Annotated in this window: 98 protein-coding genes, 1 tRNA gene, 1 pseudogene and 1 riboswitch (1 of these 101 cut by a window edge); of the genes and pseudogenes, 56 read left to right on the top strand and 44 right to left on the bottom strand. The window is 62.7% G+C overall.

What is annotated here, in order from left to right; translation table 11 throughout:
• From truB to FYJ44_RS14535, 8 genes are all read left to right on the top strand, one after another.
• On the top strand, positions 1–336 hold the 3' end of the coding sequence (gene truB / locus FYJ44_RS02460; protein ID WP_154508833.1) for a tRNA pseudouridine(55) synthase TruB. Its footprint begins 627 nt before the window's first position; the window shows 336 of its 963 coding nt (coding positions 628–963); the start codon falls outside the window, past its left edge; the stop codon is at positions 334–336.
• Between the two features lie 25 nt (positions 337–361).
• Positions 362–631, top strand: coding sequence for a 30S ribosomal protein S15 (gene rpsO, locus FYJ44_RS02455; RefSeq protein WP_287704165.1), 270 nt, complete (start codon positions 362–364; stop codon positions 629–631).
• A 224-nt stretch (positions 632–855) separates the two neighbouring features.
• A complete protein-coding gene (pnp, locus tag FYJ44_RS02450) occupies positions 856–3093 on the top strand; it encodes a polyribonucleotide nucleotidyltransferase (RefSeq protein ID WP_154508831.1) in 2238 nt (745 codons plus the stop codon).
• Positions 3094–3177: 84 nt separating this feature from the next.
• On the top strand, positions 3178–4164 hold the full coding sequence (locus FYJ44_RS02445) for a hypothetical protein (RefSeq protein ID WP_154508829.1): 987 nt from the start codon (positions 3178–3180) through the stop codon (positions 4162–4164).
• 78 nt (positions 4165–4242) lie between these two features.
• Positions 4243–4719 (top strand): NfeD family protein, encoded by a 477-nt coding sequence (locus FYJ44_RS02440; RefSeq protein WP_154508827.1) that lies wholly within the window; start codon positions 4243–4245, stop codon positions 4717–4719.
• Between the two features lie 159 nt (positions 4720–4878).
• A complete protein-coding gene (locus FYJ44_RS02435) occupies positions 4879–5841 on the top strand; it encodes an SPFH domain-containing protein (RefSeq protein WP_154508825.1) in 963 nt (320 codons plus the stop codon).
• Positions 5842–6268: 427 nt separating this feature from the next.
• A complete protein-coding gene (locus tag FYJ44_RS14540) occupies positions 6269–7273 on the top strand; it encodes a hypothetical protein (protein ID WP_229772465.1) in 1005 nt (334 codons plus the stop codon).
• Positions 7239–10016: an ATP-binding protein gene (locus tag FYJ44_RS14535; protein WP_326833663.1), complete on the top strand. Its 2778-nt coding sequence runs from the start codon at positions 7239–7241 to the stop codon at positions 10014–10016. Before FYJ44_RS14540 ends, FYJ44_RS14535 begins: the two co-directional genes overlap by 35 nt.
• Positions 10017–10088: 72 nt before the next feature.
• Here the strand turns inward: FYJ44_RS14535 and prfA are convergent, their stop codons facing one another.
• The 3 genes from prfA to rpmE all read right to left on the bottom strand — a co-directional run bounded on the left by prfA (position 10089) and on the right by rpmE (position 12526).
• Positions 10089–11168, bottom strand: coding sequence for a peptide chain release factor 1 (prfA, locus tag FYJ44_RS02425; protein ID WP_154508823.1), 1080 nt, complete (start codon positions 11166–11168; stop codon positions 10089–10091).
• Positions 11169–11283: 115 nt separating this feature from the next.
• On the bottom strand, positions 11284–12198 hold the full coding sequence (locus FYJ44_RS02420; RefSeq protein WP_154509305.1) for a DUF1385 domain-containing protein: 915 nt from the start codon (positions 12196–12198) through the stop codon (positions 11284–11286).
• A 115-nt stretch (positions 12199–12313) separates the two neighbouring features.
• A complete protein-coding gene (gene rpmE, locus FYJ44_RS02415; RefSeq protein ID WP_154508821.1) occupies positions 12314–12526 on the bottom strand; it encodes a 50S ribosomal protein L31 in 213 nt (70 codons plus the stop codon).
• Between the two features lie 634 nt (positions 12527–13160).
• On the opposite strand from rpmE, the gene FYJ44_RS02410 reads away from it, so the two are divergent.
• A complete protein-coding gene (locus tag FYJ44_RS02410; RefSeq protein ID WP_154508819.1) occupies positions 13161–13955 on the top strand; it encodes a TlyA family RNA methyltransferase in 795 nt (264 codons plus the stop codon).
• Positions 13956–14128: 173 nt separating this feature from the next.
• Here the strand turns inward: FYJ44_RS02410 and FYJ44_RS02405 are convergent, their stop codons facing one another.
• The 9 genes from FYJ44_RS02405 to FYJ44_RS02365 form a co-directional block, all read right to left on the bottom strand.
• The gene (locus tag FYJ44_RS02405) at positions 14129–15358 is read right to left on the bottom strand and encodes a DNA polymerase IV (RefSeq protein ID WP_154508817.1); all 1230 of its coding nucleotides are present in this window, start codon (positions 15356–15358) and stop codon (positions 14129–14131) included.
• 157 nt (positions 15359–15515) lie between these two features.
• On the bottom strand, positions 15516–17231 hold the full coding sequence (locus FYJ44_RS02400) for a cation:proton antiporter (RefSeq protein WP_154508815.1): 1716 nt from the start codon (positions 17229–17231) through the stop codon (positions 15516–15518).
• Positions 17228–17665 carry a secondary thiamine-phosphate synthase enzyme YjbQ gene (locus FYJ44_RS02395; RefSeq protein WP_154508813.1) on the bottom strand — a complete coding sequence of 146 codons (438 nt, stop codon included), beginning with the start codon at positions 17663–17665 and terminating at the stop codon, positions 17228–17230. The genes FYJ44_RS02400 and FYJ44_RS02395 overlap by 4 nt, the downstream gene beginning before the upstream one ends.
• Before the next feature lie 6 nt (positions 17666–17671).
• On the bottom strand, positions 17672–18838 hold the full coding sequence (locus tag FYJ44_RS02390) for an ATP-grasp domain-containing protein (protein ID WP_154508811.1): 1167 nt from the start codon (positions 18836–18838) through the stop codon (positions 17672–17674).
• A gap of 209 nt (positions 18839–19047) precedes the next feature.
• Positions 19048–20382, bottom strand: a complete 1335-nt coding sequence (locus tag FYJ44_RS02385; RefSeq protein WP_154508809.1) for a homoserine dehydrogenase — start codon at positions 20380–20382, stop codon at positions 19048–19050.
• A 2-nt stretch (positions 20383–20384) separates the two neighbouring features.
• A complete protein-coding gene (locus FYJ44_RS02380; protein ID WP_154508807.1) occupies positions 20385–21566 on the bottom strand; it encodes an aminotransferase class I/II-fold pyridoxal phosphate-dependent enzyme in 1182 nt (393 codons plus the stop codon).
• A gap of 149 nt (positions 21567–21715) precedes the next feature.
• On the bottom strand, positions 21716–21976 hold the full coding sequence (locus FYJ44_RS02375; RefSeq protein ID WP_288230781.1) for a Txe/YoeB family addiction module toxin: 261 nt from the start codon (positions 21974–21976) through the stop codon (positions 21716–21718).
• A gap of 3 nt (positions 21977–21979) precedes the next feature.
• The gene (locus FYJ44_RS02370) at positions 21980–22237 is read right to left on the bottom strand and encodes a type II toxin-antitoxin system Phd/YefM family antitoxin (protein WP_154508805.1); all 258 of its coding nucleotides are present in this window, start codon (positions 22235–22237) and stop codon (positions 21980–21982) included.
• A complete protein-coding gene (locus FYJ44_RS02365) occupies positions 22234–22524 on the bottom strand; it encodes a helix-turn-helix domain-containing protein (RefSeq protein WP_195840932.1) in 291 nt (96 codons plus the stop codon). Before FYJ44_RS02365 ends, FYJ44_RS02370 begins: the two co-directional genes overlap by 4 nt.
• A 324-nt stretch (positions 22525–22848) precedes the next feature.
• Between FYJ44_RS02365 and FYJ44_RS02360 the strand changes: the two genes are divergently transcribed.
• On the top strand, positions 22849–23163 hold the full coding sequence (locus FYJ44_RS02360; RefSeq protein ID WP_154508801.1) for a DUF3467 domain-containing protein: 315 nt from the start codon (positions 22849–22851) through the stop codon (positions 23161–23163).
• A 100-nt stretch (positions 23164–23263) separates the two neighbouring features.
• On the opposite strand, the gene FYJ44_RS02355 is transcribed toward FYJ44_RS02360, so the two are convergent.
• Positions 23264–25183 (bottom strand): sigma-54-dependent Fis family transcriptional regulator, encoded by a 1920-nt coding sequence (locus FYJ44_RS02355; protein WP_154508799.1) that lies wholly within the window; start codon positions 25181–25183, stop codon positions 23264–23266.
• A gap of 312 nt (positions 25184–25495) precedes the next feature.
• Here FYJ44_RS02355 and FYJ44_RS02350 point away from each other — a divergent pair, with 312 nt between their 5' ends.
• The 8 genes from FYJ44_RS02350 to FYJ44_RS02315 all read left to right on the top strand — a co-directional run bounded on the left by FYJ44_RS02350 (position 25496) and on the right by FYJ44_RS02315 (position 32577).
• Positions 25496–26008, top strand: a complete 513-nt coding sequence (locus FYJ44_RS02350) for a tripartite tricarboxylate transporter TctB family protein (RefSeq protein ID WP_154508797.1) — start codon at positions 25496–25498, stop codon at positions 26006–26008.
• A 19-nt stretch (positions 26009–26027) separates the two neighbouring features.
• Entirely contained in the window at positions 26028–27533 is a 1506-nt protein-coding gene (locus FYJ44_RS02345) for a tripartite tricarboxylate transporter permease (RefSeq protein WP_154508795.1), read from the top strand.
• Positions 27534–27562: 29 nt separating this feature from the next.
• Complete coding sequence (locus FYJ44_RS02340) at positions 27563–28537, top strand: tripartite tricarboxylate transporter substrate binding protein (RefSeq protein ID WP_154508793.1); 975 nt, start codon at positions 27563–27565, stop codon at positions 28535–28537.
• Between the two features lie 68 nt (positions 28538–28605).
• Complete coding sequence (locus FYJ44_RS02335) at positions 28606–28989, top strand: RidA family protein (protein ID WP_154508791.1); 384 nt, start codon at positions 28606–28608, stop codon at positions 28987–28989.
• Positions 28990–29014: 25 nt separating this feature from the next.
• Positions 29015–30148, top strand: coding sequence for an NAD(P)/FAD-dependent oxidoreductase (locus FYJ44_RS02330; RefSeq protein ID WP_154508789.1), 1134 nt, complete (start codon positions 29015–29017; stop codon positions 30146–30148).
• A gap of 11 nt (positions 30149–30159) precedes the next feature.
• Complete coding sequence (locus FYJ44_RS02325; protein ID WP_022656198.1) at positions 30160–30444, top strand: (2Fe-2S)-binding protein; 285 nt, start codon at positions 30160–30162, stop codon at positions 30442–30444.
• Positions 30444–31823 (top strand): FAD-dependent oxidoreductase, encoded by a 1380-nt coding sequence (locus FYJ44_RS02320; protein WP_154508787.1) that lies wholly within the window; start codon positions 30444–30446, stop codon positions 31821–31823. The genes FYJ44_RS02325 and FYJ44_RS02320 overlap by 1 nt, the downstream gene beginning before the upstream one ends.
• Positions 31824–31863: 40 nt before the next feature.
• Positions 31864–32577 (top strand): aspartate/glutamate racemase family protein, encoded by a 714-nt coding sequence (locus tag FYJ44_RS02315; protein WP_154508785.1) that lies wholly within the window; start codon positions 31864–31866, stop codon positions 32575–32577.
• Positions 32578–32588: 11 nt separating this feature from the next.
• Here the strand turns inward: FYJ44_RS02315 and thrC are convergent, their stop codons facing one another.
• The 3 genes from thrC to FYJ44_RS02300 form a co-directional block, all read right to left on the bottom strand.
• Positions 32589–34034, bottom strand: coding sequence for a threonine synthase (gene thrC / locus FYJ44_RS02310; RefSeq protein WP_195840931.1), 1446 nt, complete (start codon positions 34032–34034; stop codon positions 32589–32591).
• Between the two features lie 5 nt (positions 34035–34039).
• Entirely contained in the window at positions 34040–34639 is a 600-nt protein-coding gene (gene plsY, locus FYJ44_RS02305) for a glycerol-3-phosphate 1-O-acyltransferase PlsY (RefSeq protein WP_154508783.1), read from the bottom strand.
• Positions 34640–34831: 192 nt separating this feature from the next.
• Positions 34832–37000 (bottom strand): ribonuclease catalytic domain-containing protein, encoded by a 2169-nt coding sequence (locus FYJ44_RS02300; protein ID WP_154508781.1) that lies wholly within the window; start codon positions 36998–37000, stop codon positions 34832–34834.
• Between the two features lie 544 nt (positions 37001–37544).
• Here FYJ44_RS02300 and FYJ44_RS02295 point away from each other — a divergent pair.
• From FYJ44_RS02295 to FYJ44_RS02215, 17 genes are all read left to right on the top strand, one after another.
• Positions 37545–38516 carry a P1 family peptidase gene (locus FYJ44_RS02295; protein WP_154508779.1) on the top strand — a complete coding sequence of 324 codons (972 nt, stop codon included), beginning with the start codon at positions 37545–37547 and terminating at the stop codon, positions 38514–38516.
• Positions 38517–38632: 116 nt separating this feature from the next.
• On the top strand, positions 38633–40486 hold the full coding sequence (locus tag FYJ44_RS02290; protein WP_154508777.1) for a hydroxymethylglutaryl-CoA lyase-like TIM-barrel protein: 1854 nt from the start codon (positions 38633–38635) through the stop codon (positions 40484–40486).
• A 76-nt stretch (positions 40487–40562) separates the two neighbouring features.
• Positions 40563–41702, top strand: coding sequence for an NADP-dependent isocitrate dehydrogenase (gene icd / locus FYJ44_RS02285; protein ID WP_154508775.1), 1140 nt, complete (start codon positions 40563–40565; stop codon positions 41700–41702).
• 207 nt (positions 41703–41909) lie between these two features.
• Positions 41910–42590 (top strand): LysE family translocator, encoded by a 681-nt coding sequence (locus tag FYJ44_RS02280; protein WP_154508773.1) that lies wholly within the window; start codon positions 41910–41912, stop codon positions 42588–42590.
• Between the two features lie 42 nt (positions 42591–42632).
• Positions 42633–44972, top strand: a complete 2340-nt coding sequence (locus tag FYJ44_RS02275) for a hydratase (protein WP_154508771.1) — start codon at positions 42633–42635, stop codon at positions 44970–44972.
• A gap of 402 nt (positions 44973–45374) precedes the next feature.
• Positions 45375–46241: an isocitrate lyase/PEP mutase family protein gene (locus FYJ44_RS02270; RefSeq protein WP_154508769.1), complete on the top strand. Its 867-nt coding sequence runs from the start codon at positions 45375–45377 to the stop codon at positions 46239–46241.
• Positions 46242–46324: 83 nt separating this feature from the next.
• Positions 46325–48325, top strand: a complete 2001-nt coding sequence (locus FYJ44_RS02265; RefSeq protein WP_195840930.1) for a sigma 54-interacting transcriptional regulator — start codon at positions 46325–46327, stop codon at positions 48323–48325.
• Between the two features lie 80 nt (positions 48326–48405).
• Positions 48406–48891, top strand: coding sequence for a tripartite tricarboxylate transporter TctB family protein (locus FYJ44_RS02260; RefSeq protein WP_154508765.1), 486 nt, complete (start codon positions 48406–48408; stop codon positions 48889–48891).
• A 48-nt stretch (positions 48892–48939) separates the two neighbouring features.
• Positions 48940–50436: a tripartite tricarboxylate transporter permease gene (locus FYJ44_RS02255; protein ID WP_154508763.1), complete on the top strand. Its 1497-nt coding sequence runs from the start codon at positions 48940–48942 to the stop codon at positions 50434–50436.
• Between the two features lie 23 nt (positions 50437–50459).
• Entirely contained in the window at positions 50460–51689 is a 1230-nt protein-coding gene (locus FYJ44_RS02250; protein WP_154508761.1) for a M20/M25/M40 family metallo-hydrolase, read from the top strand.
• Positions 51690–51727: 38 nt separating this feature from the next.
• Positions 51728–52699, top strand: coding sequence for a Bug family tripartite tricarboxylate transporter substrate binding protein (locus FYJ44_RS02245; protein WP_154508759.1), 972 nt, complete (start codon positions 51728–51730; stop codon positions 52697–52699).
• 32 nt (positions 52700–52731) lie between these two features.
• Positions 52732–53895 carry a 2-methylaconitate cis-trans isomerase PrpF family protein gene (locus tag FYJ44_RS02240; RefSeq protein WP_154508757.1) on the top strand — a complete coding sequence of 388 codons (1164 nt, stop codon included), beginning with the start codon at positions 52732–52734 and terminating at the stop codon, positions 53893–53895.
• A 102-nt stretch (positions 53896–53997) separates the two neighbouring features.
• Complete coding sequence (locus FYJ44_RS02235; RefSeq protein WP_154508755.1) at positions 53998–55260, top strand: 3-isopropylmalate dehydratase large subunit; 1263 nt, start codon at positions 53998–54000, stop codon at positions 55258–55260.
• Positions 55261–55275: 15 nt separating this feature from the next.
• Positions 55276–55773 (top strand): LeuD/DmdB family oxidoreductase small subunit, encoded by a 498-nt coding sequence (locus FYJ44_RS02230; protein WP_154508753.1) that lies wholly within the window; start codon positions 55276–55278, stop codon positions 55771–55773.
• Between the two features lie 140 nt (positions 55774–55913).
• Positions 55914–57287, top strand: coding sequence for an L-serine ammonia-lyase (locus FYJ44_RS02225; RefSeq protein ID WP_154508751.1), 1374 nt, complete (start codon positions 55914–55916; stop codon positions 57285–57287).
• 326 nt (positions 57288–57613) lie between these two features.
• Positions 57614–59479 (top strand): putative bifunctional diguanylate cyclase/phosphodiesterase, encoded by a 1866-nt coding sequence (locus FYJ44_RS02220; RefSeq protein ID WP_229772463.1) that lies wholly within the window; start codon positions 57614–57616, stop codon positions 59477–59479.
• An 86-nt stretch (positions 59480–59565) separates the two neighbouring features.
• A complete protein-coding gene (locus FYJ44_RS02215) occupies positions 59566–59856 on the top strand; it encodes a putative quinol monooxygenase (RefSeq protein ID WP_154508747.1) in 291 nt (96 codons plus the stop codon).
• A 186-nt stretch (positions 59857–60042) separates the two neighbouring features.
• Here FYJ44_RS02215 and iadA read toward each other — a convergent pair whose 3' ends face one another.
• The 4 genes from iadA to serS all read right to left on the bottom strand — a co-directional run bounded on the left by iadA (position 60043) and on the right by serS (position 65723).
• Positions 60043–61218 carry a beta-aspartyl-peptidase gene (iadA, locus tag FYJ44_RS02210; protein ID WP_154508745.1) on the bottom strand — a complete coding sequence of 392 codons (1176 nt, stop codon included), beginning with the start codon at positions 61216–61218 and terminating at the stop codon, positions 60043–60045.
• Entirely contained in the window at positions 61215–62660 is a 1446-nt protein-coding gene (gene nhaC, locus FYJ44_RS02205; protein ID WP_229772462.1) for a Na+/H+ antiporter NhaC, read from the bottom strand. Before nhaC ends, iadA begins: the two co-directional genes overlap by 4 nt.
• Positions 62661–62709: 49 nt before the next feature.
• Complete coding sequence (gene aspA, locus FYJ44_RS02200; protein WP_154508742.1) at positions 62710–64119, bottom strand: aspartate ammonia-lyase; 1410 nt, start codon at positions 64117–64119, stop codon at positions 62710–62712.
• 329 nt (positions 64120–64448) lie between these two features.
• Positions 64449–65723 carry a serine--tRNA ligase gene (gene serS, locus FYJ44_RS02195; protein WP_154508740.1) on the bottom strand — a complete coding sequence of 425 codons (1275 nt, stop codon included), beginning with the start codon at positions 65721–65723 and terminating at the stop codon, positions 64449–64451.
• A gap of 184 nt (positions 65724–65907) precedes the next feature.
• Here serS and FYJ44_RS02190 point away from each other — a divergent pair, with 184 nt between their 5' ends.
• The 3 genes from FYJ44_RS02190 to FYJ44_RS02180 are packed head-to-tail and all read left to right on the top strand — an operon-like array spanning position 65908 to position 68153.
• Positions 65908–66510: a hypothetical protein gene (locus FYJ44_RS02190; protein ID WP_154508739.1), complete on the top strand. Its 603-nt coding sequence runs from the start codon at positions 65908–65910 to the stop codon at positions 66508–66510.
• A gap of 6 nt (positions 66511–66516) precedes the next feature.
• Positions 66517–67812: a tetratricopeptide repeat protein gene (locus FYJ44_RS02185; RefSeq protein WP_229772461.1), complete on the top strand. Its 1296-nt coding sequence runs from the start codon at positions 66517–66519 to the stop codon at positions 67810–67812.
• Positions 67809–68153, top strand: a complete 345-nt coding sequence (locus tag FYJ44_RS02180; protein WP_288230265.1) for a hypothetical protein — start codon at positions 67809–67811, stop codon at positions 68151–68153. Before FYJ44_RS02185 ends, FYJ44_RS02180 begins: the two co-directional genes overlap by 4 nt.
• A 27-nt stretch (positions 68154–68180) precedes the next feature.
• Here FYJ44_RS02180 and mutL read toward each other — a convergent pair whose 3' ends face one another.
• Positions 68181–70154: a DNA mismatch repair endonuclease MutL gene (gene mutL, locus FYJ44_RS02175; RefSeq protein ID WP_154508738.1), complete on the bottom strand. Its 1974-nt coding sequence runs from the start codon at positions 70152–70154 to the stop codon at positions 68181–68183.
• A gap of 159 nt (positions 70155–70313) precedes the next feature.
• Here mutL and FYJ44_RS02170 point away from each other — a divergent pair, with 159 nt between their 5' ends.
• Positions 70314–70616 (top strand): hypothetical protein, encoded by a 303-nt coding sequence (locus tag FYJ44_RS02170; RefSeq protein ID WP_154508737.1) that lies wholly within the window; start codon positions 70314–70316, stop codon positions 70614–70616.
• An 86-nt stretch (positions 70617–70702) separates the two neighbouring features.
• On the opposite strand, the gene purE is transcribed toward FYJ44_RS02170, so the two are convergent.
• The 3 genes from purE to FYJ44_RS02155 all read right to left on the bottom strand — a co-directional run bounded on the left by purE (position 70703) and on the right by FYJ44_RS02155 (position 74401).
• On the bottom strand, positions 70703–71200 hold the full coding sequence (purE, locus tag FYJ44_RS02165; RefSeq protein WP_154508735.1) for a 5-(carboxyamino)imidazole ribonucleotide mutase: 498 nt from the start codon (positions 71198–71200) through the stop codon (positions 70703–70705).
• A 41-nt stretch (positions 71201–71241) separates the two neighbouring features.
• On the bottom strand, positions 71242–72555 hold the full coding sequence (purD, locus tag FYJ44_RS02160) for a phosphoribosylamine--glycine ligase (protein ID WP_288230267.1): 1314 nt from the start codon (positions 72553–72555) through the stop codon (positions 71242–71244).
• 169 nt (positions 72556–72724) lie between these two features.
• A complete protein-coding gene (locus FYJ44_RS02155; RefSeq protein ID WP_154508733.1) occupies positions 72725–74401 on the bottom strand; it encodes an FG-GAP repeat domain-containing protein in 1677 nt (558 codons plus the stop codon).
• A gap of 368 nt (positions 74402–74769) precedes the next feature.
• On the opposite strand from FYJ44_RS02155, the gene FYJ44_RS02150 reads away from it, so the two are divergent.
• The 4 genes from FYJ44_RS02150 (at position 74770) to FYJ44_RS02135 (ending at position 78743) form a co-directional block, all read left to right on the top strand.
• On the top strand, positions 74770–76056 hold the full coding sequence (locus FYJ44_RS02150) for an NOL1/NOP2/SUN domain family protein (RefSeq protein ID WP_154509293.1): 1287 nt from the start codon (positions 74770–74772) through the stop codon (positions 76054–76056).
• 17 nt (positions 76057–76073) lie between these two features.
• Complete coding sequence (locus tag FYJ44_RS02145; protein ID WP_154508731.1) at positions 76074–76502, top strand: winged helix-turn-helix domain-containing protein; 429 nt, start codon at positions 76074–76076, stop codon at positions 76500–76502.
• Between the two features lie 3 nt (positions 76503–76505).
• Positions 76506–77174 (top strand): YkgJ family cysteine cluster protein, encoded by a 669-nt coding sequence (locus tag FYJ44_RS02140; protein WP_154508729.1) that lies wholly within the window; start codon positions 76506–76508, stop codon positions 77172–77174.
• A gap of 207 nt (positions 77175–77381) precedes the next feature.
• Entirely contained in the window at positions 77382–78743 is a 1362-nt protein-coding gene (locus FYJ44_RS02135; protein ID WP_154508727.1) for an MATE family efflux transporter, read from the top strand.
• Between the two features lie 29 nt (positions 78744–78772).
• Here the strand turns inward: FYJ44_RS02135 and FYJ44_RS02130 are convergent, their stop codons facing one another.
• From FYJ44_RS02130 to hypF, 4 genes are all read right to left on the bottom strand, one after another.
• Complete coding sequence (locus tag FYJ44_RS02130; RefSeq protein WP_154508725.1) at positions 78773–79402, bottom strand: ABC transporter ATP-binding protein; 630 nt, start codon at positions 79400–79402, stop codon at positions 78773–78775.
• Positions 79399–80112 (bottom strand): ABC transporter permease, encoded by a 714-nt coding sequence (locus tag FYJ44_RS02125; RefSeq protein ID WP_154508723.1) that lies wholly within the window; start codon positions 80110–80112, stop codon positions 79399–79401. Before FYJ44_RS02125 ends, FYJ44_RS02130 begins: the two co-directional genes overlap by 4 nt.
• 655 nt (positions 80113–80767) lie before the next feature.
• Entirely contained in the window at positions 80768–81595 is an 828-nt protein-coding gene (locus FYJ44_RS02120) for an ABC transporter substrate-binding protein (RefSeq protein WP_154508721.1), read from the bottom strand.
• Between the two features lie 66 nt (positions 81596–81661).
• Positions 81662–84124, bottom strand: a complete 2463-nt coding sequence (gene hypF, locus FYJ44_RS02115; RefSeq protein ID WP_154508719.1) for a carbamoyltransferase HypF — start codon at positions 84122–84124, stop codon at positions 81662–81664.
• A 156-nt stretch (positions 84125–84280) separates the two neighbouring features.
• On the opposite strand from hypF, the gene FYJ44_RS02110 reads away from it, so the two are divergent.
• From FYJ44_RS02110 to sppA, 3 genes are all read left to right on the top strand, one after another.
• Entirely contained in the window at positions 84281–84850 is a 570-nt protein-coding gene (locus tag FYJ44_RS02110; RefSeq protein WP_154508717.1) for a helix-turn-helix domain-containing protein, read from the top strand.
• A gap of 51 nt (positions 84851–84901) precedes the next feature.
• Entirely contained in the window at positions 84902–86578 is a 1677-nt protein-coding gene (locus tag FYJ44_RS02105; RefSeq protein ID WP_154508715.1) for an AMP-binding protein, read from the top strand.
• A gap of 83 nt (positions 86579–86661) precedes the next feature.
• Positions 86662–87708, top strand: a complete 1047-nt coding sequence (gene sppA / locus FYJ44_RS02100; RefSeq protein ID WP_154508713.1) for a signal peptide peptidase SppA — start codon at positions 86662–86664, stop codon at positions 87706–87708.
• Between the two features lie 109 nt (positions 87709–87817).
• Here sppA and FYJ44_RS02095 read toward each other — a convergent pair whose 3' ends face one another.
• Positions 87818–89536 (bottom strand): 30S ribosomal protein S1, encoded by a 1719-nt coding sequence (locus tag FYJ44_RS02095; protein ID WP_154508711.1) that lies wholly within the window; start codon positions 89534–89536, stop codon positions 87818–87820.
• A gap of 330 nt (positions 89537–89866) precedes the next feature.
• Complete coding sequence (locus FYJ44_RS02090) at positions 89867–90424, bottom strand: hypothetical protein (protein WP_229772460.1); 558 nt, start codon at positions 90422–90424, stop codon at positions 89867–89869.
• 174 nt (positions 90425–90598) lie between these two features.
• A riboswitch (cobalamin riboswitch) is annotated at positions 90599–90850 on the top strand.
• Positions 90851–90901: 51 nt separating this feature from the next.
• On the opposite strand from FYJ44_RS02090, the gene FYJ44_RS02085 reads away from it, so the two are divergent.
• The 5 genes from FYJ44_RS02085 (at position 90902) to FYJ44_RS02065 (ending at position 95636) form a co-directional block, all read left to right on the top strand.
• Positions 90902–91813, top strand: coding sequence for a sirohydrochlorin cobaltochelatase (locus tag FYJ44_RS02085; RefSeq protein WP_154508709.1), 912 nt, complete (start codon positions 90902–90904; stop codon positions 91811–91813).
• Between the two features lie 183 nt (positions 91814–91996).
• On the top strand, positions 91997–92743 hold the full coding sequence (locus tag FYJ44_RS02080) for a helix-turn-helix transcriptional regulator (RefSeq protein ID WP_154508707.1): 747 nt from the start codon (positions 91997–91999) through the stop codon (positions 92741–92743).
• A 199-nt stretch (positions 92744–92942) separates the two neighbouring features.
• On the top strand, positions 92943–93470 hold the full coding sequence (locus tag FYJ44_RS02075; protein WP_195840929.1) for a tripartite tricarboxylate transporter TctB family protein: 528 nt from the start codon (positions 92943–92945) through the stop codon (positions 93468–93470).
• Between the two features lie 7 nt (positions 93471–93477).
• On the top strand, positions 93478–94992 hold the full coding sequence (locus tag FYJ44_RS02070) for a tripartite tricarboxylate transporter permease (protein ID WP_154508703.1): 1515 nt from the start codon (positions 93478–93480) through the stop codon (positions 94990–94992).
• The gene (locus FYJ44_RS02065) at positions 94929–95636 is read left to right on the top strand and encodes a pyridoxal-phosphate dependent enzyme (RefSeq protein WP_229772476.1); all 708 of its coding nucleotides are present in this window, start codon (positions 94929–94931) and stop codon (positions 95634–95636) included. The genes FYJ44_RS02070 and FYJ44_RS02065 overlap by 64 nt, the downstream gene beginning before the upstream one ends.
• Positions 95637–95818: 182 nt before the next feature.
• On the opposite strand, the gene FYJ44_RS02060 is transcribed toward FYJ44_RS02065, so the two are convergent.
• The 5 genes from FYJ44_RS02060 to FYJ44_RS02040 form a co-directional block, all read right to left on the bottom strand.
• On the bottom strand, positions 95819–96472 hold the full coding sequence (locus FYJ44_RS02060) for a hypothetical protein (protein ID WP_154508701.1): 654 nt from the start codon (positions 96470–96472) through the stop codon (positions 95819–95821).
• Between the two features lie 85 nt (positions 96473–96557).
• The gene (locus FYJ44_RS02055; RefSeq protein WP_154508699.1) at positions 96558–97847 is read right to left on the bottom strand and encodes a phenylacetate--CoA ligase family protein; all 1290 of its coding nucleotides are present in this window, start codon (positions 97845–97847) and stop codon (positions 96558–96560) included.
• A gap of 32 nt (positions 97848–97879) precedes the next feature.
• Positions 97880–99568: a glycosyltransferase family protein gene (locus FYJ44_RS02050; RefSeq protein WP_154508697.1), complete on the bottom strand. Its 1689-nt coding sequence runs from the start codon at positions 99566–99568 to the stop codon at positions 97880–97882.
• Positions 99504–100643 (bottom strand): dTDP-4-amino-4,6-dideoxygalactose transaminase, encoded by a 1140-nt coding sequence (gene rffA / locus FYJ44_RS02045; RefSeq protein WP_154508695.1) that lies wholly within the window; start codon positions 100641–100643, stop codon positions 99504–99506. Before rffA ends, FYJ44_RS02050 begins: the two co-directional genes overlap by 65 nt.
• A gap of 12 nt (positions 100644–100655) precedes the next feature.
• Positions 100656–101087: a GtrA family protein gene (locus tag FYJ44_RS02040; RefSeq protein ID WP_154508693.1), complete on the bottom strand. Its 432-nt coding sequence runs from the start codon at positions 101085–101087 to the stop codon at positions 100656–100658.
• Between FYJ44_RS02040 and FYJ44_RS02035 the strand changes: the two genes are divergently transcribed.
• Positions 101086–102258 (top strand): acyltransferase family protein, encoded by a 1173-nt coding sequence (locus FYJ44_RS02035; RefSeq protein WP_154508691.1) that lies wholly within the window; start codon positions 101086–101088, stop codon positions 102256–102258. The genes FYJ44_RS02040 and FYJ44_RS02035 overlap by 2 nt on opposite strands.
• Here the strand turns inward: FYJ44_RS02035 and FYJ44_RS02030 are convergent.
• The 6 genes from FYJ44_RS02030 to sfsA are packed head-to-tail and all read right to left on the bottom strand — an operon-like array spanning position 102226 to position 107247.
• Complete coding sequence (locus FYJ44_RS02030) at positions 102226–103185, bottom strand: glycosyltransferase family 2 protein (protein WP_154508689.1); 960 nt, start codon at positions 103183–103185, stop codon at positions 102226–102228. The genes FYJ44_RS02035 and FYJ44_RS02030 overlap by 33 nt on opposite strands.
• A 26-nt stretch (positions 103186–103211) precedes the next feature.
• Entirely contained in the window at positions 103212–103820 is a 609-nt protein-coding gene (locus tag FYJ44_RS02025) for a metallophosphoesterase family protein (RefSeq protein ID WP_154508687.1), read from the bottom strand.
• Positions 103801–104700, bottom strand: coding sequence for an NAD-dependent epimerase/dehydratase family protein (locus tag FYJ44_RS02020; RefSeq protein WP_154508685.1), 900 nt, complete (start codon positions 104698–104700; stop codon positions 103801–103803). The genes FYJ44_RS02025 and FYJ44_RS02020 overlap by 20 nt, the downstream gene beginning before the upstream one ends.
• 12 nt (positions 104701–104712) lie before the next feature.
• Positions 104713–105693, bottom strand: a complete 981-nt coding sequence (locus FYJ44_RS02015) for an ATP-grasp domain-containing protein (RefSeq protein ID WP_154508683.1) — start codon at positions 105691–105693, stop codon at positions 104713–104715.
• Between the two features lie 22 nt (positions 105694–105715).
• Positions 105716–106414, bottom strand: a complete 699-nt coding sequence (locus FYJ44_RS02010) for a DapH/DapD/GlmU-related protein (protein WP_154508681.1) — start codon at positions 106412–106414, stop codon at positions 105716–105718.
• A gap of 2 nt (positions 106415–106416) precedes the next feature.
• Positions 106417–107247: a DNA/RNA nuclease SfsA gene (gene sfsA, locus FYJ44_RS02005; RefSeq protein ID WP_154508679.1), complete on the bottom strand. Its 831-nt coding sequence runs from the start codon at positions 107245–107247 to the stop codon at positions 106417–106419.
• 90 nt (positions 107248–107337) lie between these two features.
• Between sfsA and FYJ44_RS02000 the strand changes: the two genes are divergently transcribed.
• The 3 genes from FYJ44_RS02000 to FYJ44_RS01990 all read left to right on the top strand — a co-directional run bounded on the left by FYJ44_RS02000 (position 107338) and on the right by FYJ44_RS01990 (position 109364).
• A complete protein-coding gene (locus tag FYJ44_RS02000) occupies positions 107338–108531 on the top strand; it encodes a pyridoxal phosphate-dependent aminotransferase (protein WP_154509291.1) in 1194 nt (397 codons plus the stop codon).
• An 88-nt stretch (positions 108532–108619) separates the two neighbouring features.
• Positions 108620–108695: transfer RNA gene (locus FYJ44_RS01995), tRNA-Ala, on the top strand.
• A gap of 486 nt (positions 108696–109181) precedes the next feature.
• Positions 109182–109364, top strand: coding sequence for a hypothetical protein (locus FYJ44_RS01990; RefSeq protein ID WP_154508677.1), 183 nt, complete (start codon positions 109182–109184; stop codon positions 109362–109364).
• Positions 109365–110216: 852 nt separating this feature from the next.
• On the opposite strand, the gene FYJ44_RS01985 is transcribed toward FYJ44_RS01990, so the two are convergent.
• Complete coding sequence (locus FYJ44_RS01985) at positions 110217–111404, bottom strand: GGDEF domain-containing protein (RefSeq protein WP_154508675.1); 1188 nt, start codon at positions 111402–111404, stop codon at positions 110217–110219.
• 211 nt (positions 111405–111615) lie between these two features.
• Here FYJ44_RS01985 and FYJ44_RS01980 point away from each other — a divergent pair, with 211 nt between their 5' ends.
• Positions 111616–112992, top strand: coding sequence for a sigma-54 interaction domain-containing protein (locus tag FYJ44_RS01980; RefSeq protein ID WP_154508673.1), 1377 nt, complete (start codon positions 111616–111618; stop codon positions 112990–112992).
• A 233-nt stretch (positions 112993–113225) separates the two neighbouring features.
• Here FYJ44_RS01980 and FYJ44_RS01975 read toward each other — a convergent pair whose 3' ends face one another.
• Both FYJ44_RS01975 and frdB read right to left on the bottom strand, forming a co-directional pair.
• Positions 113226–113918 (bottom strand): CBS and ACT domain-containing protein, encoded by a 693-nt coding sequence (locus FYJ44_RS01975; RefSeq protein WP_154508671.1) that lies wholly within the window; start codon positions 113916–113918, stop codon positions 113226–113228.
• Between the two features lie 63 nt (positions 113919–113981).
• Positions 113982–114268, bottom strand: a pseudogene (frdB, locus tag FYJ44_RS01970) (fumarate reductase iron-sulfur subunit); the annotation flags it as partial.

Below are 114268 nucleotides of genomic sequence, written 5' to 3'. Positions count from 1 at the left end.
GAACTGACCCGGGAGTACAGTCACCCCTTCGGCCTTGACGCGGCCCGCGACCTGCGGGACCTCATGGCTGATCCCGCCCTGCTGGCCGCCAGCCTGCGCCCCATTGCCGAGGCGTTGCCGCACTGGCCCAGGGTGGAACTCACGCCGGAACAGGCCCAGCGGGTCCGTAACGGCATCGCCGTGCCCTGCGCGCCGATGCCGCCGGACAGCGGGATAACGGCGCGGGACGAAGGCCTGGCGCTGTTGCTGGACCGGGGCGAAGCCCTGGCTCTGGCGCGGCGCGAAGACGCGCCGGGCGGGTCCTGTTGGGCCGTGCTGCGGGGGCTTTGGAACTAACTTCATCCTCTCAAGGAGAACTGCTGTGGTCATGGATGCGGAACAGAAAAAAACGGTCATTGAAACCCACGCCAAGCACGAAGGCGACACGGGTTCCCCGGAAGTCCAGGTGGCGCTGCTCACCGCGCGCATTGAAGGCCTGACCGGCCACTTCAAGGTGCACAAGAAAGACTTCCACTCCCGTACCGGCCTGCTCAAGCTGGTGGGTCACCGCCGCAAGATCCTGAACTATCTGAAAAAGAAAGATGTTCAGCGTTACCGTGCGCTTATTGAAAAACTTGGCTTGCGCAAGTAAGATTTTGGCTGAAAGGGGGAGTCGCCGGACTCCCCCTTGCCGCATCAGGCCCTGGAGCGGATCAGCTCTGAAATGCTCCGGAGAAACCGGCGCGGCATGACGACACGCTCCCGAGGGAGCATAAACGCGAGAGAAGGGGGGTCCGGGAAAACCAGGCAGGGGAATGCTCATTCCGTTTGCCCGTTTTTGCCGGAATCCCCTTCGCACGAGCAAAGGATTCTGGAATGTTACAGGATATTTTCAATCCCACCAGGGTTATGGCCCAGGTGGGCGGCAAGGAAATCATTTTCGAGTGCGGCCGCATGGCCAATCAGGCCCACGGCGCGGTCTGGATGCAGTGCGGCGGCACGGTGGTGCTGGTGACGGTCTGCTCCCAGCCGCTGGAGTTCGACAAGGGCTTTTTCCCGCTCACCGTGGAGTATTCCGAAAAAATGTACGCCGCCGGGCGCATCCCCGGCAGCTTCTTCCGCCGCGAGATCGGCCGCCCCTCGGAGCGCGAGACCCTGGTGGCGCGCCTCATCGACCGGCCCATCCGCCCGCTCTTCCCCAAAGGCCTGCACGAAGACGTGCAGGTGCTGGCCAGCGTGATTTCCGCCGACCAGGAGAACGAATCCGACGTGCTGGCCCTCACCGGCGCGTCGGCGGCCCTGATGGTTTCGCCCCTGCCCTTCGAAGGCCCGGTGGCGGGCGGCCGCATCGGCCGGGTCAACGGCCAGTTCGTGCTCAATCCCTCCTTTGAGCAGCAGGCCCAGAGCGATCTGAACATCCTCTTCGCGGCCTCGCGCGACGCCCTGACCATGGTGGAAGGCGACGCCCGCTTCCTGCCCGAGGACGTGATCATTGAAGCTCTGGACTGGGGCCGCAAGGAAATCCAGCCGCTCATCGACGCCCAGCTCCAGCTGCGCGAACTCTGCGGCAAGGCCAAGATGGCCTTCACCCCGCATGAGGACGACCCGGCCCTGGTGGCGCGGGTGCAGGAGCTGGCCCGCGAGGCCGGCATTGAAGAAGCCCTGCGCGTGCCGGACAAGCTGCCGCGCAAGGACGCCCGCAAGGCCGTGAAGGACAAGGTTATGGAAGCCCTCAAGGCCGATCCGGCCTGGGCCGAAAACGAGGCCGCGCTGAAGAGCGTGGGCGACATTCTCGGCGGCATGGAAAAAACCCTGGTGCGCGCCCGCATCGTCAACGAGGGCACGCGCATTGACGGCCGCGACACCAAAAGCGTGCGGCCTATCCAGATCCAGACCGGGGTGCTGCCCCGGGCGCACGGCTCGGCGCTCTTCCGCCGGGGCGAGACCAAGTCCCTGGTGGTGACCACCCTCGGCTCCTCCACGGACGAGCAGCGCATGGATTCGCTCACCGGCGACGTGACCAAGCGCTTCATGCTGCACTACAACTTCCCGCCCTACTGCGTGGGCGAGGTCAAGATGGTGCGCGTGTCCCGCCGCGAGATCGGCCACGGCGCCCTGGCGGAAAAATCCCTGCGGCCCATTCTGCCCGCTGACGCGGACTTTCCCTTCACCCTGCGCGTGGTGGCCGAAACCATGGAATCCAACGGCTCTTCCTCCATGGCGGCGGTCTGCGGCGGCTCCCTCTCCCTGATGGACGCGGGCGTGCCGGTCAGCGCGCCGGTGGCGGGCGTGGCCATGGGCCTGATCAAGGAAGGCGACAAGTTCATCGTGCTCACCGACATTCTGGGCGACGAGGACGCGCTGGGCGACATGGACTTCAAGATCGCCGGTACGGCCGAAGGCGTCACCGGCGTGCAGATGGACATCAAGATCACCGGCCTGACCACAGACATCATGCGCGCGGCCATGCAGCAGGCCCGCGAAGGCCGCCTGCACATTCTGGCCGAAATGGCCAAGGCCATCGCCGAACCCCGCAAGGAGCTCTCGCGCTTCGCGCCGCAGCACGCCGAAGTCTTTGTAAATCCGGACATCATCCGGCTGATCATCGGCCCCGGCGGCAAGAACATCAAAGCCATCACCGCGGCCACCGGCGCGTCCGTCGACATTGAGGATTCCGGCCGGGTGTCCATTTTCGCGCCCACGGCCGAAGCCCTGGAAAAGGCCCGTGAAATGGTGGCCTACTACGACCAGCGCCCGGATCTGGGCAAGAACTACCTGGCCAAGGTGCGCAAGGTCATGGAAATCGGGGCCATTGTGGAAGTGCTGCCCAATGTGGAAGCCCTGGTCCATGTGTCCCAGCTGGACGTGAACCGCGTGGAACAGCCCGGCGACGTGGCGCGTCTGGGCGAGGACATGCTGGTCAAGGTCATTGAGATCAACGGCGACCGCATCCGCGCCAGTCGCAAGGCCGTGCTCCTGGAGGAACAGGGCCACCCCTGGAATCCCGAGGAGACCGCCCGCCCGCCTCGCTCCGACCGGGGCGACAGGCATGACCGAGGCGGACGCGGCCGTGATCGCGGCGGCGATCGTGGAGACCGCGGCGGACGGCGCTGATTCGGATATTGAGCATCCCGGCCCGTTGTTCTCCCCTTGCGGGAGGACGGCGGGCCGGACAGAGAGCAGACGGGGACTTTTCGCATGCCCAAAAAAAGCAAGGAAACTCTGCCCGAAACTGCCGCCGGCGGCGAGCAGTTTGTGAAAGTGGCCCAGGCCGACGACACGAATCCCGACGCACGGGAAGCCAGCCCTGAAGAAATGGAAGCCATGCTTCAGAGCAAGAACCGTACCCATTTCGAAGGTCTGGGCGACGCCTGGGCCGTGCTCACCGGCCAGAACCCGGCGGCGGTCATGCCGCAGGTGGTGGGCACGGTGCTGCACGAGGGCGGCACGCGTCCCTCCTGGCAGTGGAAACGCGGCGGCAGGGACCATGTGCTGATGGCCTGGCCCAAGGACCAGCCTGTGCGCGCCTCGGTGCTGGTGGCCGGCGAGGAAGGCGGCAAGCTGACTCCGGTCAGCGTCGTGCCCCTGCTGGACGGCCTGCCCAACGACCTCACCGTGGAAGAGGTGCATCCCTGGGAAAGCGGCCTGGGCGCCAACGTGGCCGTGAGCATGGTCGAAGGCAAGAACCCCATGTGGTTCTTTGACCCGCTCTACGGACGGGACCACGACGACCTCACGCCCGGCATCACCCACACCTTTCTGCTGGCCGGTCTGGCCTACGGGCTGCGCAAGGCCCTGCTGGACGAAGTGACCATCACCCAGGGGCCGCGTTTCGAGGCCTACGCCGAGGCCTGGCTGGCCGAAAATCCAGGCAAATCCAGGCTGGACGTGCCGCCGCTCAAGGTCGAAGTGGCGGGCCGCCATCTGATCATGCCGGGCCGCCGCTTCTGCGAATACCAGCTGCGCGCCGTCATTGAGGAAGTGCAGGACTGCCAGCTGGAAAAAATGCCGCTCAAGCTTCTGTATCTGAGCTTTCCCTTTGAAACCCGCGAGCCCATGCGTCTTGCGCTCTATGTCTCCAAAATGGTGCTGGGCGACTTTGAGCCGGAAAAAGGTCAGGAAGTGGATGCCTATGTCTGGTTGCAGGCGCGTATCATTGATATTGATCAGGGCCCGCAGCAGTAGGCGCGCTCACGGCGCGCCCCCGCAGCTGCCGCCGGAGGCCGGCCGGCCGGCACGCCGCAAACAGGCGGGCTGCGCGGCATGAGCGCGCCTCTGCTCTGGTTTTTGCTGGGCCTTGCTTTTCTGCTTGTCGAGCTGATGGCCCCGACCCTGGTGCTGATCTTTTTCGGCGCCGGGGCCTGGGTCACGGCGTGCGCCGCGCTGCTGGACCTTCCCCTGAACTGGCAGCTTGTCCTGTTCATCCTTGTTTCGCTGCTCACCCTGCTTTTGTTGCGCCGCCATCTGCGGGCCGTCTTCGGCGGCCGCGCGCATCGCGTCGACGATCAGGGCGCGCATGCCCCGTCCCACCCGCTGACGGAGCGCGTGGGCGTCGTCAGCAAAACCCTGCGCCCCGGCGAAGTGGGCGAAGTGAGCATTGACGGCAGTTTCTGGCGGGCCGTGGCGGAAACGGAAATTCACGCGGGCCGCGCAGTGCGCGTGCTCGGCACCCAGCCCGGCGACGCTCTGCTGCTGCGGGTAACGCCTTCCGAGGATCCTTCGGGGGGAGAACGCTCATAGCGCCCCCAACCGCGCCGCACTGCCTGGAGGCGCATAATGCCCATCATTGCGGCGCACTTTTTCGCGGCTGTTTCGACCTGGCCTGGAACACACATGAGGCTGCTGAACCAGCGGCCTTCCACCTGGTCCGTACTTCAAGAAAAACTTTCTGGAGCGTTTATGTCTCTCTTTGATTCCTTCGGCCAATTCGGCTGGCTGTTCCTGCTGGCCGTGCTGGTCATCATCGTTCTGATCAAAACCGCCGTGGTAGTGCCCAACCAGTCCGCCTACGTGGTGGAGCGCTTGGGTAAATTCCACAAGGTGCTCTATGCGGGCTTTCACCTGCTGCTGCCCTTTGTGGACGTGACCGCCTACAAGCGCAGCCTCAAGGAGCAGGTGCTGGACGTGCCCAAGCAGACCTGCATCACCCGCGACAACGTCAGCGTGGACATTGACGGCGTACTCTACCTTCAGGTCATCACGCCGGAGAAATCCGCCTACGGCATTTCCGACTACGAATGGGGCGCCATCCAACTGGCCCAGACTTCGCTGCGCTCGGTCATCGGCAAGCTGGAACTGGACAAAACCTTTGAGGAACGCACCCGCATCAACCAGGAAGTGGTGGAAGCCCTGGACGCGGCCACCGCGCCCTGGGGCGTGAAGGTGCTGCGTTACGAAATCCGCGACATCACGCCCCCGGCCACGGTGATGGAAGCCATGGAAAAGCAGATGCGCGCCGAACGCGAAAAGCGCGCCACCATCGCCGAATCGGAAGGCGAGATGCAGTCGCAGATCAACCGGGCTGAAGGCGCCAAGGCTGCCGCCATTGCTCAGTCCGAAGGCCAGAAGCAGGCCATGATCAACCAGGCCGAAGGCGAAGCGGCCCAGATCCGCACCGTGGCCACCGCCACGGCCGAAGGTCTGCGCATCGTGGGCGACCAGTTGGGCAACGACGGCGTGGCCGCCGCCCAGCTCCGTCTGGCCGAGGCCTACATTAACGAATTCGGCAAACTGGCCAAGACGGGCAACAGCATGATCATTCCCGCCGACGTGGCCGACGCGGCCGGTATGGTGGCCACCATGACCAAAATCATCAAGCCGGGCCACGGCCTCTCCGCCGAGCGAGAGCCGGGCAAAAACTGAGGTTTTCAAACGCGCCGCAAAGCGGCGCGTTGCTCATCCCTCCCTTACGCGCGGGCTGTCTCAAGCGAGACGGCCCGCGCGGCGCATTTTCGCCCTTTTGGTTACTCCGCCGCCATACCGCCGCCAGCGGGCCGACGCCCGTGCGTTTTTCGTCTCAACTGGCACAATATTTGCATAATAACCCTTGATATAGTAAAAATATGACATTGCTCCCTGTACTCACTACGTTTTGATAGTGCGCCTGCTATTTTATTTGCATATCTATCCCTATTGCGTAATATTTCACTTCATATTATAAAAAATATATGTCGAAATATGGCAAAAATGTTTATCATTTACAAAAGCGAACATGTCCCTTCCTTCTATATTTTTCTGAATTTTCCCCAGCGGTTGCGCATCATAGCAATGGCAACAGAGCATAATAACTATGGCAAAAATTCCTCTGATAGTACGTTTGGAAAAAAAGCTGGCGGACCTCGGCTTCGGCATGCGCGCCAAGCTGATCAGTCTTTTCGCTGTCATCAAGGTCTTGCCTCTGGTCCTGCTGGCCCTGCTGGCCTGGATGCAATCCCGGGAGCTGGGCGAAGCGCTCAAAACCCGCACGGCGGAAATTTCCCGCAAAGCCGTGGAAGCTCTGGACCATACCGGCAAGATCGCGGTCAGGGACGCGGTGGAAGCTCTGGACAACCGGGCCACCGACGAAATCGAACGCATGAGCACCGACGCGGCCCGTGCCGTGGCCGACTTTCTGTACGCCCGTGACACGGATATTCTTTTCGCCGCCGACCTGCCGCCGGACGAAACCCAATACCGCAACTTCATAGAGCGAAAGCGGAGCCGCGTCGTCAAGCCCGGCCGGTGGGAACTGGCGGCTGACGGCCGCTCATGGCAACGCGCGGCCGAGCCGCCGCACTCGCCCTCGGTCGATCCTTCCAACGAGGAAAACAACTACAGTTTTCACTACAGGCCGCCCGACCGGTTTGAACGCGAGTCCCGGCCGCTTTTTCTTGAAATGACCTTTGTGGACACCAAGGGCATGGAGCGCGTCAAGGTGACCACATCGCCGCGCATGTCCCCGAAGCTCAGGAACGTGGCCGACAGGCGCAATACCTATGTCAGGGCGGAAACCTATTTCGCCGAGCTCAAAAAGCTCAAAGCCGGTGAAATTTATGTTTCCGACGTCATCGGCGAATGTGGGCACAAACTTCATCGGCATGTACACGCCCGAGAACCTGGAGCGGCTCGGGCTTCCCTACGAGCCGGAAAAGCAGGCCTATGCCGGCAAGGAAAATCCCAACGGCAGGCGCTTCAAGGGCCTTGTACGCTGGGCCACGCCGGTACTGCGCGACGGCGTGATCGCGGGCTATGTCACCCTTGCCCTGGACCACGACCATCTCATGGAATTCGTGGACCGGCTGACCCCCATGCTTGAGCGGTACACGGAACTGCCCGACGCCTTTGAAGGCAATTACGCCTTCATCTGGGACCACAAGGGCCGCAGCATCTGCCATCCCCGGCACCACTCCATCGCCGGGTACGACGCCGTGAGCGGCGATCCGCAGGTGCCCTGGCTTGAAGAGCATATTTATGAGGAATGGCAGGACAGCGGCAAAAGCTATGCCGATTTCATCGAGGACGCGCCCACCTTCCAGGCCCAGTCCAACAGCAAAAAACCGGCGGCGGAGCTGACCCGCCGGGGGCTTGTGGGCCTTGACTGCCGCTATCTGAATTTCGCGCCGCAGTGCACCGGCTGGTTCGACCTGACCAAAAACGGGGGGTCCGGCTCCTTCCGGATTCCCTGGAGCGGCCTGTGGAAGCTGAACACGGCGGCGGCCATCCCCTACTATACCGGCCAGTACGGCAAAAGCCCCCGTGGCTTCGGCTTTGTGGCCGTGGGCGCCGGGCTGGAAGATTTTCACCGCCCGGCCATGGGAACCCAGGCGACCCTGGAAAACCTCGTCGAAGGCACGGACAAGGAATTGTCCGCCCTGGCGGAAGACACCTACCAGGCTATCGGCCAGAATCTCTGGCAGACCGCCATGCGCCTGTCCGCGTCCACGGCCTTCATGTCCGTGCTGGTCATTCTTGTCGCCATCTGGATGGCCTCGGTCTTTACCCGGCGCATCGCGCAAATGGTCCGGGGCATTTCGCGCTTCCGCGCGGGCGAACGGCAGTTCCGCTTTCATGCGCCGGTCAAGGATGAAATGGGGGCCTTGTCCGACTCCTTTGACGGTCTGGCGGACAGCCTGGTAGACAGCGACAAGGGTCCGCTCAGCATCGTCGATCTCTCGGGCAACCTGGTGTACATGAACGAAGCCGGACTGGCCCTGATCGGCAAGCGTCTGGAAGACGTCGTGGGCAGGCCCTATGCGGAAAACACCATCTTCCCTCCCGGCACCTCCTTCTGTCCGCTGGAATGCCTGGCGCGCGGCGTTGAACCGGAGGTGCTCCTGCACAACGACCGCTACTATCAGGGCCACGCCGAAAAACTGACGGACGGCCAGGGCGTTGCTACGGGCCATCTCGTCCATACCGCCGACGTCACGGCCATCATCGAGGAACAGAAGCGCATTGAGCAGCAACGCGCCCTGCTGGAAGCCATATTCGTCAATTCGCCGGACATCCTCTGGTACCAGGACAGTGAAGGCAATTATCAGGCGGTCAATCCCCGCTTCGCATCGCTCGTCGGCAAGACGCCCGAGCAAATCCGCGGCCTGCCCTCCTCCGCCGTCTTCCCGCCCGAGGAGGCCGCCAGGGCTCAGGCAAACTTCCGCGCGGCCATAGAAAGCCGCGTCCCCCTGTACACGGAAGAAAAGGTGAGCTTCGCCGACGGCCACACTGAGCATATGGATATAGTCCGCTTGCCCAGATTTAACGCCAAAGGCGAGGTGTTGGCCCTGTTGGGCGTGGCGCGCGACGTTTCGCAACGCGTCGCCGTGGAAAAGGAACTGCGCCATATCCAGACGGAGCTGGAGGCGGCCTGCGTCACCGCCAACAAGGCCAGCGAGGCCAAAAGCTCCTTCCTGGCCCGGATGAGCCACGAAATACGCACGCCCATGAACGCCATCATCGGCATGGTCAACATTGCCAGGAAAAAGCTGCACGCGGGCGGCCCCCCTGACGAGCTTCTGACCTGCGCGAATCAGATAGAAATTTCCTCACGGCATCTGCTGGGTCTGCTCAACGACATTCTGGATATCTCCAAAATTGAGGCGGGCAGAATTGAACTGAGCGAGGACAGTTTCGCGCTCCACAAGCTGGTGGACAGTGTGGAGAACATCATCCGCCCCCGCTGCGATGAAAAAAACATCACCTTCACGGTTTCCGTGGAAGGTCTTGAGGACGCGCCGTATCTGAAGGCGGACTCGTTGCGCCTGCGCCAGGTATTGATCAACCTGCTGGGCAATGCGACCAAGTTCACGCCGGAACTCGGGAAGATCCATTTCCGGGTACGGCAGGAGGACAAACGGGAGGGGGAACGGCTGGTTTCCTTCCTCGTGCGGGACAACGGCGTGGGCATATCCGACGAAATGCTCAAAACGTTGTTCCAGCCCTTTGAGCAGGGCGGCAGCCACATTTCCCGCGCCTACGGCGGCACGGGCCTCGGGCTTTCCATCTGCAAGAGCATCATCGAGCATATGGGCGGAAAAATCAGCGTGACGAGCGCCGAGGGCAAGGGCAGCGACTTTTCCTTCGCCCTCTGGCTCAAGGAAGCGAAAAACAGCCCGGAAGAAGAAGCCCGGCCCGGCGCGAGTCCAGTCAAGCTCGCGGGCAAGCGCATTCTGCTGGCGGATGACGTGGAAATCAACCGCATCATCGTCATTGAGCAGCTCTCGCATTTGGGTCTGGATATTGACCAGGCGAGTGACGGAACGGAAGCCGTGGCCATGTTCGCCGAGTCGCCCGAGAATTTCTACGACCTGATTCTGATGGATCTGCAAATGCCCAAAATGGACGGCTATGCCGCGGCCAAGGCCATTCGCGCCATGGACCGGCCCGACGCCGGCGCCGTGCCCATCGTCGCCCTGACCGCCTATGCCTTCAAGGAAGATGTGGACTTGGTGCTGGCCAGCGGCATGAACGGCCATCTCGCCAAGCCGCTTGAAAACGACAAGCTCATGGAAGTGCTGGAAACGCTGCTGCGGAAAGACCGCGACAGCCGCCCGGCGACATAAAAAGCGGTTGCGGCACGCCTGTGCAAGGCTGTGCCGCAACCGCCGGAAATACATTTTTTCAAGCCGTTCCCGCTACGAAGCCATATCGTCGGCCTGGATCTTGAGCGCCTCGGTCTGCGCCGCCGTGGACAAGGCGTCAAACAGCGGGGTCAGTTCGCCTTCCATGATCCGGTCCAGAGAATACAGGGTCAGGTTGATGCGGTGATCCGTGCAACGGCCCTGCGGAAAATTGTAGGTGCGAATGCGTTCGGAGCGGTCGCCCGAGCCCACCTGGGCCTTGCGGTCGGCGGAAAGCTCCGCATTCTGGCGTTCGCGCTCGGCGGCCAGAATGCGTGAGGCCAGCACTTTCATGGCCCGGGCCTTGTTTTTGTGCTGGGAGCGCTCGTCCTGGCAGGTGACCACCGTGTTGGTGGGCAGATGCGTGATGCGCACGGCGGATTCCGTTTTGTTGACGTGCTGCCCGCCCGCGCCGGAAGCGCGGTAAATATCAATGCGCAGATCTTCAGGCCGGATCTCCACGTCCACTTCCTCGGCCTCGGGCATCACGGCCACGGTGGCCGCCGAGGTGTGGATGCGGCCCTGCGTTTCGGTAGCGGGCACGCGCTGCACGCGGTGGGTGCCCGCCTCGAATTTGAGGCGGCTGTAGACCCGTTCGCCGGAAATCAGGCAGATGACTTCCTTGTAGCCGCCCGACTCGGACGGCGACTCGCTCATGATTTCCGTTTTCCAGCCCTGAAGCTCGGCATAACGGGTGTACATGCGGAAAAGGTCCGCCGCGAACAAAGCCGCCTCCTCGCCGCCGGTTCCGGCCCGGATTTCGAGAATGGTATTCTTTTCGTCCAGCGGGTCCGTAGGCAGCAGGGCCACCTTGAGGGCCTGTTCAATCCGGGGCAACTCGCTCTCGGCCCGGCGGATCTCCTCATGGGCCATCTCCCGGATGCCCGGATCCTCGTCATGCAGCATCTGCTTGTTTTCGGCCAGTTCCTGCTGCAAGGCCCGGTGGGTGCGGAACAGCTCCACAATTTCGCGCAGGTCGGCATGAGCCTTGGTCAGTTTGCGGTAGTGCTCCTGATCGTTGAACACGTCGGGCTGAGCCAGAGCCTCTTCCAGCTCCATGTATTTCTTTTCAAGGCCTTCCAGTTTGGCGAACATATACGATCTCCAGCACGCAGGCTGCGCAAAAAATGAAAAAAACGGAAACGTCCGTCACAGACGCCGCCGCTCACGCGGGAACAGTCCGGACAATCCCGGCGGGTTGGGAAAAAGGTCAGCCTTCCAAATACGGCGCGGTGCGTATCCCGGCCCCGGCGTCCGGCCCCAGAGCCTCGCGCAGGGCCACGACGGCCACGTCCAGCTGAGCTGCATCCGGCTCGTAAGTGGTCAGGCGTTGCAGGGCCAGCCCCGGCGCGCGCAGCAGCGTGGCCCAGAAACCGTCGGGCAGACGCGCCGCGTAGCGAATCAGCTCATAGGCCAAGGCGCTGATGGGCGCCATGAGCAGAAGCTTGAAGGAAATAGTCAGGGCATGCTTGGCCACCATGTTCTGCGGCGTGTGGATCATCAGCAGCAGGGGCACCAGCACCGCGTGCAGAATGATCGAAATGCAGATCACGAACAGCAGAAAGGTGGTGCCGCAGCGCGGGTGCAAACGGCTCATGCCGGCGGCGCTGGCCGCGCTGACCTCGCCCCCGGCCTCAAAGGCGTGGATGGTCTTGTGCTCGGCCCCGTGGTACTGGAACACGCGGCGGATATCCGGCACATAGGAGATCAGCCGGATATAGCCCATGAAAATGCAGCACTTGAAAAAACCGTCCCAGAGGTGGAAGGACAGGCCTTCCACGTCGCCGCCCAAGTGCAGCCAGAGCATGACCAGCGAGAGCAGATGCGGGGCCACCACAAAAAGCGCGATGGCCATGACCAGGGCCAGCCCCAGGCTCAGGGCCAGATGCCAGCCCGAAAGCTCTTCCTCCTCGCTCTGGGCCGCGGCTTCCACCGAGCGGTTCAGGGCCTGGATGCCGTTGACCAGGGTTTCCAGCAGAATCGGAAAGCCCCGGACAAAAGGCTTTTTGAGCCAGGCGCGGCGGGTCAGGGAGAACCAGGGCAGGCGCTGGGCGCGGATGACGCCGTCCGGACGGCGCACGGCCAGTCCATAGGTGTCCCCGTTGCGCATCATCACGCCCTCCATGACGGCCTGACCGCCCACAGCGGGGCAGTCGGCCGTCAGGCAGGGCAAAAGAGCCAGCAGGCCGGACACGAAACCCGGCGGCGGGGCCAGACGCGAGCGTCCGGTCGGGTTACGCTTACTTCTGTTCAAATTTGGCGTATTTTTTACGGAAGCGGTCAATGCGGCCGGCCGTATCCAGGAAGCGCTGCTTGCCGGTAAAAAAGGGATGGCAGGCGGAGCACACTTCCACATGGATCTGTTCGCCCTTGGTGGAGAGCACTTGCTCTTCATGGCCGCAGGCGCAGGTGATGGTGGCTTTGAACACTTTGGGATGGATGTCTTTTTTCATGGCAGAACCTCGTCGCAGTCGGCCGGACCTAGCTTCCAGCGGCCCTGTCGCCGGAATGACCGGCGGGGCCTGACCTTTACGGACGCCGCGCAATTTTTTTACCCGGCCTGAAGGGAATATCAGACAGGGACGACATATATAGCCTCCTTTGCGCGCTTTGGCAAGCGCGGCGGGCGACGCCTGCGGGGGTACAGACGTTATGACCCGGCCTTGAGGTCAAGGGGGAAATAGTGAGAATGTGTTTGCGGCACGCAGTGAGAAAATAAGAGTACCGACCTTCTTATTTGCAACAGATTCAGGTTGTTATTTTAACAAGCAGGCATTGCGGCAGGGTTGGGCAAAACCAGCCTTGCTCCGCCGGAGCATAGCGGAGGCTGATGGCCGACACTGTGAGAATCCGATAACACTAAGAATGTTGTGGGCTGCCAAAGAAACCGTCGCTCTTTTACGCGCAGCGCATCTAAGTACGTGAGCAGCAAAAAGCGACGGCTGACGGAGGCAACGCGCAGCAGGCTGGCTTTGCCGGATAATCACAGTCAATAACATAATAAAATCATATGATTCAGACCTCTCTGGCCCGCCGTGCGCGCAACGCGCCCTTGCCGACGCCGCCCCGAGCGGCTATACCTGCCCCATGCCCAAAGACAAGCGCCAGCGCGCCGATCAACTGGCCTTTGAACAAGGCCTGGCCGAAAGCCGGGAACAGGCCCGCCGCCTGATCATGGCCGGTCAGATCGTCCTCTCCCCCACCGCTCCGGACGGCCGCCCCCTGCTGCCGCCCGGAGCGCCGCCGCAACGCGTGCCCAAACCCGGTCATCCCTACCCCGCCGACACGCGCTTCGCCCTGCTGGAAAGCGAGCGTTACGTGAGCCGGGGAGCCTACAAGCTGCTGACCATTCTGGAACATTTTCATCTGGACGTGACCGGTCTGGTCTGCCTGGACGCCGGGGCTTCCACCGGCGGTTTCACGGACTGCCTGCTCCAGCGCGGGGCCGGACGGGTCTACGCCGTGGACGTGGGCCGCAACCAGCTCCATGAAAAGCTGCGCGCCGATTCCCGGGTGGTCAGTCTGGAGGGCGTGAACCTGCGCCACGCGCCGCCGGAGCTGATTCCCGAAGCCGTGGATCTGGTGGTGGCGGACGTCTCCTTTATCTCCCTGACCCTGGTGCTGCCGCCCTGCATGATCTGGCTGAAGCCCGACGGTCTGGCGGCGGTGCTGATCAAGCCCCAGTTTGAACTGGGACCGGGCGAGACGGTCAAGGGCGTGGTACGCGACGAGGCCGCCCGGCAGCGCGCGGTGGACAAAATCCTGACATTCTGCGCCGCGAACCTGGATCTGGCCTCCGACGGCGTGCTGCCCGCCGCCGTCAAGGGCCCCAAGGGCAATCAGGAATACATGGCCCTGTTCCGGAAGAACCGGCGGGGCTGAACAGAGCGGATTACCTTTGAAATGTTGTACATTTCAAAGTGTAAAGACACGCCCACTCCGCCGCGTAACAGCGTAACAGCATAGCTTTTACGCTGTTACGCGGCGGAGTGGCGCGAGGCTGCTGTGCAGCCTCGTTAGAGCGTTTCAAAATTAAAACGCTCTAGCCGCCGAAATCACTTCTTTTTCGTCACGCCGCCCGCTTCCGGCGTATCCGCCTTTTCCTGCCGGAACAGCCGCCCCCGCTGCACGGCCTCCTTGCCGAAGCGCCCCCGCAGGGTGTCCAGGGCCTGATCCAGCTTGCGCCGCCGGGCCTCCCGCTGCGGATCGCGGCCGTCACGGCCCCCCGCCGCGCCGCCCGCAAGACCCGGCAGCAGGAACTGGACCGGATTTTCCTCAAAACCGGAGACGCCCAGGCCGATGAGCCGCACGGGCTGGGCCAGTCGGAGTTCGCGCAGCAGGTCCCGGCCCGTCTCAAAGATGGTTTCCGTGGCGTTGGTGGCTTCCGGCAGGGTGCGGGAACGGGTGATCTGGCGGAAGTCCGCGAACTTGACCTTCAGGGTGATGGTCCGGCCGCTGAGCTGATGCCGCCGCAGGGAGGCCCCCACCCGCTCGGCGTGGGCCAGCAGCATGCGGACAAGAAACTCCCGGTCGCGGGTATCCCGCTCAAAGGTGCATTCCGCGCTCTCGCTCTTCACGGGGCGCTCGGGCGTCACCGGACGCGGGTCAATGCCGTGGGCCCGCTCGTAGAGCGCCCGGCCCCATTTGCCGTAGCGGCCTTCCAGAAATTCCGGGCTGTAGCGGCGCAACTGGGCCACGGTCACAATGCCCAGATCGCGCAGACTGCCCACCATGCGCCGCCCCACGCCGGGCAGACGGCCCACTTCCAGCGGCAGCAGAAAAGCGTCCACCTCCTCGGGCCGCAGAATGAACACGCCGTCGGGCTTGTTCACGTCCGAACAGATCTTGGCCAGAAATTTCACGGGCGCGGCCCCCACCGAGCAGGTCAGTCCGCCCGTAACCTCGGCCACCCTGGTCTTGATGCGCGCGATAAGCTCTTCCAGAGGTCCGAACAGGCGCGTCAGGCCCGTGGCGTCCAGATAGGCCTCGTCGATGCTGGCCGGTTCCACCAGAGGGGAAAAATCGCCCAGCGCCGTCATGATGGCGCGCGAAAGCTCGGCATAGCGGCGGCGACGGCCGTGGACGAAAATGCCCTGCGGGCAGAGCCGCCGGGCCGTGACAATGGGCATGGCCGAATGCACGCCGAAGACCCGCGCCTCATAGGAAGCCGTGGACACCACCCCGCGCAGGCCGCCGCCGATGATCACCGGCTTGCCGCGCAGTTCCGGGTTGTCCATTTGCTCCACAGCGGCAAAAAAGGCGTCCATGTCCAGGTGCAGAATCATGCCGAATCCGGTGTTGCCTCCAGCAAGGCCGTGCCATAGGAATTTTGCCCGCTGGCAAGGAAGGCGAGCATTTTATGACGGGAGTGGACTCTTCCGGTCCTCGACCGGAATAAAAAGCTCGCCTGACGCAGTCAACGGACAAAAGAACATGGCACGGCTATTCCAGCTCCTCGCGCAGCCGCCCGAGCTCACTCTGCACATAGGCGTCCGCGGCTCCGAGTTCGTGCAGCAGAAATTCGGACATGGCCAGCGACACTTCCCGTTCGCCGCTGAAGACTTCGGCCACGCCCAGTTCACGCAGGCGGCGGGCCTCACTCAGAAAGGCGGTATTGGCCAGAATGCGGATGCCGGAATTGACCGCGCGGGCGATGGGCGTCACTTCGCGGGCCGGAATGGCCGGGGTGGTCAACAGCAGGGCCTCGGCCCGCTCCAGTCCGGCCTCGCGCAGCACCTCGGCCTGGGTCGCGTCGCCGTGCACCGCCGGACGGCCCTGGGTGCGTAGCGCGCGCACCGTGTCGATGTTGTTCTCTATCACCACCGGGGTGATGCCCCTGTCGCGCAGGATGCGGCAGAGGTTGCGGCCCACCGGGCCGTAACCCACCACGACCACGCGCTGGGAGCCGTCGCCCTCCACAGCTTCAGCGGACAGATGCGGCAGGGGCGAGCGCGAGAGCCAGGCCGGACCGTGCATCTCCAGCCAGCGGGCCGTACGCTCAATGCGCCGGTACAGCAGGGGATTGAGGGTGATGGAAATCATGGCCGCCGGGATGATGGCGTTGTTCACTTCCTGCCCGAACAGACCATAGCTGATGCCCATGGCCGCCAGGATGAAGGAAAATTCGCCGACCTGGCCCAGGGCCACGGCCACGGACAGGCCCAGACGCAGCGGCTTTCTGAACAGCAGGGTCATGCCCAGCGCGGCCAGGGGTTTGATGACGATGATGATGCCCAGCGTGGCCAGCATCAGGGGCCAGTCGCCGAGCAGGGCCGCCGGGTCGAAAAGCATGCCCACGGAGACGAAAAAGAGCACGGCGAAGGCGTCGCGCAGGGGCAGGGCTTCGGCGGCGGCGCGGGCGCTGAAATCAGACTGGCCCACTACCATGCCGGCCAGAAACGCGCCCAGCGCCATGGAGGCGTCGAAAAAGTACGCGGCGGCCACGGCGATGCCCAACGCCAGAGCGATGACCGCCAGAGTGAAGAGATCGCGGGTGCCGGTGCGCGCCACATAGCCCAGAAAAATCGGGATCAGCTTCTGGCCCACCACCAGGGTGAACACGGAAAGTGCGGCCAGTTTGATCAGGGTCAGCCCCAGCGCGGACCAGAAATTGCCGCTGCCGCCGCCGTCGGGCGTGAGCACGGCGGGCAGCAGCACCAACAGCAGAATGGTGAAGAGATCCTCCACCACCAGCCAGCCCAGGGCCACGTGCCCGGTGCGGGTGTGCAGGGCGTGGTTGTCTGAAAGCACGCGGGTCAGCACCACGGTGCTGGCCACGGAAATGGACATGCCGAACACGGCTCCGGCCAAGGGCGAAAAGCCGAACAGAGACAAAACACCCATGCTGGCCGCGGTGCACAGGCCGATCTGGGCCACGGCCCCGGCCACGGCGATATTGCGCACGGCCAGCAGATCCTTGAGGTGAAAATGCAGGCCCACGCCGAACATCAGCAGGATCACGCCGATCTCCGCGCACTGGGACGCCGTAGCCGCGTCGGCCACAAAGCCCGGCGAATGCGGCCCCACCAGCACGCCAGCCAGCAGATAGCCCACCAGAGGAGAAAGACGCATCTTCTGGGTGATGAAACCCAGGACCAGGGCGGCGGTCAGCCCTCCGGCCAAGGTCAGGATCAGGGTCACTTCATGAGAGCCGCTCATGCCCGATCCCCCTCATGCTCTCCGGCCTCGCCGGGCAGCCATTGCAACCAGAGGGAGCGGCGGCGCGGGCCGTCGCCCTCGCAGAGATAGACAGCCTGCCACGTGCCCAGGCGCAGTTCGCCGTCCTCCACCAGAAGCAGCAGGGAGGGGCCGTGCAGGCTGGCCTTGATGTGCGCGTCGCTGTTGCCCTCGGCATGGCGGTAGTCGCCGTGTTCCGGCGCGAGGCGACTGAAGAAGGCCAGCATGTCTCGCCGCACGTCCGGGTCCGCGCCCTCGTTGACTGTCAGGCCGCAGGTGGTATGCGGGCAGAACAGGGCCAGCGCCCCGTGCCGCCGCCCGTGTTCGCGGGCCATGCGTTCCGTGAAGGCGCGCAGTTCCGGGGTGATGTCGCGCATTTCACAACGCGCGCGGGTGTCAAATGTGAGTTTATGCATATATATCTATTCCTGCTGAATGTATTCCGTAAGGTCGGAACGGATAATGCGGTCCAGTTCCTCGCGCCGGTCGGCCGGGGTTTCAGTGAACAGAAAGCCGAAATGGGAGAAGCGCCTGAAATCACAGGGCCGCAAATGCAGCACCTTGCCGAAATCCCGACACAGGGCGTCGTAGTCGAAATCGCGCACCGGCGGACAGTTTTCGGGCTTGTTCAGGACCATCAGGGTGTAGAGCAGGCCCTCTTTTCCGGCCAGGACGCGTTCCCAGTCCGGGCGCGTGTCTTCCAGAAAACAGCCGTAGGAATGAAAACCCCAGGCAAAGAGGCTGACGTCCGTGGAGCACCAGCCCGCGAAACGCAGTGGATTGAACTCAATGGGCGCGATGCGGCCCCCGGCGTCCCGGCGCAGCTCCACGTGGACCGGAAAATTGCGCAGTCCCAGCGGGCCGTTGACCCGGTTGAACCATGCCTCGAACTCGTTCAGGCGGCTCTCGATGATCTCCCGGCTGGTGTAGTAGAGCCGGTCGCTGACGTCCGCATCCGAGGAAAACTCGTGCCGCAGGATGTTGCAGACCACGGCCCGGCCCTGCCGGTCGTAATAGACATCCACGGCGTATTCCTCGCCCTGAATGTATTCCTCCAGCAGAAAACGGCCACCGCCCACCACTTCGGGCGGATATTGCTCGCGCCAGAGGGCCGCGTCGCGGGCCACGGCGACTTTGGCCGCCTCCCACTGGGCCGCGTTTTCAATGCGGTGGACGCCCAGACTGAAAAAACCCACCGCCGGTTTGAGCACGCAGGGGACCTTGAGCGCCTCGAAAGGCAGCGCCGCCAGTTCTTCCAGGGTAACCTGGCGGAAGAAAAAATCGGCATAGAGTGGGGCCAGCCGCTCGCGGCAGACGGCCTTGTCCTTGAGCCGCCGGACGCGCTCCACCAGCGCGTTGTTGCCGGAATGCGCGTACACCCAGTCCAGCGCGTTTTCCGAGCAAGTGTACAGACGCGGCGCGTCCCCCCGGCAGAGGCTCGCAAAGGCGTCCTCAGGCGTCAGGTTGAGGGCCGCGCCGTAGTCGCGGGCACAGGCGCGGGCCGTGGCGTTGTCCAGCACGGGTTCTTGCCGGGCGGCGGCGTAGGCCGCCAGTTCCGGCGAAACATAGGGTTCATCGAGAATAATCATGGCTGGATGTGGCTCCGCTGTGGCTGTCTGATTGTTACACGGGCGGCCCCGGCGGGCAGTCGGAAGAATGCCGGGATGGTAAGGCAAGGTCGAAAGAATATAGCCCGCGCGTCTTGCGGGGCTGGCGGTTTTCGCCAAGCCCGCAAGACCGCGCAAATATTCCTGTATCAGGCTCTTTCCAATCGGGAACAGCCGCGTCCGGCCGTGCCCTACAGCACCCTGAAATACACCGCCGGTTCCTTGAGCAGGCCCGCGTCCACCGTGCGCTGGAGCGCGTCGCTCATGGCCTGTGCCGAGGTTTCGTGGGTCATGAAGACCAGGGGCACGCCATGGCCCTCGTCGGTCTTCTGGATCATCTGGGCCACGCTGATGCCCTCGGCGGCCATGCAGCCGGAAATATCCCGCAGCACGCCGGGCGCGTCCTGGACCATCACCCGCACGTAGTAGCAGGAGCGCCATTCCTCGGGCGGCACAATGGCGGCCTTGGGCAGATCCCTGCCCACAAAGCCCGTGTTGTTGGGCCGCTCCTCGCGGGCCACGGCCATCAGGTCGGCCAGCACGGCCCCGGCCGTGGGCAGGTCCCCGGCCCCGCGCCCGTGGAAGAAGAGCGCCCCGGCGGCATTGGCCTCCACACGCGCGGCATTGTACACGCCGCCCACGCGCGCCAGCAGAAAGGTGTGATGCACCAGAGCCGGAAACACCCCGGCCTCCAGCCGGATAGGACCATCGTCCCTGCAATCCCTGCCTTCCGGGCAGCGCACTTCGCGCACCTGGCCGATGAGCTTGATGCGGTAGCCGAATTCGCGCGCCAGGCGGATGTCCAGGGACGAAAGCCCCCGGATGCCGCGCACGGACAGGGCCGTATAGGGATAATTGACCCCGTAGGCCAGACGGATCAGCAGAATCAGCTTGTGGGCCGCGTCGTGGCCGTCGATGTCCAGGGTGGGATCGGCCTCCGCATAGCCCAACTCCTGGGCCTGCCTGAGGGCCACGTCGAAATCCAGACCGTTGGAGGTCATCTCGGACAGGATGTAATTGCTGGTGCCGTTGAGGATGCCCATGAGCGACTCGATGCGGTTGCCCGTGAGGCTTTCCTTGAGGGCCTGGACAATGGGGATGGCCCCGGCCACGCTGGCCTCATAGCGCAGGATGCGCTTTTTGCGCTCGGCCTTCTGGAAGAGCGCCAGACCCTCTTCGGCCAGCAGGGCCTTGTTGGCGGTGACGATGTGCTTGCCCTGGTCCAGGGCGCGGTCGATAAGCGCGCGGGCCTGGTCGATGCCGCCGATGAGCTCCACCAGCACGTCGATATCCGGATCGTCGGTGAGCGCCGCCGGATCGGTGGTCAGTTCCGCGCCCTCGGGCAGGGGCACGTTACGGGCTTTCTGGGCGTTGCGCACCAGGACCCGTTTGACCACGATGTCGCGGCCCGTGCGGCGGCGGATGATGTCCGCGTTTTCCTTGAGCAGGCGGGCCAGGCCGCCGCCCACCGTGCCGAAACCGGCCAGACCGGCCACCAGGGGTTTGCTTTCGTTGGCTTTCGTCATGTCTACTCCGGCGCGCCCGAGAGCAGGCGGCGCATATTGCTGACGGCCTGCCGGGTGCGGTGCTCGTTTTCAATGAGGGCGAAACGCACGTACTCGTCGCCGTAGGAACCGAAACCCAGGCCCGGCGACACGGCCACCTGCGCTTCGGTCAGCAACAGTTTGGAAAATTCCACGGAACCCATCTTGCGGAAAGCTTCGGGAATGCGCGCCCAGACGAACATGGTGGCTTTGGGCGACGGCACTTCCCAGCCGATGCGGCCCAGGCCCTCGATGAGCCGGTCGCGGCGTTCGCGGTAGACCTCCCGGATCTCGTCCACACTGTCCTGCGGTCCGTTAAGGGCCACGGTGGCGGCGATCTGGATGGGCTGGAAGATGCCGTAATCCAGATAGCTCTTGATCCGGGCCAGCGCATGCACCAGACGCGGATTGCCCAGGCAGAAGCCCACCCGCCAGCCGGGCATGGAATAGCTCTTGGACAGGCTGTAGAACTCCACGCCCACATCCTTGGCCCCTTCGGCCTGGAGGAAGCTGGGAGCCTTGTAGCCGTCGAAGACCAGATCGGCGTAGGCCAGATCGTGGACCACCCAGAGATTGTTCTCCTTGGCGAAGGCCACCACCTTGCGGAAAAAGTCCAGGTCCGTCACTTCGGTGGTGGGATTGTGCGGGTAGCAGAGGAAGAGCAGCTTGGGTTTGGGCCAGGCCTGCCGGGTGGCGGTGGTCAGGTCTTCAAAAAAGTCGCGGCCCGGCCCGATGGGCACGCTGCGCACGTCCGCGCCCGCGATGATCGGCGCGTATTTATGGATGGGATAGGTGGGGTCCGGGGCCAGCACCACGTCGCCGGGATTCAGCATGGCCAGAGAAAGGTGGGCCAGACCTTCCTTGGAGCCCATGGTCACGATGGCTTCGCTCTCCGGGTCCAGTTCCACGCCGTAGAGGCGGGCGTAGCGGTCGCAGACGGCCTTGCGCAGATTGGGGATGCCCCTGGACAGGGAATAGCGGTGATTGACCGGCTTTTGCGCGGCCTCCACCAGTTTGTCCACCACATGGCCCGGCGTGGGAATGTCGGGATTGCCCATGCTGAAATCCACGATGTCGACATTCTGCCGTCGCAGCTTCATCTTGAGATCGCCCACCACCGCAAAGACATAGGGGGGCAGCCGCTGGATACGCGAAAACTCTTCCATCTTCCTTCTCGCTTGGTTTGAGCCGGGCCCCCGGACCCGGGGGGGACGGGCGCGCACGGCGCGCGGCCCGGCTTGCCCGGCAGAATAGCTGGCGGCGCGTCTTTTTGTAAAGGGATTTGCCGGGAAGGCGGGAGGGGAAGGGCCGCTTGTCAGTAGTGATAACGGCACTGCAGCACAACAAGCGCACCGGCGGCTTCGTCCACGCGATAGACAAGGCGGTGGGTGAGATCCACACGCCGGGACCAGCAGCCGCCGAGATCAAATTTCAGTGCCTCCGGCTTGCCGAGTCCGGAGCAGGGGTCGCGGAGCGCATCACGGATGAGTTCGTTAACACGCTTGAGGATTTTTTTGTCCGTGCGCTGCCAATACAGATAATCTTCCCAGGCTTGCGGTGTCCAGGCCAACAGCACGCTTCACGCCTCATCAAGGTTGTGACGTCTGGTTTGCCCTTCATCGGCGGCGCGCAGGGCCGCCCGCAGGCGTTCGGCGTTGGCCGGACTTTGCAGCAGATACGCGGTTTCAGCCAGACTGCTGTAGTCGTCCAGCGAAAGCATGACCACAGGCCGGGACTTGCGGCGGGTGATGATCACAGGCGCATGTGTGTCGCACACGCGGTCCATGGTTTCCGCCAGATTCTGGCGGGCTTCGGAATAGGTGATGGCTTGGCTCATGGCGGGCTTCCTTTTGTACAAAAATACGTACAACAAAGAAGAAGGTCAAGCGCCGCCCGAGGCAGGGCCGGCATACGTTGCGGCATCAGCCCCTGGCCCAGCAGCAGCCACTGCGGATTGATATCACAAACGGAGCATATTTTTATCAAATCCGAACCGACAGGTTCACCTTCGCCCCGCTCGTACCGCCCCCACGAACTCTTGTGAATGCCCACCTTCCCGGCGAATTCCGCCTGGGGCGTTTTGCCGCGCACAAGCCGCAAACGCTGGGCCAGCGTGGTGTTCACGAGGCACCTCCCGCTAGCGTGAACGCCCGCAAGCACGCCTGACAGTCCCCCGTAGCGCATCCGGTGACGGCGGATGGGAAGAATTATCACACATATGAATTTTGATAACAAATACGAGTTAACTTTTACTCATATATGAGTCAAACGAAACCTACGGACGGTTAAGGTTCCCAGAATCAGTAGCCGAACCTTACCCGCCCCGCATCCGGAATGCAATGTCCGGTTCCGTCCGGCCCTGCCCGTGATTTCGGTCAAACAGCCCGACGCCAAGGCCGCCCCGGCCCCGGCCGCTCCCCGTAACTCCGACAAGAAAAAGAGGTAATAATGAGCACACAGAAAAACCAGCCCACCGTCCCGACGGAAGGCCGCCAGATCCGCGTGGCGCTGAACAGCGCCCAAATGACCACCTCCTACGCCAATGTCTTCCAGACCCGCTGCACGGCCGAGGAAATCGTGCTCTGCTGCGGCCTGAGCCTGCCCGAAAACCTGAACAAGCCCGACGCGGCGGACGGCGCGGACGAAGAGCTTCTGGCCGTGGACCTGGACCGGCGCATTGTGATGAACCCGGCTTCAGCCCGGCGCCTGCTTCTGGCCCTGGACCGCGTGCTCAAGGAGCAGGCCGCGCTTGCCGCGCGCTGAGGGCTGTATACAGCCCCGCCTGGTTACGGAATAGTGAGGCTGCCGCCCCTTGTCGGCAGCCTCGTCTTCCCAGCGGGAAGCATTCTCGCGCCGCAAAAAATCAGGTTCTGATCCCCATCTTTTTCAGTTTGCGGTAGAGCGTGGGCCGACTGACGCCCAGCGTCCGGGCCGTTGCCCGGATATTGCCGTTATGGCGGGCCAGGGTTTCAGCCACGGCCCGTTGCTCCAGATCTTCCAGCGTGCCCTGGCCGGAACCGCCGCCGGACGGCACGCCCTGCCGGGGCCGTTCCAGACCGGCGATGCCGAAATGCTCGGCCAGCAGATCGCCGCCCTCGGCCAGATGCATGGCGCGTTCCACCGCGCTTTCCAACTGGCGGACATTGCCGGGCCAGGCATAGGTCATGAGCATGGCGGCGGTGTCCGGCGGCAGGACCGCCGTGGGTTTGTTCAGGCGCAGACGGTGTCGCTGGATGAAATACTCGGCCAGCGGCAGAATGTCCTCGGGCCGCTCGCGCAGGGGCGGCACGATAATGTTCAGGGTGCTGATGCGGTAATAGAGGTCCGCGCGGAATTTCTGCTGTTCGATAGCCTGGCGGAGATCCTTGTTGGTAGCCGAAATGACGCGCAGGTCCACAGGCACGGAGCGCAGCCCCCCCACGCGCTGGATTTCGCCGGATTGGAGCACCCGCAGCAGCTTGACCTGCATGTCAAAGGGCATGTCCCCGATTTCATCCAGAAAGAGCGTGCCCGAATCGGCCAGTTCGAACTTGCCCGGCCGCCCGCCCTTGCGCGCGCCGGTAAAGGCCCCTTCCTCGTAGCCGAAAAGCTCGCTTTCCAGCAGTTCCTTGGGGATGGCCCCGCAATTGATGGCCACAAAGGGGCCGTTGCGGCGCTTCCCGCCGTTGTGGATGGCCTGGGCGAAGAGTTCCTTGCCCGTGCCCGTCTCGCCGCAAAGCAGCACCGGGGCCGTGCTGTCCGCCGCGATGCGGGCATGGCGCAGGGCCTGCTTCAGACAGGCGCTGGTGCCCAGAATGGAATCAAAGGTGAAATGGGCGTGGCTGCCGGTCACTTCCACGGCCATGCCCATGGCTTCTTTTTTTTCCAGCACGGTGAGCAGGCCGCCCGCCACCCCGCCGTCGCTCATGCAGATGGGATCGAATGAGGCGAAATGGGTCATGCCGCTGTGCCGGGCGAGAATTTCGCGCGCCTTGAAGCTCTTCCCCGCCGCAAGATGTTCCGGCACGCCGCTGTGACCGCCGGTGAACGCCTCGAAGTCCCGCCCCTGGGGCGACTTGGGCAAATGAAACAGACGACGGGCGCTGCGGTTGGTCTGCACAATGCGGCCCTGTGAATCCACGGTGACGATGCCGCGTGAATCCGATTCGATCAAGGCGCGCAGATACTGGTTGGTTGTGGCCAGATCGCGCATGCGTTCCCGCTCGCGCAACTGGGAAGTCACGGTTTCCGCGGCCTGGCGCACCAGGCCCAGGGTATGCACGTGCATCATGGCCGACTTGCCGCTGAGCGAAATGGCCCCCAGCACCGTGCCGCCGTCCGGCGCGAAAACCGGCGCGCCCGCATTGCTGATCTTGCGGGCCTGGGCCGAGTACATCCGGTCGCCGGGCAGAAAGACCGGCACGCGCTCCTCCAGGGCAAGGCCGATGGCGCAGGTGCCCAGATCTCGTTCGGTCCAACGGTAGCCGGGCATGCAGCGCCGCCGCTTGAAGTGCTCCTCCAGTTCCGGATCGCCCACCACATAGAGCACATAGCCCTCGCCGTCGGCCAGGGCCATACAGAAACCCGTGCCCTTGAGCAGACCATACAGCGTGTCGATCTGCGCCCTGGCCAGGTCGAAAAATTCCCGCTGCCCGCTGATCCGCTTGCGCAGGGCGGCCGGGCTCAGGCGGCTGCTCTCGGGCGCGCCGTCCAGGCGCGGATCAACGCCGTAGCGCGCGGAGCGCAGATGCGAGCGCCGGATGATCTCCTCAAGGCCGGGAATGCTTGCCATGGGATGCAGCATGGGCTTGTCCTGTGTAATAAAAATTTACATTGTATCTTTTTGTTACACTCTTTTCGCCAACAGCGCAAGATACAAGCTATGATGCCGCAATACTCTTGCGCGGCGTTGGCCCGGCGCGAATTATGTCACATAATGTTACATATGGGGCGTGGCCCGATTTTTCTTCCAGCCTGTGGAAATACTTTGAAAAAAATCCGACGGGCCGTTTCTGGCACACTTCCTGCTTTATCCGGAGAGCGTTCAAAACATGCGAGGCCCAGCACCGGGGACGGCTCCCCGGCTTCTGCGCAACCGTTACGGCGGAGAAACACCATGCCGGAACTTCTCAAGCGGAACATCTGGATTGAATTCGGGCTCAGTCTTTTCTGCGTACTCTTTTTCGCCTTCCTGTACTTCAACATCGAGCACTGGGTTCTCGCCACCATGCCCAGCACGCTTTCCCCGGCCTTTTTCCCCATGCTCATCACCGCGATCTGTCTGGCCATGAGCGCCCTGCTTCTGTTTTTTTCGCTACGCTCGCTTTACCACATGCACGCGGGGCTGGTGGACGACGAGCGCATCCTGCTCCAGGAAGCCGGCGAGGAAGCCGGGCGCTTTCTGGCTCTGGCGGGCTATGTGGGCGTGCTCTTTCTCTATCTTCTGGGTTTGCAATATGTGGGTTTTCTTTATTCCACCCCCATCGTCATGTTGCTCATCTCACTCATGCTGGGCCTGAAGCGCTGGCTGACCGGCCTGGTGTTCTACATCCTGTTCACGCTGCTGCTTGACTATGTGGCCATGCATCTCATGCAGATCATCCTGCCCCAGGGCATCCTGTTCGAGTAGCGCGCCGCCGGAGGAACACATGCTTGCCGACATCTGCACAGGACTCATTTCCGTCTTCACCCTGCCTTCCATCGGAGCCATTGCCCTCGGCATTCTGACCGGGCTGATTTTCGGGGCCATCCCCGGCATCTCGGGCATCATGGCCATTTCCATCCTGCTGCCCATGACCTTTTACGTCAGCCCGCTGGTGGGCATTCCCATGCTGCTGGGCATCTACAAGGCCAGCATGTTCGGCGGTTCCATCACGGCGGTGCTACTCAACACCCCCGGCGCGCCCCCGGCCGTCTGCACGGCCATGGACGGTTTTCCGCTGACCCGACAGGGGAAGGCAGGCAAAGCGCTCAACGCCGCCCTGACAGGTTCCGTCTTCGGCGACACCTTCAGCAACATCCTGCTGATCTGCGTGGCCGCGCCCCTGGCCTATCTGACGCTCAAGATCGGCCCCGTGGAACAGTGCTGTCTTATCCTGCTGGCGCTGACCGTTGTGGGCAGCATTTCCGGTCCCTCGCTGACCAAGGGCATCATCTGCGCTGGCGTCGGCATCCTGCTGGCCACAGTGGGGGCCTCGGGCGCCACGGGCGCCATCCGCTTCACCTTTGACAATGAAAATCTGATGGGCGGCATCGCGCTGATTCCCATGGTCATCGGCCTGCTCTGTCTGCCGGAGGTCATCCATCAGGCCAGCAGCCGCATCAGCTCCGTCATCCAGCAGAAACTGAACCTCAAGGACGAAAACGGCCGCCTGACCTGGAAGGAGTTCAAAGCCCACATTCCCGTCCTGCTGCGCTCCTCCCTTATCGGCTCCATCATCGGGGCGCTGCCCGGCCTGGGCGCTTCCCCGGCGGCCTACATGGCCTATTCCGAGGCCCGTCGCACGTCAAAAAATCCCGAAACCTTCGGCAAGGGCAACGTGGCCGGCGTGCTGGCCCCCGAAGCCGCCAACAACGCGGTCACGGGCTCGGCCATGATCCCCCTGCTGACCCTGGGCATTCCCGGCGACGACGTGACCGCCGTGCTGATGGGGGCCTTTCTCATCCAGGGAATCACTCCCGGTCCGAACATCTTCTTCGACAACACTACCGTGGTCTACGGCATCTTCGCCTCGCTGATCATCTGCGACGTCCTGCTGTATGTCATCGCCAAAACGGGTTTCCGGTTCTGGGTGCGCATCACGCAGCTTCCCAAACACATCATTTTTTCCACGGTGACCATCTTCGCCTTTGTGGGAACCTATTCCATCAACCAGAGCCTTTTCGACGTGCTCTGCCTGATTCTGTTCGGCCTGCTGGGCTACGGGATGCGGCGCTTCCAGTTTCCCGCCGGTCCCATGATCATCGGCTTCATTCTCGGCCCCCTGCTGGAGTCGGCCTTTGACCAGACCATGACCCTTTCCGACGGCAGCTTTATGATCTTTCTGACAAAACCCGTGGCGGTGCTGTTGCTGCTGCTCACAGCGGGCGCGGTTTTCAGCATCCTTCGCGGGCGGAAGCGCAACGCGCGTCTGCTCCGGCAGGCGCGGGCCTGAAAACGAAACCCTCAACCCCAGGAGACAATATGCTCAAGCATCTTCGGTCCGCACTGTTCGGTCTGGCCTGTCTGTCGCTCGCGGCCGCCTTCGCGGCGTCGGCAAACGCCGCCGATGCCTACCCCGACAAGCCCATTCAGCTCATCAGCCCCTATGGGGCCGGCGGCGACTCCGACCTGACCGCCCGTGTCTGGGCGGAATTCGCCAAACGCAAACTCGGCCAGCCCGTGGTGGTTGTGAACAAGGCGGGCGGCGGCGGTGTGGCCGGCAGCCTTTTCGCCGCCAAGGCCAAGCCCGACGGCTACACGCTTTTCCTGGCCCAGGCCGGTCCGTCGCTGATCATTCCGCAAACCATCAGCAACGCCGGTTACACTCTGGACAGCTTTGACTACATCGCGCGCGTCATGATCGCCAACTGCGCCGTGGTGGTCAACGCCGACGCGCCCTGGAACACGCTGAAGGAACTGGCCGAAGACGCCGAAAAGAATCCAGGCAAGCTGGTTTTCGCCAGCCCGGCGGCCACCTCCTGGCTGTCCCTGGCCATGCGCAACTGGCAGAGCACCGCGGGCGTCAAAATGAAGCAGGTGGAATACAAGTCCGGCGCCGACGCGGCCACGGCCGTGCTGGGCAATCATGGCGACATGACCTTTCTCTTTCCCCAGAACTACGCCCCCATGGTCAAGGCGGGCAAGCTGAAGATTCTCGCCATCGGCAGCAAGAGCGCCGAATATCCCGACGCCCTCACCTTCGAAGAACAGGGCTACGCGGGCAAGTATTACGGCTGGGGCGGCATCGCCGCTCCCAAGGGAACCCCCCAGGCCGTTATTGACAAGCTCGTCGCCGTTACCGCGGAAGTCGTCAAGGACCCCGAATTCGTCAAGGCCATCAACAATATGAACGCCACGCCCGACTTTCTCGCCGGCGGGGCCTGGATGAAGCAACTCAAGGAGCAGTACGACGAAATCGGCGCCGTGCTGAAGAGCCTTTCCCCCGCCAAGAACTAGCCTCTCCCGCCCGCGCGGGCCCGTCCGGGTTCCGCGCGGACGACGCGCGGCAAAACAAGGAGCCTCCCATGCCCATCACTCGTTACGGAACCCCGGCCAAAGCGGGCGCGCTGCCCTTCTCCAAGGCCGTTGAAGCGGACGGCTGGCTGTACGTCAGCGGGCAGGTGCCCCGCGACGCCGACGGCGAAATCGTTTCCGGCAGCATGACCGTGCAGGCCCGCGCGGCCCTCGCCAATCTCAAGGCCGCCCTGGTCCTGGCCGGATACGGCCTGGAGGATGTGGTGCGGGTGAACGTCTTCATCGACGACCCGCGCGATTTCGCCCAGTTCAACAAGGTCTACGCGGAATTTTTCACGCCCGAGCACGCCCCGGCCAGGGTCTGCGTGCAGGCCGCCATGATGAGCGACCTGCGCGTGGAAGTGGACTGCGTCGCATACAGGGACAAAGCCTGAGCAAATTGCTGCCGGGAGGCGGAAGATGAACAAGAAAACGCCCTCAAAAGCTGCCGGAGAGCGCGACGTCATCATCGTGGGCGGCGGCATTGCCGGCGCGGCCCTGGCATACGGTCTGGCGGGCAAGGGCTGCAAGGCCACGGTGCTGGACGCGCCCACCAGAACCAACATGGCCTCGCGCACCAATGTGGGGCTGATCTGGTGCCAGTCCAAATTCCTGCATCTGCCGGAATACGCCCGCTGGGGCTTCATGTCCTCGCGGCTCTTTCCGGAACTGGTCCGGGAACTGGAAGAGATCAGCGGCCTGCATGTGCCCGTGAACTTCACGGGCGGGCTGATCCCGGTGCTCGACGGGGAGGATTTCCAGAAGCGCGCGGACTACATCGTGAAGCTGCGCGAGGCGCTGGGCGAGTACCGGGGGACCGTCATCGAACGGGCCGAGTTGGAAAAAAAGCTGCCCAAAATCGCCTTCGGGCCGGAAGTCTGCGGCGCGGCCTGGTGCGAGGATGACGGCGTCATTGACCCCCTGGCCCTGCTGCGCGCCTACCGCGCGGCTTTGCCCCGGCTGGGGGCCGAATACGTGCAGACCCTGGTGCTCGACGTGGCCCCGCACAGGGACGGCTACCGCGTGAGCACCCGCGACGGAGATTACTTCTGCCGCCGCCTGGTGCTGGCCGCCGGGCTGGCCAACCGGCGCTTCGCCCGTTTCGCCGCGCCGGACCTGCCCGTCTATCCGGACAAGGGCCAGGTGCTGCTGGTGGAGCGGTTGCCCATGGTCATGCCCATTCCGGTGCTGGGCGTCACCCAGACCTTCGGCGGCACGGTGATCATCGGCTTCAAACACGAGCGCGTGGGGCACGACGCCGTGGTCGCGCCCGCCTCTGTGGCCACGGAAGGCCGCTGGGCCATGCGGGTCTGGCCGGAACTGGCGAAAAAACGGCTGATCCGGGCCTGGTCCGGCCTGCGGGTCATGCCCGAGGACAAGATGGCCATTTACAGCCGCCTGCCCGGTCATCCGCAAGTCAGCCTGATCAATACCCACAGCGCCGTGACCATGGCCGCCGCGCACAGCCGTCTGCTGCCCGATTTCATTCTGGGCGGCGACCTGCCCGAAACCGCGCGCGGCATGACGCTCAAACGCTTCGGCTTCGCCTGCTGAAAGGAGTTTTCATGCACACCGCCACTACAGCCACCGTGCGCATCACCGTTGACGGTCAGGTACAGGACGTGCCCGAGGGCATCAGCGTGGCCGCCGCCGTGCTGGGGCACGCCCACATAGGGCACACCTCCACCCATCCCGTGGACCACAGCCCGCGCGCGCCCTATTGCCTGATGGGCGTCTGTTTTGAATGCCTCATGGAAATCGACGGCGAAGCCAACGTCCAGTCCTGCCTGGTGCCCGTGCGCGAAGGCATGGTTGTGAACCGGCAGACGCCGCCCGTGGAGGACAAATAATGGACAAGCACACGGACGTCATTGTCGTGGGCGCGGGCCCGGCCGGTCTTTCGGCGGCCTGCGCGGCGCGCTCCTGCGGCCTGGAAGTGACCCTGCTGGACGAGCAGGCCGCGCCGGGCGGGCAATTGCTGCGCAATGTGGAAAGCCCCCTGGCCCAGGCTCTCATGGACCCCAGGGAACGCGAGACGGGCCTGCGTCTGGTGGAGGAATTCCGCCAAAGCGGCGCGCGCTATCTGCCCAGGGCCGTGGTCTGGGGAATGGAAGGCCGCCGCCTTTCCTTCAGCGTGGACAATGAAGCGCGCTGCCTGGAAGCCGCCACCGTGATTCTGGCCCCCGGCGGCATGGAGCGGCCCGTGCCCTTCCCCGGCTGGACCCTGCCCGGCGTCATGGGCGCGGGCGGCGCGGACATTCTGCTGCGTTCGGGCGGCAGCCTCACGGCGGACAGGGACGCGCCCGTGGTTCTGGCCGGGAACGGCCCCCTGCTGCTTCTGCTGGCCGGGCATCTGCTGGACGCGGGCGTGAACATCGCGGCCTGGCTGGACACCGGCACTATGGGACGGCGCATCTTCTCCGGCGCGCTCATGCCCGCGGCTTTGCTGGACCTGCCCTATCTGGGCAAGGGCCTGGGCATGGCCTGGAAAATCCTCAAGGGCAGAGTGCCCATCATCCGCAACGCGCGCAACATCCGCGCCCTGGGCGCGGAGCGGCTGGAAAAGGTCGTCTACAGCCGGAAGGGCGTGGAGCACGAAATCCCGGCCGCCGTGCTGCTGCGCCACGAGGGCATCATTCCCCGCACCCAGATCTGCAACGCCCTGGGCGCGCGCCTGCGCTGGGACACGGTGCAGCGTTGCTGGCACGCGGGCGTGGACGCCAACGGCCTCAGCAGCTTGGACGGCCTGTACGTGGCCGGTGACGGGGCGTATGTGCACGGCGGCGACGCCAGCAGGCTCAAGGGCTGGCTGGCCGGCATCGACGCGGCCCGGCGTCTGGGCGTCATCTCGCCGCTTGAGGCCCGCCGCCGCTCAGGCCGGGCGCGGCGCACGCTGGCGCGGCTGCGTGTGGCGCGCGATTTTTTACGCTATGTCTTCGCGCCCGACCCGAAAATCTTCGATGTGCCGGACGAAACCCTGGTCTGCCGTTGCGAATGCGTCAGCGCGGGCGACATCCGCAAGGCCGTGGCCGAGGGCTTCCGCGATGTCAACGAGGTCAAGCGCGTGACCCGCTGCGGCATGGGCCAGTGCCAGGGCCGCATGTGCGGCCCTGCCCTGGGGGAAATCACGGCCGCCGCGCAGGGCGCGTCACCCGGCCAGGTGGGCTGTCTGCACATGCGCAGCCCCTTCCGCCCCGTGACCCTGGAACAATACTGCGCCGCCGAATAAACACGCGGCGCATCCATCGCAAAACCATCCCGGAGCCGGTATGCTGTTGAAAGGCGGAAAACTCTATTACGACACCCCGGTCGGCATCCTTTGCCTGGAATCCCGCTTTCCCAAACCCAAAGGGCATGTACGCAATCCCCTGACCTTTGACTTTCCCACAGTACAGCGTCTGATCCGGGGCGTGGACATTCCCCGCCTGCTCTTCCATCCCACGGACGATCTGCTGGAACCCTTTGTCCGGGCCGCGCGCGAACTGGAAGCCGACGGCGTGCGGGCCATCACCGGTTCCTGCGGTTTCATGGCCCGCTTTCAGGAACGCATCGCCACCGAGGTCCGGGTGCCCGTGCTGCTTTCGAGCCTGGTGCAACTTCCCCTGGTGCGCCTGATGCATGGGACCGAGGCGCAAATCGGCGTGCTCACGGCCAGTGCCGACGCGCTCACGCCGGACCACTTCCGCAACTGCGGCGTGGACATGGCCAGCGTGCATATCACGGGCATGGAACACCAAAAGGAATTCCGGGAATGCATCCTCCAAGGCAAACGGGATGATTTTGATCCGGAAACGCTGGAACGCGAAGTGGTGGAAACGGCCAGGAATTTCGCCGCAAGCGCGCGTCTGGACGCCCTGCTGCTCGAATGCACGGATCTTTCCGCCTTTGCGGCGGCCGTGCAGGCGGCGGCGGACATCCCGGTCTACGACATCAATTCCCTGGTGGAATACGCCTGCGGCGCGGTGCGCCGCAGGCGGTACTGAGGCAAGACGTTTTACTTCTTCTTCAGGCCCAGGCGTTCCACTACGGCCTCCGCGCCCATGCGGGCAAATTCGGCCACGTTCCGGCCCCGGCGCGCGCTTTCAGGCAGAAGCAGCTCGGGCCGGTTGGCCAGGCTCTTGTCCGGCGTGACACCGTATTCCGGCGGGAAGCTGTCGTTGAAATACATGTCCTGAAAACCCGCGAACTTCAGGCTGTGGGCCGTGGCGTCCAGCACGGCGCGCTCGTCGCCGCCGATCAGGCCCAGGGCGCGGGCGTTGATCAGACCGGCCAGGCATTCGCCGCCCTGAGTACAGGCGATGTGGCCGTGGCGGTTGGCCTGGATCATGGCGTCCATGATCTGCTGTTCCGTGACCTGGACCACCTGAAAGGCCTTTTCGCCGCCGGCCTCCACAAAGCGTTCGGCCAGCCGCCGCACGCGCGGGAAGGACACCGGATTGCCGATCATGGCGGCCTGGGCCACGCTGGGCGTGACCGTCACCGGCTGCCAGTGGCGGGTGCCCTCGGGCGCGGCGTAGTAGCGCCAGACCGGGTCCGCATGTTCGGACTGCACGCCGAAGACGCGCGGCAGACCGGCGACGATGCCCAGATCCAGCATTTTCAGAAAGCCGGACATGATGGCCGTGATATTGCCCGCATTGCCTATGGGCACGAACAGGCAGAGGCCGGACACATCCCAGCCGTGCCACTGGGCCACTTCGTAGGCGTAGGATTCCTGCCCCAGAATGCGCCAGCTGTTCTTGGAATTGAGCAGGGCCACGCGGTAGTTTTCCGCCAGGTGTTCCACCACCTTCATGCAGTCGTCGAACACGCCGGGCAGCTCCAGCACCGTGGCTCCGCTGCCCAAAGGCTGTGACAGCTGCTGGGGCGTGACCTTGCCGTGGGGCAGCAGCACCACGGACTTGAGCGGCGCGCCCACATAGGCCGCGTACAGGGCGGCGGCGGCGGAGGTGTCGCCGGTGGAGGCGCAGACCGTGAGCACCTCGTCCCACTGATGGCGGCGGCAGAGCCATTTCAGATAGCTGAAGGCACAGGCCATGCCCCGGTCCTTGAAGGAAGCGCTGGGGTTCTGACCGTCGTTCTTGTAGGCGAAGGGCAGGCCCACCTTGTCGCGCAGGGCGGGCGCGGCCTCCACAATGGGGGTCAGGCCCTCGCCCAGATAGACGATGTCCTCTTCCTCCAGCAGCGGGGCCAGCAATTCGTAATAGCGGAAAATACCCTTGAGCGCCGTGTCGCGCGTGGACGCGCGGGCGTCGAAAACCTCCCGCCAGGCCGCGCCGTCGCGCTCTTTCAGGCGAGAAAAGTCCAGATTCTCCAGCAGAAAAACGCCGCCGCACTGCGGACAGGTGTACAGCAGGCTGTCGCCGGGGTAACGCGCCCCGCAGTCCAGGCAGACGTATTCCATGCGGCCGCGATAGGCCGGAAAATCAGCGTGCGCCATGCCGCTCACTCCTTGTGCTTGCTTTTCAGCCAGGCTTTTTCCGTCCCGGTCAGCAGACGGATGATGTTTTCGCGGTGCTTCCAGAACACCAGGACCAGCAGACAGAGGCTCAGGGGCAGCCAGGACCAGACTCCGCTGAACAGCAGGAGCAGGGGCAGAACTGTCACCAGGGTCAGGGAGCCCAGAGAGACGTAGCGGCTGCGCCAGATGACCAGCAGGCAGAGCAAGGCGGCGATCAGCAACTGCCAGAAGGCCAGGGGCAGGAACACGCCGATGCTGGTGGCCACGGCCTTGCCGCCCTTGAAGGCCATGAAGCAGGAAAAGACGTGCCCCAGCACGCAGGCCAGACCCGTCAGGCTGACGAAGAGCGGCGAAGGGCTGATGGCCAGAGCGCCCCAGACCGGCAGCGCGCCCTTGAGCACGTCGCAGAGCAGGGTGGCCACGCCCCAGCCGAAGCCGCAGAGCCGGGAGACGTTGGTGGCCCCGGTGCTGTGGCTGCCGCCCGTGCGGGGATCCACGCCGCAGAAGGTTTTGGCGATGACCAGTCCCCAGGGTACGGAACCCAGCACATAGGCCATCGCGATCCAGAGCGCCTGTGTAAGCATGATTTTCTCCTCCCGAAAAAGCGGACCGACCCAAGGCGGCGCAGTATGCCCGCCGGATTCCCCCGGCACCAGCCCTCCGCCTCCGCTCTGCTCCGGCAGAGCAAAGGAGGCTTCGCGCAACAGTGCCGAACATGGCATATTAGTATATCCAGCGCCTTTTCAAGGCGCTTTCAATGCGATCAGCCCGCGGGCCTATCCGTCAACGGTGGCGGCCTCCACAACCTGTATCTCATTATACAGCGGATGCACCTTGCCCAGGCGCACTTCCACGGCCATGCCGGGGCAGGCCCGCTCGTCGAACATCCGGCGCTTGCCGCGCACGAAAAGTCCCTGATCCGGCAGGCTCACGCTGACAAAGGCGTCGTTCTCCTCGGTGATCACGCCGGACCACCAGACCTTGTCCCCCTTCTGGCGGAAGAAAAGCAGCTTCCAGTAACGCGGGCGGAAGCGCTGCACCTGCCCGGCGGCCTCCAGCACGGGCGAAAGGCTGTTCAGCAGTTCCTCCAGGCCGTTCTCGTCCCAGCGGAGCTGGCCCGTGCGCAGAAAATGCACCACCTGGGCCTCGTTGACAAGGTCCGGGTAGCGGCGCAGGGGCGAGGTCACGGGCGTGTAGCGGGGCAGGCCCAGCGCCGCGTGGGGCCGGGCCTGGACTTCCAGCCTGGAAGGCGTCAGGGCCCGCATGATCCGGGACATGTCCTGCGGCGCGGTCCAGACGCCCGCGTATTCCCTGGGCAGAGCCACATCCTGCGTCCGGTGGAGCATGGCCAGACCGCGCTCCCGCGCCCATTGGGCCACGGCCGCGCTGGCCAGGATCATCATTTCCGCCACCAGCATCTGGGCGTCCGGGGACGGATCGTCGGCAAGCACTTCCACGCGCAGGTCCGCGCCTTCGCCTTCCAGGCGGATCACCGGATCGGGCCGGTCCATGATCACGGCCCCGTCGTTGATGCGCGCCGTCTGCCGCCGCCGGGCCAGTTCCAGGCCCAGACGCAGCAGTTCCGCGTGGGGCGCGGCGGGATTGTCCGGCGGGGTCGCGTCCGCGCCGCCGGATATCTCCGGGTCTTGCGCGGCAAACGCGTCCAGCACGGCCTGGCTGTCCTTGTAGGTCAGGTTGGCGGCCAGACGCGCCCTGGCCACGAAAACCTCGCACGCGCCCGCCCGGCCCTCGTGGTCCACGGCCACCCGCACGCAGAGCGCCGGGCGCGGCTCGCCGGCCACAAGAGAAAAAACGTGGGTGCCCAGACGCTCGGGCAGCATGTGGCAGGTGCCTTCCGGCAGATAGATGCTCGTGCCCCGGTGCAGCACGGCCTTGTCCAGCGGCCCGCCGAAGGGCCAGTTCAAGGCCGGGCAGGCCAGGGCCAGGGTCAGGCTGAAGCCCGCGCCCTCGCTCTGGACGAAAAAGGCGTCGTCCACGTCGCGGGTGCTGGCGCTGTCGATGCTCACAAAGGGCAGGTCGCAGAGCGGCAGATCCGCCGCCGCTTTCGGGCCGGAGCCTCCCACCGCCAGTTCCAGGGCTTCCACCTCGGCCGCGTAGTCCTGCCACCAGGCGTCGCCCGGCGCGTAATCGGCCCGGTCCAGCCAGAAATTGTAATGCGGGGGCAGTTCGCCCCAGGCGATCAGCAGTTGCAGGGGCAGATGGGGCACGTCGGGCAGGCCTTTGGACAGCATGCGCCAGAGGGCTTCGTGCTCCTGGCTTTCCGGATCGATCATCCGGGCGCGCAGCAATTCCCTGAGGCGCTCCGCCACTTCCGGCGCGGGCCATTCGGACGCGCCCTCCGCACCGGAGGCGGAGGGGGGCGGCAGAGGGCGTTTTTTGCAGGCCACATCCCAGAGCAGACGGAAAAAAGCCACGCCGCCCGCGATGAGGGATTCACGCTCTTCCCGGCCTTTCTGCTCGGCCAGACGTTTTTCCACCGTCTCGGCGGGAAAAACCTGAAAGTCCGGCGGTTGAAAACGGAAATGGCTTTTACAGGCCAGCAGAGCGCGGCCGTAGGCGGCCACCTGATCCGGGCCCGGCTCGCTGCCGAAGAGTTCGGCGAACCACTGGGCCGGAGCCGCCGCCACCTCGCCCTGAGCCAGTTCCCAGACCTCCATGACCGGCACGGCGGCGGCCAGATCCTCTCTGGCCTTTTTGTGCGTTTCCAGCAGGCGCACCGCCTCTTCCCGACCGGCGTCCGCCGTGTGCAGCGGCCCGAGCCAGGGCAGCAGGCGCGCCGCCGTGAGCCGCGTTTCCCGCCGGTTGGGCAGCAAAAGACGCAGGCGGCCCCCCACTTCTTCGGTGACCATGGCGATCTGGACGGCATTGCCCTCCATGTATTCCACAATGCAGCCCGGCGCGGGATAGCGCACACAACCCGGCATAAACGCTCCTTTAGTTCCAGGGCCGCCGCGCGGCCCGATACCGGAGAATCCTGCATTTTTTCCGTTCTGGCAAGTCCCGCCCCGGCTTGCGGGGAACATGGATGGAGGGGCCGGCGTTGCGGGAACTTTGTAAAATTGGCGGTTTTTTCGCGTGAACAAGACGAATGGTACAAAAATAACCGCAATGGCGCGGAAAGCATGAAGCAGATGTTTGTCTCCCTCCGCCGCTTCTGAATCCTGAGCACCCGTCTTAGCTTCGCGCTCCGGGGGATTCCTCCCCGACGCCTTTCGCATTACAGCAAAACGACTCCCCGCTCCCCCCGGCCTCACCATACCTGCCGCCCTTCCCCTGCAGGCCGCAACTCTGTCTTGCAGCCCGCGACTGCGGGAAGTGTCGGCCGGAGTTTTCCCCGCGACCTGCCCCCTGGGCTGCCGGCGCTCTTCATATTTCACCGCGAGGCGGGCGGGACGGACAGAGGTTTGACAGGCCTTCCCGCCTGTTTTTTAATACCTTGCGGAAATACCCCGCAATCCCGGAGAGCATATGGTTAACGACACCCTCACGGCCATTCCCGGCATTCTGGCAGGTCACGCCACAGACGCGGTCAACGGCACCGGCTGCACCGCCATTCTCTGCCCCGGCGGCTGCACGCCGGGTCTGGCCGTGCCCGGTTTCGCGCCCGGCTCGCGCGAAACCGAGCTGCTGCGGCCCGAATCTCTGGTGGACAGCGTGCACGGCATCCTGCTGGCCGGGGGCAGCGCCTTCGGTCTGGCGGCCGCCGACGGCGTGACGCGTTTTCTGCGGGAAAGAGGTCTGGGCTTCGCCATGCCGCACGGCACAGTGCCCATCGTCAGCGGTGCGGTGATTTACGATCTGGACATGAACCGCAAGCCCGGCCTCCTGCCCGATGCGGACATGGGTTACGCGGCGGCGGCCGCCGCCCTGGAGAGAGCGGGCGCGCCCCTGCCGCGCGGCGCGGTGGGCGCGGGAACCGGCGCGCGCTGCGGCAGGGCCTTCGGCATGTCCGCCGCCGGACCGGACTATTCCGCCAAATCCGGTCTGGGTTCGGCCCTGGCCGAGCGGCAGGGCGTACAGGCGGCCGCTCTGGTGGTGGTCAACGCCTTGGGCAATGTGCACGACCCGGACGACGGACGCTTTCTGGCCGGCGGGCGCGGCGCGGACGGCGCGCCTTTGGGTCGCGAAGTGCTGCTGTCCGCTCTGGCCGGGGAAGATGTGCCCGTGAGCAACACAGTGCTGACCGTGGTGGGCACGAACATCCCCTTGAACAAGGTCCAGGCGAGTCGCCTTGCCCGCATGGCCGCCACGGGCCTGCCCCGCGCCATCCGGCCCGCGCATCTGCTTTACGACGGGGATATCGTCTTCGTTCTGGCCGCCAAGACTCCGCCGCCGACCGCCACCGGTCCCTGGACGGAAAACCTGCTGGGCTGTCTGGGGGCCGAGGCTGTGGCCCGCGCCGCCGCGGACGCGGTGACGCATGCGGCGGATGCATCTTGAATCCGTCCCGGCGCAGGCTCCACACTGGACGGGCAGGCGGGAAGCGGGTATAAAAAATTTTTATAGTCCTAATCCCTACCGTGCCCCGGGGGGCGCGCACGAGCGAGACACAGCCCATGAGCATCATTCACCAGCCGGGCGGCAACCGCGTTCTGAGCCTTCAGGACCCGGAAAAGCCCCAGCTCTACCGTGAACTTTTCCCCTATACGAGCATTTGCCGCACGTCTTTCGACGAAGTGCTGCTGGCTCCGCGTCCGGCGGAGCAGATGCGCATCACCGACACCACCTTCCGCGACGGCCAGCAGGCCAGGCCGCCCTACACGGTCAAGCAGGTGGCCAAGATGTTCGACTTTCTGCACCGTCTGGGCGGCAAAACCGGGCTGATCACGGCGTCGGAATTTTTCCTCTACTCGGCCAAAGACCGCAAGTGCATCGACGTCTGCCGGGCGCGCGGCTACCGCTTCCCCCGGGTCACGGCCTGGATCCGCGCCACCAAGGAAGACCTCAAGCTGGTGCGGGACATGGAATTCGATGAAACCGGCATGCTCACCAGCGTGTCCGACTACCATATTTTCCTCAAGCTGGGCAAAACCCGCCAGCAGGCCATGGACATGTACCTGGATCTGGCCACCCAGGCCCTGGAATGGGGCATCATTCCGCGCTGCCACTTCGAGGACGTGACCAGGGCCGACATTTACGGCTTCTGCCTGCCCCTGGCCCAGCGCCTTATGGAACTCTCGCGCCAGAGCGGCATGCCGGTGAAGATCCGCCTCTGCGACACCATGGGCTACGGCGTGCCCTGGCCCGGCGCGGCCCTGCCCCGCTCGGTGCAGCGCATCGTGCGGGCCTTCACCGACGAGGCCGGGGTGCCCGGCCAGTGGCTGGAATGGCACGGCCACAACGACTTCCACAAGGTGCTGACCAACGGCGTCACAGCCTGGCTGTACGGCTGCGGCGCGGTCAACGGCACGCTGTTCGGCTTCGGTGAACGCACGGGCAACACCCCTCTGGAAGCCCTGCTGGTGGAGTACATCTCCCTCACCGGCGAGGACGCGGCGGCGGACACCACCATTCTGAGCGAAGTGGCCCAGTTCTTCGAAAAAGAACTGCACTACCGCATCCCGTACAATTATCCCTTTGTGGGGCGCGACTTCAACGCCACCAGCGCGGGCGTGCATGCCGACGGCCTGGCCAAGAACGAGGAGATCTACAACATCTTCGACACCAGGCATCTGCTGGGCCGTCCGGTGCCCATCATCATCACCGACAAGACCGGACGCGCGGGCGTGGCCTACTGGATCAACAACAATCTGAACCTGTCGGGCGACAAGCAGGTGTCCAAAAAGCACCCGGCCGTGGGGCAGATCTACGACGCCATCATGGCCGTGTACGAGGAAACCGGGCGCACCACCAGCTTCTCCCACGACGAAATGGAAGCCCTGGTCCAGCGCTTCATGCCCGAGCTCTTCGCCACCGAATTCGACCAGATCAAGCATCTGGCCGGAGATCTGGCCGCGCACATCATCGTGCGCCTGTCCCGCAGCGCCGGTCTGGCCGACCTCAGCGAGCAGGCCTGCGCCCGGCTGGATGAATTCGTGCGCGAGTACCCCTTCATCCAGTTCTGCTGCCTTGCGGACGCCCAGGGCAAGATGCGCTGCTCGGCCGTCACGGACCCGGAATACAGGGAAGTTTACGAAGCCCTGCCCGTGGGCTACGACTTTTCGCAGCGCGAATGGTTCAAGATGCCCATGAAAACCGGCGACCTGCATATCATGGACGTTTATCAGTCGCACTTCACCGGCAAGCTGGTCATCACGGTGTCCTGCGCCGTGACCGACGAAAATGACCGCATCGTGGGCGTGGTCAGCGGCGACATCCAGCTGGAGGAACTGCTCAGGCGCGCCCGCGCCCTGCAACAGGAAGTGGGTTCGCAGGAAGAGCAGGAAGAGGCGGACGGCGACAACGATTAGCCCGGAAGGCCGTCCCGCCGTGTCCGGCGGGACGGCCTTCCATTTTCCACGGAACACGCAACTCGGGACAAGCATCATGCGCAAAAAAATCTACTGGATCGAAGGCGACGGCATCGGACCGGAAATCTGGCGGGCAGCGCGGCCGGTCATTGACGCGGCCCTGGCCAAGGAATCGGACCTGCGCCTGGACTGGCAGGAACTGCTCGCCGGGGAAAAGGCCGTGGCCGAAACCGGCTCCCCCCTGCCCGAAGCCAGCCTGGACGCCCTGCGCGGCGCAGACATCGCCATGAAAGGCCCTCTGGGCACGCCTGTGGGCACGGGCATCCGCAGCCTGAACGTGGCTCTGCGCCAGGGTCTGGATCTCTACGCATGCATCCGGCCGGTGCGCCATTTTGAAGGTCTGGAGACTCCGGTCAAGCACCCCGAACGGGTGGACATGGTCATCTTTCGCGAAAATACGGAAGACGTTTACGCGGGCGTTGAATTCGCCGCCGGAACCCCCGAGGCCCGCAAGCTCATCGCCTTTCTGCGCGACGAGCTGGGCGTGACCAAGGTGGGCGAGGCCGCCGCCGTGGGCATCAAGCCCATGACCGAGGCCGGTTCCAAGCGTCTGGTGCGCCGCGCCCTGCGCTACGCCCTGGACAACGGCCGCGAAAGCCTGACCCTGGTCCACAAGGGCAATATCATGAAATTCACCGAGGGCGCGTTCCGCCAGTGGGGTTACGACGTGGCCGCGCAGGAATTCGGCGACAGGACCTGCACGGAAAAGGAACCCGCGCCCGGCCGCCTGGTGGTCAAGGACCGCATTGCCGACGCCATGTTCCAGGAAGCCCTGTTGCGGCCCGAGCAGTATCAGGTACTGGCCACGCCCAACCTCAACGGCGACTATATTTCCGACGCCCTGGCCGCCCAGGTGGGCGGGCTGGGTCTCGCGCCGGGCGTGAACATGTCCGACAGCCTGGCCTTTTTCGAGGCCACCCACGGCACCGCGCCCACCATCGCCGGGCAGGACAAGGCCAATCCCGGCAGCGTGATCCTCTGCGGCGCGCTGCTCATGGAACATCTGGGCCTGCCCAGAGCCGCAGAGCGCATCCGCGCCGCCGTGGGCAAGGCCATTGCCGCCAAATCCGTCACCGTGGACCTGGCCGCCCAGGTCAGCGGCGCGCGGGTGGTGGGCTGCGCCGAGTTCGGCGATATTATCGGGGCGAATTTGTAAGACGGGTCTTTCCGGGGGAGGGGCGCTTTTTGAAAAAAGCGCCCCTCCCCCGGCCCCCTACCCGCAAAACTTTTATTTTTCAGAGCGCCGGTCACGAGCATCGCCCGCATGAACGGCCACGGAAAAACGGATAGGTAACGGGGTTCTCGGAGGGCCGCGCCCTCTGAACCGCCGATGGCGCTTTTGCCCTCCCCATGAAGGCCTGCCATGATCTCACTGGAAAACCTGTTGCTCTTTGTGCCTCTGGCCGCCATTCTGGTGATGCTGCCCGGGCCGGATTTCGCCCTCATCGCCAAGATTTCGCTGCTGGACGGCAGGCCGCAGGGCCAGGCGGCGGCCTGCGGCGTGGCCCTGGGCATCGTCATCCACACCAGCGCGGCCATGCTGGGCATCTCCGCCATCATCGCGCAATCGGTCTTTCTGTTCAGCGTCCTGAAATACATCGGCGCGGCCTATCTGTTCTGGCTGGGCGTTCAGGCGCTGCGCCAGAGCCAGGCCGTGGTCAGAACCGCGCCCCTTCCCGGCCGGGACGCGGAAGAAAACCCGGAGGAAGCGGCGCGCCCCGTGCCGAGGCCGACCAGGGCCCTGCTCCGGCGGGCCTTCAAGCAGGGTCTGCTGACCAATATCCTCAACCCCAAGGCCGTGCTGATCTTTCTGACCTTTTTGCCGCAGTTCATGAACCCGCACATGCCCCTGGCTCCGCAGTTTCTGGAACTGGGCGGCATCATGTCGGCGCTCTGCCTGTGCTGGTACGTGCCCCTGGCCTACATGCTGGGCCATGTGCGCAAGGCCTTTGAAAGCTCCCGTTTCCAACAGTGGCTGCAACGCTGCACCGGCGTCGTCTTCATCGCCTTCGGCCTCAAGCTGGCCGCGGCGCACAACGACTGACGCCGGAGCTTCCACGTCAACACTATTGAAGAAGGTTTCTTTATGATCCAGCTTTTCGACCAGACCACCGTTCTTGACGGCGCGCAGATTCTGTTCGCCGATGAGGCCAAAGCCCGCGGCATGGACATGGACGCCGCGCGCGCGAACACCCTGGCCCGCCGCATTCTGGCCGCGCACAACAACGCCCCGGCCACGGACGCGACCCTGCGCCTGCGCTTCGACGCCCTGGCCTCCCACGACATCACCTACGTGGGCATCATCCAGACCGCCAGGGCCAGCGGCCTCACGGAATTTCCCGTGCCCTACGCCCTGACCAACTGCCACAACAGCCTCTGCGCCGTGGGCGGCACCATCAACGAGGACGACCATCTCTTCGGCCTCTCGGCGGCGCAAAAATACGGCGGCATCTTCGTGCCCCCGCATCTGGCGGTCATCCACCAGTACGTGCGCGAAATGATGACCAAGTGCGGCGGCATGATTCTGGGTTCGGACAGCCACACCCGCTACGGCGCGCTGGGCGTCATGGGCGTGGGCGAAGGCGGCCCGGAACTGGTCAAGCAGCTTCTGGGCAAGACCTACGACGTGCCCGCGCCCCAGGTGGTGGCCGTGTGGCTGGAGGGAACGCCCGCGCCCGGCGTGGGGCCGCAGGACGTGGCTCTGGCCATTATCGGCGCGGTGTTCAAGAGCGGCTTTGTGAAGAACAAGGTTCTGGAATTCATGGGTCCCGGCATTGACGGGCTCTCGGTGGAATACCGCTGCGGCATCGACGTGATGACCACGGAAACCACCTGTCTGTCCTCCATCTGGCGCACGGACGGCAAGGTTCGCCAATACCTGGCCCTGCACGGGCGCGAACAGGATTTCGTCGAACTGGCCCTTCAGGGTCCGGCCTGTTACGACGGCCTGATCCGGGTGGATCTGGGCAAAATCGAACCCATGATCGCCCTGCCCTTCCATCCCAGCAACGTCTTCCCTGTCGCCGAAGTGGCCCGCCGCGCGGACGAGATTCTGGCCGCCGTGGACGCGGAGGCCGTGCAGCAGTTCGGCGAGGCGGGCAAGAGCCTGAACCTGCGCGGCAAGATCCGCGATGGCGGCGTCTGGGTGGACCAGGGCATCATCGCGGGCTGCGCGGGCGGCTCCTTTGAAAACATCAGCCTGGCCGCCGCCATTCTGGACGGCAAGAGCACGGGCAACCAGGCCTTCAGCCTCTCGGTCTACCCGGCCAGCGAGCCGCAGGCTCTGGCCCTGGTGCGCAACGGCTCCACAGCCAAACTGATGGCCGCCGGGGCTGTGCTCAAAAACGCCTTCTGCGGGCCCTGCTTCGGCGCGGGCGACACCCCGGCCAACGGGGCGCTGTCCATCCGCCACTCCACCCGCAACTTCCCCAACCGCGAAGGCTCCAAGCCCTCGGGCGGCCAGCTTTCCGCCGTGGCGCTTATGGACGCCCGCTCCATCGCGGCCACCGCAGCGCGCGGCGGCCGCCTGACCCCGGCCACGGATCTGGACTGGAAATCCCCGGAACTGAACGTGGACCTCGACTACCGCTTCGAGCCCGTGATCTACCAGCGCCGCGTGTACAACGGCTTTGGCGCGCCCAAGCCGGAAACGCCGCTGATCTTCGGCCCGAATATCGCGGACTGGCCGGAAATGAGCCCCCTGCCCCAACACCTGCTGCTCCAGGTGGCCAGCGTGATCACCGACCCGGTGACCACCACGGACGAACTGATTCCCTCGGGCGAGACCTCTTCCCTGCGCTCCAATCCGCTCAAGCTGGCGGAGCACGCTCTGTCCCGCAAGGACCCCGGTTACGTGGGCCGGGCCAAGGCCTTCCAGACCCTGGAAAAAGCCCGCCTGAAGAATCCCACCGATCCGGAACTGCTGGCCCGCGTGCGCGAAATCTGCGCGCCCTGCGGCGGCCAGTCCGAAATGGAAGACCTTTTCGCCGGGCTGCGGCCCCTGGAAAACATCGGCCTGGGCACCACCATCTTCGCGGTCAAGCCGGGCGACGGCTCGGCGCGCGAACAGGCGGCCTCCTGCCAGAAGGTGCTGGGCGGCTGGGCCAACCTGGCCGTGGAATACGCCACCAAGCGCTATCGCTCCAACCTGATCAACTGGGGCATGCTGCCCTTTGTGGCCGACGCGGATCTGGCCAAAGACCTGCGCGTGGGCGACTATCTGGTGATCCCGAACATCCGCAAGGCCGTGGAAGAAGCCCATCCCGCCATCCTGGCCTGCCTGGTGCATGAAAACGGGGAAGGCGGACAGCGCAAGGTCCGGGCCGAACAGATCGGCCTGAGCCTCAAGGAACTGACCGACGACGAGCGCCGGATCATTCTGGACGGCTGCCTGATCAACTTCTACAACAGCAAACGGCCGCTGTAGAACGTTACCGTTGAACAGGCCCACAGGTGAAAGCGGGACAAAAACACGTTTTTGCCGCTGGCTGAGCCATAGATTCAACGGCAAGCGGCTACCTTCATTCACAAAAAGCTCCAGATTGCCGTTGTGCGGCCGGGACGCCGGGGTTTTCCCACGTCCCGGTCGCCATGACACCCTCTTCTTTCCGTTTCGTCCCCCTCAGCGGCCAGGCCGCATCTTCCCGCTTGTTTCAACTCTGCAGCTTTTATCAAAACTGCAACCCTGCTCTTAAAAATTTATCCATTTATTTCAATTAATTATAGCATGGCACAAATATTGATATCCAAGGAGGAAAAGCCGGCCTGAATTTCCGTACTCCGCGCGGGCGGAACGCCAGGCACTTCATCAAACAAGCAAGGAAAAGACATGAAAAAGACCACCCTCCTCAAGCAGATGCTGCGGGCCCCGGAACTGCTGGTGGCCCCCGGAGCCTATGACGTCCTCAGCGCCAAAATCATCGAACATTCCGGTTTCAAGGCCGTCTATATGACCGGCTACGGCACCTCGGCCAGTATCCTGGGCCAGCCCGACGTAGGCCTGCTGACCATGACCGAAATGGTGGACCGGGCCCGCAATCTGGCCGAGGCGGTGGACGTGCCGGTGCTGGCCGACGGCGACACCGGTTACGGCAATCCGCTCAACGTCATGCGCACCGTGCGCGAATACGAAAAGGCCGGGGTCTGCGCCATCCAGCTGGAAGACCAGGTTTTCCCCAAGCGCTGCGGACATATGCTCGGGCGCAAGGTCATTCCCAGGGAAGAAATGGTCCAGAAAATCAAGGCCGCCGCGGACAGCCGTCGGGACGACGACTTCGTGATTATCGCCCGCACCGACGCCCGCACCGACCACGGCCTGGAGGAAGCCCTTGAGCGCGGCAAGGCCTACGAAGAAGCCGGGGCCGATCTCATTTTCATCGAGTCCCCGGAAAATCTGGACGAAATGCGCAAGATCAACGAGGTCTTCCCCAACACCCCGACTCTGGCCAACATGCTGGAGGGCGGACGCACGCCCATCCCCACGACCAAAGAGCTGGAAGACATGGGTTTCGGCATCGCCATCTACTGCACCGGCCCGCTGTACGCGGCGGCCCTGGCCGTGCGCAATTACATGCAGCACCTCAAAACCCACAACACCACGGCGGATTTCTTCGACCATCTGCTGACCTTCCCGGAATTCAACGCCTTCATCGGCCTGGACGCCTACAACGCGCTCAGCCGGAAGTACGCGGGCTGAACCCCGGGTCCGGGGTCCGGCCCGGCCGGGCCCCGGTCATGCGAAGCCGCAGCGCCGACGCACCATCCGCCACAGGAAAGACCATGATTGAATACGCCTCTCCCCCATACAAAATCGCCCTGGTGGCCCCCTACGGCAATCTGAGCGCCATGTTCGCCCGCGTGGCGGAGGGCCTTCCCTGCAGTCTGGCGGTGCGTATGGGCGTTGCCCTGGAAGAGGCCGTGGCGGCGGCCCGGCAACTCATCAACAGCGAACAGCCGGAAGTTATCTGCAGCCGCGGCGGCAGCGCCGACTACATCCAGTCCCAGGTGGATGTCCCCGTGGTGACGGTTTCCACCACGGCCTTGGACCTACTGCGGGTTCTCCTGCCTTTTCAGGGAAAAATCCACAAAGCGGCCTTTTTCAACTACCAGGAGCCCCTGCCGGAAGTGCAGGCCGTGGCCCGGGCCCTGGGCATGGAAATCCGCGAATATCTTTTCCACACCCGCGAGGAGAAATCCTCCCGCATGCTGGAGGCCGCGGCCGAAGGCGCGCAGTTGGGCGTGGGCGGAGCGCTGGTGGCGGGCATGCGCGAACTCTGCGGCGTGGACGGCATCGTGCTGGAAGCCGGCGAGGACGCGGTACGGCGCGCCCTGCGTGAGGCCTTCGCCATCGCCCGCATCCGCCGGGTGGAGTTGCAGCGCCAGGCCCGGACCATGACCATTCTGAACACCATCGCCGAGGGCATCATGGTCACGGATGAAAACAACGCCCTGACCCTGATCAACCCGGCGGCGGAAAACATTCTGCAGATCAAGGCCGACGAGGCCGTGGGGCGGGATGCGCGCGACGTGGTGCCCAACACCCGCACCTGGAACGTGCTGCACAACGGCACGTCCGAGCTCAACGAGCTGCAGGACATCAACGGCCAGACCATCGTGACCAACCGCGTGCCCATCCGGATGAACGGCCGCAGCATCGGCGTGGTCTGCACCTTCGCCGGAGCCGAGCGCATCCGCCAGGCGGAGCAGCGCCTGCGGGGCCGCCAACGCGCCCACGGCTTCGAGGCCCGCTGGCGGCTCGCGGACATCCTGACCCGCAACGCGGGCATGAAGGAACTCAAAAAACTGGCCGCCGGCTATGCTGAAACCGACGCCTCGGTACTGATCCAGGGCGAATCCGGCAGCGGCAAGGAACTTTTCGCCCAGGGCATGCATCTGGCCAGCCGCCGGGCCGCGGCGCCCTTTGTGGCGGTCAATTGCGCGGCCATTCCCCCGTCCCTGCTGGAAAGCGAGCTTTTCGGCTATGAGGAGGGCGCGTTCACCGGCGCACGGCGCAAGGGCAAAGCCGGGTATTTCGAGCTGGCCCACGAGGGCACGCTTTTTCTGGATGAGATCAGCGAGATGCCCTACCACCTCCAGGCCCGCCTGCTGCGCGTCCTGCAGGAGCGGGAAGTCATGCGCGTCGGCGGCGCGCAGATGATTCCCATTGACGTGCGGATCATCTGCGCCACCAACAGGAATCTCCAAGCCCTGGCGGCGCGCGGGCTCTTCCGCCAGGATCTTTTCTATCGCTGCAACGTCTTGCCGCTCCACATTCCCCCGTTGCGCGAGCGGGGCAACGACATCCTCTATCTGGCCTGCCACTTCCTGCGCAAGGCCGCACGCGGCGCGGCCTGCACGGGTCTGGACAGAGAGGCGCTGGACAAGGAGCTGGGCGACCTGCTGCGCGAACACGCCTGGCCCGGCAACGTACGCGAACTGGCCAACGTCATGGAACGTCTGGCCCTGATTTCCGGCCTTTTTCCGCAGCGATCCCTGCGGGAACTCTTCTCCCGGACCCGCGCCCAGGAAAGTGGGCCATGCGTCTGCGGCGGGAGCGATCCCTTCACTCCTCCGCCCCCGGACAGCGGCGAAACACTCAGGGAAATCGCGCGGCGCGCGGAATACGAGGCCATTACGCGGCAGCTTTCCGCCTGCAACGGCGATTACGCGCGCGCGGCCCGGCGCCTGGGCATCAGTCGGGTCAGTCTCTGGCGCAAACTGCGGGAACGTCCGAATATTGCTGAAACGGAAGAGGATGGGGGCGACAGCAGCATGAAATAAAAGCGGCCGCCGGGATAGCCCCCGTCTTCAAACGCGAAACGCTCTGGCTGATATCCCATGCCAACCCAGCGAGGAATATAATGAAAAGCCCAACAGACGTTGTCAGTGGCCTTATTCTGCTCGGACTGTGCGCCGTGGGCGCATACAGCGTCAGCCTGCTGCCTGCGGCCGGAAGCACCGAAAACGTGGGGCCCGGCGGCGTGCCCAGAGCGGTTCTCGTCATTCTCGCCGTCCTGAGTTGCATTCTGATCGTCAAGGGTCTGCGCCAGATGCCCGATAAGCGCTATTGGCCGGAACCCCGCGTCTTCAAAAAAGTTCTTTGCTTCCTCGGCCTTATCTATCTTTATCTGATCACTCTGACCGGTCTCGGCGACCTTTTCGCTGCCATGGAAAACCCGCCCTTCGCTTCGGGCGGAGCCTTCTGCATCAGCACTTGTCTCTTTCTTCTGATTGCCCTGCCCCTGCTCGGCAGGCGCAAGCCCGTGGAGGTCCTGCTGGTGGCTGTGTTGACCACGGCCGTCCTGCTCGCGGCCTTTGGCTGGTTTTTCCAGATCATGCTGCCCTGAATTTCCGGCCCGCAGCACAACCGGCATCCGCTCTCAGAGGAGAAATACATGTTTGCGAACATTATTGACGGAATTATGAGCGCCCTCAGTCTGAGCGCTCTGCTGGCCAACCTCATGGGTGTGGCCTTGGGGATAATCTTCGGCGCGCTGCCCGGACTGACGGCGGCCATGGGCGTGGCCCTGCTCATTCCACTGACTTTCGGCATGGCCCCGGTGGACGCTTTTTCCGCCCTGTTGGGCATGTACTGCGGGGCCATTTACGGCGGCTGCATCACGGCCATTCTGGTGGGCACACCGGGCACGGTTTCCGCCGCAGCCACCATGCTGGAAGGTCCGGCTTTGACCGCGCGCGGCGAATCCCGCCGAGCCTTGGACATGGCCACCGTGGCCTCCTTCATCGGCGGCATTTTCAGCGCGCTTGTCCTGGTTTCCGTGGCGCCGCTGCTGGCCCGCGCGGCCATGTCCTTCAGCGCGCCGGAATATTTCGCGGTGGCCGTCTTCGGCCTGACCATCGTGGCCTCGCTCTCCTCCGGCCACCTGATCAAAGGCTTGGTTTCCGCCTGTGTGGGCCTGTTTCTCGCCACCATCGGACTAGACCCGGTCACCAGCGACATGCGCAACACATTCAACATTCCGGATCTTTTCAACGGCCTGTCCCTGGTGCCCGTGCTGGTGGGCCTGTTCGCCATGTCCCAAGTTCTGGTGACCGTGGAGGACGTGATCCGGGGCGTGTCGCTCAAGGAAGGTAAGATATCCAGGCGCGGTCTTTCTCTTAAAGATCTTACCGGCAATGCCGTAAACTTCCTGCGCTCCTCGGCCATCGGTACAGCCATCGGGATCATTCCGGCCACCGGCGTGAGTGCGGCCACCTTTTTCGCCTACTCCGAGGCCAAGCGCCACTCCAAGACGCCGGAAATGTACGGCAAGGGCTGCCTGGAGGGCATTGCCGCCACGGAATCCTCCAACAACGCGGTCTGCGGCGGCGCGCTGATCCCCCTGCTGACCCTGGGCGTGCCCGGCGACATCATCACCGCCATTATGCTGGGCGCGCTGATGATCCAAGGCCTGACGCCCGGCCCGCTGCTTTTTGTGGAGCATCCGGTCATGGTGTACGGCATTTTCGCGGCCTTCATCACCGCCAATGTGCTGATGCTGGTCTGCGGACTCATCGCCGTGCGCGGGGCCAATAAGATCACGGCCATTCCCGGCGGGGTGCTCATGCCCATCGTGGTCACGCTCTGCGCAGTGGGCGGCTTTGCAGTAAACAATTCCACCTTTGACCTGCTGGTGGTAGCGGTGTTCGGCACTGTGGGCTATCTGATGATCAAGTGCGACTTCCCCTTGCCGCCGCTGCTGCTGGCCATGATCCTGGAACCCATTGCCGAAGCTAACTTCCGCCGGGCATTGAGCATTTCCCAGAACGACTATGCCATTTTCTACACCAGCCCCGTGGCCTGCATCATCCTGGGACTCAGCCTCTTTGTGCTGATCAAGTCCGTTTGGAACGACCTTCGCGATTCCCGGAAGAACCCGAGCAAATCCTGACCAACACAGACAAGGAGCCCTACATGGAACTCACGCAATGGAAAGAAAAGCTGGATGTCTGGTTCAATGACAAGGAGCCAGAAATGCTTACCCTTCTGGAACGTATCGTGAACATGGATTCTTTTTCCCACGACGGCGACGATGTGAACAAAGTGGGCGAGACGCTCGCCGCTTGGATGGCCGAAGCGGGCTTTCAGACGGCCAGACTGCCCAAAAGGCCCTCGCCGCCCGATGAGCCCTGGATGGACTCCCTGGGCAACGTGTTCTGCGCCCGCAGCCAGGCTGAGGAGGCCGGACCGGGCGTGGCTTTCATCGGGCACATAGACACGGTCTTTCCGGCCGGGACGGCGGCGGCCCGCCCCTTCCGCCTGGACCGCGCCGCCGACAGAGCCACCGGTCCAGGTGCGGCGGACATGAAGGCTGGCCTTGTGCAGAACATGTTTGTGGCCAGAGCGCTGAAGGAGCTTGGTCTGATGCCCGTACCCATGACCTTGACCTTCACCCCCGACGAAGAACTGGGCTCGGCCTCCAGCGCATCCATACTGGGCGAACAGCTCAACGGCGCACACGCCGTGCTCTGCTCGGAAGCAGGGTATCCTGGCAACGGCGTGACCATCGAACGCAAGGGATCAGGGCACATGCTGCTGGAAATCACGGGCAAAGCCGCCCATGCCGGGCGTAATTACGAAGAAGGCGCTTCCGCCATTCTTGAGCTGGCCCACAACATCCTGGCTTTTAACGAACATCTGGATCTCACCAACGGCACCACGGTGAACACCGGACTGATCAGCGGTGGCATCTCCGCCAATTCCGTGGCCCCCAACGCCTGGGCTCGACTGCATCTCTCCTTCGCCAGACTGGAAGACGGTCTGGCCCTGGCCGACAGGGTGCGCGAAGAAACGGCCTGTTGCAAGGTGCCCGGCACCCATGCCCATGTCAGCGGAGGCGTGCGCCTGCCGCCGCTGGAAACCACGCCCACGGTACGACAACTTTACGAGTTGGCCGCCCATGCCGGGGAATGTCTGGACTACTACATCCACGCCGAGCACTCCAAGGGCGCGGCTGAATCCGGCTATTGTTCAAGCGTGCTGGGTCTGCCCGTGCTCTGCAGCATGGGTCCCGAGGGGGCGGACATGCACTCGCCCGCAGAATATTTTCGCCCTTCCACCCTCATTCCGCGCTGCAAACTGATGGCGCTTACGGCGCTTCAGGCCGCGCACGTCTTCACCGCCGCGCCGAAAGCACGCTTGTAACATCCGCGCACCCCACTGACTGTCAAAGGAGAAAAACCATGAAAAAAAACTCGCGTATTCTGTCCGCTCTTCTCGTCTGCGCCCTGTTGTTCCCGGCTTTCCCTCTGTCGGCCCGAGCCGCCTATCCCGACCGGCCCGTGACCATCATCGTACCCTTCGGGCCCGGCGGCGCTGTGGACATCGCCGCCCGCGTTCTAGCCGAATATTTTCAGACCAAGCACAACATCATCCTGAACATTGTCTGCAAGGGCGGCGGGGCTGGCGCGCCGGCTATGCTGGACGTGGCCAGGGCCAAGCCCGACGGATACACCTTCGGCTTCCCCGGCATAGCCCCTTTCTCCACTGTGGCCCACCTCAAAAAAACCGGTTACAGCCTCAAGGATTTCCGCACCGTTGTCCAGATCACCAACATGTGGATGAGCCTGGCCGTCAACGCCGATTCGGACATCAAGGACATCAGGGGGTTGATGGAAGCCGCTAAAGCCAATCCCGGCAAGGTCAACTACGCGACCCACGGGGCCTATTCCACCCAAAGCCTGTTCATGCGCCGAATTTTAAAGACCTTTCCCGGCGTGGATCTGCCCCATATTACCTATGCCAGCGGACAGGAGGTTTCCACGGCCCTGCTGGGCCGCCATGTGACCAGTGGCTTCGGTGTTACCACCAATCAAAAGCCCTACGTGCTCTCCGGCGATTTCAGGATGATCGGGGTGACCAGCCCCCAACGGCTGCCGGAATTTCCCGACGTACCTACCTTCGCGGAACAGGCGGGGCCGGAATACGTCTTCGGTTCCCCGCACGGTCTGCTGGCACCCCGGCGCGTACCTGATGAGCGCGTGGAAATCATGCAGAATTTGGTCAAGGAAGCCCTAGCCGATCCAGGAGTAAAGGCCAAGTTCGCCAAGGCTGGGCTCTCCACCGACTATCTTTCAGCCGCCGAATTCCAGAAGGTCGTGGACAAGACCTGGGAATTTCTGGGTGAAACCATCAAGGAAGCCGACGTTCAATAAGGACGAACGCGGGTTTTCCAAGGAGAACGGACATGCATCCCGAAATGGAACAGATCCGCTGTGCCATCGTGCGCGGCGGCACGAGCAAGGGAATTTTTCTGCGTGCCAACGACCTGCCCGCCGATCCGGCCAGGCGCGACGCGGTCATCCTGGCCGTTTTCGGCAGCCCGGACATCCGCCAGATCGACGGCCTGGGCGGAGCCGACGTGCTGACCAGCAAGCTGGCCATCATCGGCCCCTCCAGCAAAGCCGACTGCGACGTGGACTACACCTTCGGCCAGGTCAGCTTCGAGAAAGCCTTCATCGATTACAAGGGCAACTGCGGCAACATTTCCTCGGCCGTGGGCGGCTTCGCCATTGACGAAGGCATGGTGCGGGCCGTGGAACCCGTGACCACGGTGCGCATCCACCTCACCAACAGCGGCAGCGTGCTGACGGCGGAAGTGCCGGTGAAGGACGGCAAGGCGCGGATCAGCGGGGATTTCGCCATTGACGGCTGCCCCGGCACGGGCGCGCGCGTGACCCTGGACTGGTCCGGCGTGGCCGGCGGCATCACCGGCAAGCTGCTGCCCACGGGCAAAGCCAAGGACGTTTTCCACATCGACGGAAGGGAATATCCCGTCTCTCTGGTGGACGCGGGCAATCCCCTGGTTTTTATCCACGCCGCCTCCCTGGGCATGAAGGGCACGGAAAGCCCGGCAGAAATAGAGGGCGACGCGGCGCTGATGGCCGTGATCGAAAAAATCCGGGGCAAGGCCGCTGTGCTTTGCGGCCTGACGGACGCGCCGGAAAACGCGGCCCTGCAAAGCCCCTACAATCCTTTCTTCGCCATCGTCAGCCCCCCGGCGGACTACACGGCCATCAACGGCAAAAAGGTCAGGGCCGGAGACGCGGACCTGGTTTCCCGTCTGCTGTTCATGCTCAAAATGCACAAGGCCTATCCCATCACCGGCACGGTCTGCACCGGCGCGGCCTGCCGCATTCCCGGCAGCGTGGCCTGGGAGGCGCTCGGCGAGCGCGGCAAGCAGGCGCGGACCATCCTCATCGGCCACCCCTCGGGGGTCATCCCGGTGGAGGCCGAGGCCCGCGAAGCGCCGGACGAACCGGGCGGCGTGGCCGTCACCCGTCTGGGCGTCTACCGCACGGCCCGCCGGATCATGGACGGTTACGTCTATGTGCCCAAGGCATCTTGTTAATCCCAGCACTTTCCGACCTGTGCGGCGCTTGCCTATCCCGTCCCCGGCCGCGCGGGCTCCGACCGTTCCTCTCCATCGCCGCCACCGGCAAAGGGAAAAAACATGGGCATGACCATAGCTGAAAAAATCATCGCCGGGGCGGCCGGACGCCAGGAAGTGCGGGCCGGGGAAATTGTCTGGGCCGATGTGGACCGGGCCATGATGGACGACATTCTGGGCCCGCGCGTGGAAATCGCCGAACGTATGCGTGAACTGAACGTGCCGGTCTGGGATCCGGACAAGGTAGTGATCATCGCGGATCATTACACCCCTCCAGCCAACGCCAAGCAGGCGGCCATCGTCAAATTCACCCAGGAATGGGCGCAGGAATACGGCATCAGAAACTATTACGCCTTTGTGGGCCCCTGCCATCAGGTCATGGCCGAGCACGGCCACGTGCTGCCGGGCACGGTGGTCATGGGGACGGATTCGCACACCTGCATGGGCGGAGCCCTGGGCGCTTTCGCCAGCGGCGTGGGCTCCACGGAAATGGTGGGCATTCTGGCCACCGGCCGGATCTGGCTGCGCGTGCCCGAAACCATTCGCGTGACATGGCGCGGCACGCCGCCGCCCGGCGTCATGGCCAAGGACATTTCCCTGGCGACCATCGGCGACATCGGCCATGCCGGAGCCACCTACAAGGCCGTGGAATACACGGGCGAGGCCGTAGCCGCCCTGAGCATGGACGAACGTTTCTGCCTCTCCAACATGGCTGTGGAAATGGGAGCCAAGGCCGGGCTGATCCCCACCGACGAAACCACCGAGGCCTTTCTGCTGGGCCAGGGCCTTGCTGGCCCCTTCCCGCGCCTGGACAGCGACATCGACGCCGTTTTCAGCGAACGGCGGGGCTATGACGCCGCAACGCTCACGCCCATGCTGGCCTGCCCGCACGAGGTGGACAACGTCCGGCCGGTGACGGAAGCGAACGCCGCGCGCATCGACCAGGCCTACATCGGTTCCTGCACCGGCGGCCGTTACACGGACCTGGCCGCCGCGGCCCGGTTGCTCAGGGGGCGCAAGGTGGCCTCCGGCTGCCGCCTGCTGGTTTCGCCCGCTTCCAAGAGCATCTGGGAGCGGGCCGCCGACGACGGCACGCTGCTGGCGCTTTCCGAAGCCGGAGCCGTCATCCTGGCGCCCACCTGCGGCGTCTGCGTGGGGCTGCACTCCGGCGTGCTGGCCGACGGGCAGATTTGCGTGTCCACCACCAACCGTAACTTCATCGGCCGCCTGGGCAGCAAAAAGGCCGAAACCTACCTGGCTTCGCCCCTGACCGCCGCCGCCTCTGCGGTGACCGGACGGCTCACGGACCCCAGGGAATTTTTGTAGGCAAGGAGAGCAGACATGTCAGACATCCGTAGAGGCCCGGCATATATTTTCGGAGACAACATCAACACGGACATCATCTCGCCGCCGCAGTACATGGAGCTTTCCGTCGAGGAGGCCGCGCCCTGGACCATGAGCGGCGTGGACCCGGATTTCGCCACGCGGGCGAAGCCGGGCACCATCATCGTGGCGGGCAGAAACTTCGGTTCCGGCTCCAGCCGGGAACTGGCCCCGCTCTCCCTGCGCCACCTCAAGGTGGGGGCCATCGTGGCCAAATTCTTCGCCCGGATTTTCTACCGCAACGCCATCAATCTGGGTCTGCCCGTGGTGGAATGCGCGGATGCGGATAAAATCCGCCAGGACGACGACCTGGAAATCGACTTCGCGGCCGGGCGCATTCGGAATCACGCGCGCGGTGAGGAATACTTCTGCTCCGTACTGCCGCCGCACATTCTGGAACTGATCCGCGAGGGCGGCCTCATCGCCCACCTCAAGCACCAGCTCGCCGCACGCTGAGTTCCCTCCTCCCTCAACCAGGGCATGCCGGTTTTCCACATGGACCGGCATGCCCCTTCTTGCGCCGTATGGGCCCGCCGCCCCTCGACTCCGCGGGGATATTCCGGCATACTCCTCCAAATATCCAGGCGGAGAAAACCATGCTCAGCGTGTTTGACCTGTTCAAAATCGGCATCGGCCCCTCCTCGTCCCATACCGTCGGCCCCATGCTCGCGGGCAAAGCCTTTGCCGACGAACTGCGCGGCAAGGGCCTGCTGGAAAACACGGCCCGCGTCCAGCTTGACCTTTACGGCTCTCTGGCGCTCACCGGCGACGGGCACGGCACCATGGGCGCAGTGCTCAGCGGCCTGGAAGGGGAAGAGCCGCACAGCGCCGAACCGGCGCGTCTGGCCGAACGGATCGGCGCGCTGAAGCGCAACGCGGACCTGCTGCTGGCGGGCGAACGGCCTGTGCCTTTCGTCTATGAACGGGACATGCTGGTGCATAAGGGGCTGTTTCTGCCCCGCCACTCCAACGCCCTGACGCTCACGGCCGCTGACGCCGACGGCGCGACCCTTTTGACCAGAACATACTATTCCATCGGCGGCGGTTTCATCCGCACCGAGGAGGACTTCGACGCGCCGCCGGAGGAATACCCCACGCCGCCGTATCCTTACGCCACAGCCGGCGAACTCTTCGCCATCTGCGAACGGGAAGGCAAAAGCATCGCGGACATCGTGCTGGCCAACGAGATTTTCTGGCGTTCAGAGGCGGATGTGGCCGCGCGCATGGCGACCATTATCGCCACCATGCGCGACTCCGTGGAGCGGGGCTGCTGCACGGACGGCGTGCTGCCCGGCGGCTACAAGGTGCGGCGCAGGGCCCCCAACCTGCTGCGCAAGGTCAGCGCCCTTCAGGCCACGGGCCGCCGCGACCTGAGCCTCTGGCCCATGCTCTACGCTTTTGCCGTGGCCGAGGAAAACGCCTCGGGCGGGCGCATCGTCACCGCGCCCACCAACGGCGCGGCGGGCGTCGTGCCCGCGGTGCTGATGTACTATACCAACTTTTACCCGCACGCCACGGAACAGGGCGAACGCGACTTTCTGCTCACGGCCGGGGCCATCGGCCTGTTCTACAAGCTGAACGCCTCCATTTCCGGCGCAGAGGTGGGCTGCCAGGGCGAAGTGGGCGTGGCCTGTTCCATGGCCGCCGGGGCCTATTGCGCGGTGACCGGCGGCAGCGTGAAGCAGGTGGAAGTAGCCGCCGAAATCGGCATGGAGCACAACCTGGGCCTGACCTGCGACCCCGTGGGCGGCCTGGTGCAGATTCCCTGCATCGAACGCAACGGCGTGGCCGCCGAACGCGCCGTGAACTGCGCCCAGCTTTCCCGCCTGGAGGACGGCCGCCAGCGCGTGGTTTCGCTGGACAAGATCATTGAAGTCATGTACCGCACGGGCGTTGATCTGCAGGCCCGCTACAAGGAAACCTCGCTGGGAGGTCTGGCCCAGGCCATCGGCGAGGCTTACCGGGGCTGACCGGACCAGAAGAACGTTGAAACGCTCAACACGTTTTGCTTTTGGAATTGCGCCAGTCCAACAGCAGCGCCAGCCGTCGGCTGCGGAAAAAATCCATTCCCCTTTAGCACTGAGTTCCGACATCCGAGTCTTTGCTGTCCACGCCCGCGCCTTGCGGGTGCGGCCCGGCCGTCTCCGCTCTCTTCAACAGTCGCCAGAGTTTTTCGGCATGTTCACTACCAGGATGCTATGTTATCGGCGTGATGGAATTCTTTCCTTAACAAATGTCCTGGGATGGCGTAATATCGCAAAAATTTGTGTGCGGGGCTCAGGACGCTATGCGGAACATGCTGAAATTCGGCCTTCAGACCCTTTTCCTGCTGCTGGTTCTGCTGGGCGCCGGCACCATCTATTCCATTATTCAATCCCAGACCTATGGCCGGCTGATCAACTATGTGGGCATCGTGCGCGGCGCGACCCAGCGCCTGGTCAAAATGGAATTGGCGGGACAACCGCGTGACGTGCTGGTCGTCTACCTTGATGATATCCTGCACGAACTGCTTACCGGCGACGGCCCCTATGGCCTGATCCATCCGAGCGATCAGGAATACGAAAAAAACCTGTCCCGGCTCAATGTTCTGTGGGGAAAGCTCAAAGAGGACATCCGGGCGGTCCGGAAGGACAAGACCGCTTCCGGCGTTCTGCTCGCCGACAGCGAAGCGTACTTCGAACTGGCCAACAAGACGGTCTTCTCCGCCGAGGCCTACGCCGACAGACAGATTTCGCTGCTCTTGCAGCTGATTCTGATCATGGCGCTTTTTTTGCTGCTGACATGGCTGTTCATTCTCTGGGCATACAGCAAGAAGATGCTGCTTCTGGAGCATCTGAGCAAAAACCTGAGCGACATGACCGACAGGGACGCGCTGACCGGCGCGTACAATCTGGAGCGCTTCAAGCGCGAGGCCCGGGAACTGATCCGCGCGGACGAAACAGCGCGCTACGCCGTCGTTTACATGGACTTCGCCGATTTCAAATACATCAATGATGTTTTCGGCTATGAGTACGGCAACGCCATTCTGCGGGAATACACCCGCATTATCCAGAACGAGCTCGGGGACAAGGAGATTTTCGGCCGTGTCTCGGCGGACAACTTTGTGATCCTGCGCAGGTATGAAGAGAAAATGGAGGTCATGGCGCGGCAGCGCTCCATTGACGCCATGATTACGGATTTCATGTCCAGATCGCAAAACAAGCAGACCGTGCCGGTGTGCTGCGGCATCTGCTGCATTGAGGACGCCCCCGGCGATCTGGTTATCGAAAACCTGCTGGACCGGGCCAATTTCGCCCGCAAGACGGTGAAAAACGGCGTCCATGCCAATTACGCCTTCTATAACGAGAGCATCCGCGACAAGTTGCTGGAGGAAAAGGCCATTGTCAGTCAGATGCAGGAGGCGCTGAACGACAAGGAATTTGTTGTCTATTACCAGCCCAAGGTGGGGCTCAGCAGCGGCGCCATTGCCTGCGCCGAAGCCCTGGTGCGCTGGAAAAAAGCCGACGGCCGGGTCATCGCGCCCGACAAGTTCATCCCCATTTTTGAAAAAAACCGTCTGATCAGCGCCCTGGACCAATACGTCTTCGAAACCGTCTGCCGCTTCCTGCGCCGACGCCTGGATCAAGGCCAGCCGGTTCTGCCGATTTCAGTGAATATTTCCCGGCTCCAGTTTTTCAGAGAGGACTTTGTGGCGACGTATGCGGGCATCAAAGACCGTTATCGCATCCCGGACGGCCTGCTGGAGCTTGAGTTTACCGAATCCATCGCCTTCGACAATCTCGCGTTTCTGGCGGACATCGTGAACCAGCTGAAAAGACAGGGGTTTTTCTGCTCCATTGACGATTTCGGCAAAGGCTATTCCTCGCTCAGCCTGCTGAAAAGCCTGCCCATCGACACGCTCAAGATAGACCGCCTGTTTTTCCTTGACAGCGACGACAAGGAAAAAGACGCCATTCTCGTGGAGAGCATCGTGGGCCTGGTCCGCAAACTCAATATCCGGACCGTGGCCGAAGGCATTGAATCACAGGAGCAGGTCGCTTTTCTGAAAAGCATCAACTGCGATCTGGTGCAGGGCTATGTCTTTTTCCGCCCCATGCCGGAGCAGGAATACGAAGCGGCCATCGAGAGAGAGAGAGAGAGAGAGCCTCTTATCCAAGTCTGAATCAGACCGAGGGCAAACGTCGCAAAACGGAGTTTGCCCCGTCGGCGACAGCCCCGCCAATGGCGGTCACATAAAGGAACACAGCTATGGACGAAATTCGCATTGTGGCCGAACTTGAAGTTCTGCCGGAACACCGGGAAGCCATGCTGCCCGCCTTCCGCGCCATGGTGGAGGCCAGCCGGGCCGAAGCCGGCAATCGGGCCTACGACCTGACCGAAGATCTGGAAAATCCCTGCCGCTTTTTCATCCTTGAGGCCTGGGCCTCGGACGCGGCCATTGCCGAGCACAACGCCAGCGCGCATTTCAAAGCCTTCGGAGACTTCCAGAAGGACAAGCTCGCCCGGAAACGCGTCACGCTGCTCCGCCCGGTCTGCTGATATTCTGCGCGCGTCAGGGCCTTTCAGGCTTGAAATGCGCTACGCCGTACACGGCGTACCATTAGCCCGGCTTACGGGCACGGCGGAAATGCAGACGTCCGCGTCCGCGGCGAATAAAAACACCGTATTTCCCCAACCGGCGGGCAGCGTCGCTTTTGAAACGGGACAATTGCAACAGCAAATGCCCTACTCTTCAAACGTGCCCTTGCAAAGCACCCGCCCCTCGTGGAGCATATGCCGCCCTTTGGCGAAAAGGCTCCAGGGCCGCAGGTCCGCGTCCAGCACGAGCACGTCCGCGTCGCTGCCCGCCGTCAGCGCCCCTTTGGCCGGAAAGAGGGAAAAAGCCCTGGCCACGTTGCTGGTGACCGGGGCCAGAGCCTGCGTCATGGACAAGCCCTCGGCAAGGACGCAATCCCGGAACTCCGCGCAGAGCGTGCGCAGATCCGAAGCCACCAGACCTTCCACATGCCCCTGGTCGTCATAGCGCGCCGCACTGCCGTTGCCGTCCGAACTCATCAGAATCTGTTCCGGCGGCACGCCGGAACGCAGGGCGACGGCGATGGCCGTGGACGGCTTGAGCGTGTCCGGCCCCAGGGTCGCGCTGTTCAGGCCGGAGGAAACATCCATGAAGCCGCCGCGCCGGGCCAGCAGCATGGCCTGCTCAAAGGCCTGCGGGCTGCGGTTGATATGGGTGGCGATCAGATGCCTGGCCAGATAGGGACATTGGTCGATGACCTCGAAAATCCGGGCCAGTCCCTCGGGCGCGGCCCCGATGTGAATGATCAGCATGCCCACAATGCCGCGCAGCATGCCGCCCACCCGCACATCCGTGGCCAGGGCCGCCAGTTGCGCGGCGCTGACGGGCGCGACGCGGTGGTCGGCAATGGCGATCTTGCCGCCGCGCACCTTGGAGACGCAGGCAAAATCGCGCGTCACCGAGCCGGTGATGGTCGGCGACGGCAGGGGATAGCCGCCGGTCATGATAAAGGTGGACAGGCCCTCTTCCTCCAGGGAACAGGCTTTGGCCAGCACGTTGTCCACATGCCGGGTCACGCCGTCGGTGCCGAGCAGGCCGCCCAGCGTGGTCACGCCCCCGGAAAGAGGCACGGAGAGCGGCAGGGGCGGCACCTGGGTGTGAAAACCGGCCTCGCCGCCGCCGCCCGTGATATGCACGTGGGCGTCAATGAAGCCCGGCACGGCCGCGCGGCCTTCGGCGTCCAGCAGCAGCGCGGGCTCAAGGCAGGCGGGCAGCGTGATGTCCGGAGCCAGAGCCGCTATTTTATCGTTGACCAGAAGGATGTCGTTGCGGCCCAGATCTTCGGGCGCATACACATGCGCGTTTTTGACCAGAACGGCGTTCATCGTTTCTCCTCAGCGGCGGCCAGACTGTCTTGCCGCAGGTCCGCTTTCTTTTCCTCGGCCATTTCCTCGGGCGTGAGGCGGGTCATGGTGATGTTGAAAAAGGCGTAGAGCAGGGAAACCACCGGCGTAAGATAAAGCAGGAAAACCCAGGGAACGTATTCCGCATAGGTCACGCCCAGGGTGGCCATGGGGAAAAGGGCGTTGTTGGCCCAGGGCACCAGCGGGCCGCCCAGGGTGCTGGCGTCTTCCACCACGCGCGAGCAGTTTTCGGGCCGGAAGCCGTTTTTGCGGAAGATCGGGGCCATCAGCGTGCCGGTCATGACAATGCTGAAGTAGATGGCGGCCGTGAGCATCAGGGTTCCGTAGCCGATGATCAGCGTCGCGCCCACCAGCTTGAAGCCCGTGTCCGCACGCCGGGCCAGAGGGTCAAGGGCCGCGTCGATGACGCCCATGCGCTTGAGCATGCCGCCCAGACCGCAGGCCAGGATCACCAGGCAGAGAATGTTCAGCATGCTGGTCACGCCGCCCCGGTTGAGCAGCTTGGCCAGAAAGGGATCCTCGAACTGCCCCTTGTAGCCGCCCCACATGGTGTTGAAGGCCGTGGAAAGGTCCATGCCGCCGTGCAGCACGGCGATGGCCACGCCGAACAGGGCGCCGCTGGTGATGGCGACTACCGGATTGCTCCGGCGCAGAAGCAGTATCAGCACCAGCAGCATGGGCAGGGCCGGGATCACGCCGATGCGGAAATGGCTGTCCAGGCCGTTCAGGATGGTGGTCAGCTGGCCGGAGGAGATGTCGCCGGAATGCTGAAAGCCCAGGATGGCGTACAGGATGAAGGTAATCACGTAGGCCGGGGTGATGGTGAAAAACATGTGCTTGACGTGCCGGAGCAGGGGCACGCCGTTCACGGCCGCGGCCATGTTGGTGGTGTCCGAGAGCGGGGACATCTTGTCCCCGAAAAAGGAGCCGCAGATAATGCTGGCGGCGGTGAGGCCGGGCGTGAAGCCCAGGCCCGCGCCGATGCCCATCAGGGCCACGCCCACGGTGCCGATGGTTCCCCAGGAGGTGCCGGTGGCCAGCGAGGTCAGGGAGCAGACGATCAGGCTGGTGACCAGAAAAAGGCTGGGCGTGATGATGTTCAGGCCCACATAGATCATCACCGGCACGGTGCCCGCCGCGATCCAGGCGCCGATCAGCGCGCCCACGCACATCAGGATCAGGCAGGCCCCCATGGCCTTCATGATCAGTTCATAGGCTCCGGCTTCCAGGTCCGCGTAACTGAAGCCCAGACATTTGCCGAAAGCCGCGCTGACGATCCAGCCCGTGAGCATCAGCAGATGCAGCTGAAGTTTGAAAAAGATCAGGCCGCCCGCGATCAGCGCCACGATAGTAAGCAGCGTCGTGACGGCAAAGGCGAAGGAAGGCGTTTTGTGTTGCGGCATGGGATGTCCTCCGGACATGTTGAGCCTTGCGACGGCGCGGGCCGGGCTCTTACGGCTTTTGGGGCGCGGCTGAAGACGGACGGGCCATTTTCTCCGGCTGAAGCAGGGCGTCGAGCTGTTCCCGGCTCAACAGCTTCCGGGCCAGCACGATATCCACCACCGAGCCGCCGCTCTCCAGTGCCTCTTTGGCCACGGACGCCGAATTCTCATAGCCGATATAGGGATTGAGCGCGGTGATGATGCCGATGCTCCCTTCCACCAGTTCCCGGCAATGCTCGCTGTTGGCCGTGATCCCGGCCACGCAGCGATCCTGGAGCGCGCGAAAGGCGTTGCCCAGGCGGCGGATGCCGGTAAACAGGTTGAAGGCGATGATCGGCTCCATGACATTGAGCTCAAGCTGACCGGCTTCGGCGGCCAGGGTAATGGTCACGTCCTTGCCGATGATGTCGAACGCCACCTGATTGACCACTTCGGGGATGACCGGGTTGACCTTGCCCGGCATAATGGACGAACCCGGCTGAAGGCGCGGCAGGTTGATTTCATTGAGGCCCGCGCGCGGCCCGGAGGACAGCAGGCGCAGGTCGTTGCAGACTTTGGAAAGCTTGACCGCGATGCGTTTGAGCACGCCGGAAATCTGCACATAGCCGCCGGTATCCCAGGTGGCTTCGATGAGATTGGCGGAAAGCACCACCGGAAGGCCGCTGAAGCGGGCCAGTTTCTCCGTGGCCAGCGCGGCATAGCCCTCGGGCGCGTTGATGCCCGTGCCGATGGCCGTGGCCCCCAGATTGATCTCCAGCAGCAGTTTCCGCGCCTCCCGCAGGCGCAGCATGTCCTCGCCGAGAGTCGTGGCATAGGCCCCGAACTCCTGTCCCAGGGTCATGGGCACGGCGTCCTGCAACTGGGTCCGCCCCATTTTGAGCACCTCGGCGAACTCTTCGGCCTTGATCTCAAAACCCCGCCGCAAATGCGCCATGTCAGCCAGCAGGCCGCCCAGCTTGTCGTACAGGGCCAGGCGCAGGGCGGTGGGGTAGACGTCATTGGTGGACTGGGAACAGTTCACATGATTATTGGGGTGGCAGTAGGCATACTCGCCCTTGGCATGGCCCAGCAGCTCCAGGGCGCGGTTGGCGATGACCTCGTTGGCGTTCATGTTGGTGGAGGTGCCCGCGCCTCCCTGAATGCAGTCCACCGGGAACTGGTCGTGCAGCTTTCCGTCCGCCAGCTCGTCGCAGGCCGCGCAGATGGCCTCGCCCACGTCGTGGGGCAGGCAGCCGAGCTCCATATTGGCCGCGGCCGCCGCCTTCTTGACCAGGGCAAGGGCCGTGATCATGGCCGGAAATTCCGCCAGCGTGATCCCGGAAATGGTAAAATTCTCCATGGCCCGGCGGGTCTGGATGCCGTAATAGACATCGTCCGCGATGGACATCTCACCGAGAAAGTCGTGTTCCAGACGGCTCATCCGCATACTCCTCGCAGAATTCGCGCTGTCAGCGCCGCGCGCCCGCGCGTTTTGCGGGACGCGGCAACAGCGCGGCATTGCCCCGCTTTCTCTATGAAAGTTGAGCAATATCAGTCAATTAATGATTTTTGTTGTGTATGCCCAAGGGCATGGGGGCACACCCTGGAGGCATGGACGGGCATTGGTTCCGTCAGCGCATGCTACGATAGTACTCGCTTCAGCCGTTGCGGCGAAAGAGCTTTAGCCGCAGGCGAACTTGTGAGCCGTACGGATAAAGACAGCATAGCTGACACAGCCGGAAGCCAAAAGAACCGATTCAGAAACACGCCCTAACGCGGCTCAATAACCTCCGTCCCATCCATATAGGGCGCCAGCGCTTTCGGCAGAACCACACTGCCGTCCTTTTGCTGCCCGTTCTCCAGAATGGCGGCGATGGTGCGGCCCGTGGGCAGGCCCGAGCCGTTGAGGGTGTGGACGAACGCCGTCTTGCCGCCCTTGGGCTTGAAGCGGATGTCCGCGCGCCGGGCCTGGAAATCAATACAGTTGGAGCAGGAGGAAATCTCGCGGTACGTGTTCTGCGCAGGCAGCCAGACTTCCACATCGTAGGTCTTGGCCGAGCCGAAGCCCATATCGCCGGTGCAGAGCGTGATGACCCGGTAGGGCAGTTCCAGCAGCTCCAGCAGCTGCCGGGCATGGCCGCACATCAGCTCCAGCTGGTTGAAGCTGTCGTCCGGATGGGCAAAACGGACCATCTCCACCTTGGTGAACTGATGCATGCGGATGATGCCGCGCGTGTCCTTGCCCGCGCTGCCCGCTTCGGAGCGGAAGCAGGGTGTGGCCGCGCAGTAGGCGCGCGGCAGGTCGGCCTCGTCCAGCACCTCGCCCGCGTGCAGATTGGTCAGCGGCACCTCGGCGGTGGGGATCAAATAATATTCCCAGTCGCGCAGCTTGAAGAGGTCTTCCTCGAACTTGGGCAACTGGCCCGTGCCGGTCATGGTGGCCCGGTTAACCATATAGGGCGGGCTGACTTCGATGTAGTCCTCGTGCCGGGTGTGCCGGTCGAGGAAAAAGTTGACCAGAGCCCGTTCCAGGCGCGCGGCCCAGCCCAGGGAAACCACAAAACGGCTGCCCGTGAGACGCGCGGCGCGCTCGAAATCCAGCCCCCCCAGGGCCGTGCCCAGATCGCCGTGTTCCCGCGCCGGAAAGTCAAAGGCGCGCGGCGTTCCCCAGCGGGCCACTTCCACGTTTTCCGTTTCGTCCCGGCCCACGGGCACGGAGGCGTCCGGGATGTTGGGCACGCGCATGAGCCAGGCTTCCACATCGGCTTTGGCCTGGGCGGTCTGGCCGTCCAGCTCCTTGATGCGGTCCGACAGGCCGCCCAGTTCGGCCAGCAGCGGACCGGCGTCCTGGCCTTCGCGCTTCAGGGCCGCGACTTGGCCGGAGGCGGTGTTGCGCCGGCTCTTGAGGGCCTCCACTTCCGCGAGCAGGGCCCGGCGGCGGGCGTCCAGGCTCAGAAATTCATTGACGTCCAGTTCCGAATGCCGGTCGGCCAGGGCCTTGGCCAGCACTTCCGGCTGCTTCTGCACCAGTTTGAGATCAATCATAACCGCTCCTGCGCCGCGCCCTCGGGACGCGTCAAATCGGAAAGCCCGGCAAAAAACGCCGCGTGCGAAAATCCGACAAAGCCTGTAGCATGGGGAGCATTGCCTTGCAAGACGCCCGTTTTCCGGATATATCTAAAGAATATCATAAAAATTTTGAAACTTTTCCGAACCCCGCGAGGCCGCCATGAAACATTCCCGCCGTAACGTCACCGCCGCCCTGTTGTCCGGCCTGCTGACAGTCCTGCTGCTTTCGGCCTGCGGGCCTAGCAACAATGTGCGCTTGCTGCCCCCGCCGCCGCTGGACGCCTCCGTGCTGCCGGCCCCCAACGCTCCGCGCGTCAGCGTGGTGACCTTTGCCGACAAGCGCCAGGACCAGTCCGCCCTGGGCGTGCGCCGCGACAAGAGCGCCTTTGTGACCGGCGACGACGTAGCCCGGTGGATCAGCCGGGCGCTGGCCGACGAACTGGCCCGCAACGGCATGCAGGTCACCTTCGCCCTCAATGTGAACCAGGCGCGCAGCGGCAATCCCGACTATCTGGTCACCGGCCAGGTAGACGAAGCCTGGCTCCGTGAAACCTCGGCCACGGACCTCTCCACCAACCTGCGGGTCAATTACGTGCTGGCCAACCGCCAGGGTCGCCTGCTGCGCGAGTCGCTGAACTCCAGCCAGAGCCGCTCCGGCCTGCCCTCGGGCGCGGCCGCGGAAAACCTCATGCTGGAAACCCTGCGGGATCTGGTGAAGCCCATGGCCCAGAAGATCGTACAGACCATTCAGGCCAAAAAATAGGTGCCCATGACGGCCTCGCGTTTCGGGCTTGCGGCCCTTGCGCTGGCCCTGTGCTTCTGGACGCCGCCCTGCGCGTGGGCCGGGCCTGTTCCCGGCCTTTCCGCCGGACCGGCGGACGCCGCCGATTTCACGCCGGAGCTGGAGCTGGCCACGGTCACTGAAGTGGAGATGCGCCGCGTGACCCCGCCGGTGCCCCGCGACGCCGCCTGGGCGCACGCCCGGGCCACGGCCTGGCTTAACGCCCTGCGCCGCGCCGCGGCCGCCTTTCCCCGGCGGCGGGAGATCCGCATGGGCGTATCTCCGGCGGAACGTCTGGCCCTGGCCGCGCAACTCTACCGCGCCGCCGCGCCGCCGCTTGCCGACGCCCCGCAGGCCGGAAAGACCGGCGCGGGCTCTCCGCTGCATGTGACCCTCAGCCTGACTCCCCGGCCCCAGGCCGGAGAAGAGCTGATCCGGGCCCTGCGCAATCCCGAATTGCTGGCTCTGCGCCACGCGCTTATCAGCGAGACCGGAGACGTTCTGAAAATCATGGACCGCCACTGGCCCGGCGGTCTTGAAAAGGACGATGTGCCAAGCCCCGGGCCTTCTTCCGCCGCCGAGGCGAAAACGGCGGGGGCTGCGGAGCCCGCCACGGAACGGGATTTCTGGCGCGCCGAAGACTGGGAGCGTATGGGCGCGCGTCTGGACGGACTCTGGCGGGCACAGGTCGCCCTTGATCTCAGTCCCGAGGGCTGGCTGACCGACGCCGACGCCCTGGCCACGCTGGAGCGGGCGGCCGCGCGGGCTCCGCGCAGCGCCACGGTCCGATTGCTCCTGGCCGAGGCCCAGTTGCAGCGCAACCTGCCCCAGCAAAGCCTGGAATCCTGCACGGAAGCCCTGCGCCTTTCTCCCGGTCTGGGCAGAGCCCGCTACATCCGCGCTCTGGCCCATTGGCGGCTGCAACAGCTGGCTCTGGCCGAGGACGATCTTAACGCGGCCCTCAACGTCCGGTCCGGCCCGGCCCCCCAGGGCGCGGAACTGGCCCGGCGGCTGCGGGCGCGCGGCGCGGTGCGCATGCTGCGCCGCGACTATCCGGGCATGTGCGCGGACTTCGCGGATGCCTGCGGCCTGGGCGACTGCGAAGGGCTGGCCGTGGCCCGCGCGCAGAACTACTGCCGGACCGGCGCAACGGCAACCCCGGCGCGGCCCGCGCCCGCCACCCTGCCGCCGTCCTTTCTCGCCGCGCCCGCCGGTGAGTCCCCCGCCACATCCAAAGACGCCGGGACGCGCGGGACCGACACATCCGAGGAATCCGCGCCGTGAACCGCGACCCTCTGCTCAAAGTCTACGGCCACGTCTATCCTGTTTCAGACGCATTCTACGCCGATCTGGAAGCGGCCTGCACCGGGGCCATGCCCGACGACACGGACGAGTCCGTGCTCTGCCGCGAGGGCGATATGGCCCGCTTTTCCTTTGAGGGCGTCTATTTTCCCGTGGATGAAACGCTGGAAGTCCTGAACCGGCATCTGCGGCCGGAACATCAGGGCAAGCTGGACGTGCTGGATCTGGAAAACTGGCGGCTTATCCGCCATGTCTTCGAGCAGGGCCGCATCCGCACCAGTTCCGCGCCGCTGAATAATGTGCTGGATTATGCCGGGCATTGAACGGGCACAACGGCCTCTCCACCGCATTCACTGCCGGCGCTTGAAGAGTTTTTCCAGGGCCGCCGCGTCCCAGCGCAGCACGCAGGGGCGGCCGTGCGGGCAATATTCGCGTTCCGGGGTGGCCAGCCACTGGCGCAGCAGCCCGGCGGCCTCGTCGTCCGTGAGGCGTTGCCCGGCCTTGATGGCCCCCTTGCAGGACATGGAAATGAACATGCCCGCCAGGTCGTCCTTGCGCCCGGCCAGAGCCTCGCGCAGAAAATCGCGGGCCTCGGCGCGCGAAAGCACGGGCGGCATGGCCCGCACCAGTAGCGCGTCGCCCGCGCATTCCAGGGCGAAACCCAGGCTTTCCAGACGGTCGCGCAATTCCTGAAAGCGCTCCCGCTCCGCCGGATGCAGATTGAGTTCCAGAGGCAGGGCCAGACACTGACCCGTGCCGGCGAATCCGCCCCGGCGCAAGCGCGCATACAGCACCCGCTCATGCGCGGCGTGCTGGTCCAGCAGAAGCAATGCGCCCTCGTCGTCGCGCAGAATCAGATAGGTGTCGGCCGCCTGCCCCAGATAAGCGAAGGGGCCGATCCGCAAGGGGTCGCGCTCCCGCGGCTCCGACGCGGTTTCAGGGACGGCGTCGGGCATGATCGCCGCTTCCGGTTCAGGCGCGGGCCAGTCCGCGTCCGGCATGGGAACGGCCGTATCCTCAGGCGGGAGCGCTTGCGCCGCGCGCGGCCCATAAGGCGCAGCCTCTTCCTCGGCGGAGACGAAGACGCGCGGGGCCGCGCCCTGACCGGCGGGCGCGCTCACCCGCCAGCCCTCGGCCGGGGAGTCCGTGCCGTCCGAAGTTTCCGGACGGGCCAACAGCGGCGGATTGTCCAGGCGGCCCCAGAAGCCCTGTGGCCGGGGCGCGGGCGGTTCCGGGGCGGAGCGCTCTCCGGCGGCCTCCGGCGCGGGAAACAGCGGTCCGTCCTCACGGCTGGCGGAATCAGCATCAGAGCCTTGCAGAGCCGCCGTGAAAGAGGTGGTCAGCGCGCCTTGCACGGCGTGCAGGCAGGCGGAAAAGACCGCCGATTCATCCCGGAAGCGCACTTCGGACTTGGCCGGGTGTACGTTGACGTCCACTTCACGCGGATCCATGTCCACAAAAAGGACCACCTGCGGATAGTCGCGGCTGGTCAGACGGCCCTTGTAGGCTTCGCGCACCGCGGCCAGCAGGCGTTTGTCCGTCACCGGACGGCTGTTGACGAACAACAGAATGCGGTCCCCGCGCGGCTGGCTCACCGTGGGCAGCGCCGCCAGGCCGTGCGCGCGGATGCCGTGGCGCTCCCCCTCGAAGGGGCGCAAGGCCTCCACGATCAGGCGGGGCCAGAGCAGGGCCAGACGGTCGCGCAGGGTCTGATCCGGCAGAAAGCGCAGCACCTCCCGCTCGCCGGAATGCAGGCTGAAACCCACATCCGCGCGGGCCAGGGCCAGGCGCGCCAGCCAGTCCTGGGCGCGCTTGAATTCCGTGGCCGGGGTCTTTAAAAATTTAAGACGGGCTGGTATATTGGAAAAAAGCTCGCGCACCTCCACAATGGTGCCCTTGTGCAGCGCCGCCGGGCTTGACGACAGCAAACGGCCGTGCTCCACTTCCACACAATGAGCCGCGCCGCCGCAGGCTGAAACAATGCGGAAGCGGGAAACCGAGGCTATGCTCGGCAAGGCCTCGCCCCGGAAGCCGTAAGAACGGATACGCTCCAGATCGTCCATGCTGGTGATCTTGCTAGTGGCGTGGCGCGTGACGGAAAGTTCCAGTTCTTCGGCGGCAATGCCGCAGCCGTCGTCCTGCACGCGGATCAGGCTCTGGCCGCCGTTGTCCAGGCGCACGTCCACGCGGACGGCATCGGCGTCCAGGCTGTTTTCCACCAGTTCCTTGAGCACGCTGGCCGGGCGCTCCACCACTTCGCCGGCCGCGATCTGATTGCGCAACTCAGGCGGTAATAAACGGATATGACGCATATTTTCAGACATGAAGCCAGTGTAGTCGGCTCATCCCCGCAACGCAAGCCGTCACAGCGGCCGGTTCCGCGCACTTGCCTTGCGGCGCGGCGTGCTTATTTTGAAAGAGGCAGGCAAAAACTGCGCCACGCCATGCGGTCTCTTGCGCGCGCCGCCTGCCGGGAGAATATCATGCGCAATACAAGCACAGTCATCACGCACGCCGAGCCCGGACTCTTCGCGCCCAAGGGGTATGATCCCGAACTGCTCTATGTGGAATGCGGCCGCTGCGGCTCTCCCGTTATGTGGGAGCAGGGTCGGGCCACCCGCATTCTGGAACAGGCGGGCATCGATCCCCTGGAGCTGGATGCATCCTGCCTGCTGGTCACGGACGGCTGCCCCATGTGCGGCGGCAAGGGCCAGTACACGGTCCAGATTTTCCGGGTCAGCGCCGGGGCGGAAACGCGCCGTCCCCCGTACTACGGCACGGCCTGAACCCATCACTCCCGCTACGACGGCAGAAGGCCGCCGGAGATTATGCTCTCCGGCGGCCTTTTCACACATACACCCGCGCTTCGCGCTCAGGCGTATTTCTTACTGATCTCTTCGCCCGCTTTTTCCACATCAGCGCGCATTTTGGCGCGGGCCGCCTCGATTTTTTCCCGCAAGGCGGGATCGGCCACAGCCAGGATCTGGGCCGCCAGCCAGGCCGCGTTGCGCGCCCCGGCCTTGTCCAGGGCCACCGTGGCCACCGGGAAGCCGGGGGGCATCTGCACGGTGGAGAAAAGCGCGTCCATACCGGCCAGCCCGCCGCCGGACACCGGAATGCCGATCACCGGCCTGCTGGTGCGCGCGGCCACGGCCCCGGCCAGATGCGCGGCCATACCGGCGGCGCAGATGAAGACCCGCGCGCCCCTGGCCTCCTCGTCGCGCACCAGAGCTTCGGTGCGTTCCGGCGTGCGATGGGCCGAACTCACGGTAAACACATAGTCAATGCCCAGGCTTTTCAGAACATCCACACAGGGGCTGACCTTTTCCTCATCGGATTTGGACCCCATCAGAATAACGACATGCGCCATGATTATCCCTTATTTGCTTCAATGCTTCCCCTGAGCGGGGCTTACTTGCCGGAGCTGCCGGACGTCCCGGACTGTCCCGCCAGACGGCGGATGCCCTTGTCGCCGATATCCGTGCGGTAAAAACCGTCCGGCATTTGGATTTTTTCCAGAGCCGCGTAGGCGGCTTTCTGGGCCGCGGGCAGATCGTCGCCCAAAGCCGTGACGCAGAGCACGCGCCCGCCGCTGGAAATCAGCACCTGATCCTTGACGACCGTGCCGCTGTGGAAAACCTTGACGCCGGGCAGAGCCTCGGCCTCTTCAATGCCCTTGATGACCAGGCCCTTGGGGTACGCGCGCGGGTAGCCCTTGGCCGTAAGCACCACGCCCAGCGCGGTCTGCGCGCTGTAGCCGAGGCTGGCCGGGTCCAGTTTGCCGTTGACGCAATCCAGCATGACCTGAGCCAGGTCGCCCTCCAGACGCGCCAGCAGGGGCTGGCACTCCGGATCGCCGAAACGGACGTTGTACTCCAGCACCTTGGGGCCGTCGGCGGTGAGCATCAGGCCCGCGTAAAGCACGCCCACAAAGGGGTGACCGTCCCTGGCCAGTTCCCTGAGAATGGGCCGGATGGTCAGATCGGCCATTTCCTCCAGCTGGTCGTCGGACAGCACCGGCGCGGGACTGTAAGCCCCCATGCCGCCGGTATTGGGGCCCTTGTCGCCGTCCCAGGCGGCCTTGTGGTCCTGGGCCGAAGGCAGGGGCACGGCCCGCTCGCCGTCGCAGAAGCAGAGGAAGGAGGCCTCCTCGCCCACCAGGCATTCCTCCAGCACAACGCGGTCACCCGCCGCGCCGAAGGCCCTGGCGTCCATGATGTCGCTCACGGCCTGCAGGGCTTCCTGCGAATTCCCGGCAACCACCACGCCCTTGCCGGCGGCCAGACCGTCGGCCTTGATCACCAGGGGCGCGCCTACCTTGACCACATGGTTTTTGGCCATTTCCGGATCGCTGAACACCGCGCAACGGGCCGTGGGCACCTCGGCCCGGTCCATGATTTCCTTGGCGAAGGCCTTGCTGCCTTCCAGGCGCGCGCAATAGGCGTCCGGGCCGAAACAGGCGATGCCGGCTTCACGCATACGGTCCACAATGCCCAGCGTCAGCGGCAGCTCGGGGCCGGGGACCACCAGATCGATCTTTTCCCGGCGGGCCAGGGCCACAAGAGCATCCAGGTCGTCAACGGCCACCGGCACGTTGGTCGCACCCTCACCGCACGTGCCGCCGTTGCCGGGCGCCACGAAAATTTCACTGACCCGCGGGCTCTGGCGGAATTTCCAGACCAAGGCGTGCTCGCGCCCACCGGAACCGATCACAAGGATGCGCACCTTGCCCCCCTTTTATGCTGATGATGGATGAAAAAAGGCCCCCCGCCCGGCGGCGGAGGGCCGGATTGCCATGCGATCCAGAACTGGGATCACTACGCCGGAAAACGCGGTTTCCGACTCGTTTACGACGGGCAAAACCCGCCTACTCGCATTTCATGCGTGAAGCGCTCTAATTGGGACTCACTTCAAAGTCGCTGAGGTCCGCGGGCATGTTCGGGTCGGTCTGGGACACGTCCAGCGGATAGGCAGTGATCATGCTCTGGCGGCTGCCGATGCCCAGATCCGGCGAGGTGTTCAGGCCCACCACCAGATCCAGGATGCCGTCGTTGTTCACGTCGGCCAGGTCGATTTCAGCCACGGAGCCCCGGATGCGCCGGGTCTTCCACTTCAGGCCCATGCCCACGCCGTCCCAGTACAGGGCGTGGATTTCGCCCTGGGGGAAGAAGCGGTAGCGGTCAAAGAGCTGCGAAGCCGTGGAAATGGGCTTGTTGAGCAGCAGCACATATTCGCCGGTACGGCCCAGATCCGCCGCGATCATGCGCATGGGCGCGTAATACTTGCTGGGCAGCTGGTAATTGCGGTCGATGCCCAGGCCGGGCATGCCCTTGTAGTGATCCATACCCGTGGCGGAACCGGAAAAACGCTCCATGGTGGTGTGGATCAGGGTGTTGCCGTTGCCCTGGAAAACCTTGATGCGCTCGTCGTCCGTGAGCATGACCAGCTGGTCGCCCTTGTTGTCCTTGCCGCCGGGCAGCCAGGCCACGTTGAACACCGTGGCGCCCGAGGGCAGGTCCAGGCGGGAGCCCAGGGAAAACTTGTTGCCGTTCTTGACCATCACATGCACGCCGGGAGCGAAGAGCTTGAGCGAATCCCAGCCCTGACCCACCAGGGTGGGCATGAAGGTGGGCGGCGTTTTGATGACGCTGGCGAAGTAGGGGATGCGGTCGGCGTACGTGGTCAGCTTGTTGCCCTTAAAGGAATAGAAATAGGAGTAGGGACGGTTGCCGTCCTCCTCAAAGGTGGCCACGACCAGTTCCATGGCGCCGTCGCGGTTCAGATCAATAGCCCGCATGGAAAAATTGATGTTGGACTGGGAAACCACGGTGGAGCCCAGTTCCTTGAGCTTTCCGTCGGGCTGCCAGATGTAGATGGTCAGCTTGTGATCGCCGAGCACCGCGATTTCGTTTTTGCCGTCGCCGTTGAAATCGCCCACGGCCATATCCACCATATTTTCCTTGAGGCGCTGGCTGCGCAGACGCGAACCGTCGCCGGCCCCGGCGCCCTGATAACGGAACTGCGGATTCAGGTAGACCTGCTGCTGGCCCGTCTCATTGACCACGATGTCCGAGTTCATCTGATTGACCGGCTGGCCCTTGCCCGGAGCCATAAAACTGGGCCGTGCCGCCACAGCCACGCCGAAAGCCTCGCTGCCCAGCGCGGAACTCAATTGCTGCACCGTGGAAGTCAGGCCGCTCAACGGCCCCTGGGCTGTTTTGCTCCAGGTCTTGCCGGCCTTGTCCACGCTGTGGACTTCAATGGTGCACTCATTGCCCATGACGCTCACCGAGCCCCACACCGCGTAATCCGCGCCGTTCATGGCCTTGCGGGCTTCGGCGGCGGAGGTTGCCCTGGTCTGCGCGCTGCGTCCCTCCAGCACGCCGGGCCGGTTGAGCCGGGCCTGCATGGTGGCCGGCACGGCTTTGGACAGGTAGGCGTAGCTCTGCGGCGCATTAACCGTAAAGGGCAGCAGCACAAAACTTTTCGGTGCGGCCGACGCGCTCTGGGCCAGTCCCAGAACGAGCGTCAGCAAGCAGACCGTAAAGGACAATCGCATGGCAAATTTCATCCCGTACTCCTTGGAGTATTTTTCAGCGGCGCGGCGAAGCTCCAACCCCGCCCATATCAGCGCACTATACGCATACTTGTCCCGCCACGCAATATGAAAGCCCCGGCCCTTCGGGGCGGGCGCATGAAAGACGGGAGTATCTCCATCCGTCCTCGGAGCGCGAATATCATCGCCGGTGGTAACGGGCCAACGATGATGTTGTCTCTGAAGGGCGACGTTATTCCGCCGGAGCGTAGCGCGGGCGGATGACCGCTGCCGGGAGAATCCGGCGGGAAATAAGGCCGGACGAAACAAACAGGAGACGTCCGCCCCGCGGGATGGGACAAATCCGGCTGACTTTGCCGCTGATCCGGCGTAGACTGGCTTCCATGCCCAAACAGCATTCCCGCTCCTTCCGCCTGGTCTGCGAAGACCGGCTCATCCCCCTGGTGGAAGCCCTGTTGCACGCGCAGGGCTACGCGTTCGAACCCGAACCATTTTCTCCCCTCTGCCGTCGGCTCTGTTGCGAACCCAGGCCCCTGGGCGCTTCCCTGGCGGCCTTTTTCGGCTATATCTACATTCAGGACCGCTCCTCCATGCTGCCGCCCCTGGCCCTGGCCCCCCGACCGGGAGAAGCCGTGCTGGACGTCTGCGCCAGCCCGGGCAGCAAAAGCGGCTTTCTGGCCCAACTGACCGGCCCCACGGGCTTTGTGCTGGCCAACGAGCCCACGCCCGCGCGGCTGGGCACCCTGCGGGCCAATCTGCACCAGTGCAATCTGCTCCAGGCCGCCACCTGCTCCTACAACGGCGAAAACCTGCCCCTGGCCCCGGCCTCCTGGAACGCCATCCAGCTGGACCCGCCCTGCTCCGGCTGGGGCACGGCGGAAAAGCATCCCCGCGTGCTCAAGCTCTGGCAGGGCGACAAGCTGAACAGCCTGACCGGCCTGCAACAGCGCCTGCTGCGCCGCGCCGCCTCCCTGCTCGCGCCGGGCGGGCGTCTGGTCTATTCCACCTGCACCACCAACGAGGCGGAAAACGAAGCTCAGGTCCGCTTCGCCGAGGAAGAACTGGGCCTTGTGCGCGAAACGCTGCCGCCCTTTCCCGGCTTTGTCTGGGAGGAACGTTCCGGCGGCGCGGGCACCTTGCGGGTGGACGGCGAAAAATCGCAGGCTCAGGGTTTTTACCTGGCCCTGCTGCGCAAAACAGCGGAATGCGGCAACGCTGACGCCACGGCGCAAACCGCGTCCGGCCCCCGCAAAGGACGCGAAGGACGGGACGCCGGCCGCCCACTGCCGCCGGAATGCCTGGCCGGACCCTGCTGCGATCCCGCCCTGCTGCCGCCGGGGCGTGCGGCGCTGTATGGCGAGCACGTCCGCTTCATTCCGGAACAGGCAACGGAAATGTTGCCGCCGGACCTCATCTGGCAGGGCGCTCTGCTGGGAAGGCTGACCGGCGGACGTCTCAGCCCGGCCCCGCGCCTGCGCCGCCTGCTGCCGGAACCGCCCCGGCCCGACGCGGCCCTGGTGCTGGACGACATCGCGGACCTGACGGCCCTGCTTTCCGGCCAGAGCCGTCAGACCGGGCTCGCGGGCCGGGAGGCCGCGCTCTGGTGGCGCGATCTGCCTCTGGGTCGGGTGGCCCTCAAACAGGGCCGGGCCGTAGCCACGTTCAAATAAACGCCAAGGAGGCCGCCATGCCCGTGAAGGCGCGCATGCATCTGAAAATATGGCTGACCCGCGCCGACGGCGACGCCGTTGACAAGGAAGGTCAGGAACTGGTGGGCCAGGGCCGCATAGAGCTTTTGCGCCGCATGGCCGAGTTGGGCTCGCTGAAAAAAGCCGCCGAGAGCATGGACATGTCCTACCGTCTGGCCTGGGGCAGGCTGAAAAAAATGGAGGAAGCTCTGGGCCGCCCCCTGGTGGAAAGCGGCGACAACCGGCGCGGCGGCTATCGCCTCACGCCCGCCGGCGAGGAGCTGGCCACGGCCTTCCGCCGGTGGGAGGACGAAGTGCGCCGTTTCGCCCTGGCGCACGCGCCCCAACTGTACGATCTCACCCTGGAGACCGGCGCGGAGGAAAATCCTGACGCGGAACAGGGCTCTGCCGCCCCGTCGCGGGACTGACACATGAGCGGGCGCATGCCGGACCGGCGTCCCGAAGCAGCGCGTTTCCGCCACCGGGACGCCCTGCTGGAAAAATCCCTGCCCGGCGCGGCTCTGGCTCTGGATGCCTGCGCCCTGGTGGACCTGAGCGCGGCAGAGGCCTTGGCGCGGGCGCGCCAGGCCGGGCGCATTCCGGCCTGCGGCGAAGGCTGCGCGGTCTGCTGCCGTCAACCCATCCCCCTGACGCCGCTGGAAGCGCTGTTGCTGATCCATTTTCTGCGTCTGCGGCTCGGCCCCGGAGAACGCGCGGCCCTGGCCCGGAATCTTGCCGCCGCCCAAACCCTTCCCGTTGTGCGGCGGGCCTGTCCCCTGCTGCTGGACGACCATTGCGCGGCCTACGCCGTGCGCCCCCTGGCCTGCCGCCGCTATCTGGTGCTGGACAGACCCTGCGCGCCCGGCGAGGACGCGGCGGCCAGCCGTCCGGGCGACCTGGCGCTGCCGGACCCAGGCCTGCTGGCCGCCGCCCTGCGGCGCACCCTGCCCTGGTACGCCCGCTGGCGCCAGGCTCCGCCGCAGGACGCCGCCGGGCCCGAAGGCCGGGAGGAAATCCGGCGTTTCTTCCATTCCGTGACCACTGTGATCCAGGCCCTGCCCTGGGAAAAAGAGCTTGCCCCAAAAAGCGGCCTCACCTAAACTTCCTCCCCTGAAAGCGCGTTAACATTAAAAATGTACATTTTTGGCGTGTAAAGACACCCGCTTCGGCGCTTAACAGCGCGATTAAATTGCCCTTACGCTTTCGTAGCGGGCGGCCTCTCACGTTGCCGCCAGAGCAATCCAAAGCGAAATCGCTCTAACGCCGAGCGGCGCGACCATTTTTCCGCCGCTTTTCCGGATGCACGTATGCCCACCAGCACCGCCACGTCCACGCGCGAGCCGGTCAACGCGCTTGACCGCGTTTCCGGCCTCCTTTCCCTGCTGCGCTTCGCCTTTCCGACCATGGTCATGATGGTCTTCAACGGCCTGTACACCATTGTGGACGTGATTTTCGTGGCCCGTTTCGTGAACACCGACGCGCTGTCCGCCATCAACATCATCAACCCGGCCATGGGCGTGCTCTGGGGCCTGAGCACCATGCTGGGCACCGGCGGCAGCGCGCTCATCGCGCGCAAGATGGGCGAGGGCGACAATGCGGGCGCGCGACGCAACTTCACCCTGCTGATCCTGACCGGCCTGCTGCTGGGCCTGTTCTTTTCCTGTCTGGGCCTGCTCTTTCTGGACCGGATCATCCGCGCCCTGGGGGCCACCGACCTCCTCGCGCCCTACTGCCGGACCTACTTCGGCGCCCTGCTGCTCTTCACCCCGGCGGCCCTGCTGCTGGCCCTGTTCGCCATCCTCTTCGTCACCGCCGGCAAACCCGCGCTGAACATGGCCCTGATTATCGCCTCGGGTCTGACCAACATCGCCCTTGACTATATCTTCATCGTCCCGCTAGGCATGGGCGTGGCCGGCGCGGCCCTGGCCACGGGCATCGCCTTTCTGATCCCGCCCCTGGGCGGGTTGTGCTTTTTCCTGCGCAGCAAGGGACCGCTGCACTTCACCCGGCCGGGCATGCGCCTGAGCGAATTCGGCGGGGTTTGCTTCAACGGCAGTTCCGAGATGATCGCCCAGCTTTCCATCAGCGTGACCACCTTTCTGTTCAACATCACCATGCTGCGTCTGGCCGGGGAAGCGGGCGTGGCGGCGCTGACCATCATGGCCTATTCGGAATATTTTCTGGTCACGCTTTTTCTGGGTTTTTCCATGGGCGTGTCACCGGTCATCAGCTATAATTACGGCAGCGGCAACCATGCCCGCCAACGCCGCATTTTACGATCCTGCCTGCTGTTCATCAGCGTGAGCTCCGTGCTGGTCTTCAGCGCGGCCATGCTGGGCGCATCCCGGCTCATCGGCATTTTCGCGCCGCCGGACAGCCGGGTGTTCGTCCTGGCCGACCAGGGCTTCCATATTTTCGCCTTCAGCTTCCTGTTCTGCGGCTACGGCATTTTCGCTTCATCCCTGTTCACGGCCCTGTCCAACGGCAAAATTTCCGCCATTGTGGCCTTTTTGCGCACTTTTGCCCTCATCGCGATCTTTCTGCTGGTTCTGCCGAAATTCTTCGGCCTGAACGGCGTCTGGCTGGCCGCCCCCCTGGCCGAAGCCCTGGCCGCGCTGGCGGCGGCCGTCTTCGTCTGGCGCTGGCGCGGCAATTACCACTATTTGTAGGGAAAAGTGGGAAAAAAGAACGGCAGGGATCAGGACGACCGGTCCAACTCCAGACGGCGCGCGTCCAGACAGGCCAGCCAGGCCAGGTCATGGCTGGCGGCCACCACCGTGGTTCCGGCCAAAGCAGCCTGCCGTACCGCCGCCTCAATGGCCTTGGCGCTGGCCGCGTCCACGCTGGAAGTGGGTTCGTCCAGCAGCAGGACCAGAGGCCGCAGGATCAACCGGGCGGCCAGAGCCACGCGCTGCTTTTCGCCGCCGGAAAGCGCCTTCCAGGGACGGCGCAGCATCTCCCGCTCCGGCGCGAAGCCCACGGCCAGCATGGCTGCCTCGGCGGCTTCACGCAAATCGTGGCGGCGGCCGCGCACGCGCAGGCCATAGACCACATTCTCAAACACCGACGTTTTGAGCAGATAGGGCTCCTGCAAAAGCAAGGTGACTTCCTGCCGGGGCGCGCGCCCCGGCGTGCCGTGAAAATGCAGCTCGCCGGAGGCCGGTTCTTCCAGAAAGGCCAGCAGGCGCAGCAAGGTGCTCTTGCCCGCGCCGTTGGGGCCGGTAAGGGCCAGCACCTCGCCGCGCGCGATGTTCAGCTCCGGCAGGCGCAGTACCGCGCGGCCCTCGTAGCGCTGGGTCAGATCCCGGCACTGGTACAGCGCGTTCATGCCCCGCCTCCTTTGCCGCCCCGATCGCGTTGGCGCAAGGCCGCCAGCGCAAGATTGACCACAAAGGCCATCAAGAGCAGCACCAGCCCCAGCGCAATGCCCTGGGCGAACTCGCCCTTGCTGGTTTCCAGGGCGATGGCCGTGGTCATGGTGCGGGTTTCGTAGCGGATGTTGCCGCCCAGCATCATGGCGATGCCCACTTCGGTGATCACCCGGCCGAAAGCCGTGACGCAGACCATGCCGATCTCGTAGCGGGCCTCTTTCAGCGAGCCCCAGGCCACCTGCGGGCCCGAAGCCCCCAGGGTCAGCAGGGTCTGGCGGCAGCGCGGGTCCAGCCCCTCCACGGCCTGGGCCGTCCAGGAGATCACGATGGGCAGAGCCAGCACGGCCTGGCCGATGGCCATGCCCGGCAGGGTGAAAAGCAGGCCGTATTCGCCCAGCGGCCCCCGGTAGGTGATGAAGGCGTAGACCAACAGGCCGATGAGCACGGTGGGAAAGGCCAGCAGGGTGTCGGAGATGAGCCGCAGACAGCGTTTGCCGGGAAAATCGCAGTAGCCGAGCAGAAAGCCGCAGGGCAGACCCAGAAGCACGGCCGCCGTCATGGCGTAGGCTGTGGAGAGCAGCGTGGCCGTGATGGCGGACAGCGTGGCCGCGTCCATGTGCAGGAGCAGGGCGAAGGCCTGCGTAAAGCCTTGGGAGAGATAGTCCATAACTGTATGTGCCCTGCGGGCCGCTTAAGGCTTGTCGCCCGGATGGGCTTGTCTCGCCCCGCGGGCGCAATGCTTTTTGCCTGCCCGGCCGACTGTAAGGGGCTTATCGCCTACCCGGCGCTTGCCGTGCCCTGCGGGCACAAGGGATTTACGCCTTCCGGCGTTTGGGCCGCCTCCGGCGCGGGCAGGGGGCGGGCTATGGGGCTGCGCCCCCTCCTCCGCCCCCTTGCAACCCCCCGGAGCACCCTGCTGGGCTGATTGCGGCGGCAGCGTAAAGCGGGGCTTGTTCGCGTGCTCACGTCGCCCCTTAAGCGCTGCCGCCGGGCCGACGACATTACATAGATCAAAAATTGCACTACATGAGAATTGACACGCGGCGCTTTCGGGGCGCAGCCCCTGGCGCTCCCCCCATTGCCGCCCGCGCCGGAGGCGGCCCAAACTCAAGCGGAGCGAAAAACGCCACGCCCGCAGGGCACAAAAAACGCCGGGCAAGAGACAAGCCCCCTGCGGCTGACAAAGGATGGGCGCCCATCATCAACCAAACGACAAATTCCGTGTCCGCAGGGCAAACCAACCCCCATCCGAACGACAAAGCCCTATCCAATATGAACGGAAACGGAAGCGGAACCATGTTCCGCTTCCGTCCCGCCTTCATTTATTTCCCGGCATTGGGAAAGAACAACTGCTTGCCTTCCAGCTTGTACGCGGCGATGCGCTTCTGGGTTTCGGGCTTCACCCACCAGTCCTCGAAGACCAGGGCCAGGTCTTTCTTGACCTTGGGGCACTGGGCCGGATTGACCGTGATCACGCTGTACTGGTTGAACAGGGCCTTGTCGCCTTCCACCACGATGGCGAGAGGATTCTTGTCCCCCTGCTTGTTGGCGAACTTGATCCAGGTGCCCCGGTCGGTGAGGGCATAGCCCTTCTTTTCAGCGGCCATGTTCAGGGTGGCCATCATGCCCTGCCCGGCGGAAACGTACCAGGGTTCCTTGTCCGGCGAAAGGCTGGAGGCCTTCCAGAGCTTGAGTTCGGCCTTGTGCGTGCCGGACTGGTCGCCGCGGCTCACAAAGGGGTTCTTGTGCCCGGCAATGGCCTTAAGGGCCTCGGCCGTGGTCTTGCCCTTGACCTGGGCCGGATCCTGGGCCGGACCCACCAGCACGAAGTCATTGTACATGATCTGGCGGCGGTCCACGCCGTGCCCGGCTTTGACGAATTCCATCTCGGCGGCGGGCGCGTGCACCAGCAGCACGTCGGCGTCACAGTTCTTGGCGATTTCCAGGGCTTTGCCCGTGCCCACGGCCACCCACTTGAGGTCGATGCCGGTCTCGGCCTTGAAGGAGGGTTGCAGGTATTCCAGCAGACCGGAATCCTGAGTGCTGGTGGTGGTGGCCATCATCAGTTTTTTGTCCGCGGCGTGGGCCGCGGGCAGGTTCAGGGCCAGGCAGAATGCGGCGGCCAGAGCCAGAATGGAAAGACGCTTCATAGATGCGACTCCTGTAATATGTTAAGAGAAATATGGTGTAGTGCATACCCGCGCGCGGGCGGCGCGTCAATGACCCCGGCGCAGCAATTGTCGTCCCCAGACAGCCTGACCCAGCGACAGGCCGCCGTCGCCCGGCGGCAGTTCATGGTGCATGAGCGGACTGAGTCCGCGTTCCGCCAGAGCCCGCGGCAGCAGACGCGCCAGCAGGGCGTTCTGCATGACCCCGCCGGAAAGGCCCACTTGGCGCGCGCCGGTTGTGCGGGCCGCCTCAGCGGCCATGGCCGCCAGCGCACTGGCCAGCGTGCCGTGAAAACAGGCCGCGATGCGCCCCGCAGGTTCCCCTGCGGCCTGAGCTTGGAGCACATGGCCAAACAGAACCGCGCTGTCCAGTTCCAGCAGGCCGTTCTTTTCCAGCGGAGGCAATGACCAGACCACGTTGTCGCGCAGCGCGGCTTCGTCCGTGGCCGCTTCCAGGCGGATGGCCGCCTGGCCTTCGTATGTGGTGGCCGAACAGAGCCCCAGTTGGGCGGCGACCGCGTCGAAAAGGCGGCCGCAACTGGAGGTCGGCGGGCAGTTCAGACCGCGCGCCAGCATTTCCCGCACGGCGACGGCGGCGGAAGCATATTCGCTATCCCAGGGCGCGGACCGCTCCCCGCATCCGGCCTGAAGCCGCAATGCCAGGGCAATGCGCCAGGGTTCACGGATGGCCGCCTCGCCGCCGGGCAGGGCAAAGGGAGAAAGCCGCCCCAGACGCTTCCAAGCCGGTTCCGACAGGTCCATCCAGAGCAGTTCTCCGCCCCAGATGGCGCCGTCGTCGCCCAGGCCCGTGCCGTCCAGGCAGAGAGCCAGGGCGGGCCGGTAACAGTCATTTTCCGCCAGCACCGAAGCGGCGTGGGCCGCGTGGTGCTGAAACCGCCAGAGCGGCAGGCCTTCCCGCGCGGCACGGGCCTCGGCATAGCGGGTGGAGAGAAAATCCGGATGCAGATCGCAGACAAGGGCTTTGGGCCGGACTTCCAGCAATTGCTCCAGATGGACAGCCACTTCCTCGTAAAAGCCCAGTGTGGCCGGATTTTCCAGATCCCCGATATGCTGACCCACAAAGGCTTCGCGCCCGCGCGTGAGGCAGATGGCGCTCTTGAGCTCGGCTCCGGCCCCCAGCACCGTGGGATCAGACGCTTCCCCGCCCGGCGCGCCGCCCAAAGGCGGCAGAAACACCGGGCGCGGCACGTACCCCCGCGCGCGCCGGAAAAATAGCGGCTCCACCGCTGAAGGGACGGCATCGGAGGCGGCAGCGGGAGCGGCCCCGTCCACGGCATGCCCCGGCCGCGGCGGACGCGGGGCCACCGTAAGCACGCTGTCGTCCACGCGCACCAGAATGTCCCTGTCGTGCAGCAGCCAGGCGTCGGCCAGATGTCCCAGACGGGCCAAGGCCTCGCGGTTGCCCAGACAGAGCGGTTCGCCGTGGGGATTGGCCGAGGTCATGACCAGCACCGGCGGCAGCGCCGCGCGCGGAACCAGCCAGTCGAACAAGGCCGCGTGCAGAGGCGTATAGGGCAGCATCAGGCCCACAGTACGCGCGTCCGGGGCCACTTCCGGCGGCAGCGCGCCCGCCGCCCCTGCCGGGGCCGCGCGGCGCGGACAGAGCACGATGGGCTTTTCCGGGCTTTGCAGCAGGGCCTCGTGTTCGGGCGTGAGCTCACAGAGCGCGCGGGCCGTGGCCGGATCGGCCACCATCAGGGCCAGGGGCTTGTGCGGACGGCTCTTGCGCCGCCGCAGTTCCCGCAGCGCCCCGGCGTCGCGGGCGTCGCAGGCCAGCTGAAAGCCGCCCAGACCCTTGAGCGCCAGAATACCGCCGTCCAGCAACAGTTGTCCGGCGCGGGCCAGAGCCTCGTGCTGATTGTCCCGCGTGGGACCGGTGTCGCCGCTGCGGGCCACGCGCCTGTCCACAAACCAGAGGCGCGGGCCGCAGACCGGGCAGGCTATAGGCTGGGCGTGAAAGCGCCGGTCGCCGGGATCGGCGTATTCCGCCGCGCAGTCCGGGCAGAGCGGAAAGCAGCTCATGGTGGTGGTGGCCCGGTCATAGGGGATGGCGCGGGTGATGGTATAGCGCGGGCCGCAATTGGTGCAGTTGGTGAAGGGATAGCCGTGGCGGCGGTTGGCCGGATCGCGCATGTCCGCGAGGCAGTCCGGGCAGATGCCCATGTCCGGGCTGACCAGCACGCTGTGCCCGGCATGGCCGTGGCTGGGCACAATAGTGAATGCGGTCTCGTCGGAAAGGGGCGCGAGTTCTTCCTCGTCCAGCCCCACCAGCCGGGCCAGGGGCGGCAGTTCCGCGCGCAGACGGCGGCCGAAGCGCGCCACCTCTTCCGGCGGGCCCTGCACCTCCATACGCACCCCGTCCGAGGTATTGCCCACCGTGCCGGTAAGCCCTCCCTCCCGGGCCAGCCGGTAGACAAAGGGACGGAAGCCCACGCCCTGAACCTGCCCGGCGGCTGTGAAAGCCCGGCGCGCTGTCTGTTTCATATCCATTGTCGCACTGTAGCCGAAAAGGAAAAAGTCCGCCAGACTGTTTATATGATCAAGATCAGACACCCTTGCCGGAACCGTGACTTTTCTGTATTCTCTTCTGTTATAATCGGTTCATTAAACTGTTCCCCGCCGTTGCGGCGGCAAGGAGGAGCGCCCATGCCCACGGAGTACCATATCGGCACCCGGATTCGTTCTTTCCGTGAGGAACGCGACATTGATCTGGAAAACCTGGCCCAGACCACCAATTTGAGCGTGGAATTTCTGGAAAAGCTGGAAAACGGCGAGATTTATCCCAGCATCGGCCCCCTGCAGAAAGTGGCCCGCGCCTTGGGGGTGCGCCTGGGCACCTTCCTGGACGACCAGTACACCCGTGATCCGATCATCGGGCACATCGGCGGCGCCGAAGCCGACCAGGCCCTGCACACCGGGCGCATGCCCCGGCCCAGCTATGTGTACCACTCTCTGGGCAAAGGCAAGAGCGACCGCAACATGGAACCCTTTTACATTGAAATTTTTCCGGACCCCTCGGTGGAGCGCAAAACCTCGTCCCATCAGGGCGAGGAATTCATCATGGTGCTCAAGGGCGAACTGCTGGTGATCTACGGGCGGGAAAGCCATGTGCTCAAAGCCGGGGACACCATCTACTACAATTCCATTGTGCCGCATTTCGTGGGCGCCGCCGGTGACGAGCCGGTGGAGATCATGGCTGTGGCGTACAATCCGTAGACCTCCCCGGCGGCGCGCAATCCGGTTGCCATCCCACGGACGGAGTAAAACATGGACGAAAAAGTACGCGAGCGGCAGGCGCAGTTTGAACTGCGCGAGTGGACCCTGGGGCAGATTCTCGACCATACAGTGGCCCGTTTTCCCGACCGGGAGGCCATTGTCTACGCTGACCGCAACTACCGCCAGACCTGGCGCGAATTCGCGGATGTGGTGGACCAGTTCGCCAAGGGGCTCATGGCCCTGGGCGTGCAAAAAGGCGAAAAAGTGGCGGTCTGGGCCACCAACGTGCCCTACTGGGTGGCCCTGCAATTCGCCACGGCCAAGATCGGGGCCGTGCTGCTCACGGTAAACACCAATTACCGCGAGCACGAGCTGCGCTATCTGCTGCGCCAGTCCGAATGCGAGAACATCTTTCTCATCGACAGCCTGCGCGACCACGACTATCTCGCCACACTCTACAAGCTCGTGCCCGAGCTGCGCACCCACGGGCGCGGCGAACTGCGCTGCGCCGGGCTGCCGCATCTGAAGCGGGTCTGCTTTCTGGGCGCGGAAAAGCACCGCGGCATGTATTCCGTGCCGGAAATTCTGGCCATGTCCGTCATGGTGGACGACGCGGCCTATCAGGCCCGCCAGGATTCCCTGGACCCCTGGGACGAAATCAACATGCAGTACACCTCGGGCACCACGGGCTTTCCGCGCGGGGTCATGCTGACCCATGTGGGCGTGGGCCTCAACGGCTACTGGATCGGCCGCCACCAGGGCTTTACGGAGCAGGACAGACTCTGCCTGCCGGTGCCGCTTTTCCACTGTTACGGCTGCGTGCTGGGCGTGTCGGCCTGCGTCAACCACGGGACCACCATGGTCATCCTGGAGAGCTATAATCCCCTGAAAGTGCTGGACGCCGTGGACAGCGAACGCTGCACCGCGCTCTACGGCGTGCCCACCATGTTCCTGGCCGAACTGGAGCACAAGCTCTTCAAGCGTTTCGACGTCTCCAGCCTGCGCACCGGCATCATGGCCGGTTCGGTCTGCCCCGAACCGCTCATGCGCCGGGTGGTGGAAGACATGTACATGAAGGAGATCACCATCTGCTACGGCCTCACCGAGGCCTCGCCGGTGATGACCCAGTCCGACATCCACGATCCGCTGTCCCTGCGCTGCGAAACCGTGGGTTGCGCCATGCCGGGCATCGAAGTGCGCGTGGGCGATCCCGACACCTGCGAGGAACTGCCGCGCGGCCAGGTGGGCGAAATCCTCTGCCGGGGCTACAATATTATGAAGGGCTATTACAAAATGCCCGAGGACACGGCCAAAGCCATCAGCCCGGAGGGCTGGCTGCATTCCGGCGACCTCGGCGTCATGGACGAGCATGGCTACGTGCGCGTCACGGGCCGGATCAAGGACATGATCATCCGGGGCGGCGAAAACGTCTATCCGCGCGAGGTGGAAGAATTTCTGCTTCAGATGGACGGCGTGCTGGACGTGCAGGTGGTGGCCGTGCCCAGCCGCAAGTACGGCGAGGAAGTGGGGGCCTTTGTCATCCCCCGGCCCGGCGCAGACCTGCTGCCCGAAGACGTGCGCGACTACTGCCGGGGCAAGATCGCCTGGTTCAAGATTCCCAAATACGTAGCCGTGGTGGAGTCCTTCCCGCTCACGGCCAGCGGCAAAATCCAGAAGTACAAATTGCGCGAAATGGCCGCCGAGCGCTGGCCCGAAGCCATGCGCTAACACAATGAGTGTTGAAACGCCCCGGCGAAACTCCCGCCGGGGCGCTCTTTTCTCCATGCCCGCATCGTGCTAAGCAACGGGGCATGAACAACGAAAATTTTACTTTGACCCCCGATACGGCGAACCCGCCGGACCAGGCCGGGCGATCCGCCGCCGGGAGCGGCGCTCCCCAGCCCGCGACCTGCGCCGCAGTCTGCCCGCTGGCCCGGATACCGGCTCCGGTTTGGAAATCCCTGTTGCGCCGCCCCTTTCGCAAGCGGCACCCCTTTATCTTCTGGCTGTTGGTTCTGGTTCTGATTCTGGCCGGCGTGGCGGCTTTCAGCCGCAACGAGGACAGTCAGCCGCTGTTCGGCGGCGGTGAGCGCCTGGCCCTGGTTACAGTGCGCGGACCGATCATGGACGTGGCCCCCACCCTGGCCTGGATCCGCAAAATCGAGCGCAATCCCAATGTGAAAGGCGTGCTGTTGCGGGTGGATTCGCCCGGCGGCGGCGCAGCCGCCTCGCAGGAAGTGTACGACGCTCTGGCCCGGCTGGCCAAAAAACGCCCCATCGCGGTGAGCATGGGTTCCATGGCCGCCTCGGGCGGGCTGATGGTCAGCATGGCCGGACAGCGGATTTTCGCCAATCCCTCCACGGTGACCGGATCCATCGGCGTGCGCATGGACATCCCGCAGCTTCAGGGCCTGCTGGGCAAAATCGGCGTGGGACAGGAAACCCTGGTCACCGCGCCGTACAAGAACGCGGGTTCCTATCTGCGCCCGCTTTCGCCCGAGGACCGGGCCTATTTCGAGGGCGTGCTCAAGGACATGCACGAGCAGTTCGTGGGCATCGTGGCCTCAGGTCGGAACATGCCGCGCGAACGGGCCGCGCAACTGGCCAGCGGGAAGATTTTTACCGGCCGGGAAGCCCAAAAACTGGGTCTGGTGGATGCAATGGGCGGCCAGGATGCGGCCCTGCGCTGGCTGGCGGACAAAACCGGCGTGCCCGCAACCCGCAAGCTGCTGACCCGGCCCAAGGAAGGCTCCTGGCTGGCGGAGAGCCTCAAATCCTGGTTCGGTCTGGATCTTTCATCCCTTGCCTCGACCACCGTCGGCGACTGGCGCACGCCGGTTTTCCTGTACCAGTTCTGAGTCCCGCGAGGGAAACAGGACGGCAAAAAAACGTTCAATGCAAAAAACCACATGAACTAAAAAGGGCGTCCGCAGGGACGCCCTTTTTAGTTGCCGTATGTCAACAGCCCTAGCTGTTTTCGCTGTTCTCGCTTTCCTCGAACTTCTGCTTGAGCAGGTCGCCCAGGCTCTGTCCCGCTTCCTGCGGGCCGGAATGGAATTCCTTGGGCTTGCGGCGTTCCTCTTCATCCTTGATCTGCTTGATGGAGAGGCCCAGGCGGCGCTCTTCGGCGCTGACATGGATGACCTTGGCCTGGATTTCCTGACCTTCCTTGTAGATTTCCGCCGGGGTCTTGACCTTCTTGCCGGACAGCTCGGAGACATGCACCAGACCTTCGATGCCCTCCTCAACTTCCACAAAGAGGCCGAAGTCGGTGATGTTGGTTACCACGCCCTTGATGGTGCAGCCCACGGGATAGGTATCCGGCACATGGCCCCAGGGATCGTCCACCAGCTGCTTGACGCCCAGGGTGAACTTCTCGTTTTCCTGGTCCACGGTGAGCACCTTGGCCTGCACGGTGTCGCCCACCTTGTACAGCTCGTTGGGATGGCGCACCTTCTTGGTCCAGGAGATGTCCGAAACGTGGATGAGGCCGTCAATGCCGTCCTCAATGCCGATGAACATGCCGAACTCGGTGATGTTCTTGATGACGCCCTCAAGGACAGTGCCTTCAGGGTATCTCTCGGCCACCAGTTCCCAGGGATTGGGACGCACCTGCTTCATGCCCAGGCTGATGCGCTTCTTTTCGCCGTCCACGCCCAGGATGACCACTTCCACCTCGTCGCCGGTGTGGACCATCTGGGAAGGATGACGCAGCTTGCGCGTCCAGGACATTTCGGAGATGTGCACCAGGCCTTCCACGCCGGGCTCCAGTTCCACGAACGCGCCGTAGTCCACCAGATTGGTGACCTTGCCGGTGCACTTGGCGCCTTCGGGGAAACGGGCGGAGATGTCCTGCCAGGGATCGGGCACCAGCTGCTTGAGGCCCAGAGAAACTTTGTTGTTCTCACGGTCGAAGGAAAGCACCTTGAGGGTCAGTTCCTGGCCCATGGTGATCATTTCCTTGGGATGGCGGATGCGCTTCCAGCTCATGTCCGTGATGTGCAGCAGGCCGTCCAGGCCGCCGAGGTCAACGAACACGCCGTATTCGGTGATGTTCTTGGCCTTGCCCTGGACGATCTGGCCCTCTTCCAGGGTGCGCAGCAGATCCTGCCGCTTGGAATCGCGCTCCTCTTCCAGCAGCACGCGGCGGGACACGATGACGTTGCTGCGGCGGCGGTTGATCTTGAGCACGCGGAATTCAAATTCCTGGTTGACCAGGGCGTCCATGTCCGGCACGGGACGCAGATCCACATGGGAACCGGGCAAAAACGCCTCCACCCCGCCGATGTCCACCGTGTAGCCGCCCTTGATGCGACGCACGATGTGGCCCTTGATGACCCTGTTGTTTTCCTGCACGTCCTCGAGCTGGTCGAAGACCTGCATGCGCTTGGCCTTTTCAAAGGAGAGGGTGATGGTGCCGTCCATTTCGTTCTTGCGCACCACATAGACGTCCACCCGGTCGCCCACGCTGACGGTCATGTTGCCGGCGGGGTCGCGGAATTCAGCCGCGGGGATCTGCCCCTCGGACTTGAAATTCACGTCCACCAGCACGTTGTCGTCATCCACGCGGACGATTTCGCCTTTGGTAATGGAGCCTTCTTCAAGGTCGCCAAAATCGGGATTGAGATAGTTTTCGAGGGCGCTTTCGAAATTGATTTCGTCGTGCCCGGTTTCCTTGTCTGCCATCTGCCATGCCTCCAAATAATTTCCCCTCACTGTGAGAGTGGGAAAAATTATCAGAGCGCTGGAAAAAGCACAAGCAAAATTGTCCGGCGCGGCGTTGCGGAGGATGATGGCTTCCGCATTGGCACTGCTGGACGTTTGCTCTCCGGCAAGGGCACGCTCCTTTTGTCTATTCAAAAAAAGAGGCGCGCTCCAGTCTCAACCGCCGGCGCGCCCCTTTGCTTGGGCTGCCTTGCGGGTCAGAGCGGCCACACTGTGGGCCCGGCACGGCAATGATCGGCACACGACAGCAATGGCCATATTCGGCAAAACCGGCGGAGAAAAGACGTCGGGTCAACAGGCCATGAGCCAGAGCAGGGCCGGTTCCGGCAACGCCGGCCCGGCGGGCGGAGCCGTTGCCAGACGGCGCAGGGAGGGCCCCACGTCATCGGGCCGAGCGGCCAGCCCCCGGCGCAGCAGATGCCCGGCCAGATCCTCGGCAATGCTGTTGAAGCAGCGCAGCTCAATCCAGACCGTCGCCCCCGCCGGAGCCGACGGGACAGAAGGCGCATTGTCCGGCCGCTGGGTGATGCCGGCGCGCATGGCCGCGTACCAGCCGCCCCGTCGCAGGGCGGCCCCGGCCACGCCGGGCATGGCCGCCGACAGGGCCAGCCGGTCGCCGGCGGCCAGCGGCACGGCGAAATCATCCACGGCCAGACCGTTACGCAGCAGGGTCTGGACCCGCTCCTCCAGATAGGCGGGCTCCAGGCCCAGACCACGGGTCAGAAAGAGCCCCAAGTTCGCGGCATCCTCGCCGCGCGCGGGCAGCAGCACGCCCCGGCGCAACAGGGCTGTGGCCTCGGACAACATTGCGGCCGGAAAAGCCGGGGGAGCATCAGACGACGTACTCATGGTTCCAGCATATCCTGAAAACCATGCCGGGCCAAGGCCTCGGCGATATGGCCCGCGCCGGGACACGCAACCGTTTTGGGGCGCACCCGTGGGCGGGATTTTGCCGAGGGTCGTGGCCGTTGCCGTGGAACAGTCCGGAGCCCGGTCCGTCCGGCAATGGCGGCAGGCCGACCCTTGACTTTTGCGCCCCCCTGTTGTCCTCTGCCGTCTGTAGCGGGGAATTCCGTGCGAATCGGAAACAGTCGCGCTGCGGTAAGAGGGTACAGAGCTTCTTCGTCCCCCGGAAGGTTTCCGGAGGGACGCGACAGCCAGCCGTCCATACGGTGAAGGCGAAGCCGAGGCGCGGGGCCGTTGTCCTGAAATCTCGCGGGACGCCGACCTCCATATCCCTCAAGTCCGAACACCCGCCGGCCAAGGCGTTCAGTGCGCCGACGGCCATCATACATCACCTTTCAACGCACGATTGAGGAGGTCGCCATGTCTTGTATCCTGCGCAAATTTCCGCGCTTCCTGCCGCTTTTCCTGCTCCTGCTGGCCCTTATGGCCGCGTCCGTCCAGGCGGCGGAGCGGAAAGCCCCCAAGGAAGGCGTGCTGCTGGTGGCTTTCGGCACCAGCGTGCCCGAAGCCCTGCCCTCGTTCAAAGCCGTGGACGCGAGCTTCAAGGCCGCATTTCCGGACAGCCCCGTGGTCTGGGCCTACACCTCGCAGATCATCCGCCGCAAACTGGCCAAGCAGGGCCGTCCGGTGGGCGGCATCAGCGACGGGCTTGCCGAACTAGCCAAGGGCGGCGTGAAGCTGGTGCGCGTGCAGTCCCTGCACGTGATGCCCGGCGAAGAATTCACGGAGCTGGAGCGGGCGGTGCTGCTTGACCTGCAAAAGCATCCCGGCCGTTTTGAGGCCGTCTATCTGGGGCGCCCCCTGCTGGAATCGCACAAGGACGCCCTGCGCGTATCCAAGGCCGTGCTGGCGGACATGGGCGACAAACGTCAGAAGGGCGAAGCCGTGGTGCTCATGGGACACGGTCAGGCCCACGGCCGGGCGGATCTGGTTTTTGAGGGCATGCGGGCCTCGTTCAAGGAAAGCGATCCTCTGGTCTTTATGGCCACAGTGGAAGGCGCGCGCGGTTTTGACGACCTGCTGGCCGAACTCAAGGCCCACAAGGTCAAAAAAGTCTGGCTGCAGCCTCTGATGGTGGTGGCCGGGGACCACGCCCGCAACGATCTGGCCGGGGACGAGGAAGACTCCTGGGCGTCCAGGCTCAAGGCCGCCGGGTTTCAGGTGGAGACCAACCTCAAGGGCCTGGGCCAAGTGCCCGGCGTGCGCGATGTCTTTGTGGCTCATGCCAAAGAAAATGTGGACGATCTGACCAAGGAGCCCAAGAAGCAGTAAAAGCTGTTCGCAAAGCGGAACCATCCGCCGGTATCCAAGGGCCGTCCGCTTCCGCGCCAAGGAAGCGGACGGCCTTTTTCGAGCCGGACGCGGCGGAAGGGGCTACCAAAGCGCCGGGATTTACAGTAGCCTGCTCCTTGATGCGGCCTGCGGCTCCCGTGCCGCAAGCCCGGAGGTTTTTACATGCCCAAGCCGATCAAAAAAACGCGGCCCGCGCGCCGGGACAAAAAAAGCGCCTCTTCCGCGCCGGTTCCGGAGACCGCCCGCCGCATGGAATACGGCCCGGAGGAACGGGCACTGTTCAACAACGCCATCCACATCGCGGGCGTGGTGGTGCGTACCTTCGGGCATCTTTGCGAAGTGGCCGTCCATGACTTCCGCGACCTGGAGCACTCTCTGATCCATATTGAAGGCTCGCTGACCGGGCGCAAACCCGGCGCGCCCATCACCAACATCGTGACCAAGGCCTGGCGGCAGGGCGGCAACGGGGTGGAAGACATCGTGGCCTATCCCACGTCCACGCCCTCTGGCAAAACGCTCAAATCCTCCACCAGCTTCATCCGCAACAGCCGGGGTGCCGTCATCGGGGCCTTTTGCCTTAATTTCGATCTGACCGGCTTCGAGCGTTTTCAGTCGGTTTTGCACTCGGTCATGCACTATGAAAGCCAGCCCGGCAAGGTCGTGAGCGAAGCCTTCGCCTCCTGCATGGGGGAAACCAGCGAGGCGATCATCGAGACGGCCATCAAACGGGCAGGCAAGCATCCGGCAGGCATGAACCGCGAGGAAAAAAAGAATTTCATCCGCATTCTCGACGAGGAAGGCGCTTTTCTGATCAAGGGAATGGTGCAGTATCTGGCCAAGACCATGCAGGTTTCCATTTATACGGTCTATAATTACATGCGCGAGCTCAAGAAAGAGTCGTCCGAATAGCGCGCCATCAACGACGCCCACGCCGGGCCGCCTCGACGGAATCTCCGTCAGGGCGGCCTGTTTTTTTGTCCGCCCCGCCGGAATCTATATTTACAAAACTTTTTAAATTAAAATTTTTTGTTGACACTTTTCGCGCGCCCGTGCCATGCTGACTCCGTACCCGGCAGTCCCCCAACACCGCAGCTCGCAGGAGGGAATCATGGACACGGACGACACCGGACTGGCGGACCTCATCGCCGCTCCCTTCCTTCTGATAGTCAGCCTTATTTTCCTGTACAACATGGACATCTTCATCGACGTGGGCCTGCCGTCGGTGGTCAGTCCGCGCACCTTTCCCGGTTTCATCGTGGTCTGCATCGCAGTGTTGTCACTTCTGTTCTGCTTTTTCGCGGCCTACGTCTTTCTCAAAAAGAAAACGGCTGCGCGCCCGCCAGCCGATCCCGCAGCAGCGGCGGCGGAAGCCGAGGATCTGGCCGCCATGGGGCAGGCCGGTTCCGCGCGCGGCTTTCTCAGTTATATCCTGATTCTCTACGCTTACCGCTACCTCATGGAATACTGCGGCTTCCTGATCGCCACGCCTCTGGCCATGGCGGGCGTGGCCTGGCTGCTGCACGGGCGGCGCTGGCATATTCTGCTGCCCTCCTTCGTGGCCTTCGCCTTCGCCCTTGACTACATGACCTTCCATTGCATCCGCATCGCCCTGCCATTGGGCAAATTTTTCGAGTGAGGCCCGCATGTTCACGGACATTCTCAACGGACTGATTTCCGTCTGCGCTCCCGGCCCCGTTCTAGGCATTGCCGGCGGCATTCTGGTGGGCATAGCCTTTGGCGCCATTCCCGGCATTTCCGGCATCATGGGCATCGCCATCCTGCTGCCGTTGACTTTTTACGTGGATCCGCTGATCGGCATCCCCATGCTGCTCGGCATATACAAGGCCGGCATTTTCGGCGGCTCCATCTCGGCCATATTGCTCAACACGCCCGGCGCGCCGCCGGCCATCTGCACTTCCATGGAAGGCTACCCCCTGGCCCGGCAGGGCAAGGCGGGCAAGGCCCTGCATACCGCGCTTTCAGCCTCGGTCTTCGGCGACACCTTCAGCAATCTGCTGCTCATCTTCGTAGCCGCGCCCCTGTCCCTGTTCACTCTCAAAATCGGCTCGGCCGAACAGTTCAGCCTGATCATCCTGGCCCTCACCGTGGTGGGCAGCATTTCTGGCCCCTCGCTGATCAAGGGCATCATTTCCTGCTGCCTGGGCATTCTGGTTTCCACCATCGGCATCTCAGAGTCCACCGGGGCCACGCGCTTTACTTTCGGCATGCAGGATCTGGCCTCGGGCCTCTCGCTGATTCCTATGGTCATCGGCCTGCTCTGCCTGCCGGAAGTCATCCACCAGGTCAGCCTGGGCCTGCGCAAAACCATGCGGATGACCCTCCGCGCCGCCCACCCGGACGACGACCACATGACCTGGGCGGAATTCAAAGCCTGCATCCCGATCATGCTACGCTCATCCCTGATCGGCTCCTTTCTCGGGGCCATGCCCGGCATCGGGGCCACCCCGGCGGCCTTCATGTCCTATTCCGAGGCCCGGCGGACTTCCAGACACCCGGAAAAGTTCGGGCACGGAGCCATTGACGGCATCGCCGCGCCCGAGGCGGGCAACAACGCCACCACCGGCTCGGCCATGATCCCCATGCTGACCTTGGGCATCCCCGGCGACGACGTCACGGCCGTGCTCATGGGCGCGTTCATCATCCAGGGCATCACTCCCGGCCCTATGATCTTTCAGGAGCACGCCCAACTGGTCTACGGCATCTTCGGTGGCCTGCTGATCTGCGACGTGCTGCTCTATTTCATCGCCAAGGCCGGTTTCCGGATCTGGGCTCGACTGTCCCGGCTGCCCAAATACGTGATCTTTTCGGCGGTCACCGTATTTTCCTTTGTGGGCGCGTACAGCATCAACCAGAGCATGTTCGACATCATGACCCTGATTCTCTTCGGGATCATCGGCTACTTTGTGCGCCGCTGGCATTACAGCGCCGGAGCCTTCATCATCGGCTTCGTGCTCGGCCCCATCTGGGAGCGCGCTTTTGACCAGTCCATGGTGCTGTCGGACGGCAGCTTCATGATCTTCATCGAAAGCCCCATTTCCGCCGTACTGCTGGCTCTGGCACTCTTTTCCGGCATCTGCATCGCCATGACCCGCCGCCGTCAGCCCCGGCTGGCCGCAGCGGCCGGGTCCGTCGAATAACGCCCGTTCACCGCGCCATAACCGAACACGGCTGGCTCAACGCCGCCACCTTCAAGGAGCCTTGGCGCATTGAGGGTAAAAAAACCCTGGGTTTCGAACTGGCCGAACAGTTCGGCTGGGAGGCTCCGGACGCGGTGCTGGTGCCCTGCGGCGGAGGACTCGGGATCATCGGCATTTACAAGGGGCTGCGCGAATTGCAGAAAATCGGCTGGATCGGCCCCAAGCTGCCCCGGCTGATAGCCGTGCAGTCCGCGGGCTGCGCGCCTATGGTGCGGGCCTTCCGGGAGGGAAAGCCGGATGTGGAGTTCTGGGAAAACGCGAAAACCTGCGCCTTCGGCATCACGGCTCCGCGTCCTCTGGGCGCGTTCCTGACTCTGGAAGCTCTCCACAAGACCAACGGCTGCGCCGTGGCTGTGGATGACGCGGCCATTCTCCGCGCGCAAAAAGCACTGGCCGCGCGCGAGGGTTGTCATGTCTGCCCGGAAGGCGCGGCCCCCCTGGCCGCCCTGCCGGAGTTGCGCCGCAGCGGCATCATCGGCCCCAGGGACCGCGTGGTGCTGCTGAACACCGGCACGGGACTGAAGTATCCTGAAACAGCGGACTACAAGGCCCGGGAGATCGCACCGGACGCGTCCATCGCCTGAGCGGCTGCTGCCCCCGGCCGCCGGAACTTCAGCCTGACTTTCGGGAAAGCGACCACAGGACAGCCCAAAGGGCCGGCTCCGTTGGCGACAAAGAAACCATACGGGAATCGACGGCAACGATAACGACGCCTTTCCCCAAATGGCAACTTTGAACTGTGTAGCGTTTTAAAACGAAACAGTCCCTAATTTTCCGAAATGGAGAACTCGCCGTCGTCCGCCATGACCACCGTAAAACGGCGCGCGCCGTCGGTGCGTGTGCCCAGTGTGCCGTTCAGGGCGGGCACGGTTCCGGCCAGCAGGGCCCTGAAGTCATCCCGCTTGCCGGAAACGCTGACTTCGGTGCGCCAGACCTGCGGGCCCAGACGCTCTTCCGGGGCGGCCGGATCACCGGGAGAAGAGGACGCGGCGGCGTAGCATTCCAGGAGCAGATGAACCGAATAGACGGTGCGTTCCGTCATGGTGGTCCGTTCCACCGGCACATACCGCACCCTGCCCCGGTAGCGGATGGGCCGGTAGCCCCGTTCGATGCCGGTTTCTACGGTGGTGACGGGCTCGCCCGGCCAGTAGGAAATTTTCGCCACATAGGCCGCGCCCTTGCGTTGCGTCGCGGGCGGATAGCCGGCCTCGCGGAATGCGGGCTCCAGCAGGCGGCTCACTTCCCGGAAGAGCAGATCGTCCGCCCCCACATCCACATTGCCGGGGATCAGCAAACACGGCCCGCCCGCGACAGGCGCGTCCGGATCGCGCAGGGAATCCACGCTCACCGCGTAACGGGAACCGCAGGCGCAGAGCAGCAACGCGCAGCAGGCCAAGCAGAATCCAACGCAACGCTTCATACCCGCATCCTCCAACAATGCCCGCCGCCACGCAGATTGAGGAAAAGGGCGGCGCGGATGCCGCGCCGGGCAAGTTCCGGCGCTCTCAGCGCTTGTCCACGATCCGCTTGGACTTGCTGAAGGTGCGCGGCAGGCTGGCGTAATCCGCCACCCGTACCTCCATGCGCGCCAGGATGGCCTTGTGCAGCCGCCGCTCCACGGCCTGGGCCAGGGCCTCGTCGTTGCCGGAGTGCCGCCCTTGGGCGCGTTCCACGGTCAGGGCCAGATGGTCCAGAGAACGCTCGTCCCTGGTCAGCTCCATCTGGTATTCGCCGCCCAGCTCCGGGAACCGGCCGATGACTTCCATGATCTGGCCGGGGTAGATGTTCACGCCCCGGTAGATGATCATGTCGTCGGAGCGGCCGAGAATGCGGTCGTGCCGGGGCATATTCAGGCCGCAGGAACAGCGGCCCGGCAGCAGGCGGGTCAGATCATGGGTGCGGTAGCGCAACAGGGGTACGGCCTCCTTGCGCAGGCTGGTGACCACCATCTCGCCCACTTCGCCCTCGGGCACGGGCTGAAGGGTGTCCGGGTCCAGCACTTCGATGATGAAAAGGTCCGCCCAGTAATGCAGGCCTTCGTGCGCGTCGCAGTCCATGGCCGTGCCCGGACCGTACATTTCGGTCATGCCCGCGATGTCGTAACTGCCTTCCAGGCCCAGCTTGCTTTCAATGGCCAGACGCATCTTTTCGCTGCGCGTCTCGGCCCCGCAGATCATCCTGCGCAGGCGGATTTGGTCACGGATGCCGGCGCGCTCCACCTCCTCGGCCAACAGCAGGGCCATGGAAGCCGTAGCGCCGAAGCAGGTGGCCCCCACATCCCTGAGCAGTTGCAGATGCATTTCAAGATTGCCCGGCCCCACGGGGATGGTCAGCATGCCGAACAGCTCGCTGCCCAACTGAAAGCCCGCGCCGGCGGTCCACAGGCCATAGCCCACGGCCACCTGCATCCGGTCTTCGGGCGTGAGCCCGGCCAACTCGTAGCAACGGGCCATCTGGGTGCTGAACGTCTCAATATCGCGGCGGCTGTAGGCCAGAATTTTGCGCTTGCCCGTGGTGCCGCTGGAAGCATGGATGCGCACCACCTCTTTTTCCGGCACGCAGAGCAGCGGCAGGGGGTAGCCCTCGCGCAGGTCTTCCACGTCCACCGTGGGCAGCAGACGCAGATCGTCCAGACTGCGGATGTCCTCGGCCTGCGCGCCGCACGCCTCCAGGCGCGCCCGGTACTGCGGCGAATTGCGGGCCTGACGCAAGGTGTAGCGCAGGCCTTCCAGCTGCACCTGCCGGATCTGCTCGTCCGTGAGCCGGGGAATAAAGCGATAGTCGCGCTCGGGCATGGGCTCTCCTTAATTGTCTTGCTCTGTCCGCCTTATGTCCCCTGCGGCAAAGCCCTGTCAATACGCTCTCTCGGAGGAGGAACTGCCCGGCGATAGACAGCACAACCGATCCAACCGTAATTTTTCTTCCTGTCTATAGGAATCTCGGCCACGCGAACATAAAGACCGCTCTTTTCCACCGCATGCTGCAAGGCCTCCGTAAAAATTGCTGAATGCTCGCCATGGGTTTCACCTACCACCAGGACATCCGGAGGATTCTCGCACAATGTTTTTTCAAAACGGAACGGATCACAACCGGCCAAGATGAACGTGCGACTCAGGTCACTCATGGCCGGGCCGGACGGAAGCGCGCCGGTCACGGGATAAAGAAAATACATGAAGCCGCTGATGCTCAATGTCCCACTCGGGGGCAGAGCCGCGCGAATGGCACGCCCTGCCAGCAGCGTATTGGATTCCGGGATATATCTCTCCGGCCAGACGGGGGAAGGAAACGCGCCCAACACGTCCAACGTCATGCGCGCTTGCCCCATCCCAGGCAGAGCGGCAAGCAAAATGACCCAAGCCAGACAAAGCGCAACCACGCCTCCCCGCCGCAGACGGGACGAAACACGCAGAACCCTGCCCCAGGTGAGGGCGCACAAACCCGCGCAACCTGGCAGGACAACCGCAAAGTGGTAAACGAATCCGATTTTGCTCAACGGCTCCAGCAGGGGCAGTAACGCCAGAACCAGCCAGAACCAGGCCCGCCCGCGCGTGCCCCTAGCTGTCTGACGCCAAAAAAGTATTGCCGCGCCGGCTGTCAGGAGCAGTAGAGGCCAGAATTCCCGCAAGGCTCCCTGCCCGTTGTTGACGAATTTGTGCCAGACACGCCCGGCCTCCGGCCCATAAATGGCCCCGGTCTGGACATAGAATTGGATCAGTTCGGCTACGCCGCCACGCAGTAAGCCTGTCAGAGCCAGAAGCAGAAGCCCGCCGAAAAAACCGCCCGCAACGTAACGCCAGAGAGCCCGGGGTCCACGCCCCAACCAGACGGCGACGGCGCCCGCCACGGCGAAAATGGCGAAAGGCTCGCGCAGCAGAACTCCCAAGGCGGTCAACACGCCCGCGGCGAACCAGCTCGGGCTGCGCTCGTCTTTCTCCCGTGCCAGATCCAGAGCCAGAAAGAGAGGAATGTACGCGGCAAAAATACTGTTTTTAAATCCGGCCTGGATTACTGCCGGCAAATTCATGGCGGTAAGAAAAGCCAGCGCCAGCAGCATGCCTCCCACGGCGCTGCGGCTTTCCCGCACGAGGAGGCGGCAGAACAGCCATCCGGCCCAAGCGGCCACCAGCATATCCGCCAAACGCAGCCAGACAAGCGCATTGCCCGGCAAAGCGCACAGCCAGGAAAGCAGCAAGGGATACAACATGAAGCCCCCGGCGTCAGGCAGACCTTGCCCTTGGGCCAAGCTCCGGTGGATGAACTGGGCCCAATATGCATAAAAGCCCTCGTCCATATACGGGAAAGATCCCAGAGAAATCAGTCTGGGACAAACCGTGCTGACAAACACCACCAGCAGAGACCATACCCCCGAGCGGGGTTGATAGACCGGATATTGAACGGACATGGCTTCCCGGTCAGTCTCAGAAAAACATGCGCTGTCTTGCACCATGAATTTAGCGGTGTAATGCCGTATAGAGCGATTCCACCGTCCTCTCCTGCGCGGCGCGCGGCAGACCATGCCAGAGAGGAAGACGAATCAAGCGGACCGACAAATTGTCGGTCCGGCTCATGGCGCCATGAGCCCGCCCGTAGCGCCGCCCGGCAGGCGCGGAGTGCAGGGGCACATAGTGGAAGACAGCATAGATGCCCTGCTTTTTGAGCTCATCCAGTACGGGCTGGCGGTCAATATCCGGCGCGAGCAGAACATAGTACATATGTGCGTTGTGAAGGCAATGGGCCGGAATCACCGGCCTGCGCAGAAGGCCTTCCTTTTCCAGCGGCTCCAGCATCTCATGATAACGCCGCCAACGCGCTATGCGATTTTCGGTAATCTCGCCGGCTTCTTCCAACTGCGCCCAGAGAAAGGCGGCAATGAGCTCACCCGGCAGATAGGAAGAACCGGCTTCCTGCCAAGTGTATTTATCTACCTCTCCCCGGAAGAAGCGGCTGCGATCCGTACCTTTTTCGCGAATGATCTCGGCCCGCTGCACCAGATCCGGATCATTGACCAGCAGGGCGCCGCCCTCGCCGGAAATGACGTTCTTGGTTTCATGAAAACTGTACGCGCCCAGATGGCCTATGCTGCCCAGTGCCCGCCCCTTATACGTGGACATAAAGCCTTGGGCCGCGTCCTCCACGACCTTGAGGCCGCGCCGTTGGGCAATTTCCATGATGGCGTCCATCTCGCACCCCACGCCCGCGTAATGCACTGGCGCAATGGCACGGGTGCGCGGAGTGACGGCGTCCTCAATGAGGCCTTCGTCGATGTTCAGCGTATCCTCGCGGATATCCACGAACACGGGCACGCCGCCGCGCAGCACCACGGCGTTGGCTGTGGAGACAAAGGTATAGGAAGGCATGATCACCTCATCGCCGGGCCGGATGTCCAGCAGCAAGGCCTGCATTTCCAAAGCCGCCGTGCAGGAATGCGTGAGCAGGGCCTTAAGGCAGCCGCTCAGTTTTTCCAGCCGGTGGTGGCAACGCTTGGTGTACGGGCCGTCGCCGGCCAGTTTACCGTTAAAATGAGCCTCGGCGATATAATAGAGTTCCTTGCCGGTCATGTGCGGCCAGTTGAAAGGAATATGTTCGGGCATGACGGCCTCCGGTTAAGGCTGTTGCGGAGCCGGCGCGGGCCGGACCGCGAACACATAGAATTTAAGCGCCAGAAACAAAAAGGCGGCGCAAACGAAGATGGCCGCGAGCTGCACCAGCTGATGCGGGTAGCCGAACTTGTCCACACAGACATAGAGCATGCCCAGATTGATACTGTAGCTGCAGGCGTGAGCCAGCAAAAACCGCCCCCCTGCACCTGCCGTGCCGCCCTTATAACCAAATGTATACTTTTTGTTGCCTAAAAAAGAAACCAGCATGGCAAGCGGATAGGATACGCCCACCACCAGCTTGGGGTCCGCGCCCAGCCATGTGAAAAAAAGATAGATGCCGTACCCGACGACATTCTGGGCCACGCCCACAACGCCGTAGCGGATGAGCTGACGCAGGGAGCGCCCGGCCAGCAGGCGGCGCAACGAGCTTATCATGAAGCGGGGAATAGCAAGCAGCGAGACGGGCGTCAATGCCGTATTGCCTGGCAATGGTTCTTTTGCTTATACTCTGTCGCCGGATAAAAGTGAGGCCCCAATGGGAAACGAGGCGTTCGCGCGAAAATGGAATTTTGGCCCACCCGAGACGGCACTGCTCAAAGGCGTCGCTGTCTGTATGCTGCTCTGCCACCATCTCTTTTTCACACCCAGCGATGGCTATGATGACTGGTTTGTGGCAGGATATCCTTTCTGGCATAGCCTCGCTATAGTCTGCAAATCCACTGTCGCCCTGTTTCTTCTACTTTCCGGATTTGGCCTTTACCGTTCCAGCCAACGTAATCCGCTCAATACATTTGAGTTTTATAAAAAACGGCTACTGCGTCTTTATCCGACCTATTTTTTGGTCTGGCTGATCTTTGTTCCACTGACGCTTATCTTTACAGATCACAGCTTAGCTGCGGCGTTCGGCGATTATATTTCCCTTAAGCTTATCGCCAATCTGCTTGGCATCCAAATGTATTTTGGCATGTATGGCTATAATCCCACATGGTGGTTCATGACTGCCATTCTTACTATGTACGCATTCTTCCCCGCCTTTTACCGGCTGGCCGGAACCCGCTGGGGGCTTGAAATATTGGCTGTTGCAGCGGCGGCCATAGATATATTCGACGTATGGTTTATCAACGCCATCATCCGCCAACAGTCATTTGCTTTTATTTGGGGCATGCTTCTGGCAAAGCATTACTGGATCGAAAAAAGTACACAATGGCCGCGCATTCCGTTACTAATGGCTTGTGCAACAGTTTGTCTGATCGTGAGCTGGATACGCTTGGGCTTTGAGAATCCCGGGCATCCTTTCTGCGGTGACACCTTTCTCGCGACCGCTTTGATTATACTTATATGGTCCACCATACCATATGGATCATGCACATTTCGTTTTTTTGCACTGCTGGGCAATCACTCTTATTCCATTTTTCTTTTTCACATATTTATTATCGGCTTTTTACTGCATAATCTTGTTTATGCAACAAAAAATCCGCTTTTCATTCTTTTCAGCAGCCTCTGCCTGTGCCTTCCAATTGCCTTAATTTTGGATAAATTTGAAAAAATATTGGTACAACAATGTCAAAAATTATTACATATGTCTTCTATTAGAGCTGTCTTGTAAAGATATATTGATACTTTCATCAATAATATAAACAGGCCTTCCCTTAACTTCATCATAAATGCGCCCGAGATACATACCAATAATACCCAAATTCCCGATAATTATACCGCCAATAAACCACACCGACACCATGAGGCTGGCCCAGCCGCTGATGGGGATGCCCCAGAAAATCTTTCGAGCAAATATCCAGGCCGCCATACACAGAGAAAACACCATAAGCCCCACCCCCACACGGATGGACAGGCGTAGAGGCTTGTTGGAATAGGCGATGATAGAATCCAAAGCCAAACCGATAAGTTTTGGCAACGTATAAGAACTCTTGCCAGAGTAACGGGCTCCATGCACTACATCTATAAATCCCGTTTTAAAACCAAGCCAATGCAATTGGCCGGGAATGTTACGTGTGCTTTCTCCCATGCGCCGATATGCCTGTACCATTTTATGAGAGAGAATACGAAAATTACCCACTTCTCCATCGTAATTCATTCCCGAAAGCCAATTAAAAGTAGCCATAAAGAAACGAGAACTCAGGCGCTTCCAAAACCTATCCTGGCGTTTGCCACGACGTGCGCAAACCATGTCAAAGCCCTCTTTTGTCTTCGCATACAAACGAGGAATTTCTTCCGGCCTATCCTGCATATCGCAGTCCATGACCACTACCCAATCCCCCTCGCTCAGATCAAGGCAAGCTGTAAGAGCATGGTGCTGACCGAAATTACGTGAAAATCGCGCAACTTTCACGCGGCTATCTTTATGGGCAAGCTTTATCAATTCTTCCCATGTCCCGTCATTACCCCCATCCTCAACAAATACAAACTCTATTTGGTCAAAATCAGACATAGAGTCAAATACAATGAGAGCGCGGTCATAAAGAGCCTGCACAGATTCTCTGCTTTTATACCACGGGACTGCGATTGATAATTTCATAGATTACTTTCTCTTTAAGAAAGAAATTAAGGAAAACACACAATTTCTTTTTCTATAAAATGTAAAGTAAAATTTTTACTATCAAAGAGCAGTGCGCACACCTTGTTTTTGGCATGGCGCGGCTGCCCCACCGAGCCTGGATTTGCAAATAATTTACCATGCTCTTCTCTGCAATAGGGGCGATGTGTATGTCCCCAAAAAATGGCATCATAGGGCAAAGATACGAGATTGGCTAAATGAGGGTTATCGGCGTAAAGGTATTCCTCAAGTGGATCCCAAGGGCTTCCATGGCAACAAAAAAACAATCTTCCGTCTATAGACATTTGACATGAGCTATCAAGGGTTGCAAGCCAATTCAAATTTTTTTCTGTAAGATGAGCCCGGGCATATGCAATCCCTTGGAGTACACGCTCATTTACATTACGTGTAATACCGTTCAATACATAGTTATCATGGTTTCCAAGGAGACATATAGTTTTTTTCTTTTGCAAAAATTCAGAGACTTCATTAACCTGACAGTAGTATCCAACGATATCACCTAGACATATAGATAAATCACAAACAGAAAATTCTTCATACAAAATATTTAAAGCGTCCATATTAGCATGGACATCACTAAAAATAAGAATTTTCATATCTATTTTTTATTTGTAAAATTGTATCTTCTAAAGAAAATTTCGGCAAGAATTTTAACTCATTACGCTGCTTATCATCTGCAAAAAACCATTGATTGTTTTCTTCTAAATCTTTTTTATGACTAAAAGTAACATTTGAACAAGACTTACAGAGGGAGATACATAATTTTGCTAACTCAAGATTAGAGTAACTCTTCGGCGAAACAATATTATAAACACCTTGTGCCCGCAAATTCTTCAAAGCCACCCCAACAGCCAAAGCGACGTCACGCACGTCAAGATAATTTTGCACGCGCTTACCGTTTCCCGCAATCATTAAATCCTTATTCTTAAGGCATTGACGTATAAAGGTAGGTAAAATTTTATCCGGCGGCATTCCCCAGCCCACCGGAGAGGGGATACGCAACACAATGACGCGAATTGTCTCCCCCAAAGCAGCTTTGAGTGCATGCTCAGCGAAAAGCTTTGATGCATGATAGACAGTCAGTGGTTTTTCTGGATGATTTTCCGTAAGCGGCAGGATAGACGGCGCGCCTATGACCTGGACACTAGAAAGATAGATAAAAACGCGACAACCCAGCTTACGCGCAAGGCGGGCCATCTGCATGCTGCCCAAACAATTTGTTTTTACAATAGCCTCATCAAAATTATCAAATGATATTGCCGCTGCAATGTGTACGATGGCATCACAGCATTCAATTTTTTTTAATATTTTTTCACAAAACTCCGCTTCGCCCAGCGTGGCTTCAATGACACCCATAGCGCCAGAAACGCGCCTGCTACTTCTTAGAACTTGGATAACCTCAAACGCTTCCTGTAAATGCTCAAGTACTGCCGAGCCTATAAAGCCATTGGAGCCAGTTAGCAAAACTCTATTCATATTTTTCTCTGTTCAAGACGAGACGAGCATCACGCTTTCATAGCGAATAACTTTTCCATCTCTCGGTTCAAGGTATTTTTCGACTTTCCCATCTTCAAAGCAATATTCACGTAAACAAGCAAAAGCATCCTTAAAACCGAGAAGGTCACGCATAGGGACCGTACCTGAAAACCGCACATTAAGTTCAAAACATGTCGGCACACCTTTATGCATACGCAATTGAATATTCAATGGGCCGACAGCGTTAAACGCATCCGAAATCCTACGACATTCAGCAAAAATAATTTCATTATGCACCGTACTGGCCAACACGGTCGTCCCATTTTTAAGTTGCCTTTGCATCACTATCATACCTGCAAAAACATTATATTGCGTCCGATATGTTGCGACAGTGTATTCATCACATTCATCACCCAGTAATTCTTGGATAACATATGGCACGCCAGTGCACTTTTTACGCAATAGCTCTAGATCTTCCATAGATTCAAGCATCTGTACGCCGTGTGATCCTTTTCCTCCTGTAGGTTTTCCTATAACAGGAAAAGCCACATCAGACATAAGCTTTTCCAATTCGTTACTATTATCCAGCATTGCGTAACGAGGGTAATTCAGGCCCTGCGCCTTCAGCCATTGAGCGGTTAAATATTTATCATTTCCAATACGTAATTGCTCTGGACTTGCCACAACAAACTTTGCCGGAGTTGAACGCTTAATATAATCGCTATATTCAGATATAACTTTGATATTTTCCTCAACACCAGAAAAAATAAAGTCTATTTTTTCTTCATTGCATATACGTATAAGCCAAGGGATAAAATCTGGCGCATCGGCATAAGGTGATACAAAAAATTTATCCACTAAATATTTACCAATAGAATCTTGGAAAACACATGCTCCAACAATATTAATACATATTTTATTATTACGAAGAGCCATCACAATCCCTTGTGAGACATTCCCAGAAACGCCAAGAATAAGTATATTTTTTTTCATTATTATATCTATATATAACAAATTAGTTTTTATTATTGCTTCTCATAATATTGGGATTCGTTAAATCAATGGACGCAGCCTTATCAGAAATAACCGTTGATTCGCCAACATTACACAAACATCCAGCGCTTAGGTTCCGCATAAGTACACTTCCAGCGCCGATAATACATGATGAACCTACCGTCACAAAATCTCTTACCGTTGCATTAGCTCCAACAAAACAGCAGTCTCCAATATGAACCTTGCCGCAAATACAAGCATTTGGGCCAAAATAACAAGCATTCCCAATCGTTGAATGGTGCCCTATATAGTTATTAGGCAAAATTATGTTATCTTTTCCCAATGTTACAAAGGGATGAATCACTACATTTTCAAAAATTATTGACCCTTCTGGGATTTCAATATCTGGAGATATTCTTGCGTATTTACTCACAAAGGACAAAGATGAGTATCCTTTATTGCGCAAGACAGAAGACTTTTCCAGCCTTACATGATTCAACTTTGCATAGCCGACAGCAGTAATAAATTCATATTCTTCTGGATTGCAATATGATTCTATTTCTTCAAATGGAATTAGCGGTTTCCCACAATACATATCTCTATTACAATATTTTGAATCAACTGTATAAACATCCGGAACCCGCCGCTGTTCCGCAGATAGTGTGCTTATCAAAGTTTCACAAAACATCCCAATACCAAAAATTAATAACTTTTTCCCCATTATTACCACCTAGAAAAATTTCCATTTCTACCCTTCGAAACATCTCGCACCGGCAGCAGCCCGCCCAGATCCACGCCGCGCGGGCTTATTGCGGCCCTGTAAGGATATATTTCCACCCCGCAGGCCGTCGCTTCGTAAAACAGCTCCGCATAGACCGGGTCGATGAAATCCGCCGGGGCGAAGCAATGTCCGTCGGGGCGCTGCACCAGGTAGAACATGGCCGCACGCTCGCCCGACCTAACAATATCCATGAGCTCGCGCAAGTGTTTTTGGCCGCGCTCACTGGCCGCGTCCGGAAAGCAGGCCGCGTCGTCCTCCACCATGGTTACGTTCTTGCATTCCACCCAGAGCGGCGGCAAGTCCGGCCCGGTGAACAGGCCGTCCAGGCGGCTCTGGCCGCGTTTGGCCTCGCGGGCCAGAGTGGCGTACCCTGCCGCGAAGTCCAGCCGTCCGGCCCTGAACGCCGCCTCCAGCATACGGTTGGGCACGCTGGTGTTGACTCCCACCCAGAAGCCTCGCCCGTGTTCCGGACCGGAGTCTGCCGGGCCGCTGGGCACGGCGCTTTCCGTCAGCCAGACGCATTCCTGGGTGTATTTGAGCTTGCGTGCAGGGTTGGTGGCCGGGGAGGCCAGCACCGGCGCGCCGGGCCGGGTCAGACCCAGCATGCTGCCCGAATTGTTGCTGTGCACCCAGACCGATGCGCCGTTCAGAAGCAGCTCCACGCTGAAGCGCTTGCGCCGTTGTACAAAAGCGCCGGTCACACAGCCCGGCGGCAACGGCAGCAGCGGCTTCTCCGGCCCGGCCGCCACCGTGTCTTCAGAGGTTTCACACATTTACACCCCGCTTTGAACCTGCTAAAAAAAGCGACAGATTTTCCCGCTTTTTCCAGCCGCGTCCGCATGCATAACGTGAAGGAGCCTTCCATGCAGATTTCCGACCGCTTGCGCAGCATCAAACCTTCTCTGACTCTCAGTGTCAACAGCCGGGCCCTGGAACTCAAAGCTCAGGGTGTGGACGTGACCAGCCTGGCCGTGGGCGAGCCGGATTTTCCCACGCCCAAACATATCTGCGACGCGGCCAAAGCTGCCATTGACGCCAATTTCTGCCGTTACACCGCCGTGCCTGGCATTCCGGAACTGCGCAAGGCCGCGGGCGGCTATTTCCAGCGGACCTACGGCGTATCCGTGCCCATGGAATCCATCATCATTGGCGCGGGCGGCAAACACTGTCTCTACAATTTTATGCAGGCCACCATCAACCCCGGCGACGAGGTGCTGATCCCCGCGCCTTACTGGCTGAGCTATCCCGACATGGTCGAACTGGCGGGCGGCGTGCCTGTGACCGTGCATGCCGGGCCCGAACGCAACTTCAAGGTCACGCCCCTCATGCTTGAGGAGAAGACCACGGATAAAACCCGGCTGCTGATCCTTAATTCCCCCAGCAATCCCACGGGCGCGGTTTATTCAGACCGGGAATTCATGCAGATTATGCGTTGGGCCCTGGCGCGGAATATTTTTGTATTGGCGGACGAAATTTACGATCAACTGGTCTTCCCGCCCGCGCGGATGACCAGCGCCATCACCTGGTTCGAGCACTGCTCCGAACTGGTGGCCGTGCTCAACGGCCTGTCCAAAAGCTACGCCATGACCGGCTGGCGCGTGGGCTTCCTGGCCGCGCACCCGGATCTGATCAAAAAAATCTCCTCCATGCAGGGACACAGCACCTCCAGCATCTGTTCCGTGTCCCAGAAGGCCGCCCTGGCAGCGCTGGAAGGCCCCATGGACTGTGTGGCCGAGATGCGTGCGGCCTTCATGCGCCGCCGCGATCTGGCCCTGAAGATCATCGGAAGCTGGCCGTGGGCTATCTGCCCCAAACCCGACGGGGCCTTCTACCTCTTTGTGGACGTGCATCAGTGCTACGGCGACCGGGTGCATAATTCCACGGAATTGTGCACCTACCTGCTGGACAAGGCCCATGTGGCTCTGGTGCCGGGAGTGGCCTTCGGCGACGACAACTGCATTCGCTTCTCCTACGCTGTGGCGGACGATGTGCTGGCCGACGCGTTGGCCCGCGTGGGCGAAGTTCTGGACGAACTGGCGACGGAAGCCCGGCGCTGAGGCGGGAGAGTGAAAACGGTGTCCTGAGAAAAATATCCAAAAAAACATTGACAGAATCCGCCCTTTTGGGCAGTATGCCTTTTGCCGTGGGGCTGTAGCTCAGTTGGGAGAGCGCTTGAATGGCATTCAAGAGGCCGTCAGTTCAATTCTGTCCAGCTCCACCAGATTTCTTAAAAACCCCCGATCATCACACAGATGATCGGGGGTTTGGCGTTTTGAGAGGCTCTTAGTAGAAAAGACTAGAGCTTAGTCGCCATGGTGTTATTCGTTTTTGTTGCATTTGATGCTTAATATGTTATGGGAATATACATAATAACATTACTGTTCTCCGCAGTCATTTAAGGCTATCTTGAATCAAAATCGCTATGGCTCACTGACACAAGTACGATGAATGATACAATGGGAGGAGTATGGTATAAAAATATATTAATTGATGAACTTGAAAAAAATACTATAAAAGGTAAAAATGAACAATTACTCAACAATATATATAATACTGTAGTTCACAATTTGACAAATAAGTTTATTTGTTGTCTTTCTGAGCATGGAGATATTTTAAGTCAATGGCGCACATATGCTGATGATGGGAGAGGGTTTGCAATTGGATTTTCTGTTGAGAATACAAATTTTTACAAAAAATTCCATTTTACATGGCTGTTGATGACAATAAACATTCGATTGGCATTGCGCCAGTTATTTATGACAAAGAACGTCAAGAGATGCTAATCTCAAACCAAGTATCTAAAATGACAAAAGATGATGCCACTCATGGCGGCTGTGTACCAGAAATGCCGGGCGCGGAAAAGGGCAAGGAGGAGAGCCCGGCAGGGTAACTTGGCAAGGACGCCATACCCCGTAGTACTTTATTTTTATGGGCATGGGCTGACGGCCCTATGCCTTTTTATCAAGTCCGCAAGGGAAGGCATGTGAGATACGCTGGAAAAATTTCTGTGGGAACGTTTGGAGGCTCTGTGCCGCGAGAGTGGCGTGGAGAATATGCCGCCCGATCCGCTGGTGCGGGAGGACGCTGCCTGTTCAAGCGTGACGGTAGTTGCGGCCTGTGTGTACGGCGCTATTGACGGAGCGTGGTTTTGACCGTTTGGCCTGCCTTGCGCAATGCCTGAGAAATGAGGACGGTATGCGGGTGCGGAGGACGTGTGCGGCCAGTGCGTGGTGGACTGTCCTGTTCGCATGTCTGCTTTGTCGCGGCGGCGTGAGCGCGGCGCCAGCGTGAGAGCGGCACCGTGATGTGCGTAAAAAACCGTATAAAAGCGGGATAATTCGCCTAAAACCCAGAAAAAGGCCTTGCGACTTTCATCGTAACCCATTGATATTTCTGGTGGCGCTGAAGAGAATTGAACTGGCGGCCTCTTGAATGCCATAATCAGACACACGTTCCTCGGAAAATTGACAGCCAACCTTCCGGGCAAGCAGTGCTATATTCCGGTTCCGTCACTATACATTTTAATCAATCCGTATACCCGCTCAAATCTCATGCATAATGATTTCAAGCACTTCCTTATCCTCAATGTCCGGTAGCGCATGGTGGCACTCGGTAGTGAGATAACAGATAGCGGCATGCAAGCTGCTGACTCTGGAAAAATCGGCTGACGCTCTGAATATGAATGTCTGCCTGTTCACACACAGTAAAGAAAGCCCCTTCGCCTGACAGCGTCCCGCGCGGATCAGAAACTCTGTTCCGGCGACAGCGCCGCTTCCCTTTTCCCTTTTTGCTTCAACGCGCGCTTGTGGGCATACATCTGAGCGTCCGCGCGGGTCATGGTGTCATGCACGTCGGCGTCGCACGCCGGGTCAAAACTGGCGATGCCGTAGGCGAAAAAAAGCGGAAACCCGGCCACTTGAATTTTCAGAGCCTGTGCGTGCAGTTCATCCATTTCAGCCCGCAGGGCGTCCACATCCGCATTTCGCAGCAGGGTGGCGAACTCGTCGCCGCCGATCCGGTAGGTTTCGCCCCGGTCCCTGAACCGCTCCACCAGCAGACGCGCGAGGCTGATGATATATTCGTCGCCCGCGGCATGGCCGCGCTGGTCATTAACGTTTTTGAGCATGTTCAGGTCGCAGGTCAGCACGGTCAGATCCTGCTGCTCGCTGCGCTGAAGGCGTTTGGTATCCAGTTCAAACGCATTGCGATTGTTGATGCCGGTCAGCAGGTCGGTATAGGCCAGCTTGCGATACAGGGGCACGGAAAGGCGACGCAGCAGCCAGGTAGTGACGAAAATGAACAGCGCCACCAGAACGCAGGAAATGAGCAGGCTGATGGACATGGCCTTGCGGATGCTCCCGCCAATGAGGCCTGCGTCAAATTCCATGACAATGGCCCCAACCGTGCGGCCGTCCTGCCGGATGGGCTCGCAGGCCGGAAGCACGTCGCCCCACTCCGTATACAGCACCTTGGCGGCGTGCGCGGAATGGCCCTGAAGGCAGCGCGTCAGCAGGGGCAACACCTCGGGCTCGATGAGATCCCCGATATGGCGGAAGTCTTCAGCCTCCGGATCAAGGCCGTCCACCACGTAAACGGCTTTGCCCTCGTCATTGAGCTTGGCCGTGTAGAGATAGCGCACCGCCGTGAGCTGCCGCACGCTTTTGAGCAGGGCCTGAACCTGCACGTACAGGAGGTGGTCCTCATCCGCCGCGCTGTTGAGCTCCAGCAGGCTGCGCGGCGGAATTCTGTTGGTCACATAGGAGAAAATGGCGCCCGAGCGCTCCAGCACCATGTGGCTGACGCCCTTGGTCATCTGGGAATAAAAGACGCCGAAAATAGAGATCGCCGTGGCCAGGATGGCCAGGGTGACGCTGAGCGGGATTTTTCTTTCCGCGGTGGACAGCGGAGTGCCGCTGGAATCCGTTTTCATGACCGATCCATATTCCGGGGGAAGCCCCTTGTGGAGCGTGCGGGTTACAGCGCACAAATTTTAAAGAGTATATACCAGGCCCGGACGCGCTTCAATGAAAAGCTGACGCTCCGCCCCGGCAGGAACTTGCCTCAAGCCCCGCCCGCCTGTATAAGGATTAGAGCGGCCGCCCCGGAGTCACCTGACGCGAGGCGCGGCCAAGGAGTGTCGCATGTCCCCTTTCACAAAAAACAGCGAGGTCACCTCTCTCATTCTGGACAGCCTGCCCATGGGCGTGCTGTTTTGCGATATGGACGGCGTCATCCGCTTTGTGAACAAGGCCTATGCCGATCTGCTGGGCCAGAGGCCCGAAGAACTGCTGGGACGCGACATCACCGAGATCATCCCCCACTCGCGCGCGCGCGTCGTGCTGCGCGACGGCCGGGCCGAAATGGGCGAACTCTGCCAGCTCGGACCGGGCAACGCCCTGCCCGTGATAGTCAACCGGATTCCGGTGCGCGACGGCCAGGGGCGGCTGGCGGGTATGGTCTCGCAAGCCATTTTCAACGATCCTGAGGAGCTGAAAAAACTCTCCTCCAAGATCGACCATCTGGGGCACACCCTTAATCAGTATAAACGCCGGATCAAGGCCAGCCTGTCGCCGCAGTACAGCCTGCGCAGCATTCTGGGCGAAAGCGCGCCCATGCGCCGCCTCAAGCAGCAGGTGCAGAGCTACGCCCAACTGGACGCGCCGGTGCTGATTCTGGGAGCCACGGGCGCGGGCAAGGAGCTGTTCGCCCACGCCCTGCACGCCGAAAGCCCGCGCGCCGAGGGCCCGCTGGTCAGCATCAACTGCGCGGCCATCCCCAAGGATCTCTTTGAATCCGAACTCTTCGGCTATGCGCGCGGCGCGTTTTCCGGCGCGCATCAGGACGGCAAGATCGGCCAGATCGAACTGGCCGACAAAGGCACCCTCTTCCTGGACGAAATCGGAGAAATGCCGCCCGAAATACAGGCCAAGCTGTTGCGCGTGCTGGAAAGCCGCAGCATCTGCCGGGTGGGTTCGGTCAACGCCCGTAATGTGGACTTCCGTCTGGTGGCGGCCACCAACCGGAATATCTCGGCCATGCTCAGCGCGGGCTCCTTTCGCGAGGATCTCTACTACCGCATCAACACCTTTGTGCTGGAAATCCCGCCGCTGCGCGACCGTGCGGACGACATCCTGCCCATCGCCCGCTACGTACTCTCACGCATGGGGCTGGAACATCTGACCTTTTCGCCGGAAGCCGAGGCGGCCATGCTGGCCTTTTCCTGGCCGGGCAACGTGCGGCAGCTGCACAACGCCGTGGTCCACGCGGCCACCATGCGCCACGGCGACTTGATCGAGGTGGACGACTTTCCGCCGGACACCCTGCCCAGCGCGGATCTGCCCCTGCGCACCGTGGCCGCCGGGGATCTTTCCGACATCATGGCCGACACCGAGGCCGTGGTCATCCGCAAGGTGCTGGCCGAACAGGGCGGCAACGTCTCGCGCACGGCGCGCACGCTGCATATCGCGCGCGCCACACTCTACGAAAAACTGCGCAAGTACGGCATCAGCCGCCGCTGAGAACGTCCTTTCCCCCATACAAGCGGCCGGGAGGCCGCACCCTGTGGCGCGGCTCCCGGCCGGGCGCGGTCTTCCGCGCTCGCATTAGAGCAGATTACGTTTGAAAAGCTGTGCTTTTTCAAAGCTTCATTCAGCCGAAAAGCCCGGTTTCCGGCTGAATCCACGCCGCTTCGCGGCGCGCCGCACCGTATGCGGCGTCAGAGCATTTCAACTTTGAAATCTCTGAAAACGGATCAAAGCGCGAAGTTCGGCTTGTCGCGCAGGTAAACCTCGCCGTTACGGGCCCAGTAGCGCAGCCCGGCATGGTTTTTGAGCTCTTCCAGAGCCTTGTCCTCCGCCGCAGTGTCCTCGGACCAGAAGCGGATCTTCACCTGGCGCATGCCGTCGTCGGAAATAATGGACAGCACCGTGGAGATACGCACGCCGTATTCCTTGAGCCGGTCCAGAATCTCGCGCAGGGTGCCGCGCCTGTTCTCCAGCTTGAAGGCCATCTCCACGCCCGTGGGCATGGCGGCCCCGCTGATGCTGACCAGGGCCTTGAAGATGTCCCATTCGGTGAGAATGCCCACCAGTTTTTCTTCATCGTTGACCACCGGCAGGCAGGCCACGCGCCTTTCAATCATTTTTGTGGCGGCCTGCTCCACCGTGCCCTTGTAATTGATGGTCGCCGGGTCCACGGTCATAAGCTGCTTGGCCTTGGTTTCGCCGAGCATGTCGAGCACTTCCAGGATCTCAAGACCCGTGGTGCGCTGCGGCGAAAACTCCTTGATGTCCGAGGCGGAAATCAGGCCCACCACCACCTTGTCCGCGTCCACCACGGGCAGACGGCTGATCTGGTGCTCCTTGAACAGCTTCCGGCAGTGCAGCAGGGAGGTATCCGGCGGCACGGAGATCACATTGGATTTCATCCAGTCGAGTATCAACATGGCATGCTTCCTTTTGGCGATTTTCGGGGCCGCCGCGTCACGCGGGCGGCCGCTGTTCCGTGATTATGCGTGGCTCTGGCCGCACCCGCAGCCCTGAAGCTTTTTGCGCAGGAATTCCGGCAGGATGCCGCGTACGGATTCAGCGGACACCATGCGGCGCATGATGCCCAGCTGGTCCTGCAACGGCAGTTGCTTGGGGCAGACGTTGTCGCAGGCCAGCAGGCCCATGCAGCCGAACACCCCGTTGTCGTCCCCGATCAGCTCGTAGTAGTCCGCAGGGGTGCGGTTGTCGCGCGGGTCCAGGTAAAAGCGGGCCATACGGTTGATGGCCGTGGCCCCGATGAAATCCT

It is taken from the genome of Desulfovibrio porci (assembly GCF_009696265.1).
GTDB lineage: Bacteria > Desulfobacterota > Desulfovibrionia > Desulfovibrionales > Desulfovibrionaceae > Desulfovibrio > Desulfovibrio porci.
This window is presented reverse-complemented; position numbering and strand designations above follow the sequence as displayed.

Excerpts from the sequence above, each read along its gene's own strand:
- pnp (WP_154508831.1), top strand. The coding sequence starts at position 856 with ATGTTACAGGATATTTTCAATCCCACCAGGGTTATGGCCCAGGTGGGC.
- FYJ44_RS02445 (WP_154508829.1), top strand. The coding sequence starts at position 3,178 with ATGCCCAAAAAAAGCAAGGAAACTCTGCCCGAAACTGCCGCCGGCGGC.
- FYJ44_RS02440 (WP_154508827.1), top strand. The coding sequence starts at position 4,243 with ATGAGCGCGCCTCTGCTCTGGTTTTTGCTGGGCCTTGCTTTTCTGCTT.
- FYJ44_RS02435 (WP_154508825.1), top strand. The coding sequence starts at position 4,879 with ATGTCTCTCTTTGATTCCTTCGGCCAATTCGGCTGGCTGTTCCTGCTG.
- FYJ44_RS14540 (WP_229772465.1), top strand. The coding sequence starts at position 6,269 with ATGGCAAAAATTCCTCTGATAGTACGTTTGGAAAAAAAGCTGGCGGAC.
- FYJ44_RS14535 (WP_326833663.1), top strand. The coding sequence starts at position 7,239 with ATGGAATTCGTGGACCGGCTGACCCCCATGCTTGAGCGGTACACGGAA.
- prfA (WP_154508823.1), bottom strand. The coding sequence starts at position 11,168 with ATGTTCGCCAAACTGGAAGGCCTTGAAAAGAAATACATGGAGCTGGAA.
- FYJ44_RS02420 (WP_154509305.1), bottom strand. The coding sequence starts at position 12,198 with ATGGAGGGCGTGATGATGCGCAACGGGGACACCTATGGACTGGCCGTG.
- rpmE (WP_154508821.1), bottom strand. The coding sequence starts at position 12,526 with ATGAAAAAAGACATCCATCCCAAAGTGTTCAAAGCCACCATCACCTGC.
- FYJ44_RS02410 (WP_154508819.1), top strand. The coding sequence starts at position 13,161 with ATGCCCAAAGACAAGCGCCAGCGCGCCGATCAACTGGCCTTTGAACAA.
- FYJ44_RS02405 (WP_154508817.1), bottom strand. The coding sequence starts at position 15,358 with ATGATTCTGCACCTGGACATGGACGCCTTTTTTGCCGCTGTGGAGCAA.
- FYJ44_RS02400 (WP_154508815.1), bottom strand. The coding sequence starts at position 17,231 with ATGAGCGGCTCTCATGAAGTGACCCTGATCCTGACCTTGGCCGGAGGG.
- FYJ44_RS02395 (WP_154508813.1), bottom strand. The coding sequence starts at position 17,665 with ATGCATAAACTCACATTTGACACCCGCGCGCGTTGTGAAATGCGCGAC.
- FYJ44_RS02390 (WP_154508811.1), bottom strand. The coding sequence starts at position 18,838 with ATGATTATTCTCGATGAACCCTATGTTTCGCCGGAACTGGCGGCCTAC.
- FYJ44_RS02385 (WP_154508809.1), bottom strand. The coding sequence starts at position 20,382 with ATGACGAAAGCCAACGAAAGCAAACCCCTGGTGGCCGGTCTGGCCGGT.
- FYJ44_RS02380 (WP_154508807.1), bottom strand. The coding sequence starts at position 21,566 with ATGGAAGAGTTTTCGCGTATCCAGCGGCTGCCCCCCTATGTCTTTGCG.
- FYJ44_RS02370 (WP_154508805.1), bottom strand. The coding sequence starts at position 22,237 with ATGAGCCAAGCCATCACCTATTCCGAAGCCCGCCAGAATCTGGCGGAA.
- FYJ44_RS02360 (WP_154508801.1), top strand. The coding sequence starts at position 22,849 with ATGAGCACACAGAAAAACCAGCCCACCGTCCCGACGGAAGGCCGCCAG.
- FYJ44_RS02355 (WP_154508799.1), bottom strand. The coding sequence starts at position 25,183 with ATGCTGCATCCCATGGCAAGCATTCCCGGCCTTGAGGAGATCATCCGG.
- FYJ44_RS02350 (WP_154508797.1), top strand. The coding sequence starts at position 25,496 with ATGCCGGAACTTCTCAAGCGGAACATCTGGATTGAATTCGGGCTCAGT.
- FYJ44_RS02345 (WP_154508795.1), top strand. The coding sequence starts at position 26,028 with ATGCTTGCCGACATCTGCACAGGACTCATTTCCGTCTTCACCCTGCCT.
- FYJ44_RS02340 (WP_154508793.1), top strand. The coding sequence starts at position 27,563 with ATGCTCAAGCATCTTCGGTCCGCACTGTTCGGTCTGGCCTGTCTGTCG.
- FYJ44_RS02335 (WP_154508791.1), top strand. The coding sequence starts at position 28,606 with ATGCCCATCACTCGTTACGGAACCCCGGCCAAAGCGGGCGCGCTGCCC.
- FYJ44_RS02330 (WP_154508789.1), top strand. The coding sequence starts at position 29,015 with ATGAACAAGAAAACGCCCTCAAAAGCTGCCGGAGAGCGCGACGTCATC.
- FYJ44_RS02325 (WP_022656198.1), top strand. The coding sequence starts at position 30,160 with ATGCACACCGCCACTACAGCCACCGTGCGCATCACCGTTGACGGTCAG.
- FYJ44_RS02320 (WP_154508787.1), top strand. The coding sequence starts at position 30,444 with ATGGACAAGCACACGGACGTCATTGTCGTGGGCGCGGGCCCGGCCGGT.
- FYJ44_RS02315 (WP_154508785.1), top strand. The coding sequence starts at position 31,864 with ATGCTGTTGAAAGGCGGAAAACTCTATTACGACACCCCGGTCGGCATC.
- thrC (WP_195840931.1), bottom strand. The coding sequence starts at position 34,034 with ATGGCGCACGCTGATTTTCCGGCCTATCGCGGCCGCATGGAATACGTC.
- plsY (WP_154508783.1), bottom strand. The coding sequence starts at position 34,639 with ATGCTTACACAGGCGCTCTGGATCGCGATGGCCTATGTGCTGGGTTCC.
- FYJ44_RS02300 (WP_154508781.1), bottom strand. The coding sequence starts at position 37,000 with ATGCCGGGTTGTGTGCGCTATCCCGCGCCGGGCTGCATTGTGGAATAC.
- FYJ44_RS02295 (WP_154508779.1), top strand. The coding sequence starts at position 37,545 with ATGGTTAACGACACCCTCACGGCCATTCCCGGCATTCTGGCAGGTCAC.
- FYJ44_RS02290 (WP_154508777.1), top strand. The coding sequence starts at position 38,633 with ATGAGCATCATTCACCAGCCGGGCGGCAACCGCGTTCTGAGCCTTCAG.
- icd (WP_154508775.1), top strand. The coding sequence starts at position 40,563 with ATGCGCAAAAAAATCTACTGGATCGAAGGCGACGGCATCGGACCGGAA.
- FYJ44_RS02280 (WP_154508773.1), top strand. The coding sequence starts at position 41,910 with ATGATCTCACTGGAAAACCTGTTGCTCTTTGTGCCTCTGGCCGCCATT.
- FYJ44_RS02275 (WP_154508771.1), top strand. The coding sequence starts at position 42,633 with ATGATCCAGCTTTTCGACCAGACCACCGTTCTTGACGGCGCGCAGATT.
- FYJ44_RS02270 (WP_154508769.1), top strand. The coding sequence starts at position 45,375 with ATGAAAAAGACCACCCTCCTCAAGCAGATGCTGCGGGCCCCGGAACTG.
- FYJ44_RS02265 (WP_195840930.1), top strand. The coding sequence starts at position 46,325 with ATGATTGAATACGCCTCTCCCCCATACAAAATCGCCCTGGTGGCCCCC.
- FYJ44_RS02260 (WP_154508765.1), top strand. The coding sequence starts at position 48,406 with ATGAAAAGCCCAACAGACGTTGTCAGTGGCCTTATTCTGCTCGGACTG.
- FYJ44_RS02255 (WP_154508763.1), top strand. The coding sequence starts at position 48,940 with ATGTTTGCGAACATTATTGACGGAATTATGAGCGCCCTCAGTCTGAGC.
- FYJ44_RS02250 (WP_154508761.1), top strand. The coding sequence starts at position 50,460 with ATGGAACTCACGCAATGGAAAGAAAAGCTGGATGTCTGGTTCAATGAC.
- FYJ44_RS02245 (WP_154508759.1), top strand. The coding sequence starts at position 51,728 with ATGAAAAAAAACTCGCGTATTCTGTCCGCTCTTCTCGTCTGCGCCCTG.
- FYJ44_RS02240 (WP_154508757.1), top strand. The coding sequence starts at position 52,732 with ATGCATCCCGAAATGGAACAGATCCGCTGTGCCATCGTGCGCGGCGGC.
- FYJ44_RS02235 (WP_154508755.1), top strand. The coding sequence starts at position 53,998 with ATGGGCATGACCATAGCTGAAAAAATCATCGCCGGGGCGGCCGGACGC.
- FYJ44_RS02230 (WP_154508753.1), top strand. The coding sequence starts at position 55,276 with ATGTCAGACATCCGTAGAGGCCCGGCATATATTTTCGGAGACAACATC.
- FYJ44_RS02225 (WP_154508751.1), top strand. The coding sequence starts at position 55,914 with ATGCTCAGCGTGTTTGACCTGTTCAAAATCGGCATCGGCCCCTCCTCG.
- FYJ44_RS02220 (WP_229772463.1), top strand. The coding sequence starts at position 57,614 with ATGCTGAAATTCGGCCTTCAGACCCTTTTCCTGCTGCTGGTTCTGCTG.
- FYJ44_RS02215 (WP_154508747.1), top strand. The coding sequence starts at position 59,566 with ATGGACGAAATTCGCATTGTGGCCGAACTTGAAGTTCTGCCGGAACAC.
- iadA (WP_154508745.1), bottom strand. The coding sequence starts at position 61,218 with ATGAACGCCGTTCTGGTCAAAAACGCGCATGTGTATGCGCCCGAAGAT.
- nhaC (WP_229772462.1), bottom strand. The coding sequence starts at position 62,660 with ATGCCGCAACACAAAACGCCTTCCTTCGCCTTTGCCGTCACGACGCTG.
- aspA (WP_154508742.1), bottom strand. The coding sequence starts at position 64,119 with ATGAGCCGTCTGGAACACGACTTTCTCGGTGAGATGTCCATCGCGGAC.
- serS (WP_154508740.1), bottom strand. The coding sequence starts at position 65,723 with ATGATTGATCTCAAACTGGTGCAGAAGCAGCCGGAAGTGCTGGCCAAG.
- FYJ44_RS02190 (WP_154508739.1), top strand. The coding sequence starts at position 65,908 with ATGAAACATTCCCGCCGTAACGTCACCGCCGCCCTGTTGTCCGGCCTG.
- FYJ44_RS02185 (WP_229772461.1), top strand. The coding sequence starts at position 66,517 with ATGACGGCCTCGCGTTTCGGGCTTGCGGCCCTTGCGCTGGCCCTGTGC.
- mutL (WP_154508738.1), bottom strand. The coding sequence starts at position 70,154 with ATGTCTGAAAATATGCGTCATATCCGTTTATTACCGCCTGAGTTGCGC.
- FYJ44_RS02170 (WP_154508737.1), top strand. The coding sequence starts at position 70,314 with ATGCGCAATACAAGCACAGTCATCACGCACGCCGAGCCCGGACTCTTC.
- purE (WP_154508735.1), bottom strand. The coding sequence starts at position 71,200 with ATGGCGCATGTCGTTATTCTGATGGGGTCCAAATCCGATGAGGAAAAG.
- FYJ44_RS02155 (WP_154508733.1), bottom strand. The coding sequence starts at position 74,401 with ATGAAATTTGCCATGCGATTGTCCTTTACGGTCTGCTTGCTGACGCTC.
- FYJ44_RS02150 (WP_154509293.1), top strand. The coding sequence starts at position 74,770 with ATGCCCAAACAGCATTCCCGCTCCTTCCGCCTGGTCTGCGAAGACCGG.
- FYJ44_RS02145 (WP_154508731.1), top strand. The coding sequence starts at position 76,074 with ATGCCCGTGAAGGCGCGCATGCATCTGAAAATATGGCTGACCCGCGCC.
- FYJ44_RS02140 (WP_154508729.1), top strand. The coding sequence starts at position 76,506 with ATGAGCGGGCGCATGCCGGACCGGCGTCCCGAAGCAGCGCGTTTCCGC.
- FYJ44_RS02135 (WP_154508727.1), top strand. The coding sequence starts at position 77,382 with ATGCCCACCAGCACCGCCACGTCCACGCGCGAGCCGGTCAACGCGCTT.
- FYJ44_RS02130 (WP_154508725.1), bottom strand. The coding sequence starts at position 79,402 with ATGAACGCGCTGTACCAGTGCCGGGATCTGACCCAGCGCTACGAGGGC.
- FYJ44_RS02125 (WP_154508723.1), bottom strand. The coding sequence starts at position 80,112 with ATGGACTATCTCTCCCAAGGCTTTACGCAGGCCTTCGCCCTGCTCCTG.
- FYJ44_RS02120 (WP_154508721.1), bottom strand. The coding sequence starts at position 81,595 with ATGAAGCGTCTTTCCATTCTGGCTCTGGCCGCCGCATTCTGCCTGGCC.
- hypF (WP_154508719.1), bottom strand. The coding sequence starts at position 84,124 with ATGGATATGAAACAGACAGCGCGCCGGGCTTTCACAGCCGCCGGGCAG.
- FYJ44_RS02110 (WP_154508717.1), top strand. The coding sequence starts at position 84,281 with ATGCCCACGGAGTACCATATCGGCACCCGGATTCGTTCTTTCCGTGAG.
- FYJ44_RS02105 (WP_154508715.1), top strand. The coding sequence starts at position 84,902 with ATGGACGAAAAAGTACGCGAGCGGCAGGCGCAGTTTGAACTGCGCGAG.
- sppA (WP_154508713.1), top strand. The coding sequence starts at position 86,662 with ATGAACAACGAAAATTTTACTTTGACCCCCGATACGGCGAACCCGCCG.
- FYJ44_RS02095 (WP_154508711.1), bottom strand. The coding sequence starts at position 89,536 with ATGGCAGACAAGGAAACCGGGCACGACGAAATCAATTTCGAAAGCGCC.
- FYJ44_RS02090 (WP_229772460.1), bottom strand. The coding sequence starts at position 90,424 with ATGAGTACGTCGTCTGATGCTCCCCCGGCTTTTCCGGCCGCAATGTTG.
- FYJ44_RS02085 (WP_154508709.1), top strand. The coding sequence starts at position 90,902 with ATGTCTTGTATCCTGCGCAAATTTCCGCGCTTCCTGCCGCTTTTCCTG.
- FYJ44_RS02080 (WP_154508707.1), top strand. The coding sequence starts at position 91,997 with ATGCCCAAGCCGATCAAAAAAACGCGGCCCGCGCGCCGGGACAAAAAA.
- FYJ44_RS02075 (WP_195840929.1), top strand. The coding sequence starts at position 92,943 with ATGGACACGGACGACACCGGACTGGCGGACCTCATCGCCGCTCCCTTC.
- FYJ44_RS02070 (WP_154508703.1), top strand. The coding sequence starts at position 93,478 with ATGTTCACGGACATTCTCAACGGACTGATTTCCGTCTGCGCTCCCGGC.
- FYJ44_RS02060 (WP_154508701.1), bottom strand. The coding sequence starts at position 96,472 with ATGAAGCGTTGCGTTGGATTCTGCTTGGCCTGCTGCGCGTTGCTGCTC.
- FYJ44_RS02055 (WP_154508699.1), bottom strand. The coding sequence starts at position 97,847 with ATGCCCGAGCGCGACTATCGCTTTATTCCCCGGCTCACGGACGAGCAG.
- FYJ44_RS02050 (WP_154508697.1), bottom strand. The coding sequence starts at position 99,568 with ATGGTCTGCCGCGCGCCGCGCAGGAGAGGACGGTGGAATCGCTCTATA.
- rffA (WP_154508695.1), bottom strand. The coding sequence starts at position 100,643 with ATGCCCGAACATATTCCTTTCAACTGGCCGCACATGACCGGCAAGGAA.
- FYJ44_RS02035 (WP_154508691.1), top strand. The coding sequence starts at position 101,086 with ATGAAGCGGGGAATAGCAAGCAGCGAGACGGGCGTCAATGCCGTATTG.
- FYJ44_RS02040 (WP_154508693.1), bottom strand. The coding sequence starts at position 101,087 with ATGATAAGCTCGTTGCGCCGCCTGCTGGCCGGGCGCTCCCTGCGTCAG.
- FYJ44_RS02030 (WP_154508689.1), bottom strand. The coding sequence starts at position 103,185 with ATGAAATTATCAATCGCAGTCCCGTGGTATAAAAGCAGAGAATCTGTG.
- FYJ44_RS02025 (WP_154508687.1), bottom strand. The coding sequence starts at position 103,820 with ATGAAAATTCTTATTTTTAGTGATGTCCATGCTAATATGGACGCTTTA.
- FYJ44_RS02020 (WP_154508685.1), bottom strand. The coding sequence starts at position 104,700 with ATGAATAGAGTTTTGCTAACTGGCTCCAATGGCTTTATAGGCTCGGCA.
- FYJ44_RS02015 (WP_154508683.1), bottom strand. The coding sequence starts at position 105,693 with ATGAAAAAAAATATACTTATTCTTGGCGTTTCTGGGAATGTCTCACAA.
- FYJ44_RS02010 (WP_154508681.1), bottom strand. The coding sequence starts at position 106,414 with ATGGGGAAAAAGTTATTAATTTTTGGTATTGGGATGTTTTGTGAAACT.
- sfsA (WP_154508679.1), bottom strand. The coding sequence starts at position 107,247 with ATGTGTGAAACCTCTGAAGACACGGTGGCGGCCGGGCCGGAGAAGCCG.
- FYJ44_RS02000 (WP_154509291.1), top strand. The coding sequence starts at position 107,338 with ATGCAGATTTCCGACCGCTTGCGCAGCATCAAACCTTCTCTGACTCTC.
- FYJ44_RS01990 (WP_154508677.1), top strand. The coding sequence starts at position 109,182 with ATGGCTGTTGATGACAATAAACATTCGATTGGCATTGCGCCAGTTATT.
- FYJ44_RS01985 (WP_154508675.1), bottom strand. The coding sequence starts at position 111,404 with ATGAAAACGGATTCCAGCGGCACTCCGCTGTCCACCGCGGAAAGAAAA.
- FYJ44_RS01980 (WP_154508673.1), top strand. The coding sequence starts at position 111,616 with ATGTCCCCTTTCACAAAAAACAGCGAGGTCACCTCTCTCATTCTGGAC.
- FYJ44_RS01975 (WP_154508671.1), bottom strand. The coding sequence starts at position 113,918 with ATGTTGATACTCGACTGGATGAAATCCAATGTGATCTCCGTGCCGCCG.